This window comes from Bacillus sp. lyk4-R2A-2, from assembly GCF_030209735.1.
Lineage (GTDB): Bacteria > Bacillota > Bacilli > Bacillales > Bacillaceae > Bacillus > Bacillus pumilus.
In genome coordinates this window covers 1-115,343 of sequence record NZ_JARVRK010000001.1, presented here as the reverse complement: position 1 = coordinate 115,343, position 115,343 = coordinate 1, and the positions used below count along the sequence as shown (strand labels likewise).

113 protein-coding genes and 2 riboswitches (1 of these 115 running past the window's edge) are annotated in these 115,343 nt (G+C 42.9%); of the genes, 82 read left to right on the top strand and 31 right to left on the bottom strand.

Annotated features, from left to right (window positions below; translation table 11 throughout):
• The 3 genes in view from QRN39_RS00565 to tcyA are tightly spaced (at most 12 nt apart) and all read right to left on the bottom strand, a layout consistent with a single transcriptional unit that may run on beyond the window.
• Positions 1–381, bottom strand: partial view of an amino acid ABC transporter ATP-binding protein gene (locus QRN39_RS00565; RefSeq protein WP_050945488.1) — the 5' portion only. It extends 363 nt beyond the left edge of the window; the window shows 381 of its 744 coding nt (coding positions 1–381); it begins with the start codon at positions 379–381; its stop codon lies off the left edge, out of view.
• Positions 382–393: 12 nt separating this feature from the next.
• The gene (locus QRN39_RS00560; protein WP_012008905.1) at positions 394–1,086 is read right to left on the bottom strand and encodes an amino acid ABC transporter permease; all 693 of its coding nucleotides are present in this window, start codon (positions 1,084–1,086) and stop codon (positions 394–396) included.
• On the bottom strand, positions 1,073–1,888 hold the full coding sequence (gene tcyA, locus QRN39_RS00555) for a cystine ABC transporter substrate-binding lipoprotein TcyA (protein ID WP_003213831.1): 816 nt from the start codon (positions 1,886–1,888) through the stop codon (positions 1,073–1,075). Before tcyA ends, QRN39_RS00560 begins: the two co-directional genes overlap by 14 nt.
• 325 nt (positions 1,889–2,213) lie before the next feature.
• Here tcyA and QRN39_RS00550 point away from each other — a divergent pair, with 325 nt between their 5' ends.
• Positions 2,214–3,647, top strand: coding sequence for an amino acid permease (locus QRN39_RS00550; RefSeq protein ID WP_080984802.1), 1,434 nt, complete (start codon positions 2,214–2,216; stop codon positions 3,645–3,647).
• Positions 3,648–3,692: 45 nt separating this feature from the next.
• On the opposite strand, the gene QRN39_RS00545 is transcribed toward QRN39_RS00550, so the two are convergent.
• The gene (locus QRN39_RS00545) at positions 3,693–5,186 is read right to left on the bottom strand and encodes a peptide MFS transporter (protein ID WP_044140493.1); all 1,494 of its coding nucleotides are present in this window, start codon (positions 5,184–5,186) and stop codon (positions 3,693–3,695) included.
• Positions 5,187–5,448: 262 nt separating this feature from the next.
• Between QRN39_RS00545 and QRN39_RS00540 the strand changes: the two genes are divergently transcribed.
• The 8 genes from QRN39_RS00540 to QRN39_RS00505 all read left to right on the top strand — a co-directional run bounded on the left by QRN39_RS00540 (position 5,449) and on the right by QRN39_RS00505 (position 14,071).
• The gene (locus QRN39_RS00540) at positions 5,449–7,233 is read left to right on the top strand and encodes a right-handed parallel beta-helix repeat-containing protein (protein WP_212046366.1); all 1,785 of its coding nucleotides are present in this window, start codon (positions 5,449–5,451) and stop codon (positions 7,231–7,233) included.
• Between the two features lie 200 nt (positions 7,234–7,433).
• On the top strand, positions 7,434–8,759 hold the full coding sequence (locus QRN39_RS00535; RefSeq protein ID WP_226804649.1) for an LLM class flavin-dependent oxidoreductase: 1,326 nt from the start codon (positions 7,434–7,436) through the stop codon (positions 8,757–8,759).
• A gap of 17 nt (positions 8,760–8,776) precedes the next feature.
• Entirely contained in the window at positions 8,777–9,280 is a 504-nt protein-coding gene (locus QRN39_RS00530; RefSeq protein WP_003214146.1) for a GNAT family N-acetyltransferase, read from the top strand.
• A 22-nt stretch (positions 9,281–9,302) separates the two neighbouring features.
• Positions 9,303–10,097, top strand: coding sequence for an amino acid ABC transporter substrate-binding protein (locus QRN39_RS00525; RefSeq protein ID WP_050945492.1), 795 nt, complete (start codon positions 9,303–9,305; stop codon positions 10,095–10,097).
• Between the two features lie 24 nt (positions 10,098–10,121).
• Positions 10,122–10,796 carry an amino acid ABC transporter permease gene (locus tag QRN39_RS00520; protein WP_003214174.1) on the top strand — a complete coding sequence of 225 codons (675 nt, stop codon included), beginning with the start codon at positions 10,122–10,124 and terminating at the stop codon, positions 10,794–10,796.
• A gap of 12 nt (positions 10,797–10,808) precedes the next feature.
• The gene (locus QRN39_RS00515) at positions 10,809–11,555 is read left to right on the top strand and encodes an amino acid ABC transporter ATP-binding protein (protein WP_050945493.1); all 747 of its coding nucleotides are present in this window, start codon (positions 10,809–10,811) and stop codon (positions 11,553–11,555) included.
• 33 nt (positions 11,556–11,588) lie between these two features.
• On the top strand, positions 11,589–12,746 hold the full coding sequence (locus tag QRN39_RS00510; RefSeq protein WP_284905713.1) for an amidohydrolase: 1,158 nt from the start codon (positions 11,589–11,591) through the stop codon (positions 12,744–12,746).
• Positions 12,737–14,071 (top strand): MmgE/PrpD family protein, encoded by a 1,335-nt coding sequence (locus QRN39_RS00505; RefSeq protein WP_284905712.1) that lies wholly within the window; start codon positions 12,737–12,739, stop codon positions 14,069–14,071. Before QRN39_RS00510 ends, QRN39_RS00505 begins: the two co-directional genes overlap by 10 nt.
• A gap of 63 nt (positions 14,072–14,134) precedes the next feature.
• On the opposite strand, the gene QRN39_RS00500 is transcribed toward QRN39_RS00505, so the two are convergent.
• The 5 genes from QRN39_RS00500 to QRN39_RS00480 all read right to left on the bottom strand — a co-directional run bounded on the left by QRN39_RS00500 (position 14,135) and on the right by QRN39_RS00480 (position 19,524).
• Complete coding sequence (locus QRN39_RS00500; protein ID WP_003213998.1) at positions 14,135–14,980, bottom strand: GAF domain-containing protein; 846 nt, start codon at positions 14,978–14,980, stop codon at positions 14,135–14,137.
• Between the two features lie 164 nt (positions 14,981–15,144).
• Complete coding sequence (locus QRN39_RS00495; protein ID WP_137055602.1) at positions 15,145–16,521, bottom strand: aspartate kinase; 1,377 nt, start codon at positions 16,519–16,521, stop codon at positions 15,145–15,147.
• A 174-nt stretch (positions 16,522–16,695) separates the two neighbouring features.
• Positions 16,696–18,129: an MDR family MFS transporter gene (locus QRN39_RS00490; protein ID WP_050945497.1), complete on the bottom strand. Its 1,434-nt coding sequence runs from the start codon at positions 18,127–18,129 to the stop codon at positions 16,696–16,698.
• Positions 18,130–18,145: 16 nt separating this feature from the next.
• Positions 18,146–19,012 carry a TetR/AcrR family transcriptional regulator gene (locus QRN39_RS00485; RefSeq protein ID WP_144495302.1) on the bottom strand — a complete coding sequence of 289 codons (867 nt, stop codon included), beginning with the start codon at positions 19,010–19,012 and terminating at the stop codon, positions 18,146–18,148.
• 137 nt (positions 19,013–19,149) lie between these two features.
• Positions 19,150–19,524, bottom strand: coding sequence for a hypothetical protein (locus tag QRN39_RS00480; protein ID WP_284905710.1), 375 nt, complete (start codon positions 19,522–19,524; stop codon positions 19,150–19,152).
• A gap of 116 nt (positions 19,525–19,640) precedes the next feature.
• Here QRN39_RS00480 and QRN39_RS00475 point away from each other — a divergent pair, with 116 nt between their 5' ends.
• A complete protein-coding gene (locus QRN39_RS00475; RefSeq protein WP_284905709.1) occupies positions 19,641–19,952 on the top strand; it encodes an ArsR/SmtB family transcription factor in 312 nt (103 codons plus the stop codon).
• A gap of 30 nt (positions 19,953–19,982) precedes the next feature.
• Here the strand turns inward: QRN39_RS00475 and gabR are convergent, their stop codons facing one another.
• On the bottom strand, positions 19,983–21,407 hold the full coding sequence (gabR, locus tag QRN39_RS00470) for a MocR-like transcriptional regulator GabR (RefSeq protein WP_284905708.1): 1,425 nt from the start codon (positions 21,405–21,407) through the stop codon (positions 19,983–19,985).
• Positions 21,408–21,515: 108 nt separating this feature from the next.
• Between gabR and gabT the strand changes: the two genes are divergently transcribed.
• Genes gabT through QRN39_RS00455 form a run of 3 tightly spaced genes read left to right on the top strand, consistent with a single transcriptional unit; the run spans position 21,516 to position 25,611 of the window.
• Positions 21,516–22,832: a 4-aminobutyrate--2-oxoglutarate transaminase gene (gene gabT / locus QRN39_RS00465; protein WP_284905707.1), complete on the top strand. Its 1,317-nt coding sequence runs from the start codon at positions 21,516–21,518 to the stop codon at positions 22,830–22,832.
• 21 nt (positions 22,833–22,853) lie between these two features.
• On the top strand, positions 22,854–24,242 hold the full coding sequence (locus QRN39_RS00460; protein WP_284905706.1) for an APC family permease: 1,389 nt from the start codon (positions 22,854–22,856) through the stop codon (positions 24,240–24,242).
• Positions 24,217–25,611: an NAD-dependent succinate-semialdehyde dehydrogenase gene (locus QRN39_RS00455; protein ID WP_284905705.1), complete on the top strand. Its 1,395-nt coding sequence runs from the start codon at positions 24,217–24,219 to the stop codon at positions 25,609–25,611. Before QRN39_RS00460 ends, QRN39_RS00455 begins: the two co-directional genes overlap by 26 nt.
• Before the next feature lie 48 nt (positions 25,612–25,659).
• Here QRN39_RS00455 and QRN39_RS00450 read toward each other — a convergent pair whose 3' ends face one another.
• The 3 genes from QRN39_RS00450 to QRN39_RS00440 form a co-directional block, all read right to left on the bottom strand.
• Positions 25,660–26,256: an NAD(P)H-dependent oxidoreductase gene (locus QRN39_RS00450; RefSeq protein WP_137055609.1), complete on the bottom strand. Its 597-nt coding sequence runs from the start codon at positions 26,254–26,256 to the stop codon at positions 25,660–25,662.
• Positions 26,257–26,453: 197 nt separating this feature from the next.
• Entirely contained in the window at positions 26,454–27,068 is a 615-nt protein-coding gene (locus QRN39_RS00445; protein ID WP_003214390.1) for a YcnI family copper-binding membrane protein, read from the bottom strand.
• A 16-nt stretch (positions 27,069–27,084) separates the two neighbouring features.
• Positions 27,085–28,719, bottom strand: coding sequence for a copper resistance CopC/CopD family protein (locus tag QRN39_RS00440; protein WP_284905704.1), 1,635 nt, complete (start codon positions 28,717–28,719; stop codon positions 27,085–27,087).
• 507 nt (positions 28,720–29,226) lie between these two features.
• Between QRN39_RS00440 and QRN39_RS00435 the strand changes: the two genes are divergently transcribed.
• The 5 genes from QRN39_RS00435 (at position 29,227) to QRN39_RS00415 (ending at position 34,788) form a co-directional block, all read left to right on the top strand.
• On the top strand, positions 29,227–30,669 hold the full coding sequence (locus QRN39_RS00435) for a PTS mannitol transporter subunit IIBC (protein ID WP_003213904.1): 1,443 nt from the start codon (positions 29,227–29,229) through the stop codon (positions 30,667–30,669).
• Between the two features lie 95 nt (positions 30,670–30,764).
• The gene (locus tag QRN39_RS00430) at positions 30,765–31,199 is read left to right on the top strand and encodes a PTS mannitol transporter subunit IIA (protein ID WP_012008933.1); all 435 of its coding nucleotides are present in this window, start codon (positions 30,765–30,767) and stop codon (positions 31,197–31,199) included.
• A 1-nt stretch (position 31,200) separates the two neighbouring features.
• The gene (locus tag QRN39_RS00425) at positions 31,201–32,322 is read left to right on the top strand and encodes a mannitol-1-phosphate 5-dehydrogenase (protein ID WP_284905703.1); all 1,122 of its coding nucleotides are present in this window, start codon (positions 31,201–31,203) and stop codon (positions 32,320–32,322) included.
• 97 nt (positions 32,323–32,419) lie between these two features.
• A complete protein-coding gene (locus QRN39_RS00420; RefSeq protein WP_284905702.1) occupies positions 32,420–34,168 on the top strand; it encodes a methyl-accepting chemotaxis protein in 1,749 nt (582 codons plus the stop codon).
• A gap of 227 nt (positions 34,169–34,395) precedes the next feature.
• Positions 34,396–34,788: a RidA family protein gene (locus QRN39_RS00415; RefSeq protein ID WP_119124415.1), complete on the top strand. Its 393-nt coding sequence runs from the start codon at positions 34,396–34,398 to the stop codon at positions 34,786–34,788.
• A 31-nt stretch (positions 34,789–34,819) separates the two neighbouring features.
• Here QRN39_RS00415 and QRN39_RS00410 read toward each other — a convergent pair whose 3' ends face one another.
• From QRN39_RS00410 to QRN39_RS00400, 3 genes are read right to left on the bottom strand one after another with little or no spacing between them, the layout of a single operon-like run.
• Entirely contained in the window at positions 34,820–35,059 is a 240-nt protein-coding gene (locus QRN39_RS00410) for a DUF2651 family protein (protein WP_003214096.1), read from the bottom strand.
• 25 nt (positions 35,060–35,084) lie between these two features.
• Positions 35,085–35,378 (bottom strand): DUF5316 domain-containing protein, encoded by a 294-nt coding sequence (locus tag QRN39_RS00405; protein WP_137055614.1) that lies wholly within the window; start codon positions 35,376–35,378, stop codon positions 35,085–35,087.
• Between the two features lie 24 nt (positions 35,379–35,402).
• On the bottom strand, positions 35,403–35,780 hold the full coding sequence (locus QRN39_RS00400) for a VOC family protein (RefSeq protein ID WP_268459643.1): 378 nt from the start codon (positions 35,778–35,780) through the stop codon (positions 35,403–35,405).
• A gap of 184 nt (positions 35,781–35,964) precedes the next feature.
• On the opposite strand from QRN39_RS00400, the gene QRN39_RS00395 reads away from it, so the two are divergent.
• From QRN39_RS00395 to QRN39_RS00360, 8 genes are all read left to right on the top strand, one after another.
• Positions 35,965–36,234 (top strand): excalibur calcium-binding domain-containing protein, encoded by a 270-nt coding sequence (locus QRN39_RS00395; protein WP_003214076.1) that lies wholly within the window; start codon positions 35,965–35,967, stop codon positions 36,232–36,234.
• 103 nt (positions 36,235–36,337) lie between these two features.
• The gene (locus QRN39_RS00390; RefSeq protein WP_404841116.1) at positions 36,338–37,117 is read left to right on the top strand and encodes a Cof-type HAD-IIB family hydrolase; all 780 of its coding nucleotides are present in this window, start codon (positions 36,338–36,340) and stop codon (positions 37,115–37,117) included.
• A gap of 172 nt (positions 37,118–37,289) precedes the next feature.
• A complete protein-coding gene (locus tag QRN39_RS00385) occupies positions 37,290–38,048 on the top strand; it encodes a LamB/YcsF family protein (protein WP_003214363.1) in 759 nt (252 codons plus the stop codon).
• Between the two features lie 25 nt (positions 38,049–38,073).
• Positions 38,074–39,291 (top strand): NRAMP family divalent metal transporter, encoded by a 1,218-nt coding sequence (locus QRN39_RS00380; RefSeq protein ID WP_050945512.1) that lies wholly within the window; start codon positions 38,074–38,076, stop codon positions 39,289–39,291.
• A gap of 5 nt (positions 39,292–39,296) precedes the next feature.
• Positions 39,297–40,088, top strand: a complete 792-nt coding sequence (locus QRN39_RS00375) for a putative hydro-lyase (RefSeq protein ID WP_212046382.1) — start codon at positions 39,297–39,299, stop codon at positions 40,086–40,088.
• Positions 40,089–40,106: 18 nt separating this feature from the next.
• A complete protein-coding gene (gene pxpB / locus QRN39_RS00370) occupies positions 40,107–40,853 on the top strand; it encodes a 5-oxoprolinase subunit PxpB (RefSeq protein ID WP_284905701.1) in 747 nt (248 codons plus the stop codon).
• On the top strand, positions 40,850–41,863 hold the full coding sequence (locus QRN39_RS00365) for a 5-oxoprolinase subunit C family protein (RefSeq protein WP_284905700.1): 1,014 nt from the start codon (positions 40,850–40,852) through the stop codon (positions 41,861–41,863). Before pxpB ends, QRN39_RS00365 begins: the two co-directional genes overlap by 4 nt.
• A 14-nt stretch (positions 41,864–41,877) precedes the next feature.
• Positions 41,878–42,639 carry an IclR family transcriptional regulator gene (locus QRN39_RS00360; protein ID WP_050945516.1) on the top strand — a complete coding sequence of 254 codons (762 nt, stop codon included), beginning with the start codon at positions 41,878–41,880 and terminating at the stop codon, positions 42,637–42,639.
• 45 nt (positions 42,640–42,684) lie between these two features.
• On the opposite strand, the gene QRN39_RS00355 is transcribed toward QRN39_RS00360, so the two are convergent.
• Positions 42,685–43,320, bottom strand: coding sequence for an FMN-dependent NADH-azoreductase (locus QRN39_RS00355; protein WP_003214444.1), 636 nt, complete (start codon positions 43,318–43,320; stop codon positions 42,685–42,687).
• A 403-nt stretch (positions 43,321–43,723) separates the two neighbouring features.
• Here QRN39_RS00355 and QRN39_RS00350 point away from each other — a divergent pair, with 403 nt between their 5' ends.
• The 3 genes from QRN39_RS00350 to QRN39_RS00340 all read left to right on the top strand — a co-directional run bounded on the left by QRN39_RS00350 (position 43,724) and on the right by QRN39_RS00340 (position 47,746).
• Positions 43,724–44,356 (top strand): GDSL-type esterase/lipase family protein, encoded by a 633-nt coding sequence (locus QRN39_RS00350; protein WP_284905699.1) that lies wholly within the window; start codon positions 43,724–43,726, stop codon positions 44,354–44,356.
• An 89-nt stretch (positions 44,357–44,445) separates the two neighbouring features.
• The gene (locus QRN39_RS00345; protein ID WP_284905698.1) at positions 44,446–45,528 is read left to right on the top strand and encodes a C45 family autoproteolytic acyltransferase/hydrolase; all 1,083 of its coding nucleotides are present in this window, start codon (positions 44,446–44,448) and stop codon (positions 45,526–45,528) included.
• 130 nt (positions 45,529–45,658) lie between these two features.
• Positions 45,659–47,746, top strand: a complete 2,088-nt coding sequence (locus tag QRN39_RS00340) for a BglG family transcription antiterminator (protein ID WP_284905697.1) — start codon at positions 45,659–45,661, stop codon at positions 47,744–47,746.
• Positions 47,747–47,762: 16 nt separating this feature from the next.
• Here QRN39_RS00340 and QRN39_RS00335 read toward each other — a convergent pair whose 3' ends face one another.
• The gene (locus QRN39_RS00335) at positions 47,763–48,374 is read right to left on the bottom strand and encodes a class I SAM-dependent methyltransferase (protein WP_226804666.1); all 612 of its coding nucleotides are present in this window, start codon (positions 48,372–48,374) and stop codon (positions 47,763–47,765) included.
• A 155-nt stretch (positions 48,375–48,529) separates the two neighbouring features.
• Here QRN39_RS00335 and QRN39_RS00330 point away from each other — a divergent pair, with 155 nt between their 5' ends.
• Complete coding sequence (locus QRN39_RS00330; protein ID WP_284905696.1) at positions 48,530–49,399, top strand: SDR family oxidoreductase; 870 nt, start codon at positions 48,530–48,532, stop codon at positions 49,397–49,399.
• A gap of 290 nt (positions 49,400–49,689) precedes the next feature.
• Complete coding sequence (locus QRN39_RS00325) at positions 49,690–50,112, top strand: pyridoxamine 5'-phosphate oxidase family protein (protein ID WP_284905695.1); 423 nt, start codon at positions 49,690–49,692, stop codon at positions 50,110–50,112.
• 480 nt (positions 50,113–50,592) lie between these two features.
• Here QRN39_RS00325 and QRN39_RS00320 read toward each other — a convergent pair whose 3' ends face one another.
• Positions 50,593–50,775 carry a hypothetical protein gene (locus tag QRN39_RS00320; RefSeq protein WP_003214089.1) on the bottom strand — a complete coding sequence of 61 codons (183 nt, stop codon included), beginning with the start codon at positions 50,773–50,775 and terminating at the stop codon, positions 50,593–50,595.
• Positions 50,776–50,788: 13 nt separating this feature from the next.
• Positions 50,789–51,007, bottom strand: coding sequence for a hypothetical protein (locus tag QRN39_RS00315; RefSeq protein WP_003214476.1), 219 nt, complete (start codon positions 51,005–51,007; stop codon positions 50,789–50,791).
• A gap of 160 nt (positions 51,008–51,167) precedes the next feature.
• Here QRN39_RS00315 and QRN39_RS00310 point away from each other — a divergent pair, with 160 nt between their 5' ends.
• The gene (locus QRN39_RS00310; protein WP_284905694.1) at positions 51,168–53,417 is read left to right on the top strand and encodes a hypothetical protein; all 2,250 of its coding nucleotides are present in this window, start codon (positions 51,168–51,170) and stop codon (positions 53,415–53,417) included.
• A gap of 58 nt (positions 53,418–53,475) precedes the next feature.
• On the opposite strand, the gene QRN39_RS00305 is transcribed toward QRN39_RS00310, so the two are convergent.
• Positions 53,476–53,772 carry a DUF3817 domain-containing protein gene (locus QRN39_RS00305; RefSeq protein ID WP_003214125.1) on the bottom strand — a complete coding sequence of 99 codons (297 nt, stop codon included), beginning with the start codon at positions 53,770–53,772 and terminating at the stop codon, positions 53,476–53,478.
• Between the two features lie 136 nt (positions 53,773–53,908).
• Complete coding sequence (locus tag QRN39_RS00300) at positions 53,909–54,583, bottom strand: GntR family transcriptional regulator (RefSeq protein WP_284905693.1); 675 nt, start codon at positions 54,581–54,583, stop codon at positions 53,909–53,911.
• A gap of 154 nt (positions 54,584–54,737) precedes the next feature.
• Here QRN39_RS00300 and QRN39_RS00295 point away from each other — a divergent pair, with 154 nt between their 5' ends.
• From QRN39_RS00295 to QRN39_RS00230, 14 genes are all read left to right on the top strand, one after another.
• Positions 54,738–55,565: an AraC family ligand binding domain-containing protein gene (locus QRN39_RS00295; protein WP_106036163.1), complete on the top strand. Its 828-nt coding sequence runs from the start codon at positions 54,738–54,740 to the stop codon at positions 55,563–55,565.
• Positions 55,555–56,487 (top strand): DMT family transporter, encoded by a 933-nt coding sequence (locus QRN39_RS00290; protein ID WP_284905692.1) that lies wholly within the window; start codon positions 55,555–55,557, stop codon positions 56,485–56,487. Before QRN39_RS00295 ends, QRN39_RS00290 begins: the two co-directional genes overlap by 11 nt.
• A gap of 98 nt (positions 56,488–56,585) precedes the next feature.
• Positions 56,586–57,641, top strand: coding sequence for a tartrate dehydrogenase (locus tag QRN39_RS00285; protein ID WP_106029573.1), 1,056 nt, complete (start codon positions 56,586–56,588; stop codon positions 57,639–57,641).
• A 72-nt stretch (positions 57,642–57,713) separates the two neighbouring features.
• Positions 57,714–59,900 carry a DNA topoisomerase III gene (locus tag QRN39_RS00280; protein WP_284905691.1) on the top strand — a complete coding sequence of 729 codons (2,187 nt, stop codon included), beginning with the start codon at positions 57,714–57,716 and terminating at the stop codon, positions 59,898–59,900.
• 197 nt (positions 59,901–60,097) lie between these two features.
• On the top strand, positions 60,098–61,180 hold the full coding sequence (locus QRN39_RS00275; protein WP_003214245.1) for a glycosyl hydrolase family 8: 1,083 nt from the start codon (positions 60,098–60,100) through the stop codon (positions 61,178–61,180).
• A complete protein-coding gene (locus QRN39_RS00270) occupies positions 61,161–62,012 on the top strand; it encodes a GGDEF domain-containing protein (RefSeq protein WP_034620220.1) in 852 nt (283 codons plus the stop codon). Before QRN39_RS00275 ends, QRN39_RS00270 begins: the two co-directional genes overlap by 20 nt.
• Complete coding sequence (locus QRN39_RS00265; protein WP_284905690.1) at positions 62,002–63,717, top strand: DUF2334 domain-containing protein; 1,716 nt, start codon at positions 62,002–62,004, stop codon at positions 63,715–63,717. The genes QRN39_RS00270 and QRN39_RS00265 overlap by 11 nt, the downstream gene beginning before the upstream one ends.
• A 22-nt stretch (positions 63,718–63,739) precedes the next feature.
• Positions 63,740–64,978: a glycosyltransferase family 2 protein gene (locus QRN39_RS00260; RefSeq protein WP_249118349.1), complete on the top strand. Its 1,239-nt coding sequence runs from the start codon at positions 63,740–63,742 to the stop codon at positions 64,976–64,978.
• A 4-nt stretch (positions 64,979–64,982) separates the two neighbouring features.
• On the top strand, positions 64,983–67,070 hold the full coding sequence (locus QRN39_RS00255) for a cellulose biosynthesis cyclic di-GMP-binding regulatory protein BcsB (RefSeq protein ID WP_284905689.1): 2,088 nt from the start codon (positions 64,983–64,985) through the stop codon (positions 67,068–67,070).
• 69 nt (positions 67,071–67,139) lie between these two features.
• Positions 67,140–67,287, top strand: a riboswitch (cyclic di-AMP (ydaO/yuaA leader).
• A 112-nt stretch (positions 67,288–67,399) separates the two neighbouring features.
• Positions 67,400–69,226 carry an APC family permease gene (locus tag QRN39_RS00250; RefSeq protein WP_284905688.1) on the top strand — a complete coding sequence of 609 codons (1,827 nt, stop codon included), beginning with the start codon at positions 67,400–67,402 and terminating at the stop codon, positions 69,224–69,226.
• A 70-nt stretch (positions 69,227–69,296) separates the two neighbouring features.
• Positions 69,297–71,018, top strand: a complete 1,722-nt coding sequence (locus tag QRN39_RS00245; RefSeq protein ID WP_284905687.1) for a pyruvate oxidase — start codon at positions 69,297–69,299, stop codon at positions 71,016–71,018.
• Between the two features lie 194 nt (positions 71,019–71,212).
• Complete coding sequence (locus QRN39_RS00240) at positions 71,213–72,739, top strand: ribonuclease YeeF family protein (RefSeq protein WP_284905954.1); 1,527 nt, start codon at positions 71,213–71,215, stop codon at positions 72,737–72,739.
• Positions 72,740–72,755: 16 nt separating this feature from the next.
• A complete protein-coding gene (locus QRN39_RS00235) occupies positions 72,756–73,211 on the top strand; it encodes a hypothetical protein (protein ID WP_284905686.1) in 456 nt (151 codons plus the stop codon).
• A 74-nt stretch (positions 73,212–73,285) separates the two neighbouring features.
• Positions 73,286–73,510: a hypothetical protein gene (locus QRN39_RS00230; RefSeq protein WP_003214145.1), complete on the top strand. Its 225-nt coding sequence runs from the start codon at positions 73,286–73,288 to the stop codon at positions 73,508–73,510.
• 39 nt (positions 73,511–73,549) lie between these two features.
• Here QRN39_RS00230 and QRN39_RS00225 read toward each other — a convergent pair whose 3' ends face one another.
• From QRN39_RS00225 to QRN39_RS00210, 4 genes are all read right to left on the bottom strand, one after another.
• Entirely contained in the window at positions 73,550–73,813 is a 264-nt protein-coding gene (locus tag QRN39_RS00225; protein ID WP_003214365.1) for a hypothetical protein, read from the bottom strand.
• Positions 73,814–73,911: 98 nt separating this feature from the next.
• Positions 73,912–74,481, bottom strand: a complete 570-nt coding sequence (locus QRN39_RS00220; protein ID WP_003213957.1) for a GNAT family N-acetyltransferase — start codon at positions 74,479–74,481, stop codon at positions 73,912–73,914.
• Between the two features lie 70 nt (positions 74,482–74,551).
• Positions 74,552–75,829 carry an Nramp family divalent metal transporter gene (locus QRN39_RS00215; protein ID WP_050945535.1) on the bottom strand — a complete coding sequence of 426 codons (1,278 nt, stop codon included), beginning with the start codon at positions 75,827–75,829 and terminating at the stop codon, positions 74,552–74,554.
• 222 nt (positions 75,830–76,051) lie between these two features.
• A complete protein-coding gene (locus QRN39_RS00210; RefSeq protein ID WP_003214275.1) occupies positions 76,052–76,312 on the bottom strand; it encodes a GlsB/YeaQ/YmgE family stress response membrane protein in 261 nt (86 codons plus the stop codon).
• Between the two features lie 157 nt (positions 76,313–76,469).
• Between QRN39_RS00210 and QRN39_RS00205 the strand changes: the two genes are divergently transcribed.
• Positions 76,470–77,300 (top strand): EcsC family protein, encoded by an 831-nt coding sequence (locus QRN39_RS00205; RefSeq protein WP_050945536.1) that lies wholly within the window; start codon positions 76,470–76,472, stop codon positions 77,298–77,300.
• Positions 77,301–77,465: 165 nt separating this feature from the next.
• Here QRN39_RS00205 and QRN39_RS00200 read toward each other — a convergent pair whose 3' ends face one another.
• Positions 77,466–78,563, bottom strand: coding sequence for a DctP family TRAP transporter solute-binding subunit (locus tag QRN39_RS00200; RefSeq protein WP_050945537.1), 1,098 nt, complete (start codon positions 78,561–78,563; stop codon positions 77,466–77,468).
• A 68-nt stretch (positions 78,564–78,631) separates the two neighbouring features.
• Between QRN39_RS00200 and QRN39_RS00195 the strand changes: the two genes are divergently transcribed.
• The 8 genes from QRN39_RS00195 to QRN39_RS00160 all read left to right on the top strand — a co-directional run bounded on the left by QRN39_RS00195 (position 78,632) and on the right by QRN39_RS00160 (position 87,323).
• Positions 78,632–80,251: an ATP-binding protein gene (locus QRN39_RS00195; protein WP_050945538.1), complete on the top strand. Its 1,620-nt coding sequence runs from the start codon at positions 78,632–78,634 to the stop codon at positions 80,249–80,251.
• The gene (locus QRN39_RS00190; RefSeq protein WP_050945539.1) at positions 80,248–80,931 is read left to right on the top strand and encodes a response regulator; all 684 of its coding nucleotides are present in this window, start codon (positions 80,248–80,250) and stop codon (positions 80,929–80,931) included. Before QRN39_RS00195 ends, QRN39_RS00190 begins: the two co-directional genes overlap by 4 nt.
• Positions 80,932–81,055: 124 nt before the next feature.
• Positions 81,056–82,324 carry a C4-dicarboxylate transporter DctP gene (dctP, locus tag QRN39_RS00185; protein ID WP_050945540.1) on the top strand — a complete coding sequence of 423 codons (1,269 nt, stop codon included), beginning with the start codon at positions 81,056–81,058 and terminating at the stop codon, positions 82,322–82,324.
• Positions 82,325–82,533: 209 nt separating this feature from the next.
• On the top strand, positions 82,534–83,556 hold the full coding sequence (locus QRN39_RS00180; protein WP_050945541.1) for an AI-2E family transporter: 1,023 nt from the start codon (positions 82,534–82,536) through the stop codon (positions 83,554–83,556).
• Positions 83,557–83,620: 64 nt separating this feature from the next.
• Positions 83,621–83,754: riboswitch (cyclic di-AMP (ydaO/yuaA leader) on the top strand.
• A gap of 76 nt (positions 83,755–83,830) precedes the next feature.
• Positions 83,831–85,072 (top strand): dicarboxylate/amino acid:cation symporter, encoded by a 1,242-nt coding sequence (locus tag QRN39_RS00175; protein ID WP_034620244.1) that lies wholly within the window; start codon positions 83,831–83,833, stop codon positions 85,070–85,072.
• Between the two features lie 126 nt (positions 85,073–85,198).
• On the top strand, positions 85,199–86,125 hold the full coding sequence (locus QRN39_RS00170) for an ABC transporter ATP-binding protein (protein ID WP_137055556.1): 927 nt from the start codon (positions 85,199–85,201) through the stop codon (positions 86,123–86,125).
• Positions 86,103–86,870, top strand: coding sequence for an ABC transporter permease (locus QRN39_RS00165; protein WP_284905685.1), 768 nt, complete (start codon positions 86,103–86,105; stop codon positions 86,868–86,870). Before QRN39_RS00170 ends, QRN39_RS00165 begins: the two co-directional genes overlap by 23 nt.
• 117 nt (positions 86,871–86,987) lie before the next feature.
• A complete protein-coding gene (locus QRN39_RS00160; RefSeq protein ID WP_003214381.1) occupies positions 86,988–87,323 on the top strand; it encodes a hypothetical protein in 336 nt (111 codons plus the stop codon).
• Positions 87,324–87,422: 99 nt separating this feature from the next.
• Here QRN39_RS00160 and fbpB read toward each other — a convergent pair whose 3' ends face one another.
• On the bottom strand, positions 87,423–87,572 hold the full coding sequence (fbpB, locus tag QRN39_RS00155; RefSeq protein ID WP_003214266.1) for a Fur-regulated basic protein FbpB: 150 nt from the start codon (positions 87,570–87,572) through the stop codon (positions 87,423–87,425).
• Positions 87,573–87,918: 346 nt separating this feature from the next.
• Positions 87,919–88,239 (bottom strand): thioredoxin family protein, encoded by a 321-nt coding sequence (locus tag QRN39_RS00150; protein ID WP_034663973.1) that lies wholly within the window; start codon positions 88,237–88,239, stop codon positions 87,919–87,921.
• Positions 88,240–88,422: 183 nt separating this feature from the next.
• On the opposite strand from QRN39_RS00150, the gene QRN39_RS00145 reads away from it, so the two are divergent.
• From QRN39_RS00145 to QRN39_RS00115, 7 genes are all read left to right on the top strand, one after another.
• On the top strand, positions 88,423–89,505 hold the full coding sequence (locus QRN39_RS00145; RefSeq protein ID WP_284905684.1) for a D-alanine--D-alanine ligase: 1,083 nt from the start codon (positions 88,423–88,425) through the stop codon (positions 89,503–89,505).
• 81 nt (positions 89,506–89,586) lie between these two features.
• Positions 89,587–90,951 (top strand): UDP-N-acetylmuramoyl-tripeptide--D-alanyl-D-alanine ligase, encoded by a 1,365-nt coding sequence (locus QRN39_RS00140; RefSeq protein ID WP_284905683.1) that lies wholly within the window; start codon positions 89,587–89,589, stop codon positions 90,949–90,951.
• Between the two features lie 27 nt (positions 90,952–90,978).
• Complete coding sequence (locus QRN39_RS00135) at positions 90,979–91,671, top strand: alpha/beta hydrolase (RefSeq protein WP_284905682.1); 693 nt, start codon at positions 90,979–90,981, stop codon at positions 91,669–91,671.
• 127 nt (positions 91,672–91,798) lie between these two features.
• On the top strand, positions 91,799–92,137 hold the full coding sequence (locus tag QRN39_RS00130) for an avidin-fold protein (RefSeq protein WP_003213982.1): 339 nt from the start codon (positions 91,799–91,801) through the stop codon (positions 92,135–92,137).
• Between the two features lie 165 nt (positions 92,138–92,302).
• Positions 92,303–93,793, top strand: coding sequence for a degradosome RNA helicase CshA (cshA, locus tag QRN39_RS00125; protein ID WP_003214093.1), 1,491 nt, complete (start codon positions 92,303–92,305; stop codon positions 93,791–93,793).
• 110 nt (positions 93,794–93,903) lie between these two features.
• A complete protein-coding gene (locus QRN39_RS00120) occupies positions 93,904–94,383 on the top strand; it encodes a PH domain-containing protein (RefSeq protein WP_212046679.1) in 480 nt (159 codons plus the stop codon).
• Positions 94,373–95,869, top strand: coding sequence for a PH domain-containing protein (locus QRN39_RS00115; protein WP_284905681.1), 1,497 nt, complete (start codon positions 94,373–94,375; stop codon positions 95,867–95,869). The genes QRN39_RS00120 and QRN39_RS00115 overlap by 11 nt, the downstream gene beginning before the upstream one ends.
• Before the next feature lie 56 nt (positions 95,870–95,925).
• Here QRN39_RS00115 and QRN39_RS00110 read toward each other — a convergent pair whose 3' ends face one another.
• Positions 95,926–96,531 carry a rhomboid family intramembrane serine protease gene (locus QRN39_RS00110; protein ID WP_050945548.1) on the bottom strand — a complete coding sequence of 202 codons (606 nt, stop codon included), beginning with the start codon at positions 96,529–96,531 and terminating at the stop codon, positions 95,926–95,928.
• Positions 96,532–96,625: 94 nt separating this feature from the next.
• On the opposite strand from QRN39_RS00110, the gene acpS reads away from it, so the two are divergent.
• The 14 genes from acpS to QRN39_RS00040 all read left to right on the top strand — a co-directional run bounded on the left by acpS (position 96,626) and on the right by QRN39_RS00040 (position 107,618).
• A complete protein-coding gene (acpS, locus tag QRN39_RS00105; RefSeq protein WP_226804681.1) occupies positions 96,626–96,991 on the top strand; it encodes a holo-ACP synthase in 366 nt (121 codons plus the stop codon).
• Between the two features lie 160 nt (positions 96,992–97,151).
• Positions 97,152–98,168, top strand: a complete 1,017-nt coding sequence (locus tag QRN39_RS00100; protein WP_106030172.1) for a LolA family protein — start codon at positions 97,152–97,154, stop codon at positions 98,166–98,168.
• Between the two features lie 135 nt (positions 98,169–98,303).
• On the top strand, positions 98,304–99,485 hold the full coding sequence (gene alr / locus QRN39_RS00095; protein ID WP_284905680.1) for an alanine racemase: 1,182 nt from the start codon (positions 98,304–98,306) through the stop codon (positions 99,483–99,485).
• A gap of 293 nt (positions 99,486–99,778) precedes the next feature.
• Complete coding sequence (locus QRN39_RS00090) at positions 99,779–100,060, top strand: hypothetical protein (RefSeq protein WP_003214273.1); 282 nt, start codon at positions 99,779–99,781, stop codon at positions 100,058–100,060.
• 4 nt (positions 100,061–100,064) lie between these two features.
• Positions 100,065–100,415: a type II toxin-antitoxin system endoribonuclease NdoA gene (gene ndoA, locus QRN39_RS00085; RefSeq protein WP_003214169.1), complete on the top strand. Its 351-nt coding sequence runs from the start codon at positions 100,065–100,067 to the stop codon at positions 100,413–100,415.
• A 114-nt stretch (positions 100,416–100,529) separates the two neighbouring features.
• Positions 100,530–101,360 carry an RsbT co-antagonist protein RsbRA gene (locus QRN39_RS00080; RefSeq protein WP_003214372.1) on the top strand — a complete coding sequence of 277 codons (831 nt, stop codon included), beginning with the start codon at positions 100,530–100,532 and terminating at the stop codon, positions 101,358–101,360.
• A 4-nt stretch (positions 101,361–101,364) separates the two neighbouring features.
• Positions 101,365–101,733 (top strand): RsbT antagonist protein RsbS, encoded by a 369-nt coding sequence (gene rsbS / locus QRN39_RS00075; protein WP_003214235.1) that lies wholly within the window; start codon positions 101,365–101,367, stop codon positions 101,731–101,733.
• A 2-nt stretch (positions 101,734–101,735) separates the two neighbouring features.
• Positions 101,736–102,137 (top strand): anti-sigma regulatory factor, encoded by a 402-nt coding sequence (locus QRN39_RS00070; RefSeq protein ID WP_003214085.1) that lies wholly within the window; start codon positions 101,736–101,738, stop codon positions 102,135–102,137.
• A 10-nt stretch (positions 102,138–102,147) separates the two neighbouring features.
• Complete coding sequence (locus tag QRN39_RS00065) at positions 102,148–103,155, top strand: PP2C family protein-serine/threonine phosphatase (RefSeq protein ID WP_003213895.1); 1,008 nt, start codon at positions 102,148–102,150, stop codon at positions 103,153–103,155.
• Between the two features lie 59 nt (positions 103,156–103,214).
• Positions 103,215–103,544 carry an anti-sigma factor antagonist gene (locus QRN39_RS00060; protein ID WP_003213847.1) on the top strand — a complete coding sequence of 110 codons (330 nt, stop codon included), beginning with the start codon at positions 103,215–103,217 and terminating at the stop codon, positions 103,542–103,544.
• Positions 103,541–104,029 carry an anti-sigma B factor RsbW gene (gene rsbW, locus QRN39_RS00055; RefSeq protein ID WP_003214356.1) on the top strand — a complete coding sequence of 163 codons (489 nt, stop codon included), beginning with the start codon at positions 103,541–103,543 and terminating at the stop codon, positions 104,027–104,029. Before QRN39_RS00060 ends, rsbW begins: the two co-directional genes overlap by 4 nt.
• A complete protein-coding gene (sigB, locus tag QRN39_RS00050; RefSeq protein WP_003214304.1) occupies positions 103,995–104,783 on the top strand; it encodes an RNA polymerase sigma factor SigB in 789 nt (262 codons plus the stop codon). Before rsbW ends, sigB begins: the two co-directional genes overlap by 35 nt.
• A complete protein-coding gene (locus QRN39_RS00045) occupies positions 104,783–105,382 on the top strand; it encodes a PP2C family serine/threonine-protein phosphatase (protein WP_003214034.1) in 600 nt (199 codons plus the stop codon). The genes sigB and QRN39_RS00045 overlap by 1 nt, the downstream gene beginning before the upstream one ends.
• A 76-nt stretch (positions 105,383–105,458) precedes the next feature.
• Positions 105,459–107,618 carry a Tex family protein gene (locus tag QRN39_RS00040; RefSeq protein ID WP_284905679.1) on the top strand — a complete coding sequence of 720 codons (2,160 nt, stop codon included), beginning with the start codon at positions 105,459–105,461 and terminating at the stop codon, positions 107,616–107,618.
• 19 nt (positions 107,619–107,637) lie between these two features.
• Here QRN39_RS00040 and cmpA read toward each other — a convergent pair whose 3' ends face one another.
• On the bottom strand, positions 107,638–107,772 hold the full coding sequence (gene cmpA, locus QRN39_RS00035; RefSeq protein ID WP_012009003.1) for a cortex morphogenetic protein CmpA: 135 nt from the start codon (positions 107,770–107,772) through the stop codon (positions 107,638–107,640).
• A 99-nt stretch (positions 107,773–107,871) separates the two neighbouring features.
• Between cmpA and QRN39_RS00030 the strand changes: the two genes are divergently transcribed.
• The 6 genes from QRN39_RS00030 to QRN39_RS00005 all read left to right on the top strand — a co-directional run bounded on the left by QRN39_RS00030 (position 107,872) and on the right by QRN39_RS00005 (position 115,082).
• Complete coding sequence (locus tag QRN39_RS00030) at positions 107,872–108,345, top strand: SprT family protein (RefSeq protein WP_003214448.1); 474 nt, start codon at positions 107,872–107,874, stop codon at positions 108,343–108,345.
• Positions 108,346–108,538: 193 nt separating this feature from the next.
• Positions 108,539–109,513, top strand: coding sequence for a thiamine pyrophosphate-dependent dehydrogenase E1 component subunit alpha (locus QRN39_RS00025; protein ID WP_284905678.1), 975 nt, complete (start codon positions 108,539–108,541; stop codon positions 109,511–109,513).
• Between the two features lie 23 nt (positions 109,514–109,536).
• Positions 109,537–110,574, top strand: a complete 1,038-nt coding sequence (locus tag QRN39_RS00020) for an alpha-ketoacid dehydrogenase subunit beta (RefSeq protein ID WP_284905677.1) — start codon at positions 109,537–109,539, stop codon at positions 110,572–110,574.
• A 17-nt stretch (positions 110,575–110,591) separates the two neighbouring features.
• Positions 110,592–111,728, top strand: a complete 1,137-nt coding sequence (locus QRN39_RS00015; protein ID WP_284905676.1) for a dihydrolipoamide acetyltransferase family protein — start codon at positions 110,592–110,594, stop codon at positions 111,726–111,728.
• Between the two features lie 18 nt (positions 111,729–111,746).
• Entirely contained in the window at positions 111,747–113,126 is a 1,380-nt protein-coding gene (gene lpdA, locus QRN39_RS00010) for a dihydrolipoyl dehydrogenase (RefSeq protein ID WP_284905675.1), read from the top strand.
• A gap of 108 nt (positions 113,127–113,234) precedes the next feature.
• Positions 113,235–115,082 carry a sigma-54-dependent Fis family transcriptional regulator gene (locus tag QRN39_RS00005; protein ID WP_284905674.1) on the top strand — a complete coding sequence of 616 codons (1,848 nt, stop codon included), beginning with the start codon at positions 113,235–113,237 and terminating at the stop codon, positions 115,080–115,082.
• The last annotated feature ends 261 nt before the right edge of the window (positions 115,083–115,343 follow it).

The following is a 115,343-nucleotide window of genomic DNA, read 5'->3' as shown; positions in this document are numbered from 1 at the left end:
CTTTTGCAAGAGCTGGATGGCTTCTTTTCGAACCATTTCCTTTGGGCGGCGCTGTACTTGGACAGGACCTTCCATCACATTTTCAAGCACGGTGCGGTGTGGAAACAGGTGATAATCTTGAAACACCATTCCCGATTTCCGGCGAAGCTTCAGTAGATCAGCTGATTTATTTTTTTTCGAAAAATCAATCGAGAAATCATCGAAGGTAAAGGAGCCGCCATTTGGTGTTTCGAGTGCATTTAAACAGCGAAGCATCGTTGTTTTTCCTGAACCTGATGGACCAAGAATGGCTACAACCTGCCCTTTGTTGATCGTAAAATCTATTGACTTTAAAATCTCATTTTCACCAAAGGATTTCTTGAGACCTTTGACTGTTAGCATGTCGTTCCCTCCTTACCTTGCGACATATCGATCAAGTCGTTTTTCAATTTGATGCTGAACGAGCGATAGAATGAAGCAGAATACCCAATAGATCAGGGCTGCCTCCATATAAATGAACAAGATCTGATCCAAATTCGCCGCAGCAATTTCCTGAGATTTACGGAACATCTCTGCTACGAGGATTTGGGAGGCAAGAGACGTATCCTTCACCAAGCTAATGAATGAATTAGATAGCGGTGGAATCGATACACGCACAGCCTGCGGTAAAATCACGCGGACGAGCGTTTTACGATGCGTCATCCCAATTGAATAACCAGCTTCCCATTGTCCTTTAGGAACAGATAGGACGGATGCACGGATAATTTCCGACGCATACGCACCTACGTTTAATGAAAAAGCGATAATGGCACTTGGATATGGATCCAGTGTGATATTAAATGTCGGAAAGAAATAGAAAATAATAAACAATTGCACAAAAAGCGGCGTTCCGCGAACGGCCGACACATAGATGGAAAAAATCCATCTGAGGGCTTTGATTTTAGACATTCTAGCAAGTGCTGTCACAAGCGCGATAAAAATACCAATAATAAAAGCAATGATGGCGAGGGGGATTGTGTAATAAATCCCCTGCATCACCATTGGCCAAAAAGATTGCTGAAGAAGATCCCAAGGAATGACGACTCCTAGGGTATTACTTTGTAACATCTTCACCAAACCATTTCTTAGAAATCTTAGCAAGTGTACCGTCTTTTTTCATTTCTTTTAATGCGCCATTCACTTTGTCAACGACTTCGCCGCTGCCTTTTCTGAATGCAAAGTAAGTTTCTTGAGGATCTCCTGTTTCAAATGCAACTTTTAGGTTTTTGTTCCCGCTTGTTTTCAAGTAATTCAATACAGCCAGCTTGTCATTGAACGTCAGATCAGCACGTCCTTGCTGAATCAATTGAATCGATTGTGCAAGACCTTCAACGCCCTCAATTTTAGCACCAGCATCTGTAGCTAGTTTATTGTAGTTACTTGTTAATGATTGTGCTGCTTTTTTGCCTTTTACATCAGATAGTTTCTTGATGTCGTTGTTATCTGATTTTGTCACAACAATGGCTTGAGACGTTGTGTATTTATCAGAGAACTCGTATTGATTTTCACGTCCAGTTTTACCAACTTGGTTCGCTACCACGTCAAAACGTTTTGAATTCAGTCCAGCAAACATGCTGTCCCATTGTGTTTCTTTGAATTCAGGTTTTAAGTCAAGACGTTTTGCTACTTCTGTGATGACTTCTACATCGTAGCCAGTTAATTTATCTGTCTTTTTGTCATGGAATGTGAAAGGAGCATAAGTTCCCTCTGTTCCGATCGTCAGAACACCTTTATCCTGAATGGATTTCCAAAGGTCGCCTGATTCCTTAGACCCAGATTGTTTATTCGCATTGTCGCTTGCACCAGATCCACATGCCGTGATCAATGCAACACAAGCGCCTAACATAATGGCAAAGAACATTTTTTTCATTTTATTCCCCACTTTTCTTGTTGGTATTTACAACATATGATCTTACAGAGAAGCAACCTAAAAGTAAAGCATTTGAAACTAGCTTGAGCGAATCTCACCAACTTTATGCCCGCAACCCGTTTCTTTCAAACCTCTCACGTCTACAAAGCCTTTCATCTTTTATTTGTGCGAACATTATTAAAATAAAGACTTTGAGACAGTGACCATAGAAGGAAGCATATTTATTATAAAAGATGTATAATTAGTAGGTTGTTTTGAAAATGGAATGAATCACATGGAGACATGTTTTGATAAGTTATCATCTTAGAAGAAGGAGGGCATCATTGTGGATGTTGGACAAAATCAGCCCGAGCAATTGAAAAGGGCGATGACCTCCCGTCATTTATTTATGATTTCACTTGGCGGTGTCATTGGGACAGGCTTTTTCTTAGGAACGGGCTATACGATTGGACAAGCAGGGCCAGTTGGAGCCGTTCTTTCTTATATTGTGGGCGGATTGATTATGTATTTAACCATGCTGTGTCTTGGAGAGCTGTCGGTTGCACTTCCTGTGTCCGGGTCGTTTCATACGTATGCGACGAAATTTGTCAGCCCTGCAGCGGGTTTTGCGGTCGGCTGGATTTATTGGCTTGGCTGGGCAGCAACGGTCGCCCTGGAATTTTTATCAGCAGGACAGCTGATGAGGCGCTGGCTTCCACAAGTGGATGTGTGGATTTGGTGTCTCGTATTTGGACTGTGTCTTTTCTTATTAAATGCCCGGTCGGCGAAAGCGTTCGGGGAGTCGGAGTTTTTCTTTTCAACCATTAAGATTATTGCGATTTTACTTTTTATAGGTGTAGGCGGAGCGGCGATGTTTGGTTTTATTGAAACAACGAGCGGTGAACCTGCCCCTTACTTCAGTCATTTTGTGAGTGATGGGCTGTTTCCAAATGGATTGCTTGCCGTTGTGGTCACGATGATCACCGTGAATTTTTCATTCCAAGGAACAGAGCTGATCGGGATTGCGGCAGGAGAAAGTGAAAACCCTGAGAAAACCGTTCCTCGCTCAATTCATCAGACTGTTTGGCGTACACTCGTCTTTTTCGTCCTATCTATTTTCGTCTTAGCGGGTATGGTGCCTTGGAAGGAAGCGAGTGTGCTGCAAAGTCCGTTTGTTACTGTATTTGAGAGAACGGGCATTCCTTTTGCGGCAGATATCATGAACTTTGTCATTATCATCGCTTTATTATCTGTTGCCAACTCTGGCTTGTACGCATCGACGAGAATGCTCTATTCCTTATCGAAAGAAGGAATGGCAGGAAAAGCATTTAGACGCGTGAATCAGCGCGGTATTCCGATGAATGCCTTACTGCTCACGTTCCTGTTTACAGGGATTTCGCTATTATCCGGGTTCTTTGCAGAGAAAACAGTATTTGCCTGGATCGTGTCCATTGCCGGCATGAGTGCCCAGACTGGCTGGATCACCATTACCTTATCACAAATGCTTTTCCGCAGAAGATATCTTAAAGCAGGCGGAAAGCTGGAAAACTTAAAATTTAAAACCCCTCTTTATCCGGTGCTGCCGATTATTGCGATCACACTCAACACCATTGTTTTGGTCAGCCTTGCCTTTGATCAGGAGCAGCGCATCGGGTTATATGTCGGCGTCCCTCTCATGATCATTGGGTATGTCGTCTATCACCGCTATGTGAAAAAGCATCAGGCGAAAAGTGAACCGCTTAAGCTGCAAATTCATGGAGATGATGAGATCCGGTTTTAAACTAGAAAAAAGAAGCCAACCCAATGGGGAGGCTTCTTTTTTTATTTAATGAATACCTTTCATCGCTTTCTTAATCACTGGTGTTAAGAGCAGCATCACACCGCATAAAACGATGGCGAGCAATCCAATGATACCGAAATAGACGGTTTCTGGCACTTTATCAAACAGTTTGACCACTTGGGCATTGATCGCCTGTGCCATCGCATTTGAAAGGAACCAAAGGCTCATCGTTTGCGCTGAGAAGGCAGCAGGTGCAAGCTTTGTTGTCGCTGACAGCCCAACAGGTGATAAGCAGAGCTCTCCGATCACGACGAGGAAGAAGCTCAGAACGAGCCATAATGGACTCACAAGTGTATTCGGACCAGACATGTAGGCAGGAATGATCATGATGATAAAGGATAATCCTGCAAACAGAAGGCCAAGTGAGAACTTAATCGGGGTAGACGGCTGTTTCTTTCCAAGTCTAATCCACAACCAAGCAAACACAGGAGACAATAGCACAATAAAGATTGGGTTCAATGATTGGAACCACGAAGAGGCAAGTGTCATCCCAAGGAAATTCAAGTTTGTTCGTTGATCTGCATATGTGGCTAAAATGTTTGAGCCTTGTTCTTGAATCGCCCAGAACATCACCGCAGCAAGGAACAATGGAATATAAGCAAGAACCCTTGACTGCTCCACTGGGCTCGTCTTTTTACTGAAATACATGACGATGAAATACACAATCGGAATGAGCACACCAAGGACACTGACAAACCAAGTGAATAGATTAATCGTGAGTGCGCCTGTTTGAATGCCAATGACGACAAAAACAGCGAGCACAATGGCAATTAATGTTCCGAAAATTTTGAAGTTCTTGCGTTCAGTAGCTGATAACGGATTTGTTACATAAGTACCGGCAAGACCAAGATTCGGTTTTTTCGTGATCACAAATGTAATCAGACCAACAAGCATCCCAACGGCAGCAAGTGAGAATCCGAGGTGGAAGTTCACTTTTTGACCGAGTGTTCCGACAATTAATGGGGCAATAAAACCGCCCATGTTGATCCCCATGTAGAAAATACTAAAGCCAGAATCCCTGCGTGGGTCTGTTTTGGAATACAAGTCGCCAACAATGTTTGAAACATTCGGCTTCAGAAGACCTGTCCCAATAATAATCAGCCCCATACTAATAAAGAGCGCTGTTGCACCGCTTGGCAAAGCCAAAATGACATGTCCAAGCATAATGAAAACCCCGCCATAAAAGACCGTACTGGACGAACCGAATACTCGGTCGGCGAGCCATCCGCCAATAATGCCTGACATATAGACAAGCGCACCGTAGACAGACATGATCGAATTGGCTGTCGTCTGATCAAAACCAAGACCGCCCTTTGTCACCTCTGTGTACATATAGTAAATAAGCAGTGCACGCATGCCGTAATAAGAGAAACGCTCCCAAAATTCAGTGAAAAACAGTGTGTAAAGTCCTTTAGGATGTCCAAAAAAACCTTTTTGAGGAACACTTTTAACAATTTTATCGTGGTCAATTGTTGACATGGCATAGATCCTTTCTTAAAAAAAGAGATATGAGAAAAATGATATTCTTGTATAGTTCTTGTGTCAATATAAAACTATTCTAAAACAGGAAAATGTTAGTTAAATAGGCGTAAAGACTCAAAAAACGAAAAATTCTTTCAAGTAAGAATGGTCAGAAAGTTATATTAGAAGAATTTATTTAAAATTTGAAGGATTGTACAAGCAAAACTTTTACACATGCATAGGATGACAAGAGGACATGTGTGAAAAGGAGGGGTTTAGATTGGGGGAATTGAATGAATCTGATCTAAAAAAACCTGTTGTCAATGTTCAAGATTTTGGTGTAGTGGCGGATGGGAAAACGGACTGTACAGCGAGGCTCAATGAATGCTTAGAATGGACGAAAGCGCAGGGGTATTCCCATATCTGGCTGCCGAGCGGCACGTATGTCATCGATGCTGTGTACAGAGGTGATCAATTTTTTCCTTTTCGGGGTGCGGGTATACGTGTGCCAAGTCATATGACCATTGAGATGGCGCCGGATGCCGTCATTAAGGTGAGGCCAAATGATTCGTGGGGGTATGCGGCCTTTTATATAGGAAAGGTTCAGCATGTGACCATCCGGGGTGGGCGAATCGAAGGGGATCGCCATGAGCATGTGTACAAGTCGCTTCCCCCTGAACGAAAAACCCATGAATGGGGCTTTGGGATATGTATTGAAGGGGCCTCTGATGTGGAAGTGAATCGTGTACAAATCAAGAATTGTACGGGAGACGGCATCATTGTCAGTCCCCACGGTTTATTATCACAAGCTGAATCGTACTCGCCTGCTTCATCTATTCACATTTCTGGCTGCCACATCACAGATTCAAGACGAAACAATATCTCGATTACAGGCTGTGATGGAGTCATTGTGGAGGACTGCCTGCTGGAGAGAGCAGGAGTTGACGGAGTCGAGCCGAGAATGGGCATTGATATTGAAGGCTACGGAGAAAATGCGGTTAATATGGAGGAACCACTGAATATTCAAATTCGAAACAACATTGTAAGAGGTGGTGCCGCAAGCTCCATTTATAACTTCAACGGCTATGGTGTCATCATTGAAGGCAATCACACAGACAGCAGTATCTCCTATGGCTTTGCCACCGAAACCATCATTGCCAACAATTTGATCCGTGCAGTAGGAGGAGGCGTCACAAAAGCTGGGATTACGAGCTTAGGAGTCTCTTTTGGTCAAACGGAAAACAATGTGATCATTATTGGCAATATGATTGAGGGATTTGAAAAAGGGATTGATGTGAGGGGCGATAGTGTTCACATTACAGGGAATAAGATCAGTCTATTTGAAGATGCGGCTTTGTCCGTTTATATGGCGAACCGTATTCTAATAGAAGGAAATCATATTGAATCGGGGACGAATATAGGGCAAAGAAGCGCAGCGCTGCGTATCTATCAGTCGGATAGCGTCGTCTTTTCAAACAATACGATTTACTCGGTGATTGATGGAGCGATGGTGAGAGGAACGAATATCCTGATCCAGCACAATCAATTTAAAGATTTCAGCAGAGGGATCTGGGTGCAGGAAGGAGAAGCTGGAGTTAACGGCAACCTCTTTATTCAAGAAGGACACCCAGAGCTAGGGTCTTCGTATACGATCAGTGTCACTGGAAATGCAAAGGCTTTCATTTGGCAAAATCGCTTTAAGCACTACCAAAACTACGCCGTATACAGCAGCACGACGGGTCCATTAGAAATCAAAGACAATTCCTTTGAAGAATCATCTTTATATGTCGTGATGTATATTAAGAACGGTTCACCACAAATCGGAGATAACCGCTTTTATTTAAATCGTTCGATCGGACAGCCGACGGCGATCTTTATCGATCAAGCCGCCTCAGCCCGTGTGCTGCGGAATAACATCATTAATTTATCTCCTCAAAAAGCGATTGCCGTCCGCACCATATCTTCCACTCATTCCGTGATCGCCCATAACATGCTGGAACGCAGCCAATTGATGACACATACTACAGATCGGCTCATTGGGAATATTGAAATCGATACACCGTGATAAACGGGTGAAATCCCTAATTTTGGAGGTTCAGAAGGCGGTTGACAATCCTGTAAAAAGGGCATATAGTAATAATTATTTTTCATTTTTCGCAACATTTGCCCTTTTTTTATTGATAAAACCGATTAATTCAATCAGAAAAATGTATCTTACGAGGACTTCAGTTTGATACATCAGGATATAGAAAGGATGAAGAACAAGTGTCACAGCCGAAAAGGAAGCTCAAGCTAGGCGTATTCATCGCAGGAACTGGACATCATGTTGCCTCTTGGAGACATCCGAATGCCGTATCAGATGCAGCCATGAACCTGGATTATTTTAAACAATTAGCGAAAAAAGCAGAGGAAGGAAAGCTAGATTTACTCTTTTTAGCCGACAGCTTATCCATTAATCAGACCTCTCATCCGAATGTACTGACGAGATTTGAACCGCTTACCCTGCTTTCGTCCATTGCTGAATCTACTTCATCAATTGGTTTAGCAGCAACAGCATCCACTACATACAGTGAGCCTTTCCATATTGCAAGACAGTTTGCTTCCCTTGATCATTTATCAGGCGGAAGAGCGGCATGGAATGTGGTCACATCTTCTATTGAAGAAACAGCGAAAAACTTTAGCGGAGAAGAGCATTTAGCCCACCATAAACGATACGAGCGAGCAGAAGAGTTCGTCGAGGTCGTGAAAGGTCTTTGGGATTCTTGGGAGGAAGACGCCCTTGTCAGAAACAAGGAAACGGGAGAATTCTTTGAATCTAGTAAGCTTCATGAGCTCCAGCATAAAGGAGAGTTCTTCTCAGTACGAGGTCCTCTCAATGTATCACGCACGCCTCAAGGGCAGCCAGTGATCATTCAAGCAGGATCATCCGAAGATGGTCAAAAGCTTGCAGCAAAAACAGCTGAACTCATTTTCACAGCACAAAACGATCTCAAAAAAGCGAAGGAATTTTATCAAAGCTTAAAGGAGAAAGTAGAGGCTGCTGGTCGTGCTAGAGAGGACGTCAGCATCATGCCGGGCATCTTCCCGATTATTGCTGATACAGAGGAAGAAGCCAAAGCGAAATATGAAGAATTACAGGAGCTGATTGTTCCTGAGATTGGGCTGAGCATTCTGCAAAACTACTTAGGTGGGATTGATCTGTCTCAGTATCCTTTAGACGGACCGCTTCCAGAGATTGATCCAAGCACGTCAAATGCGGTAAAAAGCCGTTTTGATCTCGTGATGAATATGGCGAGAAAGGATCACCTGACCATTCGCCAGCTCTATCAATCGGTTGCCGGCTCTCGTGGTCATAATATTTTCATAGGTACACCGCAGCAGCTCGCAGATGTGATGGAGACATGGATCAATGAAGAAGCAGCAGACGGCTTTAACGTCATGCCGCCGCTATTGCCAGAAGGGCTGGATATGTTCGTAGACCGCGTCGTCCCAATCCTTCAGGAAAGAGGCTTATTCAAAACAGAATATACAGGACAAACTTTACGAGAAAATCTAGGATTAACTGAGCCAAAAAATCGCTACACGACATAAGGGTGAGGTGACTAACGTTGGGATACACGTTTCGTCTGGCAACAGAGGCAGATATAGAGGCACTGCTTGAACTGACAACAAGAGCCTATGAGCCAATTCGTGAGCTCGGCATCCAGTTCCAAGCAGCACATGCTGATTTTGCTCTCGTTCAGAAAAATGTACAAAAGAATCTTTGCTATGTGATGGAAGAAAACGGAGAGCTTCTATCCACCTTGTCGCTCCGTATGCCTTGGGGAGAACAGCCAGGCCCGTTCGGCGTCCCTCATATTTGGTGGTTTGCCTCAGAACCATCCGCCAAAAAAGGGACAGGCTCTGTCTTGCTGGAATGGGTGGAAACCGAAGTGTTAAGGGATACCTTGAAGGTGCCATACGTATCTCTAGGTACAGCTGATAAGCATCCGTGGCTCATCGACATGTATGAGCGCAAAGGCTACGTCAGAGCAGGAGAAAAGGATTTAGGCAAGGGGCACATCACGGTTTATTTTAAAAAACAACTAAGATCAGATATCACACAACCATAAAAGGAAAGAAGGGTATACGAACATGAAAAACAAAAAGTGGCTAGTCGTTCTATTTGCAGCAATGCTGGCAGTTTTAGCAGCTTGCGGCGGGGGCAATCAGGGTGAAGGCAAAGATGAAAAAGTATTAAAGGTAGGTGCCACAGGACAAAGCTATCCGTTTGCCTATAAAGACAATGGTAAGCTTGTTGGCTTCGATGTCGAAGTAACTGAAGCGGTTGCGAAAAAGCTCGGCTACAAACTAGACTGGCAGCTGAGTGAATTCAGCGGACTCATGGGACAGCTGACATCTGGTAAGCTGGATACAGTGTCAAACCAAGTCGCAGTCACAGATGAGCGTAAACAAACGTTTAATTTCACTGATACGTACGCTTATGCAGGAACACAAATCATCGTGAAAAAGGACAACAACGACATCAAAGGTCTTGATGATTTAAAAGGAAAAACAGTGGCGGCGGTTCTTGGCTCTAACCACGCCAAAAACTTAGAAAGCAAAGACCCGGACAAAAAAATCAATATTAAAACATATGAAACGCAAGACGGTGTCTTAAATGAAGTGGCAAATGGCCGCGTAGATGCTTATGTCAACGGACGCAGTGTATTACTTGCTCAAATTGAAAAAACAGGTCTGCCACTCAAAATCGTTGGCAACCCAATTGTGTATGAAGAAGTAGGCTACCCATTTGCCAAAGATAAAAAGCATGACAAGCTAAGAGAAGAATTTAACAAAGCGATTAAAGAATTAAGAGAAGACGGGACACTTAAGAAATTGTCTGAGAAGTATTTCAAAGACGATGTCACAGTGCCAATTAAAAAATAACGACAGCGGCGGTGAAGAGCAGACATGAACAAAATTGATTGGCAGTATATGGTGACCGTTTTTCCGACATTGATCCAATACTTGCCGATAACGATCTTCATGGCGATTGTCTCCATGGTATTTGCCATTATCATTGGTGTGGTATTCGCGCTCATTACGAAAAACCGGATACCTGTTTTATACCAATTTGCCAAGCTGTATATTTCTTTTTTCAGAGCGGTTCCAACCTTGGTTCAGCTCTTTCTCATTTATTTTGGTCTTCCGCAGCTATTCCCTGCGATGACCTCAATGGATGCCCTAACAGCGGTCATTATCGGATTAAGTATTAAAAACTCAGCATACTTAGCAGAAATTTTCAGAGCGGCCCTCAATTCTGTAGATGAAGGGCAGCTAGAGGCATGTCTATCTGTCGGCATGACAAGATGGCAATCTTACGTCAGAATTATTTTCCCGCAGGCAATCAGAAACGCGATTCCAGCGACGGGGAATACCTTTATCGGTCTTTTAAAAGAAACATCTCTTGCCTTTACGATTGGTGTGGCAGAAATGTTTGCACAAGGGAAGATGATTGCATCGGCGAACTATAAATACTTTGAAACCTATTTAGCCGTAGGGATTGTGTATTGGGTGATGACCATCATTTATAGCTTCCTTCAAGATCTATTTGAACGAAAAATTAGCAAACCTTACCGGAATTAAGGAGGTGTGGACATGATCAAGCTCAGCAATTTGAAGAAATCATTCGGCGACCTTGTCGTCTTAGACGGAATCAATCTCGACGTGCAAAAAGGGCAGGTTGTGGCCATTATCGGACCTTCTGGCTCCGGTAAATCCACCTTGCTGCGCTGCTTAAATTTATTAGAAATACCAGATGAAGGCACGATTGAAATTGGCGATGCGAAGCTCGATGCGTCTAAATATACACGAAAAGAAGCCCATCACCTGCGTCAACAAACGGCCATGGTGTTTCAAAACTATAATCTATTTAAAAACAAGACAGCACTGCAAAACATCACAGAATCACTGCTTGTGACGAAAAAAATGACGAAGCAGCAGGCAAATGAGATTGGAATGAAGCTGCTGAAGCAGGTAGGGTTAGAGCAAAAGGCTGACAGCTATCCAGTCACGTTATCTGGCGGACAGCAGCAGCGAATTGGGATTGCCCGCGCATTAGCGGTTGATCCACATGCGATTCTACTCGATGAACCAACGTCAGCACTTGATCCAGAGCTTGTCTCAGGTGTGCTTCAAGTCATTAAATCCATTGCGATTCAAGAAACAACGATGATCATCGTTACACATGAAATGGCGTTTGCAAGAGAAGTGGCAGACCATGTGATTTTCATGGCGGATGGTCATATTATTGAACAGGGCACACCAACTGAGCTATTTGATGAAACGAAGAATGAACGGACAAAACGATTTATCCAAAAAGAAGCAGCGGCTGAAGAAGCATAAGCTGCTTTTTACTCTTTAGAGGGGTGAGTATCAGTGAAATCAATAGGAAATGAAGCATTAAACAAACGTTTAATTAACATTCGCCGAGCGCTTCATGAGCATCCAGAGCTGGCATTTGAAGAACATGAAACGACTAAAAAACTGCGCAGCTGGTTAGAAGAGGAAGGGATCACCGTACTCGATTTTCCAGCTCTTCAAACAGGTGTTGTCTGTGAAATCAAAGGAGAACAAGAGGGACCAACAATTGCCCTGAGAGCTGATATTGATGCACTTCCGATTGAAGAAGTATCAGGCGAACCATTTTCCTCAAAGATACTGGGGAAAATGCATGCTTGTGGTCATGATTTCCATACAGCTTCTATCTTTGGAGCGGCTCTTTTATTAAAAGAACGGAAACACGAGATCAAAGGAACGGTCCGCATTTTGTTCCAGCCGGCTGAGGAAGTCGCGCAAGGAGCGAAACATGTCATAGAGGCAGGCGTTTTAGATGGAGTGGATGCGATTTTTGGTATGCACAACAAACCTGACCTGCCAGTTGGCACTATAGGCATTAGAGAAAAAGCGTTGATGGCAAGTGTAGACCGGTTTGAAATCAATATTAAAGGAACGGGTGGTCATGCAGGTATTCCGAATCATACGGTGGACCCGATTGCCATCAGCGGGCAGATCACAAGTGCTCTTCAGCAAATCGTTAGCCGCCGCATCAGCTCATTGCATCATGCAGTCGTCAGTATCACACGCATTCAAGGTGGTACTTCATGGAATGTGATTCCTGATCGTGTTGAGATGGAAGGAACCGTTCGGACGTTTGAGCCTGAAGTAAGAGCGATGATTCCAGAGCTTATGAAGCAAATCGTGAGTGGGATTGCCGAGGGATTTGGGGCGAAAGGTGAAGTGAAATGGCATCCGTATTTGCCTTCTGTGTTGAATGACGATCGTTTGACAAAGGTGGTCGAAGAAACGGCAGGTGCGCTGGATCTCACAGTCGTTCAGGCAGAGCAGTCACCGGGCGGAGAAGATTTTGCCCTTTATCAAGAACACATTCCAGGCTTTTTCGTATGGATGGGGACAAGCGGTACCGAGGAATGGCATCACCCTGCCTTTACATTAAATGAAGGCGCACTTCCTGTTGCCGCTGCCTTCTTTGCTGAACTTGCTGTTCGGGCATTGGAGTCACGATCATGGAACTAACAAAACAACTGGCAGAGGCTGTACTGTCTGCTTATCCACTTCAAGATCAGCGGGCGGTAGAAATGGCTCGAAATGGTCTGTTAGATGCTGCGGCGGCAGCGCTTGCTGCGAAAGAGGATGAAGGAATTCAAAAGCTCATGGCACTGGTGGAACAAGAAGGCGGAGCAGCTCAAATTCCTGTCATTGGACAAGGGAAGAAGGTCAGCCGTCAATCCGCAGCCATGCTGAACGGCTACCTGATCCACGCCCTTGATTATGATGATGTGCATTCAGATGTGAGAGGGCATCCCAGTGCGGTGATCATTCCAGCATTGCTATCACAGCTATCAGACGGCAAAGGGTTTGGCGATCGATTTTTAGCAGCCTACATTACAGGCGTTGAAGTGATGGCAAGGCTTGGCGAATCCATCGGCAAAGCGCATTATGAGAGAGGCTGGCATAATACCGGAACTCTCGGAGCCATTGCAGCAGTGTGTGCCATTGGGTATTTAAAACAAGTCTCGCAGGAAGAGCTGACGAAAGCAATCGGCTTTGCTGGAGCGCAATCGGCCGGAATGCGAAAGCAGTTCGGCTCTGATATGAAACCATTACAAGCCGGCTTAGCGGCTAAAACAGCCGTCTGGTCTATGGATTTAGCTTGTTCAGGTTTTGGCGGGAATGAATCGGTTCTTGATGGTACGCTTGGTTTCTTTTCTCTCTATGGAGATCAGGAGCGTGCGGAAAGTCGTTTACTAGAGGGGTATGGTATAGCGTGGCGTATTGTCGCGCCGGGGCTGTGGTTCAAAGTATACCCGTTCTGTTCAGCTGCGCATCATGCAGCCGATGCGATCCAATCCTTAATGAAAGAGCATCCTTTCTTACCGGAGCAGGTGAAACAAGTAGAGGTCCTATTCCCGCCTGGCGGAGATGCAGCGCTTATTGAGCGGGCACCTTCGACTGGAGAAGAAGGACGATTCAGTGTTGAATATGTGATCGCACTTGCCGTGTTTGGACAGACGCTCACGCTGGATCACTTTACGAAAAAAACCATTCCATCACACATGCGCACATGGATGAAGCGGGTGAGCAGAGGATATGATCAAACGATAGAACCCCATCCAGATGCAGTCCCAAAAGGTCGCTTTACGATTGTGAAGCTTACCTTATCTGATGGCACCATCATTAGCGAACGAGTCGATATTCCGCGGGGCGCACCAGGCCACGCATTATCGAAAGAAGACATCATGCAAAAATTAAACAGTGTCACAGACGCATCACATGCACAGAAGATTGTCCAAGTTATTGAAGATGGAAACGATTCTTCTTATTTGCAGCTGTTGGCATGATTTAAAAAGAAGAAAAAGGGCTAAAATAAACATCATTTTAGCCCTTTTTGTATATATCATTTCTTAATCCATTTTGGTAAACGTCAACCCAATATGAGCAAGTGCCTGCGGCAAGTCTTTCCGAATGGTGATGTCTTTAAATGAAATATTCGATTGAATCGCACTTAAAGCAAGATCTTGCTTAATCCCTGTTAAAACAGCCGAAATCCCTAAAAGTCTCAGCGTTTGTGCATAGCTGACCAGATATTGAATGCTCTGTTCATTCAGGCGTTTTGTTCCCGATACATCAATGACCAAATGAGAGAGCGACAGCCTATAGCTTTCCTGTAAAATGGTTTCTAATATATGCTGAGCACGTGTCTCCTCGATATCACCAAGTAGAGGAAGCACAGCGACACCGTCAACAACTGGGACGATCGGTACAGATAATTGCTGAATCTGCCGGTTGGCACGGTCTAGTTCGAGGACGTAGCTTAATAGAGAAGCCATCGTTTCAAACATATGCACATGCTCTTCTGTGAATTGCTGCGGTCTTAAATCAAGCCCGCAAATCGTTCCGTAGTTCGTACCATCTGTAAAATCAATCGGCACTCCGATGAATGATCCGCCTTGAAGACGTTTCGTAACTTCTAAGTATTTAGAACGATCATCCAATGATATATCAGGGATCACAAGCGTATCCTGATGATCAACCGCCAGCTTGCAAAATGTCTTCTCGTAAGGAATTTCTTCTCCTTCTTCAAGAAGCTGCTCGTCATGATTTAGCACCTTGACAATCTGATTGGTGGTTTGATCGTTTTTAGCAATAAACAGTGTATTCACATCAGTGAATTGACTCATCATATTTAGAATACTCGTAGAAGCATCATGAAAATTGCGAAACTGTTTTAATAGTTGTTGACGAGGCATTGTTTTAGGACTCCTTGTAGCTCCGATCATAGGCCGGAACAATAGTTGGTTTGTCTCTATCATACAAAATCAAACGAGAAATAGATATACTTTAATGCGCGAATCCATGTGAATCGGGTGAGAACAAAAAAGACTGCCGATCCTGGGATCTGGCAGCCTGCTGATTAAAGAGAGACAGGGACGGTAGACATAGAGAAAAATTCCTCATACAACGCTTGAACGGCTTCTTTTTCTTGAGCCGCTTTGACGCCAAACATCATGCTGACCTCTGAAGATCCTTGATTGATCATTTCAATATTGACCTTCGCTTTTGACAGCGCCTTTGCTGCTCTTGCTGTGGTGCCAACATTGTGACGCATCGCTTCTCCTACAATCATAATGAGGGAGAGATTCGGCTCTAACACGACCTCATCTGCATCAAGCACGAGCTTTAAGCGATCGAGTAGCTCTTGTTCAATATGCTGCTCCTCCAGCTGATCCTGCCTTAAAATAATGTTCATATCATCAATGCCAGAAGGGACGTGCTCATACGTAAGCCCATATTCCTCTAACGTTTGCAGCACCTTACGCCCAAATCCGACTTCTCGGTTCATCAAATATTTGCTAATATAAATGCTGCAAAATCCGCTGTCTGAAGCGATTCCGACAACGGGTCCATTTGTATGATCCCGCTGGTTCACAATTTTTGTGCCTTTTGCCGAGGGATTATTGGTGTTTTTAATCTGCACAGGAATGCCTGCACGGAAGGCCGGAATGAGTGCTTCATCATGGAACACAGAAAAACCAGCATAGGACAGCTCGCGCATTTCCCGGTACGTTAGCTCTGTAATCTCCTTCGGCTCATGAACGATCGTTGGATTGACAGCGTAGACAGCATCCACATCTGTAAAGTTTTCATACACATCTGCCTTCAAACCGTTTGCCAAAATGGAACCGGTAATATCGGAGCCGCTGCGAGAAAAGGTGACAATGTCTCCCGATAGACTAAAGCCAAAAAAGCCAGGGAATATGATGATGCCAGAGCGCTCTCTTAATTTATACAAATGATCATATGACTCCGGAAGGACTTGCGCTTGACCAGGCTCATCGCTCACAAATAAACCAGCTTCCTTTGGATTCACATAGTGAGCTTCGACACCTTGATAGCGGAAATAGGCGGCAATGAGTTTTGCGTTATTGTCTTCACCGCTTGCTTTGATGGCATCAAGATATCGCTCAGGATGAGACGTATCTGCCTGTAAGAGGGTATCTAGATCTTGCCGGATGGTGTCAATCACGTTATGACTTAACCCGAGTTCATCCGCAATCGAGGCATACCGCTTGATGACGGCTTCCTGTAAATCGTGTGCTTCGCCTAAACGTAAATATTGCTCACCACAGCTAATTAATAGATCGGTGACCTTCGTATCCGTTGAATGCCGTTTTCCTGGTGCGGAAACAACGACTGCTTTTCGAGCTGGATCTGCTGTTACAATGTCAAATACTTTTTGCAGCTGCTTGCCAGATGCAAGTGAACTGCCACCAAATTTAACGACCTTCAATGCATACATCTCCTATAGTAAAAATTTTCTCACAAATTGAATAGTTCCTATTATCAACTCTTTTCTTCAAATTATCAAGGTTTTTCTTCACTAGAAATACAAATGTATTTTCAGAGAGGACGATATAGCGTGAGTATATGAAAAAAGAGCCGGCAATATGCCGAGCTCTTTTTCTTATGAAGAAGATGATGAGGAGGATAGCTCCTGCTTCATCACTTTATTATTGCGTTTTTCCTTTAAGAAAAAGGAGAGGACAAGCCCAATGACCGCAATCAGACCAGAAATGAAGAATGACGTATTCATTCCATGAACGGCTGATTTTAATGGGCTGGCTAATTCTGCATTTGCAGCAGAGCTGCTCATGATGGAGACAAGCACAGCCGTCCCAATGGAACCGCCCATTTGTCTCATCGTGTTATTCATCGCTGTCCCATGCGGGATCAAATGAGGCGGTAAAGAGTTGATACCTGCTGTTGTCAGCGGCATCATGATCATCCCAACTCCGATTAAACGAAGCGTGTAAGCGACCGTAATGAGGGCGATCGATGAATCAAGGGTGAGCAGCATAAATGGCAAGGTCGTCACGGTAAGTATCGTAAACCCGCCTAAAGCCAGCCCTTTTCCGCCGACTTTATCAAAAATCCGTCCAATAATCGGTGAGAGGAGCCCCATAAAGAGAGCACCAGGTAATAAGATCAGTCCTGTATCAAGAGCAGACAACCCTCTGACATTCTGCGTATAGAGCGGCAGAATCGTCTCTGTCCCAATCAATAAGGCAAAGACAAGCATCCCAAGGAAGGTCGTTAAGCTAAAGATGGCAAACTTAAAGACACCAAATTCAAGCATCGGTCTTGTCAAATTCGACTGGCGCAGAATAAAGAAGAACAAGCTCACAGCGCCGACAATCAACGAAATGAGAACAGTGGCACTCGTCCAGCCATATGTGCCAACACTAGAAAATCCGTAAAGCAGTCCGCCGAAACCGAAGGACGACAAGATGACTGATAAAACATCAATTCGTGTCTCTCTTTGCTGCGTGACATTTTTCATTAAGAAGAAAGCAAGAATGAGATCAATGATACCGATTGGCAGAACAATATAGAACAAGAACTTCCAGCTGAAGGAATCAACAATCCAGCCGCCAAGTGTCGGTCCAAGAGCTGGTGCGAAAGATATGACAAGTCCGACCATGCCCATTGCCTGCCCGCGCTTTTCTTTCGGGAAAATGGTTAAAAAGATCGTTTGCATCAGCGGCATTAAAATCCCTGCGCCAGCTGCCTGCACAATACGCGCTGCAAGTAATACAGGGAAATTCGTTGCGAATGAAGCAAGAATGGTACCAGCTGTAAAGATGCTAAGCGCTGTTAAAACTAAAGAACGGCTTGAAAATTTCTCGATTAAGAAAGCCGTGATCGGGATGAGAATCCCGTTTGTCAGCATAAAGGCTGTGGTGAGCCACTGTCCTTTGCTGACATCAATATTGAATTCCTCCATGATATGTGGGATCGCTGGTATGAGCAGCGTTTGGTTTAAAATCGCGACGAATGCCCCAACGAGGAAAATCCCCACAATCACAGATCGATTATACGATGTTGTAGATTGGTTCATGTTATCCCTTCTTTATCTATAAGATGATGCTTTTCAGCTGTGACACGTTTTGTGATAAAACGCTGTTTTTGCCTAAATAATCGAGTAGTGAGCTGATTAAAAAGGTTCTCGGTTGATCCTTTGATAATTCTTCACTTAGCAGTTCAAACGCAGACAGGAGATCGTCCTTTTCTTCCCCGTTTGACAGTGTGTGAAGCTCTTGTTTGATCTTCGTTAAGTACGAGATGACAAGCTTTTCTTCATCATATTCGTCCTGTGTGGAAAGCAAATAAGAGTCCATCAGCTGATCTGTTAGCACAGGCTCAATAGAGCAGGGCTTTTTCGATACACGATCCATCACACCGATAATCATTTCGGCGGCATTTTCTAATTGGATGTTCTTGCGCTCAATCGCCAGCATTAAAATGAATTCTCTCATTAATCCGTTGAGGACAATGACAAGATCCCAGACGTAAGGCGCAACAGATTCACCATATGTGCTTAAAATAATGTCTCTGTGGCGCTGCATGATAATAGAGCGTGTTTCTCGTAAATGCTTAATGACAATGGGCGAATGCTGTGAAAAAGCTTCAAAGGACAGCATATTCAAAAATTTATGATTCTCTTTAAACTCTTCAAGCTCAAGCTTGATCTTCTTTGTGAATTTTTCCTTTTTGGACAGCGACGTTTCTGAATGAATGATTTGAGAAATCTCTCTCATTTTGCACTGATTGTATTTAATCAGTTCTAATAGAAGAGCTTCCTTTGAATCAAACAGTTTATAAATAGACGCTTTTGATATTTTACAGGCATCGGCAATTGACTGCATGGAGACACTCATATAGCCTTTTTGAGAAAATAATTTCTTCGAAACCCGCAAAATCTCTTCTTGCTTTTCATTCATCTTCATAAGTCCTTTCCGAATCGGCAAAACCATATGGTCACAATGGAAACCGAGTGGTCACTTTTGCAATGATAACAAAACCAATGACCTATGACAAGAAAAGAAACTTAAAAAACACCTATCTTATGACAGGTGTTTTATCCTTCTGCATGTGCGGCATATATGATGATCTGTCCGTTAAGTTCGGCAATCAAAAGGTCTTTTCGCTCCTTGACAGAGTAAATCGCTGTCCCTTTTTTCAAATGGGTAGCCGTGCCATGATCAAAATGTTCGTCAGCTGTTTTCTGAATCACACCTAATTGTAGATCTTTAGTGACGGTTAGTTGATGGATCCAATCTACATTTGCTTCATAGACCGTTTCTTCCCATTGAAATAAATCTGCCTGTTCATCGAGAGCTAATATCTCTTCTGCACTAGGTGGTTTAGATTCGGAATGCTGGACGGATTGGCATCCATATAAGCACATGGCGAGTAACATTATACATAAGTCAGTCCATCTCTTTCGTGTCAAATGAGATCCTTCCCTTCACAAGAAAGCTTGTATATGGTCATAGTCGTTTCCGAAGGATGTATCGTTACTATGTGAGGAAGATTGTATGTTGGCACAAAATACGATACATTTATCGTATGAATAATCCAACCCATCCAACCCAAGAAGACATGAGACTGATTTCGGTGTTGCACGCATTGGCCGATCCAATCCGGTTAGAAATTGTCCGCTGTTTAGCAGAAGCAGGAGAGAGGACATGCGGCACGTATGAGATGAATATTGCCAAATCCACGCTGTCACATCACTTCAAAGTGCTGAGGGAGGCAGGCATTGTGAAAGTGAGAATTGATGGAAAACACCGCTACTATTCTTTAAGAAAACAAGACATCGAGACCGCTTATCCTGGGCTCATGTCATCCATTCTAGCCGTAGATAAAGAGCGGTGGTAAGCCAGCTGTCTAGTAAAGCAGCTGGCTGTTTTATTTTCCATAAATCGACTCATACAGTCGTTTTACCGCCGGCTCAATATCCTCTGGCCGCATATGAGAGAAGCCGAGGACGAGTGGAACAAAGCCTTCCTGATGCCCCGGTAATTGCTCATCAAGGGTAAAACGGTCCATCCCGTACATTTTCAGCTTTCTTTCTTTGGCACGCTGTAAAATCTCATGCTGCGTGCGGTTTGAGCGGAACTCTGCGATAAAATGAAGTCCAGCATTTTCCCCAATAATCCGTACATTGTCAGCAAAAACCGTGTCGAGCTCTTCAATGAGCTGCTTCCGCTTTTCCTCATATAAACCATTCATTCTTTTAATATGCCGCTGATACGCCCCATCCTTTATAAAATGAAGAAGGGTGTATTGTGTAAAAAGGTTGGCCGTTTGAATGAAAAAGTGCTGTTCTTCCTTATAGCGTCTTAATAAATGCTGCGGGAGCACCATGTAGCTTAGCCTTAAGCCTGGTAGCAATGATTTTGAAAAGGTCCCCATATAAATGACTTTGTCATATCGATCCAAACTTTGCAGCGCTGGAATGCTGTCAGTCCCATACTTGAATTCACTGTCATAATCATCCTCAATGATATAACGGTCATGCTCATCGGCTGCCCAGTTTAAGAGCTGAATCCGCCGGGAAATTGGCATAATCACCCCTGTTGGGAATTGATGTGAAGGGGTAATGATCAACACATTCGGCTCTTTCTTCTGAATGTCACTCATCCGCACTCCTTTTTGATCAATGCCAATCGTTTCAATTCGGTGATGATTGTTTTTTAGCATTTGATAGAGCCGGCGATAGCCAGGGTTTTCTAACCCGTATACTTGATCGGCTGGAAGAATGCTTGATAACGAATGGATAAGTGACTGCGTGCCTGCACTTAAAATGAGCTGTTCTGGATAGCATTTGACTCCTCTTGCCAGCCCGATTAACCGGGCAATCGTTTCCCGAAGCTCGTACACACCTTGTGGATGTGGAAGCTCGCCAAACGCTTCTTGGTGGAGGCTGATCGCCTTTTGTTCACTTTTCAACCAGCTTTTAAAGGGAAAATGAGTGGTATCGACTGAGATATGTGAAAAGGAATACCAATCGTCTCGTGGAATCGGCTCTTCCTTTAAATCTGCTGGGAGAGTAGAGGATTTCAGCTGACCTGATTCATGAAACGTTTCAAGTGATTCCACAAAAAAGCCTTTCCGTTCAACCGAATATAAATATCCTTCGGCAAGCAGCTGCTGATATGCGCCATTCACTGAATTGACGCTGACATTTAATGTATCGGCTAACTCGCGTTTTGAAGGTAATTGATCGTGCGGCTGAAGGTTTCGATTTAAAATTTCACCTTTAATTTTCGAGTATATTTGATGATAAATAAATCCGTTTGCCCCTGTTTGATCTAGTTGAATTGTCAGCATTTTTTCATTCCTTCCTCTCTGGTACCATGAAAAAAATGATATTGGTACTTTCTATCATACCAAAAAATATTCAGAATAATAAAAAAGACATAAAGGGGATGGATGACAATGAGTCAAACGACAACAAACCGTTTTTCAACTGAGGAATGGCAGGAGAAAAGAGATCAATACGTCGCAAGAGGCGTGAGCAATGGCAACCGTCATCTTGCAGCAAAGGGGAAGGGAGCCGAGCTGTTCGATATCGATGGGAAACGTTTTATCGATTTTGCCGGTGCTATCGGTACGTTAAATGTAGGGCATTCACATCCAGAGGTTGTGGAAGCCGTCAAAGCACAGGCAGACAGTCTGATTCACCCAGGATTCAACGTGATGATGTACGAATCGTATATTGAATTAGCTGAAAAGCTATGCCGCCTTACACCAGGCGATCATGACAAGAAAGCCATTTTCCTTAATTCAGGTGCAGAAGCTGTTGAAAATGCGGTGAAAATTGCACGTAAATATACGAAAAGACAGGCCGTTGTCTCGTTTACAAGAGGCTTCCACGGCAGAACGAATATGACGATGAGCATGACGAGTAAGGTCAAGCCATATAAATTTGGGTTCGGTCCATTTGCATCAGAGGTGTATCAAGCGCCATACCCATATTACTATCAGAAGCCAGAAGGATTAAGCGATGCAGCCTACGATGAGTTCATCATTGATCAATTCAATCAATTTTTCGTCGCTACTGTTGCACCAGAAACTGTTGCGTGTGTGGTCATGGAGCCAGTCCAAGGGGAGGGCGGATTCATTGTACCATCGAAGCGTTTTGTTCAGCATGTTGCTTCATTTTGTCAGCAGCACGGGATTGTGTTTGTAGCAGATGAAATCCAAACAGGCTTTGCAAGAACAGGGACATATTTTGCGATTGAGCACTTTGATGTGGTGCCGGACTTAATCACTGTGTCAAAATCTCTTGCTGCTGGGTTGCCGCTGAGCGGCGTTGTCGGTAGAAAAGAACTGCTTGATGCGGCAGATCCAGGGGAGCTAGGGGGAACATATGCAGGAAGTCCATTAGGATGTGTGGCAGCACTAGCGGTTCTTGATATTATTGAAACAGAACAACTCAATCAACGATCTGAACACATTGGACAAGTTATTGAGGACAAAGCAAATGATTGGAGAACAAAATATCCATTCATTGGGGAAGTCCGCCGGTTAGGGGCAATGGCGGCAATTGAAATTGTGGAAGATCAAAAAACGCGTACACCAGATAAGAAAACAGCAGCAGCGATTGCAGCATATGCAAACGAGCACGGGCTGCTCTTATTAACAGCAGGGATTAATGGAAATATTATTCGCTTCTTAACACCACTTGTCATCACAGATGAGCTGCTTCATGAAGGACTAGGGATCATCGAGGACGCCTTCAAAGCACGCTAAACAACAAAGGGGGATGGTTGTATGCAAAAACAACAAATGGCAAAAACCATGTCGCAGTCAGACGTACTGTTTTTATCCATTGGTGCAATGCTTGGATGGGGCTGGGTTGTACTTTCGGGAGATTGGATTTTAACAGCTGGATTTTTAGGCAGTGTGATTGCCTTCGTTATAGGCGGTATTCTCGTCATTTTTATTGGACTGACGTATGCTGAGCTTTCGTCTGCGATTCCAGAGACAGGCGGAGGGCTCGTCTTTGTTCAGCGGGCATTTGGGATGAAATCAGCTTTTGTCTCAGCATGGGGCGTTCTGTTTGGGTATGTCTCGGTCATTACGTTTGAGGCGGTTGCACTGCCAACTGTTATTGATTATGTTATTCCAACACAGCATGTTGGTTTCCTATGGAATATAGGGGGATGGGACGTTTATTTTACATGGGTATTGATTGGATCTGGCGGTGCATTGTTTTTAACTGCACTGAATTACATTGGGGCAAAGCCTGCGGCCATTTTTCAGTCTGTGTTCACTGTAGCGATTATTCTAACAGGCTTTCTTCTTTTAGGTGGCGCGACATTTAATGGAGATTTTGCAAACCTTGAGCCAATGTTTCAAGGTGGGGTTGGCGGTCTCATGGCAGTTTTAGTCATGATCCCCTTTTTATTCGTTGGGTTTGATGTGATTCCGCAAGTAGCAGCAGAGATCAATGCGCCGAAGAAAATCATTGGGAGGATTCTAATTATCTCCATCGTGAGTGCGGTCGTATTTTATCTGCTAATTGTCTTTGGGGTAGCTGCGGGGCTATCAAAAGGACAGCTTGAAGCCTCTTCCTTGGCGACAGCAGATGCCATGGTGCAGCTTCTCGGTCATCAAGCATTTGGGACAGTGCTTGTCATTGGCGGTGTAGCAGGGATTGTGACGAGCTGGAATGCATTTATCATCGGTGCAAGTCGTATTCTATACGCGATGGCGGAAAGAGGCATGATTTCCAAGTGGTTTGCGTATATTCATCCAAAGTATAAAACGCCAACAAATGCTATTCTATTTCTTGGTGCTTTGGCTTTTTTCGCTCCATTATTAGGGCGCCCTGCTCTCGTATGGATTGTCAATGCAGGCGGTGTCGGGATCATCGTCGGGTACTTAATTGTGTCCATTGCCTTTATGAGACTTCGCAAAGTAGAACCAGAGCTTGAGCGTCCGTACCGCATTAAGTATTGGCGAACGACAGGCGTTTTAGCCATCGGGCTGAGTCTCCTGTTTCTTTCATTTTATTTTCCAGGGATGCCGGCCTCCTTATCATGGCCAACTGAATGGATATTGCTTTTAGGTTGGGCACTCATTGGGTATATACTATATGTAATGAATCCAAGAACGAAGGAGACGGTAGAGCATGACAAACGAACTCAAAGTGTATAATCCTGCAACAGGAGAAGAAATTGCTTCAGTTGCTCAGCATACAAAAGAACAGATCGAAGACGCCATTTCGCGCTCACATCAAGCATTCAAAGCATGGGCAAAAACGTCAGCGCATGAACGTGCCAATATCATTCGCAAGTGGTTTGATCTCATGATTGAACATAAAGAAAGGCTCGCAAAAATCATCACGGAAGAAAACGGGAAGCCGTATCAAGAAGCATTAGGCGAAATCGTTTATGCGGCTGGATATATTGAATGGTACGCAGAGGAAGCCAAACGAATCTACGGCAGAACCATTCCGTCACATACGACGAACAAACGCCTTTTTGTCACAAAGCAGCCAGTTGGACCTGTTGCGGCCATTACACCGTGGAATTTCCCAGCAGCCATGATCACGAGAAAGGCAGCACCAGCACTTGCAGCGGGCTGTACCTTTATTGTGAAGCCTGCCGAAGATACGCCGCTGACGGCTATTGAACTTGTAAAATTAGGCCACGAAGCCGGAATTCCAGAGGATGCCCTGCAATGGGTGGTTGGAGATGGAAAAGAAGTCGGTGAAATATTCACAGATAGTCCATTGATTCGCAAAATCACGTTCACAGGCTCAACGCCAGTCGGAAAGCATTTGATCAAAAACAGTGCAAGTACAGTCAAGCACGTATCAATGGAGCTTGGCGGTCATGCCCCGCTCATCGTAGACAAAGATGCCAATCTCGAACTAGCTGTCAAACAAGCAGTGGCATCTAAATTCCGTAATGCAGGACAAACCTGTGTTTGTGCCAACCGCTTAATTGTGCATGAAGACATTCATGAAGCATTTGCTCAAGTCTTTAGCAAAGAGGTCGAAAAGCTGAAAGTGGGAAATGGCTTTGAAGAGGGCACATCCATCGGCCCAATTATCAACAAGCGTGGCTTTGATAAAATTGTCAGCCAAATTCAAGATGCAGTCGATAAAGGGGCGAAAATCCTTGTCGGCGGAGATACGCATTTCGATGATGACAAGTCGTATTATTTTGTCCAGCCAACGGTTCTCACACATGTGGACCCTTCCATGAACATCATGCATGAAGAAACCTTTGGACCAGTGGCACCGATTACGACGTTCAAAACGCTAGATGAAGCGATTGAATTAGCGAACGATACACCGTTTGGTCTTGCAGCTTATTTCTTTACAGAAAATTATCGAAACGGCCTCTACATCTCAGAGAATCTTGATTACGGGATTATTGGCTGGAATGATGGCGGCCCATCGGCTGTTCAAGCACCATTCGGAGGAATGAAAGAAAGCGGAATTGGCCGTGAAGGCGGCATCGAAGGGATCGAACCTTATTTAGAAACCAAATATGTATCCATTGGTTTAGACGAATAGACGTGAAAAAGACTGTCCGAATAAGGAATCTCGGCAGTCTTTTTTATGTTAAACAGCCGGCGGAAAAAGCTGCTCCACCGTTTCTTTTGTTTCTTTCAGAATGTCGTGGATGTAATCTGCTGGTGCCTGCTCCATGCTGCTGAACAAAAGTCGTTCAACAGGCTCAACACCAATAAAATTGAAGACTTCTGTATCTGATGTCATTCGGTGAGAAGCGGAAACGATCCGGTTAGAGTCAAGAAAGGTCCTTGGAGCATCGTGCGTGTTGATAATGACCCCTTTTTTGTGCCGAAGCAGGTTTTCAATAGCCCCATGCTCATTGATTTGATAAGCGAAGCCCTCAGAAAAAACGCGTTCTACATAGCCCTTTAGCATAGCGGGTAAGCCTGTCCACCAAATGGGGAAAATAAACGTTAGGACATCTGCTTGCTGAATTAGCTTCTGCTCTGTTTGAATGGCAATTGGGACATCTCCCCGTTTGATCGCAGCCTTTTCCAAGATGCTTAGTTCTGGTGAAAAACCAAGAGCATAAACATCACGAACAGTCACTTTATGACCATTGTTCAAAAGAGTGCTGACAACAAGATCTAATAAGGTTTGATTTAAGCTTTGCTGGGGATGAGCAAATATAATTAGATGGTTCATCTTATAGCCTCCTAGGTGGTCATGTGTCTCATTATGGCATGCGTCATCATCCTATTCAATCCTATATTGGTAATAATAGGTTGGGAAAATGGAGGTTGATCGTCCAAGCTTGCAGGCAAAGCCTTGCATCTCGTGTTCAGGCAAGGTGGAAAGAAACAAAGCGATCGTTTCCGTGAAAACGATCGCTTACGAATCAATTATTTCTTTCTAAAAGCAAGCACAAGCGCAATCAGTGCTACGACTAGAGCAGCAATGGACAACCCTAGCACAAGTGGTGAAGAAGAATTGGAGGCTGTTTCAGATGCCTTTTCTTCTTTTGGTTTTTCTTGACCATGTGAATCCGTTACCGTATTAGATGCGACAATGTTTGTGATCGAATGCGGCTTATCAGCATCTTGATCGCCAGTCCATTCAACGACCGTTCCATCCTTATAATATTGATACGCATCCCATGCAGCTTCGCCTGCTTTTTCAGGGTTTTTCGCTACAAAAACGAATTGCTGGAACTGTCCGGCAAGCACGCCTTTACCCGTTGCTTCCCAAGTCACTCTTGTTACCTTGCCATCTTTTTCTTCAGTTGACGTTTTCCATCCAGAGACTGGCTCATATTGTTGGAATTCGACGCCTTTAGGTATTGTCAAGACAACCTTAGTCGTTGGGCTGTCACTCTCAGAAGGAACTTTTAACGTATAGGTTTCCCACGCATTTGTCGCAGACGTATCAGGTTTGACTGTGACGTGAGCACTCACAGGAATCGCCAATAAAAATGAAGCGAGAAGCATTGGTAATAAAGCTTTAACGTATTTTTTCATATGGTATGAACTCCTTTTAGTTTCTTCTAATAAATGTGGTATCAATATTTTCAAAAGAACCAGTTAACGCATGGATGTCAATTTTCCAAGTGCCTTTTTCATTTAACAAGAGGTTTTCAGCAGAGTAATGACCATTTTTTAATCGTTTCAGCTGAAATTCACTCGGTTTCTCTTCACCGAATAAGGTGACTTTATGGATCTTGGCTGACACAGATTGAATATCAGTAATCGTTTGTCCATCCTTCTTCGTAAATGCGACCTCGAATGTGTTTTTCCCCGGGGCATTCGGGGTAATGCTCATGGACACAATGTCACGATGCTCCACTTGGTTTGCGCCGAAGAACGGCTCAGGTGCAGGCGGAGGAGGGCTCGGGATATTGGTGAATACAGCTGTTAATAACAAGATAGCGATTCCGATAATCCACTCAGCTCGTAACGAAACGTTTTGTTTCTGTTTCTTTTCCCATCTTAGCATCAAGTAATGGACAAGCCCAAGAAGGCCCATCAAGATAAATAAGCCAAGCTTGATTAAAAAGGTTCGTCCGTATGCTGATTCGAAAAGAGCATCAAACGATTGCAAAATAAAGATCGCATTTACAAATCCTGAAAACACAATGAGTCCAACAGAGAGCAGTGTCCAAGGGTGAAACGCTGTTAACGTATTCCGTAAGAGCGGCTGATCTTCATTTGGCAGCTTCTTCAACAATAAAAGCACAATGGCTGTTAAACCACCGACCCAGATTGATGCAGAAACGAGATGGATGAAATCAAGTGACGTTGTCAGTATTTTATTATCCGTTGCTGCTGGATGTCCGATTTGTGCCTTCAGCCAGAGAAGTACTGCGAATAGGAGCAGTGGAAACAACCATACCCGAAAAGAAGTGAAATCCCCTTTTTTCATCGCAACTAGGCTCCAAATGGTCAGAAGAACAAATGACACCATGAGCATCATCCACAAACTACCGCCAGAAGTCGATGCAATGGTTTCTTGTAAAAGCGATGGCTGAAATGCTCCCAAAAAGGACACGTCTGCTGCTGATTTTGTTTGAATCGGCAGCTGGAACACGAGTGCTCCGCCCATCATGACCAGTGACAATGTCAAAAGCCATTTCATTCGTTTCGCTAATACAGGTGAAATGGCTGCTTTAAACCAAAACAGTCCAAACAAAATGGTCCCGAGAAATAAGCTAAACGACGTATAAAGAAAGGCTTTGTCAATGGTTGAGGCAACATCGATGGATTCATTCGTTTGACCTTGATCTAATTGGTCAAAACCGCCATCCGCTTTGCCAATACTAAACGGGATCATGCCAGAGACAGAGTGTCCGTCTGCTGATACCGCATTCCATTGAATGGTGTAAATTCCCTTTGGTAAATCCTTTTTTAAAGCAGCTTCCATGATTTTTTGATCTTTGATGACCGTATCACCTTGATCCACACGATCACCTTTTGCATTTAGCACCTTAATGGCATGAAATCCACTTTCGATTCCTTCACTAAATGTGATAGAGACCGAAGGAGGCTGCTTCTCCAGCTCTTCATTTGCCGCTGGATTCGAGCTGACGACGTATGCATGGGCAAATGCTTCCTTTGGAATGAAAAAAGCAAACGTAACGATAAGGAGCAGAAGCCACTTACTATGTTTCAACAAGTGTATAACCGCCTTTCTACCTATGAAAATGTCTCATGTATCAGAAAGAAAGCGGCAGTAAACTGTGAGTCACAGAAAAAACCCGCTCCTCCTATTGTACCGCTCACTCTAAAAGGTAAACGAAACAAACAGCAAGATGGTTCACTTTTTCTGTGTCATGTCTGCGCAGACATTTCTTGATTGAATAGGTTTGATCATGTATAAGCCTATTCGATTTAAGAAGAGGAAACAAGAAGTGACGATTTGAAAGTTGTGAAATTCCAATGAATTTTGCGTCAAAACCACGGCACATCAACTTTTTTACTCTATTTGTCCTATGCTCTGACAGAGAATTCACATCATATTTTAATTTTGTCACACACAAAGTGACAAAGTGACATTTAGTTTCAATTGAAGGAGAAGTGAAAGCGTTTTACGATAAGGTTAAGGGCTTCACTGACACTTGTTCTTATATCTTTTGACCTATAAAGCCCTAAATAAAGGGAAAGAAGAAAGGAGTTTTCATAGATGCAGGAAAAAAGCGGATTCCGCGTAAAAGTACAGCGCTTTGGAAGCTATTTAAGCGGCATGATTATGCCGAATATTGGAGCATTTATCGCTTGGGGACTCATTACGGCCTTATTCATTCCGAGTGGCTATTTGCCAAATGAACAATTAGCTTCACTTGTTGGCCCAATGATCAACTACTTACTGCCGCTCTTAATCGGTTACACAGGCGGTAAACTCGTATACGACCACCGAGGCGGGGTACTCGGTGCAACCGCGACGATTGGGGTCATTGTCGGTTCGGACATTCCAATGTTTTTAGGTGCCATGATCATGGGACCACTTGGCGGTTACTTGATTAAGAAAATTGATCAGCTCTTCAAAGATCGAATCAAATCGGGCTTTGAAATGCTTGTGAATAACTTTACGGCAGGGATTTTAGGTGCCATTCTTGTCGCGATTGCCTTCTACGCCATCGGACCAGTGGTACTTGGTCTAAATAAAGCCCTTGCGGCAGGTGTAGATATCATTGTGAATGCACATTTGCTTCCGCTGGCAAGTATTTTCATTGAACCAGCGAAAGTCTTGTTCTTAAACAATGCGATTAATCAAGGGATCTTAGGTCCTTTAGGAGTAGAGCAAGCGGCGAAGACAGGGCAGTCCGTTCTGTTCTTGCTTGAAACAAACCCAGGGCCAGGTTTAGGTGTTCTACTTGCATACATGTTCTTCGGAAGAGGGAATGCAAAGCAGTCTGCACCGGGTGCGATTGTCATTCAATTTTTAGGAGGAATTCATGAGATTTACTTCCCGTACATCTTAATGAAACCAAAGCTCATTTTGGCGGTGATTGCAGGGGGAGCGAGCGGCGTTCTGACCTTTACCCTGTTAAATGCAGGCTTAAAGGCTGTGCCGTCACCAGGAAGTATTATCGCTCTCATGCTGATGTCACCAAAAGGCGGACATCTTGCTGTTCTAGCAGGTGTTGTCGTGGCTACCGTCGTCTCATTCCTTGTCGCTTCTGTGATTTTAAAAGCTTCAAAAGCAGTTGACGAAGACTTAACAGCAGCAACAGAAAAAATGCAGGACATGAAAGGGAAGAAAAGCGCAGCCGCCTCTGCTCTTACAGCACAAAAAGAAGACGCTGAAGCAAATGAGCAAGCAGCATCTCCAAGTGATGTCAATCCAGATGATGTGAACAAAATCATCTTTGCCTGTGATGCAGGAATGGGCTCAAGTGCGATGGGCGCATCCATCTTAAAGAATAAAGTCAAAAAGGCAGAGCTTGATATTGATGTGACAAACACATCCATCAGCAACATTCCAAATGATGCCGATGTGGTCTTCACTCATAAAGATTTAACAGACAGAGCCAAGGCAAAATTGCCAGGCGCTGTGCATATCTCAGTTGATAATTTCTTAAACAGCCCGAAATACGATGAGCTAATTGAGAAATTGAAAAAATAACATGGCGAAACGGGTTGAGTTCAATTTTTCTTCATTGAACTCCCCGTTTTGGTTGTTTTCCTGATTTTCCATTCTAAAAAAAGGTGTGATCATTCATGAAACAAGTACTATCAAAAGACAATATATTTCTTAACGAACAAGCAGGCTCGAAAGAAGAAGCCATTAAAAAAGCAGGCGAAGTCCTAGTGGCAAATGGCTATGTCACAAGTGATTATGTTGACAAAATGTTTGAAAGAGAAAATATCTCGTCTACATTTATGGGCAACGGGATTGCGATTCCTCATGGAACAGAGGATGCGAAAGCAGCTGTCCTTCATTCTGGGATTTCCATCATTCAAATTCCAGATGGCGTTGAATACGGCGAAGGAAATATCGCCAAAGTCGTCTTTGGCATCGCAGGTAAAAACAACGAACATCTCGATATTCTTTCTCAAATTGCGATTGTCTGTTCAGAAGAGGAAAATGTAGAACGCATCATCCATGCAAAGGATCAGGATGAATTGATCGCCATCTTTAACGAGGTGAACTAACATGAAGGCACTTCATTTTGGAGCAGGGAATATTGGCAGAGGGTTTATCGGTTCTTTGTTAAAAACATCAGGCTTTGAGCTTGTCTTCACTGATGTAAATGAAGCGGTCATCAACGAGCTGAATGCAAGAGGAGAATACACGGTTGAACTCGCAGCACCAGGTCAGAAGCAAGAAGTAGTCGGTCCAGTGACAGCGATCAATTCTGCACAAGACCCAGCGGCATTAACAGAGGCGGTGGCATCAGCCGATTTGATTACAACAGCTGTTGGACCAACCGTTTTGAAGATCATTGCTTCATCGATTGCTGAAGGATTGAAACAGAAAAAGCCTGACCATATCATCAACATCGTGGCATGTGAAAATATGATTGGAGGCAGCTCTCATTTAAAAGAAGCCGTTTTCTCTCATCTAACAGAAGAGGAACAAGAAGCGTTATCAAAAACAGTTGGTTTTCCAAACGCTGCTGTGGACCGCATTGTGCCGATTCAGCACCATGAGGACATTTTAAAAGTATCAGTCGAGCCATTTTTCGAATGGGTCATTGATGAGACTGGCTTTATTGGGGACGTTCCTCAAATTGACGGAGCGACCTTTGTACAAGATTTGATGCCGTATATTGAGCGCAAGCTCTTTACTGTCAATACAGGACATGCACTAGCGGCTTATGTCGGGTATCAGCAAGGCGTTCAAACGATTAAAGAAGCCGTCGATACACCAGAGATTCGCCAGGTGGTTGAAGGTGCACTGCACGAAACGGGCAGTTATTTAATCGACACATATGGCTTTGAAAAAGAAGAACATGATGCGTATATTCAAAAAATCATCAAACGATTCGAAAATGCTTTTATCTCCGACGAAGTCACTCGCGTCGCACGCTCTCCTCTTAGAAAGCTAGGAGCAGATGACCGTTTAATCGGACCAGCGAAAAAGATCAAGCAGCCAGTGTACTTAATCAAAGGCATTGCTGCAGCTCTCGCTTATGACTTCGCCGAAGACGAAGAAGCGGTTCGTTTGCAGGCATTAAGAAAAGAAAAAGGCATTGAAGGTGTGCTGGAAGAAGTATGTGGCCTCACGCCAGCAGATGCTCTCTATCAAGCCATTCTTAAAGAAACAGATCGATAATTAGAAAATCCCTTTCCAACGAGTGAAAGGGATTTTTTGATGACTTTTTAATACTTTACCCCGTTTGTCGATATATGAAGTAAGGGGGAATTTGTATATGAAAAGGAAAATGTTTGCGTCAAGGAGTGTCTTTTTTCAATTAATGTCTGCCATTATCGTCATCACGATCTTAACCGGCGGACTTGTTGGGACAACGGGGTATTTATTAGCGAAACATGTCTTAATTGATGCGGGGAAAGCAGATTTAAAGCACATCGTCAGCGGAGCAATGGCTACACTTGAACAGTTGAATGATCGTGTAGAGAAAAAAGAACTGACGCTCGATCAGGCACAGGAACAAGCCCGCATTTACTTGAGCGGGCCAAAAAATGACAACGGGAAAGGGTACCAATTTCAAAAGTCAGATTTTATCTATAAAAATAAAGGCTATCTTGTCGCATATGGAGCAGATTATTCCTCTCAAGTCCATCCTGTCAATGACATTGGCGTCATTCCAGATAACACGACCAATCGTGAAAAAATGGTCGCTGGAGCCAAATCAGAAGGCGAGGATGCACACTATGTGACCTATTTAGATAAGGACGATGCCACTGGGGAAGAAAAGCAAAAGCTTGCCTATATGAGCCAGTTCACGCCCTGGAATTGGAGTATCGGCATCGCCGTCTTCCAGGATGAATTTTATAAAGAATTAGAGCAGATGAAGCTCTATATCATGCTCATTACAGCAGGTGTCGCTCTTCTCAGTCTTGGCGTCTTTTATTTAGCTGCTCGAGGAAAGGTCAGACTGCTCAAGCAAGTCACTGCTGCTTCAAAAGAAATTGCGGAGGGGAATCTTGAACGCACGAGTTTAAAAGAGACAACAGATGAAATTGGACAGCTGGCAAAAGGCTTTAATCATATGTCAGGAGAACTCCGGACACTTGTCAGCGGTCTACAGGAGACGAGCAGTCAACTCGTCGAATCAGCGACAGATTTATCAGCAATATCTGAAGAAACCTCAGCTAGCAGTGAAGAGATTGGCCGAGCGATTGGTGACATATCGACTGGAACACTTCATCAGGCATCGGACCTTGATGTAGCGAATCAACAAATGACCCAGTTCAATCAATCCATTGAGAACGTCAAAGAACAAAGTGACCAAATTAAACGAATCTCTGACCAATCGAATCAATCTTCGCAGCAGGGCCAGCAAATTGTTCAGCAATTAAAACAATCAAATGAACAATCCATTCAAGCGTCTCAAGGCATTAGAGCAGGCATTGAGCAATTAAGTACAAAAGTACAGGATATCTCTAAAATTACAGATACGATTGAAAGTATTTCAAATGAGACGAATTTACTTGCGCTGAATGCCAGCATAGAAGCAGCACGCGCAGGAGAGCACGGTAAGGGCTTCTCGGTTGTGGCGAGTGAAGTGCGGAATTTAGCAGAGCAGACAAAACAATCAGCAGTGCAAATTCAGCAAATGGTGCAAGGCATTAAAGAAGAAACGACGGCAACAGCCGACATGATGTCAAACACAATGGATCGTTTCGCTGAGTTAGATGACGCGGTACATGCAACAGAACATGAATTCAATGCCATCTCTACGTCGATTTCACAAACCATCGTTGAAACAGACGCAATGGCAAAAGAGCTGAATGCATTACTAGAGCAAAACGACCTCATCACAAAAGCCATGCAAGGCGCAGCCCATATTTCTCAGGAAAATGCCGCTGCGATCGAAGAGATCACCGCATCCACAGACGAACAAGTGACAGCCATCTCTAATGTGGCAAAAGCAGCAGAAAGGCTCAATGAACTAAGCATACGATTGAATCACGATATTGCGCGCTATCGTCTATAAACCATTTTGACTGAACGTCTCGTTTCAGGTACTATATAGTTAATCAAAACCTTGCTCACGCAATCAAAAGGGAGTGTTCCGGTCATGAAAAAGAAAATATTGATGTTCTTACCTTGTGGCTATGGATACTCCACTGCTGTTTTCTTTTAGGATAGATAGAAATTGGTGAAGTCTGTCTACATGAAGAGAAATCTAGCAGAAAAATCAAAGTGAGTGAGGGAAATCATATGGAAAAAATCACAAGAAAAAACCCAGAAAGTATGCCGAAGCCCGTTGGCAACTATAGTCATATCACAAGAGTACCAAAGGGCGCGGGATTATTTGTTACATCGGGTCAAGTCGGAACAGATATCGATGGACAGGTACCATCAAGTTTAAACGACCAGGTAACCAATACGTTTGAAAATATCAAAAAAATCCTTGAATCAGAAGGATTGAATGAAGAGCATGTCATCAAGGTCAATATATGGGCAACAGAAGAAATCGACTGGGATCATCTATATCCTCAGTGGGATACGATCTTCAAAACAGCTTACCCATCAATGACGGTTGCTTATGTATCAGCTTTAGGATGGCCGGAGCTGAAAATTGAAATTGAGCTATGGTGCGCCGATATATGATTAAAAAAAGAACAGTGCAAACTGTTCTTTTTTACTTGAACCGAAACCGCTTTGTCATCCATGCAGCGATCAACGTAAAGACGGTGTAGATGATGACCCAAATGAGAAAGGATTCATCCCCGCCAATGTATGTGTACATGAGAATGACGCTGGCTAACAGGACAATCAAAGTCGGCATCCAAACATTCTTCAAAAGCATTGTGCCAAAAATGCCAATCAGCACAGAAAGAATAGGGAAGCCAAATACAACGAATAAAATAAAAACAGCCATATGACGAACTCCTTTTAACAAGTGTTTACATTAAAAAATAAAAGATCGACACTGCCATGTGCGGAAGTGCAAAGATCATCATGAGAAAGGCCGTATCCAGACGCCACATGCGGTGTTCTTTCGTTTCAGAATGATAGGCGGCTCTTGTTTCATCTCCGCTTGTCCAAGCCCCCATTAGAAGCCCAGACATCATGATCCCGATAATAGAGATTCCACCACTGACCCATCCTATCCACTCATGGTGCTGCAAAATAATAGCGGCACTGCAAATCACAATCATTGAGCAAACACCGGCGATAAAGGCATGTTTTTTTCTCATACTGGTTCACTCCTTTAAACAGGATTAGGAGACGGCATCACATATTTCAATGAAATGACCATCAGGATCAGCGACATAAGCGACGGTTTGACCCCATGGTTTTTTTGCAGGTTCTTTGATGATCGAAACCCCTTTTTCCTTCATTGATGCAATGGTTTGTTCCACATCATCCACAACAAATCCAATCTCAAACGTTTGCGAGGATTGATTTGCTTCAGGGACAGGCAATCCAAGTGCATCTTTGACATCCTGACGCGAGTTAATCGATAATGTCACGTCCCCCGTGTCAAACTCAACATAGGATTCAACCTTAAGTTTCATAGGAAAGCCAAGTACATGTTGATAAAAATGAATACTCGCCTCAACATCGTTTACATATAGAATGGTATATTTCATTTTCATGTGAAAAACTCCTCTCTTCATATACGTGTCAAAACCGGAAAGGTTTCCCACTCAGTGTACCATATAGGATATAAAGCATGTTTTATTCCAAAAAAATCAATATATTTAGCTCGATAGTCTTGAAAAACAAAAAGTGGTGACATATGATAAAAATGTAAAAATAGAAAAAATAGGGGGATTCTACATGTTGAAAAAAATCATGGTGGCTGTCTTGTCCTTAGGTCTTTTACTAAGCGTTACACAAGTCGACACCCACACTGCAGATGCAAAAACAGTCAAGTCCTACAAAAACTGCAAAGCGCTGAACAAAGTCTATAAAGGCGGCGTAGCGAAAAGCAAAAACACGAAAAACAAAGGCGGCAAAACAAAGTACAAGCCGTATGTGTCAAAAGCACTTTACCAAAAAAATAAGCGACTTGACCGTGATAAAGACGGGATTGCATGTGAACGCTAAGCCAATGCGAAGAGACCTGTAACAAGGTCTTTTTTCTATGGGATCAAACTCGTCCCTTTGTGCCATCTCCCTCTTTATATTAAAATAAAGATAGTTACAAAAAATGATACAAAGAGGGGTACTCAATTTGTCCATTCAAGCTGATAAGAAAGACATCCGATTGATTGCCATTGATATGGATGGCACGCTGTTAAACAGTGAACACGTCATTCCAGAGGAAAATAAACAAGCCATTAAAGATGCTGAAGCAAAAGGGGTCCATGTGGTGATTAGCACAGGGCGGACGCTGATGACATGCCGAGAGCTGGTTGAGCCGCTCAAGCTGTCCTCTTACCTTGTGACAGCAAACGGAAGTGAAATCTGGGATTCAAACTTCCAGCTGATCGAACGAGATCTATTGCATCCTGATCATGTCCAAATGATGTGGGATCTAAAAAATAGGTACGAAACCGATTACTGGGCTTCCACTGTGGATAAGGTGTGGAGAGGTGAATTCCCAGAACGAATTCATGACCATGAATGGTTGAAATTTGGCTTTGATATTCATGATGATGACGTTCGTGAGGAAGTACTCAATACATTGAAAACAAACGAGCATCTAGAAATCACAAATTCAAGTCCAACCAATATCGAAGTCAACGCAGCTGGCATTAACAAAGCGGCAGCTCTTGCAAAGGTAGCAGAACGCATTGGTTGTACGATGGACAATGTCATGTCACTTGGCGACAGCCTAAATGATATGGCCATGATCCAAGAAGCCGGATTAGGCATTGCGATGGGAAATGCGCAAGAAGTGGTAAAAGAAGCCGCTGATTGGATTACAGCTCCTAACACAGAACACGGTGTAGCAAAAGCCATCCAGCATTGGGTGCTGTCTAAATAAAGAACATGATGAAAAAGCGAGAGGCGATATCCTCTCGCTTTTTTATGTCCTAGTTCTATTGTTATGTTTTCTGACAATGTCATGTGCAATCTATCCAAAATTGATATAATCAATACAAATTCGAATATTCGGACTTTATGTTCCGTTATTCGGAACAACAAGGAGGGATCCTATGTATCAAGTAGATATCAACTGTGATTTGGGAGAAAGCTTTGGTCAATATACTATCGGTTCGGATGAACAAATTTTAGAATATGTCACCTCAGCCAACATCGCTTGTGGTTTTCATGCAGGAGATCCAACAGTCATGAGAAAAACCGTCAGAATGGCACTGGATAAAGGGGTCCGAATTGGCGCGCATCCGGGTCTGCAAGATTTAGTCGGATTTGGCAGACGTCCAATGGCGATTTCAGCAGAGGAAGCCTATGATCTCGTCGTCTATCAAATTGGCGCTCTATCAGCCTTTCTCAAAGCAGAAGGCGGCACGATGCAGCATGTCAAGCCACACGGCGCCCTGTACAACATGGCAGCTAAAAATACTGAATTATCTGAATCGATTGCGAAGGCTGTGTATCATGTCGATCCAAGTCTTGTATTATACGGGCTTTCAGGCAGTGAACTTGCGATAGCAGGTGAGAGAATGGGTCTTCAAGTGGCGCATGAAGTATTTTCTGATCGGACCTATCAATCAGACGGGACGCTGACATCCCGCCGCGAACCACACGCACTCATTGAAGACGATGAACTGGCCGTTCAGCAAGTCGTTCGTATGGTGAGAGAAGGGAAGGTTCATACCGTTCAAGGGGAAGACATTTCGCTTAAAGCGGATACTGTCTGTATTCACGGAGACGGCATCCATGCGCTCCAATTTGCCAAAACTATTACATCAAAGCTAAAAGAAGCGAGCATTCATCTCAAAGCCTTTCAATAAAAATCGTCATCAAGGGGGAAACAGCATGAAAAAAGAGGAAGTCAAGCACACGAAGGCACCAAAGGGGAACCGGTCTATGCTGATGGGCGCAGCCTTTTTAATGGCGACGTCCGCCATCGGACCGGGATTTTTAACACAAACGACTGTCTTTACACAGCAGCTGGCGGCTAGCTTTGGGTTTGTCATTCTCATCTCTATTTTGTTAGATATTTTTGCGCAAACCAATGTATGGCGCATCATCGCTGTGTCAGAAAAACGAGGGCAGGATATTGCAAATATGGTTCTGCCGGGTCTCGGCTATGTCCTGGCCGTTTTGATTGTCATTGGGGGACTTGCCTTTAACATCGGAAATATCGCTGGTGCTGGTCTCGGTTTTCAGGTCATTTTCGGAGTCGATCCGCGAATCGGTGCAGGGGTCAGTGCTGCTATTGCTATTCTGATCTTTGTGATCAAAGAGGCTGGAAAAGCGATGGACCGTTTCACACAGATAGCGGGTTTTGTCATGATTGGTCTGATGCTGTATGTGGCGATTTCAACAGCACCGCCAGTTGGAGAAGCGGCAGTGAGAACATTTGTCCCAGAGAAAATTGATATTTTATCCATTGTGACACTTGTAGGCGGAACAGTAGGCGGCTATATCGTGTTCGCTGGCGGACACCGCTTGCTGGATGCAGGTATTAAGGGGAAGGAAGCATTGCCCCAAGTGACGAAAAGCTCTATTTTCGGTGTCCTCATTACGTCCATCATGCGTGTAGCACTCTTTCTTGCTACATTAGGAGTTGTCGCAAAAGGCTTGCAGATTGATCCATCTAACCCGCCTGCCTCTGTATTTCAACTAGCTTCAGGAAATATCGGATATAAAATGTTTGGCATTATTATGTGGGCTGCGGCAATTACGTCCGTCATTGGAGCAGCATATACATCAGTTTCCTTCTTTAAAACCTTCTCGCCAAAAATTGAGCAAAATCAACGTGGCATTATCATCGGCTTTATTGCCCTCTCGACCATTTGTTTTATTACGATCGGAAGACCTGTGAACATATTGATATTAGTTGGGGCAATCAATGCATTAATCTTACCGCTCGCGCTTGGCACCTTGCTGGTAGCGGCTTATAAGAAAGACATTGTCGGGGATTATCGACATCCATTCTTTTTGACAGTATCAGGCGCATTTGTAGTTGTCATCATGGCAATGATGGGCGGATATACCATCATCAATGAAATTCCAAAACTATGGAGCTGAATCGAATGAATATCTATCAAACATATGAGCCTTCACAGATCAGAGAGTTGATTCGTAAAAAAGAAATCACAGGGCCAACGGCAGGCCTAGCAGAGGGATATGCTCAAGCCAACTTAATGATCGTCAAAAAGGAACTTGCCTTTGATTTTCTGTTGTTTTGTCAGCGCAATCCGGCTGCATGCCCCTTGCTTGATGTGCTGGAGCCGGGTGATCCAGTGCCGAGACGATCTGCACCTCAAGCGGATATTCGTACGGACTTTCCTAAATACCGTGTTTACCGAAAAGGGATTCTTCAAGAAGAGGTGTCAGATATCTCTGCTTATTGGGAGGACGATATGGTTGCCTTTCTCATCGGCTGCAGTTTTACGTTTGAGCATGCGCTCATGCTGAATGATATCCCTGTTCGCCATATTGAAAACGGCCATAACGTTCCGATGTATCAAACGAATATCGCTTGTGAAAGGGCGGGGGCATTTCATGGCCCGATGGTCGTCAGCATGAGACCCATTCCGGCGCATCAGATCACAAGAAGTGTACAAGTGACGTCTAGGTTCCCGTCAGTTCATGGTGGCCCCATTCATATAGGTGACCCAGCGATGATCGGAATTGACAATGTGGATCAGCCGGACTTTGGAGAACCATCTGTGATCAAAGAAGGAGAGGTCCCGGTGTTTTGGGCATGTGGGGTGACGCCGCAAGCCATTGTCATGCATACAAAACCAGACATTGCGATTACCCATGCACCTGGGCATATGTTCATCACAGATCAACGAGATCAACAGCTTGGTGTGCTTTAGAAAGAGAGGGGTCCTCAAGTGGCATTTTCAGCAATAAAAAATTCTATCACCTTCCACCCGTTGGGAGATGCAGCGATTGTTATTCAAGCAGGAGCAGACATATGTGAAGAAATTCATGAGCGTGTTGTGCAGCTGTTTTCTTGTATTGAACAGCATCCATTTGCCGGATATGTGGAAGCTGTTCAAGCCTTTACAAACGTGACTGTTTTCTACGAGCCGTATACCGTTTATCAATCTGCCCATCTTCAACAACAAGATTTGTCCCCCTATGAATGGGTGAAAAGCTATATTGAAACACTCCTTGAAGAGAAATGGCAGGAGGGGGTTCAGGCTAAGCGCCGCACCATCGACATACCGGTCTGCTACGGGGGAGAGCTGGGTCCTGATTTAGAAGAAGTCGCCCGGATCAATCATTTAACACCAGAAGAAGTCGTGCGTATTCACACCGCAGGGACGTATCTTGTCTATATGATTGGATTTGCCCCAGGGTTTCCGTTTTTAGGCGGGCTGTCTGAAAAGATCACAGCCCCGCGCAGGGAAACACCGAGAATGTCCATTCCAAAAGGATCTGTCGGCATTGCAGGAAAGCAGACCGGCGTTTACCCCATTTCCACACCTGGCGGCTGGCAGCTCATTGGACAAACACCGCTGCCACTCTTTCGACCAGACGAGAAAGTCCCGAGTCTATTGAGAGCAGGGGACGAGGTCAGATTTGTCCAAATGTCTGAAAAGGAATTTTTCAGCATGAAGGAGGCAGAACGTTGAGTATTCATGTCATCAAGCCAGGAATGTTCACAACCATTCAAGATAAAGGGCGGAAAGGCTATCAAAAGTATGGCGTCTTAACGAGCGGCGGCATGGATGCGCTCTCGCTTAGAATTGCCAACATTCTCACAGGCAACGAGGAAAACGAAGCCGTACTGGAAATCACATTAATGGGGCCGGGTCCTGTGTTGACATGTCACAAGGATGCGCTTATTGCAGTGACTGGCGCTGATGTGGAGATCGACATCGATGGAGAGCCAGCCCCTTTATGGAAGCCGCTTTTTATTCGAGCAGGAAGCACGATCACCTTTGGACCTTGTAAAAGAGGCTGCCGCGCTTACTTTGCTGTGGCAGGCGGATTCGATGTAGAGCCGGTGATGGAGAGCAAAAGCACCTATGTGAGAGCAGGAATCGGTGGACTGAACGGACGTCCGCTTGAAAAAGGAGACGTCCTGTCCATTGGAAAGCCTTTAATCGTAGCGGATCGATTGTCTGATAGACTCAAAAGCAATCTGAAGCAGTCGGCGTACAGCGCACCCGATTGGACTGTAAGTCATACACATTTTTTGCTGCTGCGGAAATCGCCCGTGATTCGGGTGCTGCCAGGGAGACACCTTTCTTTTTTTCAAGAAACATCTCAACACACCTTTTTTGAACAGCCTTACCAGGTCACGCCTCAATCAGATCGCATGGGCTGCCGCTTGAAGGGGGAGCCGGTTCATTTAAAAGAAAAGCTTGAATTGATTTCAGAGGCGGTTGCCTTTGGTTCTATTCAAATTCCTCCTGACGGTCAGCCGATTATTCTGCTGGCAGATCGGCAAACAACAGGCGGATACCCGCGTATTGGAGAAGTTGCGACGGTCGATCTGCCGCTCATAGCACAAGCGATGCCCGGGGCGAATTTGTATTTTAAGCGAATCGACCATCAGGACGCAGAGCAGGCGCTATTTAAGCAAGAAGCAGAACTGAAGGAGCTTGCTGCTAGAATCAAGCTGGAAGCATTCGTTTAGAAAAGGGGATGGCCATGCAAAATACAAATAAAACCGTCGTGAAATCAATGGAGATTTTGCGGCTGTTTATCGCTCGTGACCAATTAACGTTAAATGAAATGATCGAGCTTTCCAGCATGCCGAAAACGTCTGTGCACCGCATGGCGAGCTCTTTAACCGATATGGGGTTATTAGAAAAGCAAGATTCAGGTGCTTATCGGTTAGGACTGATGTTTCTAGAATACGGTCAGCTTGTGGCGGATCGCCTTGATATTCGGAGAATTGCGAGACCATTTATGGAAGGCTTGCGGGATGAAGTGGGAGAAGCTGTACAGCTCATCGTTCGTGAAGGAGACGAAGCCATTTACGTGGATAAAATTGAAGGGACGCAGCCTGTTCGTCTCTACACCGCCGTCGGCAGGCGCTCTCCTTTATATGCGGGTGCTTGTGCGAGAAGTATTCTCTCCTTTTTGCCAGAGAACGAGAGACTCGCCTATATCGATTCGATTGAGCTAGGGAAAATCGGAATCGGAACCATTACAGATAAAGAGGTTCTTCGAAACATACTGGAAGAATCAAATGAGCGGGGCTATACGTTAAGTTATTCGGAGCTTGAAAACTATACAGCTGCGGTTGGAGCACCTATATTCAATCACCTTGGGGAAGTCGCAGCAGGAATTAGCATTGCTGGGTTTGAAGCAGGTTATCAAAAGGAACGTCTTCCATACTTAATTGAACAAGTCAAAAAAGCCGCGAGCGGTATCTCCAGAGAATTAGGCTTTCATCTAGATAAATAAAAAGCCAATGACCGTTAAGATCATTGGCTTTTCGCGTTCAGTTTATTAGAAAGTTTTACCTAAAGCTTTTGCACGTTCGATTGCATCTGCTTTAATTTGCTCTGCTTTCGCAGGTTCAGCATTGTGACCTTCAACGATAAGACCTTCGAAAGAAGGAATTCCGAAGAAGCTCGCAATTGTACCAAGGTAACGGTGGCCTGCTTCAAGTTCAGCAGCAGGACCTTCAGTGTAGTATCCGCCACGTGCTTGGATGTGTAGAGCTTTTTTGTCTGTTAATAATCCAACAGGACCTTGCTCCGTGTATTTAAATGTTTTACCAGCTACAGCAACAGAGTCGATGTATGCTTTAAGAACTGGTGGGAATGAGAAGTTCCAAAGTGGTGAAACAAATACATATTTGTCAGCAGAAACGAATTGATCGCTTAATTCGTTTAGGCGAGCAACCTTCGCTTGCTCTTCAGCTGAAAGTGTATCGAAACCAGCACCTGATTGCAGCTTGCCCCAGCCAGCGAATACATCTGCATCAATGTGAGGGATGTTTTCTTTGTACAAATCGATATGTACAACCTCGTCACTTGGGTTTGCTTCCTTATAAGATTCGATAAATGCTTTAGCAGTAGCCATACTGTAAGAAACTGTTTCATCATGCGGATGTGCAGTGATGTATAAAACTTTTGCCATGTTTATTCAATCCTTTCTGTTTCAGTGATTTTTTTAGCGTATCCCAAAGATACACTGAATATGTGGCATCTTTAATCATAGTGGAATGCTACGAAAAAGATGTAACAAGCACAGTTACATAAAAACTGATATTTTTATTGTAATCACAATGTAGTTTGAAGTCAAGGTATAAAGTCTCGAAATCAAGATAAAAAGTTTGTCAATTTTTCTGGAACGCATGCAGGTGCAAATTTCATGATCTCAACCTATTCTTATTGAACAAAAAATCAGTCGATCTCGCAAGTAAAGAGTTTGTAAAGACGTCTCATGAAAAAAAGATGAATGCCTCTAAGTCATCTGCTACAAGCATCTGTTCTTCGATTTCGTATATATAAGAGAAGGCAGGAGAGAGTGAGGGATAAGAGTGGGACGATCCTATGTTGCGATTGGAGATTCCTTAACAGTTGGAGTGGGGGCACGTTTATTTGGTGGAGGCTTCGCAGAGCGGTATCAGTGGATGCTTGAAAAAAAGACACGTGCGCCAGTTGAGCTGTCTGTATTTGCAAAGTCAGGGTTAACAACAGATCAGATTTTACAGCTGTTCAAACGATCTGATGTGAGGCGTGCTATTGCAGCAGCTGACATCATCACCATCACAGGCTGTGGGAATGACCTTGTTCAAGCGATTCAGCAGTATGAAAAGGGTGAAGATGAAAAGAAATTGCTGCAAGCGACGCTGCATTGCCAAGCGAATTTCAGCAAAATGATTCAAGAAATCGCTCAGATCAAAAGAGGGCAGAAGCAGCCCTATTGCGTGTATCTCATGAATTTATATAATCCTTTTCCGCAAATACCTATAGCCGGGCGGTGGCTTCAGCAATACAATCATCAGCTTCGCTCGCTTGCTGCAAATCCGCATGTAGAGGTTGTGGATGTGTACCGGGCGTTTGAAGGACATGAACATGAGTACTTATCGATTGATCAATTTCATCCGAACCATAAAGGATATGAAGCAATGGCAAAAGCATTGTTTCAACAATCCTGTAAACCGCTGTAATCCATTGGGATTGCAGTTTTTTTCATCCTTTTAAATGAAGGAGGGTTTCGATATGATAAAAGAAACGAAAGCGAAAGAGGTGTGCAGGCATGGAGGAAATCAGTGCATATTTTCAAGAAATGACAGGAACCGCTTATGAAGTGGGAAAACAGCAGGCTGTCTGGATGAAGAAAAAGCAATGGCTACAGACACAATATATTCGAACAGAACCGCTTGCAAAAGAGGCTGTGAAAGAAACGAAGCAGCTGATGCGCCCTTATCTTCCTCAGTTAGAAGAAGAGATTGCTGGATTTTGTGATGAACTGCAATTAGATGAGCGCTATTTGACCTTTTTCTATTCATCTCATCTACAGCCAGGCTGTTCCCACTGCGTGAGGCAGGGGAATATGGCGGCAGGTCAACAAACGGTCATGCTGCGTAACTATGATTTCTCCCCGATTTTTGATGATATGCGTCTTGTGACGACACATGTAAAAGGCTCGGCATATCATACAGGCTCGTCACTGCTCTTGTTTGGCAGATCTGATGGGATGAATGAGTATGGTCTTGCTGTGACTTTCTCTGCTTGCGGTCCGCCGGTTGGTAATGAACCCGGTTTAAAGCCCCCAGCAGTCGCCGGTTTGCAGGTGTATCATGTGATTCGCTCTGTTCTGGAATCCTGTCAAACGGTCGAGGAAGCCATTCGCTCTATCGAGGAAATGCCCGTTGCCTCAAATGTTCATATCATGCTTGCCGATCGAAAAGGAGAGGCAGCTGTGATTGAAATTATTGATGGTCAAAAAAGGGTGATAAGACCGGAGACAGGTTATATTGCCGCAACGAATCATCCGGTTGCTGATCAAACAGCAAAAGGGATGACCAAACATCATTCTGTTGTCAGATATGACATGCTAATAGAGGCTTTAAAAGAACAACAAACAAGTGATTCTCTTGTTAAGCTGTTTCAGACAGAATATCCTGATGGTCTGGCGGTGCACAATTATGAGGAGCTGTTTGGAACAATGCGAACCGTCATCTTTCGCCCGGAAGAAGGAACAATGGATTATTGCTTTGGCTCTCCAATATACAATCCGACGTATTCTTTAAAAGCTGGGGGTTCACTGCCTTTTCATGAACAAAAGGTTCAATTTCATCAAAAGGATTATGGACCGTCATTTTGGAGAAATGTATGATCCGACGTTGTATTTAATTTTGTCACAGCTGATGTGCCAAAGTCAGATCAACTTAAGATTGCATCTTTTGTTGAAAGCGTTTTATATTAGGGTACGACAATAGACCTATTTTTGCAGAAGGAGGCATTTCATGTACATAACGGCACGAGAACAGAAGATCATCAAATACATCATTCAGCAAAATCGTTATGTCACCATTCGTGAGATAGCCGATTCTGTTCAGGTGAGTACAAGAACGATTCATAGAGAACTAAAATCGATTAAACCCATATTAAAGAATTATGATCTTTCACTAGATAAACAGCCGGGGAAAGGCTTGAAGGCAGTCGGTGAACAGGAGGATAAACAGCGGCTTCTTGCTCATATGTCAAATGAGGATCAAATTGAATATAGCTCTGATGAACGGAAGCTCTTAATATTATGTGCGCTGCTTGAAGCAAAGGAACCGGTGAAATTATATACACTCGCTTCCGATTTGCATGTCACAAATGCGACCATCAGCTATGACTTAGATGAACTGACGGAGTGGATCGCGCCATACGGTTTGCAGCTGATCCGAAAACGCGGGTATGGCATTGAATTAAAAGGACCGGAGGAAGCAAAACGAAAGATTGTCGGCAACCTCATTGTCGACCGGCTTGATATTCAATTATTTTTAGAAACGATTGAAATGAATATCAAGCAACGAACGAAAGCGACGGAAAAAGTGTTTGGCGTTGTCAGCAGAGGGCAGCTGCTCAAGGTAGAAAGACTTCTCTTTCATTTGAAAAATCGACTGGCACTCTCTTTATCTGATAGTGCCTATATTGCGCTTGTCGTTCACTTAACCTATGCTATCGAACGGATTCAGCTTGGCGAAACCATTCGAATGGAAGAGCAAGAGCTGCTTGAACTAAAGCGCACAAAAGAATTTGAATCATCTCTGCGAATCGCAAGAGCGCTTGAACGCATGTTTAATGTCGAGATCCCTGAAGCAGAGGTCGGATATATGACCATCCATCTGCGCAGTGCAAATCGTAGCTTTCAGAAAGAATACCGTCTTGATGAAATCGAGCTGGATATCGCGATCAGAACGAAGAAGCTCATTGATTTTATTTCTAATAAAACCGGCTATCATTTAAATGAGAATGATTCATTGTATGAGGGACTCGTGTCTCATCTTGAACCTGCCATGAACCGTTTAAAGGAAAAGATGAGAATCTACAATCCACTTACACAACAAATTAAAAAGGACTACTTTTTGCTTTTCATGGCAATTGAAGAAGGAGTCGAGCGTTTCTTTCCAGAGATCGAATTTCCAGAGGATGAAATCGCCTTTATTGTGCTTCACTTTGGCTCAGTGCTTGAGATCAAAAAAGAAGAAACGAACATTCATGCATTGGTCGTGTGCTCAAGCGGGATCGGTTCCTCTAAAATGCTCGCATCTCGGTTAAAAAAAGAATTGCCAGAGATCGCCGAATTTGATCTGTCTTCCTTGATGGAGCTAAAAGAAATCGATGCATCAAGCTATGACATGATTGTCTCGACCGTTCCTATCCCATATGAGCATATCGATTACATCATGGTCAGTCCGCTCTTAAACGAGGATGATGCTATGCGTGTGAAGGCTCATATTAAACGAAAGATCCCTTATATGATTGAGAAAAAAAGGATGAAAGAAGCTGCCAAAGAATCGGTACAAGAATCCGTTAATATGATGGCGGTTGCAGAGCGGGTGACGAATTACATGTCTGTGATTCGCAGCATCTTGTCCCATTTCACCATCGACAATAGAAAGGCGATGCCGCAGCATGAGGCAACAATCAGTCAGCTGCTTCGTCAGCTTGAAGAGGAAGGATTTATCACACATGCGGATGAGGTAGCAAGTGGTTTACTAGAACGTGAACAGCAAGGTGGTTTAGGGATTCCTGGTACAGAATTTGCTCTTTTTCATTTAAAGCATCCGTTCATCAAGGAACCCATCTTTCATATTTATGATCTTGATCAGGCATACGAGGTCAAAAGCATGGACGGCGGGCAGCAGCAGATGTCACGAATGCTCATGATGCTGGCGCCGCTAGAGCTAGGCAAGGAAGGGTCAGAAATGTTTAGTCTGATCAGTTCATCCATCATTGAAAGTGAGGAAAGCATGACGCTTTATGGTCATGGGTTAAAGGAAGACATTGAACAGAAATTGCATCAGCTGTTCTATCAATTTGTCAAAGAGGCAAAGTGGTAAGAAAAAAGCCGAAAGCTTATTCGCTTCTCGGCTTTTTGGCTGTGACACAGACAGCAAGCGTTGGACGAATTTCCTCATACTCAACAGAAAAATGGTCAAACCCCGCAAACTGTAGATCATTCAATATGTTTTCACCCATCTCTTTTGTCCGGCTCGCATCAGCACCTTTTTCTCTTGGCTGCATCACAATGACGAGTTTTCCGCCGGGTTTCAACGTGTGATAAAGGTTGAGTAGGCCAGTCTTTGGATCATCCCAAATCGTAAAGTTGTTCACAGACAGCACTTTGTCATACTGCTCTCCCGGCAAACGTGTTTTCTCGATTTTTCCTACATACAGCCGGACTTGTTTGTCCATTGACCGTTTGTTTACGCGGGACTGTGCTTGCTCCTGCATGGTGGAGGAAGCATCTAGTCCATCTATATGGAGATCTTTATAATGCTTAAGCATATGCTTGATGCTGTAGCCGGGCCCATAGCCGATTTCTAAAATGTTTTCACCATCTGACAAATCTAAATGCTGGATCGCCCACTGATTCAATGCTTTATTTTCATTTGCCATAATGAAGCCTGCAATGCTTCCGAGCCAGCCTTTTGGTTTGCTAAAGGTTTTCGAAATGGTTGACAGCATGTGAGAACGCTCCTTTTTAATGATCATGTAACCGATTTTATCCATCTTGAAACATGCCGAATTTCAAAACGCATCAGTGCCGCACCGGGATGTTTGAGTGAAAAAGTGAGGTGGTAATGAAAGGATACATCAACAAATCAAGGAGGAGCTTACACATGGATTTACGTGAATATTTAACAAATGGCATTCCGCGCCAAACACAGGATCAGCAGCCAGGCAGTGAAAGGGAAATGAATCCTGCGCCGATCTTTGAGGATGAATCATATCAAGGGTCTGGCAAGCTCAAAGGGAAAGTCGCACTGATTACAGGCGGAGATAGTGGAATTGGACGTGCTGTATCTGTTGCCTATGCAAAAGAAGGGGCACACGTCGCCATTGTGTACTTAAATGAACATGAGGATGCAAAGGATACGCAAAAGCGCGTAGAACAGGAAGGCGTCAAATGTTTAACGATTGCAGGAGATGTCGGTGACGAAGCCTTTTGCGAGAAAGCGGTAGAAAAAACAGTTGAAGCCTTTGGGCAATTAGATATTTTAGTGAATAATGCGGCTGAACAGCATCCGAAAGAACGGATTCAGGATATATCTAGTGAACAGCTTCACCAAACCTTTAGAAACAACTTCTATTCCTATTTTTATTTTACGAAGAAAGCACTGGATTACTTAAAACCGGGAAGTACAATTATTAATACAACATCCATTAACCCATATCGAGGCAACAAAGTGCTGATTGATTATACGGCGACAAAAGGTGCCATCAATGGCTTTACGCGTTCTATGGCTCAGTCGCTTGTGAAGGATGGGATTCGGGTGAACGGTGTAGCGCCAGGTCCAATTTGGACGCCGCTCATTCCATCTACATTTGATGAGGATCGTGTGGAAAGCTTCGGGGCAGAAACCCCAATGGGAAGACCAGGACAGCCTGTAGAGCATGTCGGCTGCTATGTGCTGCTTGCTTCTGACGAATCGTCTTATATGACAGGACAAACACTTCACGTCAACGGCGGTTCCTTTATGAATACATGATCAATAGCGCACCGCCCACCTGATTGGGCGGTGTGTTTAGTATTTCTTGCGATTTTTCTGCACAGATGAGACAGACCATACGATAATGCCCACAACAACTGCCGCAATGACAAGTGAACTTAAATGGAACATCGTTTCATGATGCATGTTCAACTTCTCCCTTCATTGAGCCTGTTTTCTATAGCATCAGCCAGAAGATCTCTTTTTATGAAAAACACATTTCTTTGTTTAATGAATGGATTGTCGTGGAAACCTAAGAGTACGGATGAAATTTGAAGGAGTGAAACGATATGTCACAAGAAGAATTAAAACAAAAGGTACTCAATCTATTAGATGAACAAAAGGTCGGAACACTAGCGACCGTTGAACAGGATAAGCCGCATACCCGCTACATGACTTTTTTCCATGAGGGACTGACATTATATACACCAACGAGCAAAGAAACACATAAAGCAGAAGAAATTGAAAAAAAACCGAATGTCCATATTCTCATTGGTTATTCAGGTGAAGGATTCGGTGACACGTATGCAGAAATCGCAGGTACCGCCACATTAACCGATGATCCAGAACTGATCGACCGCCTTTGGTCTGAGGAGATGGAGAAATGGTTTAAAGGAAAAGATGATCCGAACCTAGTGATTCTGAAGATTGATCCAACATCTATTCGTTACATGAATGAAGGAAACCGTACTCCAGCTGAATTATCACTTTAACACTTGCGTAAGATGGGGGGATGTGTTATAGTTTTATATTAAGTGTTGAAATAAGCAAATAAATAAAGAAAGTAAACTTTCTTTTTTCTATGACATAATGAGAAGCAATAGAGCTTCTACTAGATAAGAACGAGACGCTGTCAAAGCGAACAAACTTATTCTTTTCCTTCTGCACCCGCCCCCTATAAAAGCGGAAGAGTGGAAAAAAGACGTTTTGATTTACAATTCACACTGGCACGGCTTCGGAGCCGTAAGGACGAATGAGAGGTAGGGCTTTCGTTGTCTTGTTATCCAGAACTTCCATGGCGTTTACTTTCAAACGTAGGTTCACTCGGAACACATATGACACACTGATATGATCGAATCTTAATTCATACACTCCTTAACGGAGATCACACATTGATTATTTATTTGCATGAAAAAAGCAAGAAAAAGGCTGCCATCTATTTGGCAGCCTTTTTCATTGAGTTCATTTCATGATCACTCACTTCGCCCTTTCTTCTGATACCGCCAAATCTTCTGAATAAAAAAGAACATCACCGCAAACAAAATAGAAAAAATGAACATGTCCAAGAGTGTCACGCCTCTATTTGGGTGCACAATGCCAAACCAAACCAATTGCAGAACAAAAGAGATAGCAAAATAACTGATGGATTCTTTCATGATTTTCCCCCTTTCACTTATTTTTTTGACCTTTTAGCCATAACAGCCAAATGAAGAAGGAACCGATGATACATGATAGTAAAGTGATGGGCGGCAAGGTATGCCAGCTAGTCAGCCCCTTTACAAAACACATATAAAAAAAGAAAATGGAAATGGATACGAGCACCCATTGCTTGAACCAACGGGGAACACGCAGCCAAGCCGCTAGAATGATCGATGATAGCTTACTCATTGTGATAACATCCTTTTTTCGAATCTGATTGGATTTTATCGCAAACTACCAAGTTTGTAAAATATGGAACTTAAAGGCTGGAATGGTATTCTTCTAGCATGAAACATTCTCGTTGCACTGACGTATAAGATAAAGGAACCTCATGAAAGGAAGCGATCAAGTGAAAAGAATACCAGTGATTTTCCTCAGATATATTGTCTTCTTTATTCCAGCGATCATTCTTAGTGTCTTGGTGTGGAACCATTACCAAGATGATTTGTCAGCAGGGAAAGTGACGGAATATGACGTCAAACGAATATTTACATTTGATGAAGGAAAACGAGTGGTGAGTGCTGTATCAAAAGACCAGCAGCTCCATTTTGAAATGTATGATCCTCAATCAGGAAAAAGAATCAGTGAATGGACGACAGCAAGCGATTCGTTTAATGAAATGCTGCCATCCATTCAAGGTAACAATCTCTTACTTGCTTTAAAAAATAAAGACGGGCAGCTGTTGATCGAGAAACTAACGCCAAGCGGAGAAAAGAAAGAGCTCGTTAAGCAAAATCTACAGATACCCTCGTTTTTAAAAACGAATACATATCAATGGAATGGACGGCTTGTGTTTACAGGAGAAATGGAAGGCGCCGCTGCAGTCCTTGGTGAGCTAAAGGATGGTCAGTTTCATGTGCACAATCTAAGCGAGCTAAAGCTGCCAGCAAGGCCAGTCTCTATGGATGTTGTCATGAATTCCTTTAGAGGACAGACGCCTATTCCTATATTTGAATTGACTTTGAAAAATGACCAGAAGGCATATGTCAGCGGAGTCTCAAACGATAAGAATCAGCTTGGGGTCTATGTCTCCAAAAACGCTGAACCGTTTAGCCTCATTGAAGATAAAGTGGAGCAGCAGCTGGAAAAAACGATCGGAACATCCCAAAACTTTGCAGTCGCTGTCGAATCTAACTATCCAAAAAGACCAAGGAAAGTGAATGCAGAGGGAAGGCTTGGGGAAGTCGTTCCAACACCAAAACCGATTTATCAAACCCTTATCTACCAGCTTAATGAGGAAGAAGTTCTTCTTGCAGGCTCTACAGCAAAGGACGAAGCAAAAGGCAAGCTGACTGGTTATATTTATAACCACCGCACGAATAAGACAACGTCCGTCAGCAAGCTTTTGCAGTCGTTTTTATATGAAACGTTACAAAGAGAAGGACTCTCTTTCAATAAAAATGTGAAAAGCGATTGGATCTATTATTCAATCGACAATCAATTAACGGGTGCATTTGAGACGAAGAGCAAAGAGCTAAAGGAATTTCCTTTGAAAAAAATGATCTCAATCGAAAACGCCAGTCCTGCTCACCAAACGTCTGTTGACACCTTTATGCAATATGTCATGAAAGGAGGACCGCTCATTCTCAACTGGGCGATATGGCTGTTTATTCCACTGCTGTTATTTGTGCTAGCCATCTTCCTGCCGCCAATTTTGAGACTGGTGAGAAAGAACAAGATGAAAGACAGTGTCACATTAGAAGCCAATATTGTATCTGTCAAAGAAACGGGTACCTACATCAACGAACAGCCGCTTGTCAAAATGCAGCTGCAATTTCAATACGATGGGGAAAATATCGAGAAGGCAGTTAAAACGGTTGTATCCTACACCCAAATACCGCAGCCGGGTCAGCGTATCGCCATTCTCTACAATCCGAAGAAGAAAAAGGCGATGCTCTTAAAAGAGGGGGACTTCTCACAGACAAGTGAGCCAAAGTTCATCAAAGGCGCTGTTTTAAGAAATATAGAATCATATGGAACCGTAGGACGAGGCACGGTCTTATCGCTTACATTTGAAGCAGATCAGAAAAGGTATACCATTCCGATGATTCAAGCCGCTGGTTTTGAATTTAGAACAGGAGAAAAAGCCGATCTCGTCGACATTAGCGGTCAGTTGAAAATGGCAGCCTATGGCCATGAAGTGCGGAATCGATCGGGGAAAGACGTGACATTAACAGGAACCATCCAGCGGGTGAAGCAATATCCAGTCACGATTCATGGTCAGAAGCCGATCATGCTAGATGTGACGGTTTCTAGCGGAGATCAGTCCATCACAAAAACGGTCAGTCAATTCATCCCTGATCATATGGAGGTCGCGCCAGGAACTCAAATCACGATGCAGACAAAACAAGAAGAGCTGGATAAAGAAATCAGTCTCATGCAAGAGAAACAAGGAAGTGCAAAAGTGACCCATGTCGCATTTGCTGGTGTCATCGGCAACCAGCCGCTAGCGATCATTCAGATTGAGCGAGATGGCATGATGTATGAAGTGAACCAGCCAATCGATCCAATCACCAGCGTACTGCCAGGTGATGAATTATGGGTGGCATATCACGAAATGACGCGTCAAGCAGCCATAGTGAAATATGCCTCGATTTAAAAAATACTTCAGTGTGTAGAAAAAGGGCTAAAACGAATTTCGTTTTAGCCCTTTTTGATTAAGCTTTTGTATCATACTGGCGGAGCACCTTATCATAGGCGAAGTTGCCGAAAGGAATGAACGCCGCAAAAAAACCAGCGATCGACCATTTCAAATGCCAGCGAACTTTAAAGGTCACATATGCCAAAATCAGCATATAGATGACAAACAATGCGCCATGAAGAGAGCCTACAATGGTGACTGCCATCGGAATATCCGCAAAATATTTCAGAGGCATGGCAATTAAAAGAAGGGTTAAAAGAGACATACCCTCAATAAAACCCGCCTTTCGAAGACGGCTAATACTTGTATGCATAAACAAATCCTCCTGTATAAAAGCTAGTTTCTCATCTTCTAATATAAACGAAAGATCGTCTGGACATGCTAAAATCTACGAAAAATTCAAAATATGTTCATGTAATGCTTAAAAAATGGGAAAAAGGAAAAATCACTTAATCCGTGTTTGTTTCAGAGAGTACTTGCTTTAAGTGCATCACATCATGTAACAAATGATTCGTCATTGCTTGGACGGCTTCTGTGGAGCGGCGCTCTTTCATTTCAGAATAAATGGCAGCATGCTCTGTTTGAATCGTCTCAGCACGCGCCCCGCCGCTAAAATGAAAGATGCGGCAAAAATGAATGAGTGCATTCACATGATTCAATTGTTTACATAAGCGGTGATTGTGACTCGCTAGAATGATTTTTTGATGAAAGGCTTCATGTAACTGGACGATGTCTTTAGATGGCAGCTGCTGTTTGATTGCTTCGTCTGCCTGCGTGAGGACATGCCCAATTTCCTCCAGCTCTCTTTGCGCGGCTTCCTTGCATGCAAGCTCAACAGCAAGCGTTTCTAGGGCGATCCGAATTTGATAAAGCTCCTCGACATCTTTTTCCGTTAACGTATAGACAGAGTAGCCCGACCGATGATCAGCGATCAAGAGCTCATCTTTTTCTAAAAGTCTCATTGCCTCTCTCACTGGTGATCGGCTTACACCAAATTGTTTGGCAAGCTGTGTCTCATTGATGCGTTCCCCCGGCTGAAACTGTCCATCAAATATCATTTGCTTCAGCTGTTCATAAAATTGCATATGGTATGGTGCTGGTTTTTCCATCTCGAATGAATTCATCCTGTCATTCCCTCATTTACACATCATCTTTTGTTTCATGTTATCCAAGTTTTTCCCTCTAGGCAAGCCTGCATCGGAAAAGTCAATATCGTACAATTCAAGAGAAAAAGGGTGTGCTACACTGATGATCAGTTCAGTGAAAGAGGGGATCGACATGAAAACACAAGAGGAACGAACGGTACATTTTGATCAGGACTTGCAAATAGAGGCGTATCGCTTTCATGGCATCATGCAAAAGTTCCCGAATCATTTTCATACATACTATGTGATTGGATTTATTGAGGATGGTCAAAGACGTTTGATCTGCCAAAATAAAGAATACATCATTGAAAAGGGAGACATTCTTCTTTTCAATCCATATGACAATCATGCATGCGAGCAGATTGATCACAGTACACTAGATTATCGTTGTTTAAATATTGAAGCAGATGTGATAGAGAAGATGTTTCAGCACAAGCCGCATTTTAAAGCTCCTGTGTTTTCACAAAGTGAACTGACAAAGCCGTTATATGATCTTCATCAAATGATGACAGAAGAAGCCCCAGCTTTGAATAAACAGGAAACGTTCTATTTCTTTATGAAGCAGCTGATTGAAGCCTACGCTGATACATCAGAGGAAAAAGCGTCAGTAGTACATGCCGCCGAACAAAAAGTCCAAGACGTACAGCAATATATTGAAACACACCTTACGGAAAATATATCGTTAGACGACTTAGGAGAGCTTGTATCCATGAATAAATACTCACTTCTGCGTGCTTTTACAAAGTACAGAGGGATCACGCCGTATCGTTATTTACAAACAGTGAGAGTGAATTATGCGAAGGAGCTTCTCGCCAAAGGAGTGAAGCCTGTAGATGCGGCAGTCTCCACCGGTTTTTCTGATCAAAGTCATTTGAGTCATTTCTTTTCAGAATTTATTGGGCTCACACCAGGGCAATATCAGCAAATTTTCACAAAGCAGGTAACAGCAGATGAAAAATAAACAGCTTCTTGGTCATCTGGCGGCCATGTTCACCATTTTTCTATGGGGATCAACCTTTATCTCAACCAAAATATTGTTAACGGCTTTTTCTCCAACAGAAATATTATTTTTCCGCTTTTTTATTGGATATCTCGCTCTGATGATGATCTATCCGGTCACTATGAAGGTGCAGCGTAAAAAGCATGAAGCGATGTTTGCGCTCGCAGGGTTATGTGGTGTGGTCTTATACTATTTTTTAGAAAATGTCGCACTCACCTATACGTTTGCTTCGAATGCAGGTGTCATCAGCTCAGTTGTACCATTCTTCTCATTTTTATTGGCTTATTTTTTATTGAAAGATGAGCCTTTGCATCGCCGGTTTTTCATAGGGTTTTTCATCGCGATGACAGGAATTGTACTGATTAGCTTTAATGGAATGACGACGTTCCAATTGAATCCAATCGGTGATGCGCTAGCATTAACGGCGACCATTGTCTGGGCCTTCTATTCTATTTTATCGAAAATCATCAACCAATATGGATACCATATCATTCAAGTGACGAGACGTGTCTTTTTTTACGGCTTACTCTGGATGCTTCCCCTGATCTGGCACTTTAAGATTCGTATAGACTGGGAGCGATTGACGAACCCGTCGTTTGCCTTTCACTTATTGTTTTTAGGCCTGTTCGCATCAGCTATTTGTTTTCTCACATGGAGTTTTTCAGTGAAAACGCTCGGTGTGGTGAAAGCGAGTGTGTATATTTATGGCGTTCCTATTATTACGATGGTCATTTCAATGATCGTTCTTCATGAGAGATTGACTTTCATGTCTGTACTTGGAACGGCACTGACCTTAGGCGGACTGCTGCTTTCAGATAAAAAAGGTACGAAGAGGAAGAAGGAGAAACCCTCGATGCTTTTGCAGGATAAACAGGCGCTTTGATCAAAAAAGTGCCTTTATCCATTGAAAGAACATGCACTCTCTAGTAAACTCAAACTTAAACGGTCGACGGTCGACCGAAAATAAAGGGGGAGAAATAAATGAAGCATGTTTCAATTGCGGCGATACCAGGTGACGGGGTTGGGAAGGAAGTTGTACCTGAAGCCATACGAGTATTGAAAGCGGTATCAGAAGTGCATGGCGGTCTGTCTTTTACCTTTCAGGATTTTCCGTGGAGCTGTGAATATTATTTAGAGCATGGCGAGATGATGCCAAAGGATGGATTACATCAATTGAAAGCCTTTGACAGCATTTTCTTAGGGGCTGTTGGAGATGCCAATTTAGTGCCGGATCACGTATCACTTTGGGGACTGCTTATTAAGATTAGGCGGGAATTTGAACAGGTGATAAACATCAGACCTGCAAAACAGCTTAGCGGCATTCGCTCACCGCTTGCTCAGCCAAAGGATTTCGATCTTCTAGTTGTCAGAGAAAACGGTGAAGGTGAATATAGTGAAATTGGAGGCCGTATGTATCAAGGGGAAGATCAGCTTGCTGTTCAAAATGCAGTGTTCTCAAGAAAAGGGACAGAGCGTGCGATGCGTTTTGCCTTTCAATTAGCAGAAAAAAGACGAAAGCATGTGACGAGTGCAACCAAATCGAATGGGATCGTTCATACCATGCCTTTTTGGGATGAAGTGTTTCAAGACGTAGCAAAGGATTATCCAGAGGTGACAGCAGACTCACAGCACATTGACGCGCTCTCAGCCTTCTTTGTAACAAGACCAGAAAAATTCGATGTGATTGTTGCCAGTAATTTGTTTGGTGATATTTTGACAGACCTTGGGGCAGCCATTATGGGAAGTATTGGCGTAGCGCCTGCCGCCAACATTAATGTAAATGGTAAATACCCATCCATGTTTGAGCCTGTACACGGATCAGCTCCAGACATTGCGGGAAAAGGAATCGCCAACCCAATCGGTCAAATCTGGACCGCTAAACTCATGCTTGATTATTTCGGGGAGGAAGAACTGGGCACACATCTGCTCGAAACCATCGAATCAGTCACAGCAGATGGCTTTTTAACGGCAGACATCGGCGGCGCCTATCAAACGCAAGAAGTCACAAACGAAATCATCACACGATTGAAGAAATAATCCGCCATTAGAACCGCATCTCCACGTCTGCTATAATAAAAGGATGGATAGAAGAAAGAGATGTGAAATCTAGTGTCAAAAACAGTTGTATTAGCAGAGAAACCTTCGGTCGGACGTGATCTTGCACGTGTACTGAAGTGTCATAAAAAAGGAAATGGCTTTTTAGAAGGAGATCAATACATTGTGACGTGGGCGCTTGGCCATTTGGTCACACTGGCTGATCCAGAAGGCTACGGAAAAGAATTTCAATCCTGGCGTTTAGAGGATTTACCAATCATTCCAGAACCGCTTAAGCTTGTGGTGATGAAAAAGACAGGAAAACAATTCCAAACAGTGAAAACGCAGCTTGCGAGGAAAGATGTCAAAGACATTGTCATCGCAACAGATGCTGGACGTGAAGGGGAGCTTGTCGCTCGATGGATTCTTGAAAAAGCGCATGTGAAAAAGCCTTTGAAACGATTATGGATCTCATCTGTCACGGACAAAGCCATTCAAGAAGGCTTCAAACGATTAAAAGACGGCAAAGAATACGATAACCTGTATCGCTCAGCCGTTGCACGTGCAGAGGCAGACTGGATTGTCGGCATCAACGCAACAAGAGCGCTGACAACGAAGTTCAATGCACAGCTTTCCTGCGGACGGGTGCAAACACCAACGATCGCCATGATCGCCAAACGAGAAGAAGACATTCAGCAATTTCAGCCGAAGCCGTTCTATGGATTGACTGCACAAGTAGATGGACTGACTTTGACATGGCAGGATGCCAAAACAAAGCAAAACCGGACATTCCAAGAGAGTGTGATCAAAGAACGCTTGACAGCCTGCGAAGGAAAACCAGCAGTGGTTGATGCGTTGAAAAAAACAGCGAAAAAAGCTTTCGCGCCGGGACTGTACGATCTGACTGAATTGCAGCGTGATGCACATAAACGCTATGGTTTTTCAGCCAAAGAAACATTATCTACGCTTCAGCGATTGTATGAGCAGCATAAGCTCGTAACATATCCACGTACAGATTCACGATTTATTTCAGCGGATATCGTTCCTACATTAAAAGATCGTTTAAAAGGAATGAACGTCAGACCGTACGCCCAGCATGTGAACCGGATTTTACAATCAGGTGTGAAAGCGCACAAAGGCTTCGTCAATGATGCCAAAGTGTCAGATCACCATGCGATTATTCCAACCGAGGAAGAGCTGTACCCAGGAGTATTAAGCGATAAAGAGCGTAAATTATATGACCTCATTGCCAAACGATTCCTTGCGGTACTCATGAATCCTTTCGAGTATGAGGAAACAACGGTCATCACCAAAATAGGCAGTGAAACGTTCACAGCAAAAGGGAAAACCGTGCAAGCAGCTGGCTGGAAAGCCGTGTACGATGACTCATATGAAGAAGAGGAATCAGCCGAGGCAGATCAACATTTGCCGCTGCTTTCAGAAGGACAGTCACTAGATGTACGACAGCTGAAAGAAACAAGAGGAGAAACGAAACCTCCTGCACGTTTTAATGAAGCGACCCTATTATCTGCTATGGAAAACCCAGCGGCATTTATGCAGAACGAGGAAAAGGACTTAGTGAAAACCCTTGGTGAAACAGGTGGACTAGGAACAGTAGCAACAAGAGCCGATATTATTGAAAAGCTGTTCAATAGCTTCTTAATCGAGAAAAAGGGCAAAGACATTTTCATCACATCGAAAGGGAAGCAGCTGCTCTCGTTAGTGCCTGAGGACTTAAAGTCTCCTGCATTAACAGCGGAATGGGAACAAAAGCTTTCTAAAATCGCCAAAGGGCAATTGAAAGCTTCTCAATTCATGAGTGAAATGAAGTCATATGCCAAACAAGCTGTATCTGAAATCAAACAGACGAACCAGACCTTTAAGCATGACAATGTCACTGGCACCCATTGTCCAGACTGCGGTAAACTCATGCTGAAAGTGAATGGAAAACATGGCACGATGCTCGTTTGCCAGGACCGAGAATGCGGCCATCGTAAAAATGTGGCGAAGAAAACAAACGCACGCTGCCCGAACTGTCATAAAAAGCTCGAGCTGCGCGGAGAAGGCGATGGCAAAATCTTTGCTTGTGTATGCGGCCATAGAGAAAAACTGTCTGTCTTCGAAAAACGCAAATCTCAATCCAATCAAAAGAAAGCCAGTAAGCACGATGTGTCTAAATATATGAAGAAACAAAAGAAAGTGGAAGAACCAATTAATAACGCACTAGCTGAACAATTAAAGAAGTTAAAATTAGATCAATAGTTCTATAAAAACCCGTGCGGAAATGCATGGGTTTTTCAGTATTGTTAAGTATATAGACATATTGTTTTTCTGAAAATGGGAATAAATATGCGAAAAGGCTCGTAATTTGGCATAAAATATTCATTTAAATTTAAACAAAAACGCTCTATAATAAATCGTTAGATGCTTAGAGAACGCGGAATTGAAAGGGGACACGAATGCATACACGCATATATCGTACAGCAATTGTTTTACTCATTGTCATTCTACTAGGCGGATGTACCTGGGAACAGCAGAAAGAATCAGCTGATCCAGTATCATCTCAGCCCGTTTTGCCTGGAGAATATTTTATCACTCACCACTTAATGACAGATCAAGGCTTAATTCGCACCTCTTTTGCAGAGCAGCACATCTACTTATCTGAATCACTTGGACTTTGGATGGATTATCTTGTTCGAAAAAAAGATCAAAATTCATTTGACCAACAATTTGATGTTCTGCAAGATCAATTTTTACTAGACCATCATCTTCTCAGCTGGCAAATTGAATCCGATCAAAAAAATAAGGCCAATGCTTTAGTCGATGATTTACGTGTAGTGACGGCACTTCAAAAGGCAAATCATTTGTGGAAGAAGTCAGCGTATCAAACGACAGCAAAAGAAATCGCTCAAGCGTTAAAAGAAAAAAACATGTTCAAAGGCATATTGTCCGATTATTATGATGCATCAACCAATCGAACTTCACATACAATCACACTCTCATATATAGACCCAAAAGCAATCAAAGAATTGGAATCCCTCCAAATATTCACGAAACAAATGACCAGTAACCAATTAGCCATTCTAAAACAAGCACCGAGAAAAAAAGGATTCTTTCCTAAATCCTATGACATAAAGAAAAAAACCTATTCATTCGATCAAGAAATCAATATGATCGATCAACTTTATACAGCTTTACATGCATATCATGCAAAGGTGAATACGTCCGAGATCATGAAATGGCTTAAAACGTCGTTTAAACAAGAAGGCAAACTGTACGGAAGATACAAACTGAGCACATTGAAGCCATCTGTCACATATGAATCGCCTTCGGTATATGCACTCGTCATTTTGTATGCTCTTAAACAAAACGAGCTGAAATTCGCAAAGACTGTCTATCACCGCATGAAAGAATTACAAACTCAAGATCCTCTCAAGCCTTACTACGGAGGATACATGAACGAAAAAGAGACACACTCATTTGATAACTTATTGCCTTTAATTGCAGAAAGGGAGCTTCTAAATGAATCGGTTGTTCAGTAACACGTATCGCTTGTACTATTCTCTGCTCCTCACGTTTGCAGGCCTTATTTTGTTTATGGGCTACCTTAACGTACAAGATGCGGAGAGCTTTATGATCATCGCACTGACATTTGTCGTGTTAGGCTGTGGTATTTTATTTGGTATCCTACCAGCATTAATTTTCACCTTACTGTTTTTGTTCTTTATAGGAAGCGTCATGTTCTTTACAGAGCTTGGTCATGAAAATTCCCTTTTTTCAAATCAAACATTGCAGGATGTAGTAATTTGGGGCGTAGCACTTCTTTTTTTCGCTATTTCAGCGGGAAGCTTGCATGAACGGATCAATACGCTGCGTCACACCATTGAACAACAAAAGCAGGCCATCAAACAATTTGTGGCGATTGACTCGACAACAGGATTTGACAATGCTGAGCGGATGAAGCTCGAATTATCCGAGGAAATGAAGCGGGCGGAACGGTACAAACAGCCATTTGTCTTTATCCTTCTTCATATGAATTACGCAGCGGAATTCAAATCGTTATATGGAGAAAAAGAAATGCAGCATCTATTTCAGCAATTAAGTCTCAAGATACGCGAAAGCGTAAGAGAAACCGATAAAAAATTTCGGTTATCTGAAGAACGAATGGGCTTGCTGCTAACCCATACACCAGAAGAAAATGTGTCAGTTGTCCTTGATAAGCTAAAGGATAAACTGCAAACGCATGTCCTATTAAACGGTCGTGAAGTGACCTTGACATTTCATGTCTGTCATTTAACAAGCAGCTCGGATTATCGTACGCCAGAGCAGTTTTTAGAAGAACTAGAAAAAGAGATGATGATGAATGAACTTTAATTCTTTGATGAAATGTTGTTTGATGATCACGCTTTTTTCGATTCTTTCGTTTAAACACATGGCTTCAGCCGATGCGCTCGTCACGCAGCCAAATACACTGATCGTTTATTCCACATCATCGGGGGAAGTGACTCCAGCCGTTCATATGCTGGATCTACTCGCCGGTCATTTTTCAAAACAGACGACGATTGTATCTGATGAACATTTGGCTGAAAAGAGGATGAATGAATTTCAGCAAGTCATTTATCTTGGAGAAATAAAGAGAACCCTGTCAAAACAAACCATTCGTGCGATGAACGAATCACAGCAATTCATCGCTATTGGATACAATGCGGAACAGCTTCGCCCATTCTCCAAGCTTACTTTTCACAAACAAGATCATATCAGTCAATTGAAACATACACATGATCAGACATACCGTCAGCTAGAGAGAAGGATCAATGTGTTAACGGTTCGAGGGACAGACTTGGAAAATGAATTTCTAGTGAAGAAACGTCAATCTGATCTGCCATTTGTGACTCAGACAAAAGAAGGTGCGGCATATATCGGTATCTTAGATGTCATGCAACACAACAAGCTTCTTGCAGAAGTGCTAGAAAAATACATGCCATCTTCTGTGCAAATGAAGACAAAATACTTAATGCTCGGGAACATCAGTCCAGCAAGTGACGAGAAGAAGCTACTAGAACTTGGACAATACGTATCCGCACAGCATATTCCTTATCAAATTGCAGTGACCCCTGTTTGGATAGATCGAGCAACAGGTGATGAAGTCACACTGAGCGACCGCCCGAAGCTCGTGAATGTGTTAAAACAATTGCAAGAAAATGGAGCGAGTATCATTCTTCATGGCTTTAGCCGTACGTATCGAACGGAGGAATCTGGTCAGGGATTTGAGTTCTGGGATGCAAAATATGATCAGCCCATCACGACAAATGATCCAAAAAATGCAGAGAAGAAACAAAGTAAAAGCCAATTCCCAAATGAAAAAGACTTTCATACGTATACCAAATTGAATCAGCAGCAAGAAGTCGCCTATACAGAAGAAAAACTGACAAAGGGCATTGAGCTTCTTGCTAGGCAAGGCTTATATCCTCTTGCGTTCGAGGTGCCTCATGATGCGATATCACAAAAAGGTTATGAAGTAATTTCAAAGCATGTATCCAGCCTATTTGGACAGGTGCAGTTATCAGACCGCACTTGGAAAACAGCCGGTGCATCGCCGCTCGTGACGTCTCCTGCCATGTTACACAGCATGACCTTATATCCTCAGCAGCAAGTTGAGCAAGTGTCTGACAAAGAAGGTTCAAATGTTTTAACTGAACAGACGATTCAATCCGTGCAGCATCTGCAATCAGCCGCAATCGGGCTGTCCTATGACGTGGAGTTAGGGATAGCAGGGTTACAGAATTTAATCACACAGATGGAGGCAATCCCTTCTAGCGAATGGCTGGATGTAAAGAAAACAAAACAGACGGTCCAAACTGCACATGTAAAAATCCAAACATCTGGGAATGGACATATTCAAGTAGAGGAATCCAACATCGCCGAAACAAAAACAGTCAAACGAAGTGGCATGGAAAATATGCTGAGAATTCTCACGGTCGTGGTCATGCTGTTTATTGCGGCATTTGCTTTATACACATTGTATTTAAGACTGACAATGAAAAAACGAATTTTTAAGGAGAGAAAATTAGGTGGCTGATGTCTTATTTTATCTTTCATTAATGCTCATTTGGATCATGCTTCTATACCACATGTTTCTCATGCAGGGCGGCTTTCAGCATTACCTCACCTATGAAAAAGTGCTGCCTAAATGGACAAAACAAGGGAAAGAGCTGCCGACCGTCAGTATCCTGATTCCTGCTCATAATGAAGAGGTCGTCATTCGGCAGACATTAAAAGCGATGGTTCAGCTATCTTATCCTAAACACCTCCTTGAAATCATTGTGATTAATGACAATTCTTCTGATCGCACAGGAGAGATTGTGCAATCATTCAGTGAGCAATATGATCATGTCCATATGATTGAAACGAAGCCGCCATTTGCAGGGAAGGGAAAATCCACTGCACTGAATGAAGGCTTGAAGGCTTCAACAGGAGAAGTGATTTGCGTATACGATGCAGATAACATGCCTGAACCAAAGGCTGTCTATCATTTGGTTCTTGGATTATTAAATGACCCAAAAGCAGGCGCTGTTGTCGGGAAATTCAGGGTGATCAATGCAACCAAAAATTTGCTGACCAAATTTATTAATATTGAGACCATCTGTTTCCAATGGATGGCGCAGGGCGGGAGATGGAAATGGTTTGGTATTGCAACAATACCAGGTACCAACTTCGCCATCCGCCGGCACATTTTAGAAGAGCTCGGCGGATGGGATGTCCAAGCTTTGGCCGAGGACACCGAATTAACGATCCGTGTGTATAACCTGGGATATGTGATTCGATTTTTTCCAGCTGCGATCACATGGGAACAAGAGCCTGAGACATGGAAGGTCTGGTGGCGGCAAAGAACGCGCTGGGCTAGAGGGAATCAATATGTTGTCCTTAAATTTTTAAGGCAGTTTATGAAGCTGAAACGAAAACGAATGGTTTTCGATTTGTTTTATTTCTTCTTTACGTATTTCTTATTTTTCTTCGGCGTTCTGCTCTCAAATGGCATCTTTATTGTAAACCTATTTGTTGATCTTCATTTATCTGTAGGGGCTGTCGCACTAATCCTTTGGGGATTAGCCTTCTTCCTCTTTCTAACAGAAGTGATGATTACATTAAGTATTGAGAAAACAGAGCTCACCAAACAAAATATTCTCATTGTGGTCCTCATGTACTTCACCTATTCTCAAGTATGGATTGCGCTTGTCGTGTACTCCTTATGTGTAGAGGTGAAGAGCCGATTATTGAAACAAGAAGTGAAATGGTACAAAACAGAGCGTTACGATCAACAACAAAAGAAAAGCGGGTGACAAATTGAAATCGGTCAAATGGATGTTTTTAATATTAGCGCTATCCCTTGCCATTCAGCCTTTTTTCATGGCAAGTCAAGCAATGGCGCAATCCAATCGAGTACAAGTGAAAGACGATTGGGTTCACTCATCAAAAGGAAATCAAACAGAAACGCAGCATCTATCAGAAGATGTGGTGACCTTGTATGGTCAAGAAGACCGCACTGAATTTTCCTATCAAATGGAGAAAGAAAAAGTAGAGTCTAGCGCTCTTACATTAAATATAGAGGCTTCACCATTACTAATATCGCCATCATCTTTCACAGTGATGATCGATGGAGAGATTGAAAAAACGATCCCTGTATCAGGGAAAAACCCAAAAAAATCGATTCAAATCAAATTGAACAAAACGCAACTGAAAAAAGGATCTCATCAAATTCAGCTCGCATTTTATGGTGTGTTAAAAGAAGGTGTGTGTATCAACCAAGAGACGCCTGCCAATTGGCTGAAAGTATATCCTGAAAGTGAGCTGGCGTTCAAAGGAGTTCAAACGAAAGACGTGACGTTAGACAGCTTCCCTTCACCATTTATTCCATCAGGTGATCAGGAAGAACAAACAGATATTGTGATTCCAAATAAACCAGAAGCGGCTGAATTAGAAGCGGCTATGAAAGTATATCGTACGCTGAAAAACAAAGACCGCCTAGCAGACCTCAAACTCGTTCAAGAAAAGGACGTCGAGCAAATTGCGCACCCAACTATTGCTGTTGGAGCAAAAGGAAGCTGGAATGGACGAATAAAATCGCTCGAGCAAGCGGCTGGAATTAAAACAGAAGGCGATCAACTTACGTTAGCGGTGAGAACCCTGACAGCAAAGAAAAAAGAACAGCCCATTTTATTTGTCACTGCTAAGCAGCCAAAGACAATTGCTGAAAAAATCAATGTCTTGACTCAGCCAGAACTGACAGGTCAGCTCACTGGAACCGACTTGCTGCTGCAAAAGGTGACAGCTAGTGCTTCTAAGCCATCTCATCATATTTCCTTAATAGATTTTGGCGCAGATGATGTCAAAGTTGGAACCAAAAAGACAGCATCTGATCATTACTATTATCCGAAAGCATTAATGGCTCAACAAAAATCAGGTGCAAAACTAAATCTATCATTTAAAAAATCAGATCCAGCGAACAAAGCAGAGCGTCTAACAGTGATGATCAATAACGAACCGCACGACGTACCGTTAACAAAACTAGGAAACAAAGATGAGAATGGGTTCTACCATGTGTCGATTCCAGTAGATTCACAAGTGCTTCAAAAGAACGAATATGTGGACTTACAGTTTGTCACAACAGGTTTTAAAAACATGGAATCCTGTAGACATACAGATGAAGAAGGCTGGATTTACATTGATAAGAACAGCTCTCTTCAAATACCAGAAGGAACAACTAGTGATACACCGGACTTAGCCGCATGGCCGCTTCCTTACACTTCAGAAACGGAGCAAGGAAACACATTGATCATTATGCCAGATCAAATCAATCAAGCCTCAATCAATCAAATGGCTATGCTGACCGAATCATTTAGTCAGCCGGAAGCTGCTCAATATCATTTAATTGAAGCATCGAATGTGACAAATGAACAATTGAAAAAGAACTCTCTCATTTTCATCGGAGGCATCCAAACATTCTCTCTTTTAAAAGAAAAAGCAGATGATCTCATCGTTCCAGCGAAAAAGGGTCAATATGATGTATCCTCATTTGGCATGATCAACGAAACAACAGCTCGTATTGTATGGACGCAGCCATCCGTATGGAATAAAGAACAAACCATGACCGTTTTTTCAGGAATGACGGCAGCTGACGCTGATATATCAAATGAAGTGATTCGATTCCTTCAAACAAATACTGAGACCGCAACAGTTGCAATAGAAAGCAAAAACAAAGATGTGTTCTCTAATCACCAAACAGTCAGCAATGCAAAAAATGATCTTAAAAAAGGTGAAAAGCAAGGCGTCGGTGATTCTTGGATTTACTTTGCATGTATCGCTGTACTGATCATTTTTGTCGTTGTGATGATTGTTTATTTCGTACGAAAAAACCGCAAAAAGACTGATTAATAAACGGTCAAAAGACCTCGAAAAAATCTCTTTACTTTGGTGTCAAACGGGAGTATGATCTCTTTTATAAAAGACCAATCGCTGAATCATTTCGATGAGCGGGGGAACCAATTTTGGTGGTATAAAACACCATGTGGGGTGAATCCTTTTAAGGTAGGGCAAAGTCTCATGCGCCCGAATCCGTCAGCTAACCTCGTAAGCGTTAAAGAGAGCAAAGACCAACCTGTGATCTAAACAATAGACACAGGGGCATTCTATTGCCTCTGTGTCTTTTTGGCGATCCATCTTTTGCAACTTAAATCGTTTGACACTAAAGGAGCGGGCATCACATGTACAGTTTGATGAAGCGTATTTTAATTGGTAAACCATTAAAATCACAGGCAGCAGGAGAACAAAAACTATCAAAAATCAAAGCGTTGGCATTATTGTCATCAGACGCATTATCATCAGTTGCATATGGTACAGAACAAATCTTAATTGTTCTTTCTGTCGTTAGTGCAGCAGCATTTTGGTATTCACTCCCGATTGCAGGTTGTGTATTAATTCTTTTAATGGCGTTAATTCTGTCTTACCGCCAGATCATTTATGCTTATCCAGAAGGCGGCGGGGCATATATCGTCTCTAGCAGAAACCTAGGTGAAAAACCGGGATTGATCGCTGGCGGATCATTGCTTGTAGACTATATTTTGACTGTAGCAGTGAGCATTTCAGCGGGGACCGATGCCGTCACATCGGCTTTTCCAACACTATATCCATATCATGTCTTGATCTCAATTGTATTGGTCATCGTAATTATGGTGCTCAACCTCCGTGGATTAACAGAATCGGCATCTATTCTGGCTTATCCTGTATACTTGTTTGTATTTTCACTCCTTATATTAATTGGAGTAGGCGGTTTCAAATTATTAACAGGCGGCGTACCGCCAGCACCTGAACATACAGCGGTAGGCACACACGTACAAGGCATTACATTATTTTTGTTATTAAAAGCTTTTTCATCTGGCTGTTCTGCTCTGACTGGAGTAGAAGCCATTTCAAATACGATTCCATCCTTTAAAAAACCAGCTGCACAAAACGCAGCGAGAACATTGTTGATGATGGGTGGATTGCTAGCTGTTTTATTTGTGGGAGTCACATTGCTTGCATTTGGTTTCGGCATCTCGCCAAAGCCAGAAGAAACGGTTGTATCACAAATTGCGTCAGACACTTTTGGACGTACGTTTTTCTATTACGTGATTCAGGCAGTCACAGCGCTAATTCTAATATTAGCGGCAAATACCGGCTTTTCAGCCTTTCCGTTATTGGCTGTCAATTTAGCAAAGGATAAATATATGCCGCGTATGTTTACTGTAAGAGGAGACCGGCTTGGTTACTCTAATGGCATTATCTTTCTAGGCGTAGCCTCTATGCTGCTCATCTGGTTGTTTGATGGGAAGACAGAACATCTCATCCCGCTATATGCTGTCGGTGTGTTTATTCCATTTACCCTGTCGCAGACCGGCATGTGTGTGAAGTGGATTCGTGAAAAACCGCAGGGCTGGAAAACGAAAATGCCAATCAATATCGTCGGAGCACTGATTTCTTTTACAGTTTTTATGATTCTCATTTTGACCAAGTTCCATCTCGTATGGCCAATATTTGTTTTCCTGCCTATTGTTTTATTTATCTTTCATTCCATTAAAAAGCATTATTTGTCTGTTGGAGAACAACTGCGTTTATTGAATGAAACAGAGCCAGTTGAGATTAAAGGAAATGTGGTCATCGTACCGATAGCAGGAGTCACACGTGTTGTTGAACAATCTGTTCAGTATGCAAAATCTTTATCAGAGCAAGTCATAGCGGTTCATGTATCCTTTGATAAAGAAAAGGATAAGAAAATTGAAGAAGATTGGAAAAAACTCAATAGCGGTGTACGGCTTGTGATGCTGCATTCGTCCTATCGAAGCCTCATTCACCCGCTAGATAAATTTCTTGAGACAGTTGAGACAAAAGCAAATGCCCATCAATATAAAGTGATGGTCCTCGTGCCACAATTTATACCGAAAAAAAGATGGCATACCATTTTGCATAATCAATCTGCCTTTTTATTAAGATTCCGCCTATTATGGAAGCGGGATATTGTGGTGGCAACCCTGCCCTATCATTTTAAAAAGTAGCAGAAGCAGGTTGAAACGTTTGATCAAAAGGATGCGGTGGTATGGAGTAAGAAAAAAGGAGTTTTTTCACATGCCGCAAAGAACCGCAGGAAAAGAAGTAACAGCGCTACTGGAAGAGTGGGGCGTGAAACATATTTATGGAATGCCCGGCGATAGTATAAACGAATTGATTGAAGAACTTAGGCATGAATCAAGCCAAATAAAATTTATCCAAACGAGACATGAAGAAGTGGCAGCACTATCAGCGGCGGCTGATGCCAAACTAACAGGTAAACTTGGTGTCTGCTTATCAATTGCTGGGCCGGGTGCTGTCCACTTATTAAATGGACTGTATGATGCAAAAGCAGATGGTGCACCAGTTTTAGCAATTGCAGGGCAGGTTGCTTCGGCCGAAGTAGGCAGAGACGCATTCCAAGAAATCAAATTGGAGCGAATGTTTGACGATGTCGCTGTCTTTAATCAGCAGGTACAGACAGCAGAGGCGCTGCCTGACTTATTGAATCAAGCCATCAAAGCAGCTTATACCCATAAAGGTGTGGCAGTTCTCACCGTATCGGATGACTTATTTTCTCAAAAAATAAAGCGTAAACCCGTCTATACATCTCCTCTTTATGTTGAGGGAGAAGTACGGGCAAAGAAAGATCAATTGCTAAAGGCAGCTCAGCTGATTAACAATGCGAAGAAGCCAGTCATCTTAGCAGGTAAAGGATTAAGACATGCAAAAGAAGAGCTTCTTTCATTTGCAGAAAAGGCAGCTGCTCCTATCGTCATCACGCTCCCTGCAAAAGGGGTTGTGCCAGACAGGCATCCATACTTTTTAGGTAACTTAGGTCAAATTGGAACGAAGCCGGCATATGAAGCGATGGAAGAATGTGATCTCTTAATTATGCTTGGCACCTCCTTTCCATATAGAGACTACTTACCAGAGGACACGCCAGCCATTCAACTAGATATTAAATCAGATCAAATCGGCAAAAGGTATCCGGTAGATGTGGGAATTGTGAGCGACAGCAAGAGTGGTTTGCATGAACTGACTTCCTACATTGAATATAAAGAGCAGCGTGGCTTTCTAGAAGCTTGTACAGAGCATATGATGAAGTGGCGAGAAGAAATGGATAAAGAAAAATCTGTTGCTACTTCACCGATTAAACCACAGCAAGTCATTGCTAGACTAGAAGAAGCAGTCGAGGACAATGCCATTCTTTCAGTTGATGTTGGTAATGTGACGGTATGGATGGCACGTCATTTTGAAATGAAACAGCAGGATTTCATTATCTCCAGCTGGCTTGCCACAATGGGCTGCGGTTTACCTGGTGCGATTTCAGCTAAATTGAATGAACCGAACCGACAAGCCATTGCCGTTTGTGGTGATGGAGGCTTCACAATGGTCATGCAAGACTTTGTGACAGCTGTAAAATATAAGCTGCCGATCGTTGTCGTAATCTTAAACAACAACAATTTAGGGATGATTGAATATGAACAACAGGTAAAAGGAAACATAAATTATGGTATAGAGCTGGAGGATATTGATTTTGCTAAGTTTGCAGAAGCGTGTGGCGGCAAAGGAATCTCCGTGTCATCACATGAAGAATTAGCTCCAGCCTTTGATACAGCTCTTCAATCCGATAAACCAGTCATTATTGATGTCGCTGTCGCCAATGAACCTCCGTTACCTGGGAAAATCACTTACACCCAAGCAGCAGGCTTCAGTAAATATTTATTGAAAAAATTCTTTGAAAAAGGTGAGCTGGATATCCCTCCACTCAAGAAAAGCCTCAAACGCTTTTTCTAAACACAAAGTAGTCGGTCTTCTGAAAAGAGGGCTGACTTTTTTTGTGATGATTAGGAAAAACATTTCAATTGTCACTTGCCTTCATCTATATTGAAATATTCGGAAATTATTTTTGTAACTTAAAGCCTATTTTTCCAATTCGCTGAGAAAGGTAAAATAGACTTTATGATCAATAATGGAGGGAGTGACTTCTTCTGGGCAAGATACTTGATGCAAAAGCACTAACAAGTGCCATGGATGCAAGGGCAAAACACTACCAGGAACTCCGTGAACAAATGGTAGATTTAAAAAAGGCACTTCAAGGCGTGGCTAACCTCGGTGATGATTTCACTGGAAAAGGTGCCGATAACATTAAAAGCTTTTATAAAGAACTGGCTGGAAATGTAGATATGTTTATCAGCTTCATTGATAAGCAAAAAGCCTTTCATGAAGGTGTTTCTGGGACACTTGATGATACGAGTTTTGGCGGCGAAACCTTTGTAGAAGAACACTTTTTAGACAACGCTGTACATATGGGCATCAAAAATGCCAAAAGCATTGTGAAGGATCAAAAAAAGGCGCTTAAAACGATTTTTCAAGACATCGACGACCTCATTTCTTTAGAAGTATTTGATAGTCAAACCTTTGATGAAAAAATTGCAGATGCGGAAGACGAGCGAAAAAAGACAGTGAAAGACCTAAGAGAGCTTGATCAAAATTTAAAAGATGAATATGCTTTGTCAGAAACGGAGCAGCAAGCTACAATGGCATTGTATACGGAAATGATGAATGCCACAAATGACGGAAAAGCCATTTCGCCTATGAATTTTGACAAGAAAGCGTATCAAAATAGTGAAATCTACAAGGCAAAAAGCGATATTGAGAAGCAAACTTCCGAATATCTCAACATTAAAAAAGAACAACAGGAAGCCCGCGAGATCGCAAAGGAACAAGAAGCACTCGCCAACCGTCCTTGGTATGAAAAAGCACTTGATTATGGCGGGAATATCGTCAATGAATTGACAGGTGTGAACGATGCAAAACGTGCCGCAACAGGTGTTGACCCGATCACAGGTGAAGAGCTCACCGCAGGACAGCGCGTCGCAGCAGGCGGTATGGCAGCAGCGGGTTATATCCCAATCGTCGGATGGGCAGGTCGTATTTTCAAAGGTGGTAAAGCCGTCTATAAAACAACTCAAGCCACATCAGCCGCAGTGAGAGCAGTTGACATTTACAAGACATCGCAAAAATCCTTTGACGCCTTAAAAACATCTCAAAAAGGCTTATATGGTCTTACCGCCACCAACGGCTTCAGCGAAGCGATTACAGGTAGAGACATGTTTGGAAATAAGGTCTCGAAAGAACAGCAGGAAGCGAGTATGAATGCGGCGCTGGGAATGCTTTTGCCGTTTGGGGCGAAGGGAATTAAAAGTAATTTAGATTCCATTAATAAGCCCAAATATATCCCGAAAGATAAAAATGGTAAAAATGCGAGTCTACCAAAAAACGAGAATGGGAAGTTAATCAATGGAACCGTCCATAAACCAGATTCACAGTTTCCTCATACGCAAATTGGTTATAGGAAAGGGCGTAAAGCGGGGTACATTCAAACCCTCGAATGGGGAAAAGATGGTACGCCGATACAAAGAACAGATTGGACGAATCATGGTAGAGGTGATCACACAAATCCCCACTCTCATCCTGCGGTTTTTAAGGATGGATCATGGAGTTTTAAAGAATAATTTGGAGGAGATTTGAATGGGTGTAAAAGAATCAGAGTTTCTATTAAAAATAAGAGGTATGGAATATTTTAATGATGAATTATCTTGCTTAGGCGATCAGCTTGCTGAGATTCTATTGTGTATAAAGGAATTTAAACAGGATTATCAATGGTATGTCTTTGATGTCTTTGGCTCGACTCATTCTTCTCTTTTCGAGCTATTTCCAACCCAAGATTTGAGTGTAATGTCAACAGACCAATTGATATATAGTGTAAGACAAGTTGTTCAATTTGAATCAGGTGTTTTTATAGGATTTCAAAAAGGTTTACAGATTGAATGGGATTTGAATTCAATGCCAGAAACAGAAGAAGATGAGGGCATTCAACACTCTTTAGCTGATATTGAAATTCGAGCATTCGATTTTTCTTATTTTGAAGTTTATGGTAACGATATAAAAATTGAGAAACATTTGGTTCATAATCTTAATAAGTGAGAGGATTTCGATACGTTGTTGAGTATAAATGTGTATCTTTACTGACAAACCACCACAAAAAAGGAGAAACAACCATGCTATGGATCCTCACACAAAACCAACAAACGCTGATTCATGTCCAAGAAGTCTCAGTAAGCGGCAAAAAAATTGAAGGGATGATCTTGGGGAGTACTTCCTGGGCAAAGATGCTCGGCAAGTATGACTCAAATGATCGCGCAGCCGAGATCCTTCAAGACATGATGAAGACGATTGAAGAACATCCAAATGCCACAATGACATACCGAATGCCTCTTCAATAAAAAGAAACCACCTTTCCATCGTGAAAAGGTGGTTTTTGTTTAGGATGGTGTTTTTCCAAAGGCTAAGAATAAGGGAATGCCTGTGCCAACAAGGGTGGTGGCAAATAGGAACATACCGCAAATAAATAGAAAATGGCTTGCTGAAAAGACGAGTGCCAGAATGAGAAAAACGATGCTGAGTCCTATCATGCTATAGGATGGGACAAAGCGGCGTTTGTAGGTGGCTTTCTTTGTTAGAAAGGAGAAGAAAATACCAAATAACAAAGGGACAATCCATAAGTAAAATAAAATAATAAGAGACATACATCATACCTCGATTTTTCCTTCTATTTTATCAGATGCCGATCACAACGGATACTACAAAGCTTCACTTTGTAAAATAATTCATGCAATCGACACAATTAAGTGGGCTGATTCATCGAATGCGTTTTTTGTTTTATATATTCAGGCTGTAAAAGGGCGTACACACAATGATCGGTAAAGCGATTGCCCAGCCATTCACATTGTCTTAAAATTCCCTCAAGCGAAAAGGATAATCGCTCTGGGATGCGTCTGCTTTTCTGGTTATCGACAGCAGCCCTAATCTCGATACGATGCAGCCCGCACTCTTCAAATAAATAGCGAATGACTGCTTGGCATGCTTTTGTCATGATGCCTTTTCCTTGATGGCCTTCTCCGAGCCAATAGCCGACTGAAACGGTTCTATTGATCCAATGAATTTGATGGGTGCCAATGATGCCGACAAGTTCTCCATGTGACCAAATGCCCGCTTGAAAACCGTTGTTCTGCATCGCTTGCTGCATCGCACCTTGGATAAACGCCATACTGTCTTCCTCTGTCTGTGTTGAATCCACCCAAAGCATCCATTCACGTAAATGCTCTCTCGACCGCTGGATGAGCAAATACAGACTTCTTGCGTCTCTTGGCTCAAGCAGCCGCATGGATATCTCTTGATCCTGATAAACAAACATGTACCCACATCCTCTCAGGGGAATTCTACCATAACCAAATGGAAAGAAAAAGACAGCTCAACACTGTCTTTTACATAAACGTATCTACAATTAAGAAGAGATTAAGTGCTACAACAAGAGCTGCTATCACCCAAGATATTCCTGTCACCCAGCGGGCATTCGTCAATTCACCCATAATTCGTTTTTTACTTGTAAATAAAATGAGCGGAATTAAAGCAAAGGCAATCCCAAACGATAAGACGACCTGACTCATCACAAGCGCAGAGGTCGGATTCACTCCAGATGCAATAATCGCAATAGGAGGAATGATGGTAATCAGCCGGCGAACATACAGCGGGATCCGGTATTGAATAAAGCCCTGCATAATGATATCGCCTGACAATGTACCGACAGAAGAGCTGGATAGTCCGGCTACAAGCAGACCTACACCAAATAAGATGGCTGATACAGGCCCTGCGAGTGTACCAAAATGCTGAAACGCAACATCCAAATCTTCAACAAAAAGACCATTTTTATAAAATAAAGCGGCTGCCACAATCAACATGCTGGCATTGATGGCCCCGGCGACGATCATTGCAATGAGGATATCTAAAAACTCAAAGCGGAAAATCTGCTTTTTCTCCTTTTCCGTTCTGCCGACGACTCTTCTTTGGGTTAAAGCTGAATGTAAGTAGATTGCGTGAGGCATGACAGTGGCACCTAAAATTCCAGCTGCAAGCAGCACGCTGTCTGCGCCATCAAATTTTGGAATGAACAGTCCGCCAGCGACACTTGCGATATCTGGTTTGGCGACAAAGGTTTGTACAGCGAAAGCGATCACGACAACGAACAACATGCCTGTGATACCTGCTTCTAATGCTCGATATCCTCGTCTTTGCAGCTCCAATATCGCAAATGAACCGATAGCCGCGATAATGGATGCTTCAAGCAGCGGGATTCGAAAGAGCAAGTATAAACCAAGTGCCGCCCCGATAAACTCAGCTAAATCCGTGGCAATAATGACGAGCTCTCCCTGAACCCATAAACCGATCGAAACGGGCTTTGGAAACTCTTCACGTGCGATTTCAGGTAAGTTTTTGCCTGTCGCAATTCCAAGCTTTGCGGATAAAGACTGGATGAGCAAAGCCATGAGATTTGATATGAGAATGACCCATAAAAGGAGATATCCATATTTGGAGCCAGCCGCAATGTTGGTGGCGAAATTTCCTGGATCAATATAAGCAATGGCTGCGATAAAAGCAGGACCGAGAAAAGGAAGGAGTCTTCTAAATCCCTTGACTTTTCCTTCAAGTGCACGCTCAGCTGCCTCTGACATGTGTGCCTGTGCCTCGATGTATTTGTTTGTCATATGTCATCACCTAGATTCTACAAAGTTTTGCTTGGGCACAAAATGTTTCCTTGATGCAATTTTTAATCATCATATGCCCATCTTCATGAAAAGTCAACTATCTGAACTAATAGGTTTGTTTATCATATGTAAGTGAAAAAAATAGATACCTTGTCAATCCAACACATAAAAAACACCGCCTTTATAGACGGTGTCCCTACTGCTTCCTCTGTTATTTGTTTTTTAAGATACCCTTGATCCCACACTACGGAAGATCAGGCTTAAGATGATGACAAAGATCGCTGCACCTAAGATTGCTGGAATGATCGCAAAGCCTGCCAAACTAGGACCCCACGTTCCAAGTAATCCATGACCAATCCAAGCACCTGCAAGTCCTGCAATCATTGAACCGATCCATCCTCCTGGTACACTACCTCCAGCGAGTGCACTGCCAATAAGGCCGATGACAATCGCCACAACTAATGAAATCAGAAATCCTAACATGTTGATCACTCCTCTTTTTGTTTGTGTATTAAGCAATAACCGTTTTGAAAAAGTTTCAAACCTTTCGAAACCGATTCAATGTTCTATACGTATGATGGAAAAGGATTGTGTATAATAACAAACAAATACTTCAGCAGCATCTAAGGAGGAAAAAGGCATGGAGGAAAGAGAGTGGCTAAAAGCACAATTAAAGCAGATTGAACAGTGGGAGAAAGATCAGCAAAAGGTATGGTTTTGGGAGAAACTCAGCCGCCTGCCATTTCAAATGCTGGACAAGCTGACGCCTGCCTTTATCCAGAAAAAAATCGGTGTGCTGCTAGATGAAATGGGGCATTACATTCAATCAGGCGGTGCCTATTTGACATCAGAAAAAGGCATCATCCATCAATTTCAAAAGAAATGTGCCGACGAATCGATTCAGCGTATAGAAGATATAGAAAAAGCTCCAATTGAAATCATGGATGCGATTAGTGAACATATGGGGAGAAATAGGACGAATCTCGCCACGGTACAAGGGGCGACAACGGGTGTCGGTGGTATGTTTACACTGGCTGCAGATATTCCTGCGGTACTTGGTCTCTCCCTTAAAACATTACAGGATATTGCCGTCACCTATGGCTATGATCCTAAAAACAAGGAAGAGCGGGTCTTCATCATAAAATGCTTACAGTTGACCTCTGCTGATGTGGTTGGGAAGAAATCGATATTAAAAGAACTCAGGAGCTATCATGCTTCCGAAGGGAAACACGAAAACATGTTCTCACAAATCCAAGGATGGCGTGAGGTAGTCTATAATTACCGAGATTCATTTGGCTGGAAGAAACTGTTTCAGCTTGTTCCCGTAGCAGGGATTTTATTTGGCGCAGTTTCCAACCGCTCACAACTAAAAAGTATTGCCGAAACAGGCATGATGCAATACCGAAAGCGAAGAATTGTCTCAAGATTAGAAGAGCTCACGCAGCAAGAACAGAGTGAATCTGGTGCATAAAAAATCCCTTTGTCTTCTTTTCAGCGTGATAGAAAACCTTTGAAGTCAAGGAAGGACGAGTACTGGCGCGGAGCGAATTTGACATTCGTGAGCACCAGCACGCAGGACTGACACCGAATGCAAAGGTTTGCCTACACGCTGAAATCCCTTACTCTAAGGGATTTTTTATTTGGTCTTTTCCTCTTCTTGAAAAGCATGGATCGGAGAATGTTCATAACGCGCACGCAGTTCACGAATCTGTTTGATTAGGGTAGAACCAATGGTTTTTTCGGCTTCCTCATACAAAGGATCGAGGGCTTTCATCCATTTTTGTCTTTCTGCTGGCGTCAATTCATGAATGGCAATCTGCGATTCCCGTTTAATGTCCTCCAGCTGATCTTTGTTCATCTGTTCTGCATGTTTTTCATTCCAAGCTGTTGTTTCTTCCATCGCTTCAAGTAAAATTCGTTTCGTTTCAGGTGTCTGGCGATCAAAGAAGGATTGATCTGTTAAGACCACATAGCCTAAATACCCGTGATTACTGATCGTCATATAGTCTTGTATATGATAGAATTTTTTTGAATAAATATTTGAAATGGTATTTTCTTCACCATCTACTTTTTTTGTTTCTAATAGCTGAAACGTCGAATTAAACGATTCCTGATAGGGCTTTGCGCCAAGAAGTTTGAATTGTTTTTCAATCATGTCGCTTTGCATAATGCGGAGAGATTGGTTTTTTAAATCACTAGGCTGTTTGATTGGACCTTTATTAGAGGTGATTTGCTTAAAGCCATTTGTCCAATACGCCATTCCCTTTAGCCCGTCTTTTTGCAGGGTGCCAAACAATCTTTGTCCAATTGCACCGTGCAAGCCTTCCTGAACCGCATCATAATTAGAAAAAGCAAAAGGAAGGTCAAGTGCCAGCCACTCAGAGGATAGCATGCCGAGCTTCGAGGTAGATGGTGCGATAAATTGAACTTGATTCTCTTTGAGTGCATTAATTTCTTCTATATCAGAATAAAGACTTCCGTTGGAGAAAATTTGAATGGTGATCTTCCCATCGGATTTTTCGTGCACAAGCTCAGCAAATTTCTTTGCGGCAAGTCCTTTTGGTGTATTATCTGCCACGACATGGCTAAATTTGAACACAAGCTGATCCTTCAGCCCTGTCTGTTCATCGTCAAAGGTCGTCGCTGCTTTTGGCATCATATGATAGAAACCAAAGTATAAAGCGGTTACAAAACCGATCAAGAGCAATAGTGTATAGGCGAGTAAATTCTTCATGCGTCCGATCCCCCTTATGTCAAGCATACTTGACCGAGGAAGAATTCGTAAAGATACAGGTGAAAAAAATGATGAGAAATCGATTGAAATTACAACAATTATCTATTAGATGGAAGCTCACCATCCTCACATATTTCGTTGTCATTTTCGCCCTTTTAATCGGAGGAATTGTCCTTGTTGGGGGAATCCAGCAAACAGAGGAACGAGAGCTTCGAAAAAGGCTCATGAACACAGCGAGAACAGTTGCGGAGATGAATGAGGTAAAGCAGGCGTTAGCTGATCAAACAAAGAAACGTGACCGATTACAGCATGCCATCGAAGAGATTCGGATTATTCAAGACGCTGACTACATTGTCGTCATGGATATGGAGCATGTGAGATTAACGCATCCAGTGAAAGCAAGGATTGGCCAGCGTTCGGAGGGGACAGATGAAGAGCCTGCTTTTGCCGAGCATATTTATTTCTCAGAAGCAGAGGGAGAGCTTGGGACCGCCATCAGAGCCTTTTATCCAGTGAAGGATGATCAATTTAATCAAACAGGGGTCGTCCTTGTAGGGAGAACGCTGCCAAGTATGATCGATATATTAGGAGAAATGAAGCGGGATATCCTCATGATCCTTTTGCTGACGCTCAGCTTTGGGCTTGTAGGTTCATTTTTACTCGCTCGTCATATTAAACAGCAAATGTTTAAGCTGGAGCCGCATGAGATTGTCAGAATGCTAGAGGAGCGCACCGCAACCTTTCACTCTATTAATGAAGGGGTCATCGCCATTGATAATCAGCACATGATCACCATTTTTAATGAAAAGGCGAAGCAAATCTTTGGCGTGACAGGGGATGTCGTAGGCCGGAATATTTGGGAGGTGCTGTCTGACACAAGACTTCCAGAGATCATTGATCGCGCAGAACCCGTCTACAATGAAGAAATTCATATGAGCGGAAAGCGGATTATGAGCAGCCGGATTCCGATTGTCATGAAAAAGAAAATTATTGGAGCGGTCGCCATTTTTCAGGACCGGACAGAAGCGGCAAAATTAGCAGAGGAGCTAACCGGGGTTAAGAACTTTGTAGACGGTCTGCGGGTGCAAAATCATGAGCATATGAATAAGCTTCATACGATTGCCGGGCTGATTCAGCTTGGTAAACCCGATCAGGCGCTCGATTTAGCCTTTCAAACGACGGAAGAACAGGAACATGTGCTGGACTTTCTTCACCGCGTCATACAGCATGATGCCGTTGCGGGATTATTGATGAGCAAAATCAGAAGGGGCAAGGAGCTAGGCATAAAGGTCGAAGTAGACGAACATAGCTGTCTGCGTGATTTCCCTGAGCGTCTAGATCAGCATGATATGACGAAGCTGCTTGGCAACCTGATCGAGAATGCTTTTGCCTCTTATGATACTGTAGAAAGAGACACAAAACGCATTTCGATTAGTATTGATCAAACCGAGGATGTCCTCGCGATTTTAATTGAAGACAATGGCTCCGGGATTGAAGAGGAAATGATTCCTTATATTTTCGATAAAGGCTTCACACACGGCAAAGAAGGCGGAACAGGCTATGGCCTGTATATTGTAAAAACGATTATCGACAAAGGGATGGGAAATGTAGAAGTCACATCAAGCATCGGCATTGGTACCACCTTCTCAATCGAATTCCCAATGATCATAGAGGAGAGAGACAGATGACTCAGATTAAGGTGCTATTAATTGAAGATGATCCGATGGTGCAAGAAGTGAATAAAGAGTTCATTAAGAGTGTTCCTGGCTTTCAAGTGGCGGCAGTCGCAGGTAATGGGGAGCAGGGCATCCAACTCATCAAAGAAATTCATCCAGACCTTGTAGTCCTCGATGTATATATGCCAAAAAAAGATGGCGTAAAGACGCTTCAAGACATTAGAAAGCAAAAGATACAGGTGGACGTGATCGTTATTTCTGCGGCAAAGGACAAAGAGACCATTGGCATCATGCTTCAAAATGGTGCACGAGATTATATCATCAAGCCGTTTAAGTTCGAACGTATGAAAGAATCACTTGAAAGCTATAAAGCGTTTAAATCTAAAATTCGTACAGCAGCAGAATTTTCTCAGGAGATGCTGGATGATATCATACGAAAGCCTGCTGTTAAACAGGAAGATACTTGGCTCCCTAAGGGGCTGAATGTGCATACGATGAATGAAATTAAAGCCTATATGGGCATGCAGGAAGGTCCGCAGTCTGCAGAGGAAGTTGCCAATGCACTCGGCATTGCACGTGTCACGGCACGCCGGTATTTAGACTTCTTAGTGAAAGAAGGCGAGCTGAAATTAGATATGCAATATGGCGGGGTAGGCCGGCCTGTCAATAAATATATCGTACATTCTGACTAAGAGACCAAAAAGACCAAAATGTACGATATGTTCATAAGCTTCACAGCCTTTGATGAAATCGCTATCATTTAGCTACAGATAACAGTTAAGCGTTTACATCAAAGGGTGAGGGAGTTGATTTTTTATGAAGAGGCTTTTGAAGAACCTGACATTTCAGGTGATTGCAGCTGTCATTATCGGGATCATTGTCGGGATGGTTTGGCCAAACGTCGGAAAAGAAATGAAGCCGCTTGGTGACACCTTTATCAATGCCGTTAAAATGGTCATCGCACCAATTATTTTCTTAACCATTGTTCTTGGTATTGCCAAGATGGGGGATATGAAAAAGGTTGGAAAAGTTGGGGGAAAAGCATTTATTTATTTTGAAGTCGTCACGACGCTTGCTTTGGTCATCGGTCTTTTTGTCGTCAATATCATGAAGCCAGGTGCAGGTCTGGACTATAGCAAGCTTGAAAAAGGGGATGTTTCACAGTATACCCAAAACGGGGGACAGGGTATCGACTGGATGGAATTTGTCACACACATTGTGCCATCTAACATGGTAGATGCTTTTGCAAAGGGTGATATTTTACAGGTCTTATTCTTCTCTATTTTATTCGGTGTTGCGCTTGCTGCACTTGGCGAGAAGGGGAAAGGAATCATTGAGTGGCTTGATAAGCTGTCACTTGTTTTCTTTAAAATCATTGGATATATCATGCGTGCTGCGCCGCTTGGTGCATTTGGGGCAATGGCCTATACAATCGGTCACTTTGGTTTGGCATCGATTAAACCGCTCGCAAGTCTGATGCTCTCCGTTTATTTGACTATGTTCCTGTTCATCTTCGTTGTGCTGAATATCATTTGTAAAATGTATGGCTTCAGCCTGTTTGGTTACCTGCGATTTATCAAGGATGAAATTTTAATTGTTCTTGGCACAAGCTCATCAGAATCCGTGCTGCCAAGAATGATGGATAAAATGGAACGCTACGGGTGCTCTAAGTCTGTTGTGGGTCTTGTCATCCCAACAGGGTATTCCTTTAACTTAGATGGAACCTCGATCTACTTATCGATGGCTGTGGTCTTCTTAGCGCAAGTGTTTGGTGTAGACTTGTCTATCGGCCAGCAGATCACCATTATCCTTGTTCTAATGCTCACATCAAAGGGAGCGGCTGGGGTGACAGGAAGCGGATTTATCGTGCTGGCTTCTACACTCGCTGCACTACAGGTCATTCCGCTAGAGGGGCTTGCACTTCTGCTTGGAGTAGATCGATTCATGAGCGAAGGAAGAGCCATCACAAACCTCATTGGAAATGGAATCGCGACAATTGTTGTGGCGAAAAGTGAAGGTGAATTTGACGAAGCGAAGAGCAAAACAGCCCTTCAAGAAATGCGCAATATGAAGCAAGCTGTATAGTATAAAAACAACCAAAAACCGAAACCTTATGTCTACATGGGGTTCGGTTTTTTCTTGTGTTGAAAAGAAAAAACATGAAAGCTTGATAAATTTAGGTCGAATCGTAAGACCTCAATGACCTTTTGTTATATAATTTACAGAAAGATCCGATATAATGTATATCAGATCCAATGAAAAATAGACTTTAGTCCTGGCAGGTGTATAACGAAATGGCAGCATTTTTAAAATTGTTCGAAAAACCCGGTGTTAAGCGGTTTTCTGTATTTGTAGTATTAGCCACAGCCTTATATTTATTAAGAGGAATGATGAATTTAATTCTCTTGACCTTCATATTCACCTTTTTGATGAATCGGTTAGAAGAGGTCATTAGAGGCTTTTTAAGTCGCTTCCTGAAAATAGGGCAGAAATCGGTTATTACCATTTTGTATATTCTTTTGGCTGGTGGATTGACGGTTGGCGGATTCGTGTTTGTGCCAATCATCGCCAAACAGGTGGAGCAGCTATTTCATTTAGGAAAGAAAATTGCAGATCATCCACAAGATTTACCCTTCATTGATGTCATCACGAACGTATTCGGAGATTTTAAAATATCAGCTTACTTTGAGAAAGGGTTTAATTTCCTCTATACATACTTAACTGATTTCAGTACGTTCAGTATCCAGGTCATTATGTCCTTAATATTAAGCATGTTCTTCCTGTTCGAAAAGGAACGCCTCATTCAATTCATGAACAAGTTCAAAACGAGTAAAATCTCTGTGTTCTATAACGAAATCGCCTTCTTTGGACGTAAATTTTCCAGAACGTTCGGAAAGGTACTCGAAGCACAGTTTATTATTGCAACTGTTAACTGTGTTTTAACAACCATTGCGCTAGGTATTATGGGATTCCCGCAATTATTTGGATTAGCGGTCATGGTCTTTTTGCTAGGCTTAATCCCTGTGGCAGGTGTGGTTATCTCACTTATTCCACTCAGCATCATTGCGTATACGCTTGGAGGCGGCATGTATGTCCTGTATATCGTGCTTGTGATCGTCATCATCCATGCCATTGAAGCCTATTTCCTAAACCCGAAGCTCATGTCAGCAAAAACAGAACTCCCTATCTTCTTCACATTTGTTGTGCTGATCTTCTCTGAACACTACATCGGCATTTGGGGACTGATTATTGGTATCCCGATCTTTGTGTTCATTTTAGATATTTTGGAGGTCACGAATAAGGAAGAAAGTAATTAAAAAGTTCATATGAACCTGTTTACAATTTTCCGAAAATAAGGTATAAATAGTATGAAAATATCATAATAACCACACGCTTAATCCTTCTAAAGGAATGGGGGACCCATGTTTTTGGGGTGAATTTTTCTCTGTGGAGAAAAAAGGACATCTCTTCGTCCTAACCCGTCAGCTAACCTCATCGGCGTGAAGAGAGTAAACGGTGGTATATGTAAGGAACGCAGACCCACGAGAAAACTCTCTCGTGGGTCTTTTTGACGAGGAAGGGGAGATTTTATTGAAGCTAGCGACGAAAATTATTATTGCCTTGTTTGTAGGTGCAATCACAGGACTATTGCTTAACATTTTTGCTCCAAATGTATTCAAAGTGTTAGACCCTTATCTATTTACGCCTCTAGGTCAAATCTTCTTAAACCTGATTAAAATGTTAGTGGTGCCGATCGTATTCTTTTCCATCACACTAGGTGTAGCAGGTCTAGGTGATCCGAAAAAGCTTGGCAGAATCGGCGTAAAAACCATTACTTATTTCCTGCTTACTACTACTTTTGCCATCATCATTGGCATTTCATTAGCCTTATTAATCAAGCCGGGAGCATTCGGTCATTTTGATACGAAAGCAGCTGATTATTCCGCAGAGGAAGCCCCATCAATGGCAGAAACACTACTCAACATCATCCCAACCAATCCAGTCCAATCTTTAGTTGAAGGAAACATGCTTCAAATCATCGTCTTTTGTGTATTTTTAGGTCTTGGCATTGCCATGCTTGGGAAGAAGACGGAAGGTTTGCTAAAGCTGTTTGAACAAGGAAATGAATTAATGATGTACCTTGTCGGCATAGTGATGAAGTTCGCACCGTACGGAACATTCGGTTTGATCGCAACTGCCATTGGCAGTCAGGGATTTGATGCGATGAAAGCGATGGGCCTTTATTTCTCGGTCGTGTTAGTTGCGCTCGTGCTGCATTTCTTCCTAACTTATGGGTCAACTGTCGCCATTTTAGCGAAGCGAAATCCGATGGCATTTTTCAAAGGATTTTCTCCAGCAATGGTTGTCGCATTTAGTACGTCAAGTAGTAACGCAGTCCTCCCAGTCTCGATGGAAACAGCCCAGAAACGTTTGAAGGTGCCGGAGCCGATTTCAAGCTTTGTACAGCCGCTTGGTGCAACCATTAATATGGATGGCACAGCGATTATGCAAGGGGTCGCGACTATTTTTATCGCGCAAGTGTATGGAGTTGAACTGACGCTTGTCCAAATGCTGACGGTTGTCTTAACGGCTGTCTTAGCAAGTATCGGTACAGCTGGTGTGCCAGGAGTTGGGCTCATTATGCTCGCTATGGTACTGAACTCTGTGAATCTGCCGGTTGAAGGCATTGCGCTCATCCTTGGCATAGACCGCTTATTAGATATGGCAAGAACCGTTGTCAATATTACAGGTGACGCCGCATGTGCGGTGATTGTGACAGAAACGGAGAAAAAACACGAGACAGACGCAGCATCACCGAACCTATCCATGTAATGTAAAAGAAGGGCTGACTCGATCAGCCTTTTTTTCATGGAGTCCCTTGTCTTGCGTGATATACTTTTAACAGAATGAGCGGTCTTATTTGCCGCCATAGGCTTTACATCAGAAGGAGGAACCACGTTGGAATCTGCTGTTCTAAAAGTAGAGAAAGTCGATAAACGAATTGGCCGGAAAATGATCTTACAAGATATATCTATAGAAATAGGGAAGGGGGAAATCGTCGGCTTACTAGGACCAAATGGGTCTGGAAAAACAACCTTGATTCGTTTGATCGTTGGCTTGATGAAAAAAAACAATGGCCGAATCATGATCAATGGATATTCACAGGATGAGGATTTCCTACATGCGATGTCATCTGTTGGTGCCATCATAGAAAATCCCGAATTTTATTCTTATTTAACAGGCTTCGAAAACCTTGAACTGTATGCGGCGATGCACGATGGAGTGACAGAGGAACGAATGCAGGAAGTGGTGAAAAGAGTTCGTCTGGAGCACGCCATTCATCAGAAGGTGAAGACATATTCACTGGGGATGAAACAAAGGCTTGGGATTGCACAAGCCATATTACATCAGCCGAACCTGCTCATTTTAGACGAACCGACAAATGGACTTGATCCTGCAGGTATGAAGGAATTCAGGGAGCACTTGCAAACGCTAGTAAGAGAAGAAGGAACGTCCGTCTTATTCGCCACACATTTATTGCATGAGGTTGAAGAGCTATGTGACCGCATGATCATCATTCAAAAAGGACAGATCAAAGCCAGTGCCATGCTTCGAGACATAGAGGGGAAAGAACAGATGCTCATGAATATTCAGCCAGTGGAAAAGGCGGCTGCGTGGCTTGATACACATGCCTATACATATGAACGAAACGGAGCGCATGTATTACTTCAATTGAACAAAGACCAAGTGCCTGAGCTGAACAAACAGCTTGTTCTGGCTGGATTTGCTGTACTTGAAATGACGCCTCAAAAGCCATCAATTGAAGAGGCATTTATGAAATGGACGGAAGGCGGGACGGCAGATGCTTCAACTCATCAAGAATGAGCATAAGAAAATTACGAGGAAAAAGATCACGTTCATTGCACTTGGATTGATTGTTGTGTTTCAATTGGCGATGGCTCTAGCGTTGAAACGAGTCATCTCCAGCTTTGGTGGACAAGACACTGTCGCCAACTATTTTGCTTATTCCACAAACGTCGTGTTTATTTTACAGGTGCTCGCGGTTGTCATTGGCGCGACCTTGATCTCAACAGAATTTCAAAAAAGAACGATCAAGTTTTTATTGATACGGCCCAAAACAAGGCTGCAAATTTTCCTGTCAAAATACATCACACTTGTGCTGACGGTCATCTATTTGTTTGTTTTTTATTATGTCATTGCTTTCCTATTTGGCTTTATTTTCTTTGGTACTGCATTTGATGAAAGTACGGGACGATTATTTGAGCATACATTTGCTGTTATCGGATCTCAGTGGGTGGAAGTGATCATGATGGCAAGCTTCGCTTTTATGTGTTCCAGCTTGTTTAGGAACAGCCTCGTTGCGCTTGTGACCTCGTTTTTTGTTTTATATGCAGCTAAATCACTTGTGCCTATTATGTCTCTTTTAGAAAATCAGTGGGGGAAAATCCTGCTTTTTGCTAATACAGACTTTACTCAGTACAGCTTTCAAGGACCGCCGCCGTTCCAAGGCATGAGCCCTTTGTTTTCTCTATTTATGGTAGGGGCGCATTTTGTTTTCTTTGTTGGCACGGCTTGGGTTCTTTTTTGGAAGCGTGATGTAAATGTGTAAAAATTGTGTCAAATAACAAGAAAAATTCGTGACATCTTTGTGAAAACGAGTCTGCATTTCACGATAACCGGCTGATTTTGTCTTATAATAAGAGGGAGTCTTGGAGGTGGCACTATCGTGAAAAATTTCATTACGGCTTTACCCATTTTGTTGCTGCTGTCGTTTTCGTTTGTGTCTTTTGCCTTCCAGTTTGATCATCTTATTTATTTCAGACTAGCGCTGGGGATCTTTTCGTTAGCGGGTCTTTTCTTTCTGTATACACTTAAAAGAAACATGAAATGGTTCATGGTTTATTTATATGCGAGCTGGATCATACTTGCAGCTGTCACAACATTTGAGGAGCCTGTCTTTTCTCAGTTCTTCTTCGGTGGTTTAACAATGACTATGGGTTATCTCACATATATGCTCATTTATTTAGGAATGAAGCAGGACCGTGTAGCGAAATCACATTAAAACAAAAGCCGATAAAATCACAGCATAGATTTTATCGGCTTTTTTTGTTGAAAAAGACAAAAGAGAGGAGCAGCCAGCTTTGACTGCTCCCCCTTATGTTTATGATTCACGTCCAGCAGCTGCAAGCTGCTTCTGATGCTTTTTGTCGATGGTTTCGTATATACTTTCCATCATTTTAGGATCGCGCATGATGGCTTTCTTGTTTTCTTCAATCAATTGCTGATACGTTTTGATTTTCTTCTTAGACATGTGACTCATCGCTCCTTTATAAGAATAGACGTCTATAGGATTCTACATAGATGAAATTGATAATCATTTTCAATTAGCACCTCTATTATACAAAGCACAATGCCGGAAGTAAAGATTATATTCAGAAAATTCACGTAATCGACAAATTCGAAGCCTAGTCGACGCTCATTCTTTCCCAGGAAATAATTTCTGTCATTTCTTGTCGTAAGAGAAGCCTCTATATAAAACATTCTTTCGCTCATTGAAACGTTTTGACTGAACAATTCGTCTTATGAAGAGATTTGATGTAAGTGGTGGAGAAAAAAAGACACCAGCAAGTGTTTGCTGATGTCCTTCGTTTCACGATTTAAGAAACGTGCCCTTGAAGAAACTCTGTCACTTCTTCAGGTGATTTTGCGTTTGCACTGTGTAAATGACCTGTTTTTTCGCCATTTTTGAAAATTAACAGGCTTGGAATACCCATGACCTGATACGTTTCTGCTAATTCAGGGAAATCATCTTTGTTTATTTCAAACCATTCATGGTGAGCATACGCCTCTAAGATGTCTGGAATGAACATGTCCATTCTTGTACAGTCAGGACACCATGTTGCAAAGAATTTAACGATGACTTCTTTGTCAGATTGAATGATTTCATTGAATTGTTCAGTACTTGTGATTTTTTTCAATTTGTCACAACTCCTTTTCAATGTCATTTTAATATAAAATAAAGGCGAATGACATACAAATGCTCGGGAGGCGCTTACAACTTTACAAATCATTTCAATTCCGTAACAACAAAAATTAATTAGAGCATTTTTGCTTGAAAGTGATAAGATAGTAAAGATGAATTTTAGTGGGGGGAGTATCCATTGAAAATAAGTTTAGGATTGATTTACGGCGGAAAGTCAGCCGAACATAATGTATCACTGCAAACAGCCCTTGCAGTTACAAAAGCACTTAACACTGAGAAGTTCGATATACATCCAATTTATATTACAGAAGAGGGCGAATGGCTAAGAGGAGAAAAACTCACTGAACCAGTATCAAACGTCAGAATGCTTCAATTTGAACAGAACGCAAAGACGTTTTTACCAACTTCTTTAAATGAGAGCATGTTTCCACAGCCTGCATCCGCTGATGAGAAGATTGATGTTGTCTTCCCATTGTTGCACGGGCCAAATGGTGAAGATGGAACGATGCAAGGATTACTTGAACTGCTAAATATCCCGTATGTCGGCAACGGCGTTCTTGCTTCTGCCGCGGGTATGGATAAAGTCATGATGAAAGATGTTTTTGCTCAAGCAGGACTTGCACAAGCAAAGCACCTTTCCTTCAATAAAAAAGACTATGAGAAAGCCACAGCAGACAGCTTAGAACAGGTAGAACAAGTACTTGGCTATCCATGCTTTGTGAAACCTGCCAACATGGGATCAAGTGTTGGAATAAGCAAATGCCGCAGCAAAGAAGAGCTGCAAACCGCATTCGACTTGGCTTTCCAATATGATCGTCGTGTGGTCGTAGAAGAAGGCGTCGTAGGAAGAGAAATCGAGATAGGTGTATTAGGAAATGACGAGCCGAAGTGCTCTGTCGTTGGTGAAATTGCACCTAAAACAGATTTTTATGACTACAAAGCAAAATATGAAGATGGCGATACAGATTTGATCATTCCTGCGAGTGTGTCAGAAGATGAATACAAGACGATTCATGATATGGCGATTAAGGCATTTAAATCCCTAGATGGTTCTGGTCTTGTACGTGCAGACTTCTTCCTCACAGAAAAAGGCGAAGTGTTGATCAATGAAGTGAATACAATGCCTGGATTCACACCATTCAGTATGTTCCCGCTTCTTTGGAAGCACACTGGTGTAGAGTATCCAGAGCTAATTGAAAAGCTAGTGTCACTTGCAATTGAACGCCATCAAGAAAAACAAACCATTAAAACGACTTTTTAATGTGAGCAACAAGCAGACACTATCCTTAGGTAGTGTCTCTTTTCCTTCAAACGTGAAATGAGAAAGAGAGGCGAAAAAATCATGATCAAACGTACAGTGAATCAAATCGCCCAAATGGCTGGTGGGACACTATCTAATCAAGCTTTTGGCGAAGAGCAAATTTACGGAGTGACGACAGATACACGAAAAGTATCAAAAGGTGCATTGTTTATCCCCTTAATTGGAGAACATTTTAACGGTCACACATTTGCTTCTAAAGCAGTGGAGCTTGGAGCCGCAGCCGTTCTTTGGAATCAAAAAGAAGCCAATCCACCGTTCGGTGTACCTGTCATTCTTGTCGACGATACACTGACAGCACTGCAGCAATTGGCAAAATCATATTTAAAAGAAGAAAACCCTCGTGTTGTCGGTATTACAGGAAGTAACGGGAAAACGACAACGAAAGATATGATTCATTCCGTCTTACAAACAACGTATCAAGTTCATAAAACAGACGGTAACTTTAATAATCATATCGGTCTTCCGCTCACCATTCTTGCGATGCCAGAAGGTACAGAGATAGCTGTATTGGAGATGGGCATGAGTGCAAAAGGCGAGATCGAGTTCTTGTCGAACCTAGCTGAGCCTGATGCAGCAGTCATCACCAATATCGGAGAATCTCATATGCAAGATTTAGGATCAAGAGAAGCCATTGCTGATGCAAAATGTGAGATCACAAAAGGGCTAAAAAAGGATGGTACCTTTTATTATTTAGGAGATGAACCTTTGATCCGCGAGAGAGCGACTGCACTTTCGCAGCAAGTGAAAACCTTTGGAGAAGCAGAGGACTGTGATATCAAGGTAACGCATATCAACCAGCTTGCAGAAGGAACTGAATTTCAGGTCGAAGGGTATGCCCAGGGGTTTCTCATTCCTGTATTAGGGAAACATAATGTAAAGAATGCCCTTGCTGCCATTTCCATAGGCCAGCATTTCGGACTGAATGAAAGACAAATCGCCCAAGGACTCATGCAAACAAAGTTGACAGGGATGCGTCTTGAACTGTTTAAAACGGAAAAAGGAATCACTGTTATCAATGATGCATATAATGCAAGCCCTACTTCCATGAAAGCTGCCATTGATCTTGTAGGAGATATGGACGGCTTTGCAAATAGGATTCTTGTACTTGGAGACATGCTTGAGATGGGCAGCGAGGAAGAAACGTATCATTATGAACTAGGCCGCTACATCAAGCCTGAATTCATTGATCATGTGATGACGTATGGCCGCCTAGGTGCATTCATCGCTGAAGGAGCAAAGAAATCATTCGGTGACGCGCGCGTGTCCTCATTTATGGACAAAGAGGAACTGAAGAAAAAACTTGCTGATGTAGCAGGTCCTGACGATGTTGTTCTCGTCAAAGCCTCACGCGGCATGAGATTAGAAGAAGTCATTACTGCGCTATAAAAAGTGAGCGGCAAAGAAGGTGACAGAATGGTTGGCTGTCTATGTATACATGGATTCACTGGCGCCCCCTATGAAGTAGAACCGCTAGCGCAATATTTAAAGCAGAAGACAGATTGGAACGTTCAGTCTGTCACGCTTCCGGGGCATGGAGATGAACTCCAGCTAAAAGGTATTCTCTATCAAGAATGGATTGCGACAGCTGAATTAGAACTTCTTTCTCTTTACAGAACATGTGATACCATTTTTTTGATCGGGTTTTCCATGGGAGGAATGATTGCTTCTTATCTTGCAGCGAAGTATCCAGTTGCTCGTCTCGTCCTTTTAAGTGCTGCGGCGAAATATGTGAATCCAAAACAAATGATTCAAGACACAAGGCAGTTGGTGAAAGAATCATTGTCTGGGCTGATTGATACGAATCCTTTGTATGATAGATACCGTCATAAGCTAACGAGCACACCGCTGTCAGCCGCTGTTGAATTTATGAAACTGGTGAAGCAAACGAAGAGCTCCCTTGAGAAACTACACCTCCCTGTGTTAATTGTTCAAGGGGAAAGCGATGGGATTGTGCCAGCTTCAAGTGCACAATTTATTGATCATAAAATCCCGTCTCGTCAGAAAGAAGTGTTTTATTTACCTGACTGTAAACATCATGTTTGTCACGAGCCGTGTGCACAGCAATTGTTTGGAAAAGTAGAGCAATTTCTAAAAAAAACAATTTAATCTATAGAAAAGCGAAAATGTGGCTAAACTAATATAAATTGAATCCCACTTGTTAAAAATTGCATCATTTTTGTCGAATGAGTGACAAGCCTATGGTACAATAGGAAAGAAAAGGTGGCTGATTCGGTTGTTTCAATACGACGGAAAAACCTTTGTCCCGCAGTCTAATTCGAGTAACGGAGAAGTATCGGCAGGCACCATATTTCAATATCGTCAGGACGGGAATATATTAACGGGCACATATCAAGGCGGCAGTATTGTATCTGGTGTACTTGTAGGAACTGTAAATGAGGATGGAACACTTCATTTTAGATACCACCATGTCAGCAAAGACGGCAGCATGAGAAGCGGGTCTTGCAATTCTACACCTAAGCAGTTGGATAACGGAAAAATTCAACTGTTCGAAAAGTGGAAATGGATGGATGGCGATCAAAGTGATGGTGAATCTGTCATTGTGGAACAGTAGATATATCCATTTCTGTCTTGTTGAAAAACAAATAGTGTAATGGTAAGATATAAGGTAGGGTAATTCGGGCTTTGTATATAATGGACCTGTCCTTTCGGGTAAGGGCAGTTTTTAATGATCATTCACGAGATTACTGAAACAGCAATTAGAAGGAGTTTGAATAATTTGACTATAACGTTTCAAGATTTTCAATTAAGCGAAAGTCTCATGAAAGCTATTAACCGCATGGGATTTGAAGAAGCAACACCGATTCAAGCGGAAACAATTCCTCTCGGTCTTCAAAATAAAGATGTCATTGGACAAGCACAAACAGGAACAGGAAAAACTGCAGCGTTTGGTATTCCTCTTGTAGAAAAAATTGACCCAGCGTCTCCAAATATCCAAGCGATTATCATTGCGCCAACAAGAGAATTAGCGATTCAAGTATCTGAAGAGCTATACAAAATTGGCCAAGACAAGCGTGCGCGTGTACTTCCGATTTACGGTGGACAAGATATCGGTCGCCAAATCCGTTCGCTCAAGAAAAATCCTCATATCATCGTAGGGACTCCAGGACGTTTACTCGATCACATTAACCGTCGTACAATGCGTCTTCAAAATGTTGAAACTGTTGTGCTTGATGAAGCAGACGAAATGCTAAACATGGGTTTCATCGAAGACATTGAATCGATCCTTTCAAATGTACCAAGTGAACACCAAACACTTTTATTCTCTGCGACAATGCCTGCACCAATTAAGCGCATTGCAGAACGTTTCATGACAAACCCAGAACACGTAAAAGTAAAAGCGAAAGAAATGACTGTCTCTAACATCCAACAGTTCTACTTGGATATCCATGAGCGTAAGAAGTTTGATACATTGACTCGTCTTCTTGACATTCAATCACCTGAGCTTTCAATTGTCTTCGGCCGTACGAAACGCCGCGTTGACGAATTGACTGAAGCACTTAACCTTAGAGGTTATACAGCTGAAGGAATTCATGGTGACTTGACTCAAGCGAAACGTATGGTTGCGCTTCGTAAATTCAAAGAAGGTTCAATCGATGTGCTTGTAGCAACAGACGTTGCAGCACGTGGACTTGATATCTCAGGCGTAACACACGTGTATAACTTTGACGTACCACAAGATCCAGAAAGCTACGTACACCGTATTGGACGTACTGGACGTGCTGGACGTACAGGTATGGCGGTGACATTTATCACACCGCGTGAAAAAGATATGCTTCGTGCGATCGAGCAAACAACTAAACGTAAAATGGATCGTATGAAAGAACCAACACTAGATGAGGCAATCGAAGGACAACAGCAAGTAACCATTGATCGTCTGCGCACAATCATCAGTGAAAACAACTTAAACTTCTACATGACAGCTGCTGCTGAATTGCTAGAAGATCATGATTCTGTCACAGTGGTTGCGGCTGCCATCAAAATGATGACAAAAGAGCCAGATGCAACGCCTGTTCGTTTGACAGATGAAGCACCAATGGTTTCAAAACGCAATCGTAACAACCGCAGCTCTTCTAAACGTAGAGACGGTGGCGGCGGAGGCGGCTATCGCGGAAAAAGTCGTTCATCTTACGGTGATAAAAAGCGTTCTTCAAATGACCGCAATCGTTCTTCTAGCGATCGCCGTCAAAAGAAATCTTATAATAGCTAATTTAAAAGCGAATCCTTTGCAGGATTCGCTTTTTTTAACAGGTTTACTGAAACTTTTTAGGCTTTCTTTCGTAATATATTGATAGAAAAGTAAGAGAATGGGGGAAGAATGTGAGGAAACAGCCGCAACGTCAAATAAGTTTAAATGGTTTAAAGGTATGGCGTCTTCAAAATGGAATTATCTCATTGATTTTCTTACTCATCATCATTGGGGTATTTGTTGCTAGTTATTATCTTCAATGGCCATATTGGATTGGCGCCATCCTCGCCGGTTTATGGGTCTTGCAGATTATTTTTGGCATCTGGCTTATACCGAAAATACGTCATCGCATCTGGCGCTACGAAGTATTCGAAAATGAAATTGAAATTCAGCATGGACTCATTCGCGTTACACGTGTGATTGTACCGATGGTGCGTGTCCAGCATGTCGATACATCACAAGGACCGCTCTTAAGGCGCTACCGTTTGGCATCTGTTCAAATATCGACTGCTGCCACAGTTCATGATATACCGGCGCTAGAATTAGAAGAAGCAGATGAGCTTCGTGATTACATATCTCGTTTAGCAAGGGTGACGGAAGATGATGTCTGAACCAAAACGTGTACATCCAATCTCGATGTTCATTGATTTTATATCAGATGCCGTATCCATGATTAAAAACTTCATTATCCCTTTTTTCGTGCTTATTTTTGTGAACTCGAATTCGAGCATTCGTTTTTATGCATTTATCTTTCTTGGTGTGCTTCTTTTATGGAAAGCTGTTTTAACCGTTTTAGCATGGAGGCGCTTCACCTACCGGATGGAAGAGGATGAATTTCGCGTAGAATCGGGCGTCATCACAAAAAAGAAAAAATATATTTCGCTAGAGCGAATTCAAACGGTGAATACAAGTGAAGGTATCTTCCAACGGATTTTTGGTTTGGTGCGGGTCCAAATCGAAACAGCTGGCGGAACAGACGGTCCGGAAGTGAGTCTGACGGCGATTACAAAAGCAGAAGCGGAACAATTAAAGCAATCGATTTTCAACCGGAAGAAAAGCTTGCAGCAAGAAGAAGTGGATGAAAATGGGGATGTCCCGCATGATCCTCTGACAGCGCAGCAACCTGTAGAAAAAGAAATCAATGTTTCCTACCGAATGGGTATACCAGAGCTGCTTTTGGCTGCGACCACTTCCAGTGGGATCGGAGTCATTATTTCTGGGTGCCTCGCCATTTACACACAAATAGATGAAATTCTTCCTTTGGACGGTTTCCTCAAGCGGTTTTCTTTTTTAAGTCATGCGAGTGTTGAGATTTATGCGATTCTCATATTTATTGCCGTATTGATTGCTTGGATTCTTAGTGTTGGGGTAACAGCCCTTCAATATGCGAATTTTACCGCGAAACGAAAAGGGAAAGACATCATCATCACAAGAGGGCTCATTGAGAGGCATCAAATGACCATTCCGCTTGCGAGAATTCAAGCAGTGAAAATCAAAGAAAATATTCTTCGTGAACCCTTTGGCTTTGCGACGGTGATGCTTGTGAGTGCAGGAGGTTCTATTACAGAAAAAGAAACCTCTTCCGTCTTATTTCCACTGATTCGGAAGAAAAAAATCAACGAACTGCTCTCTCAATTCACAGATGATTATCATTTGGCGCCAGAAGCTGAACTGAAAAAGGTGCCAAAGCGTTCGCTCAAGCGCTACCTGATCTCTTTCGGCTTTGTGCCATTACTTGTCGGCGTAATCCTATCTGTCCGTTTTCCGCCATGGGGGTATTTGGCACTTATTCCGCTGCCTATTGCTTTGTTTTTTGGTTATTTAGCTTATAAACAATCAGGCTATACGATCAAAGATCCATTGATTCAACTGACATCAAGAGGCATTGGCAAAACCACTGGCATTGTCTTGAGAAAACGAATGCAAAACTATACGATGACGCAATCTTTCTTCCAAAAGAAAGGCCGAGTGGCGAGTATTCACACCTTTGTGAAATCCTCTGCGCTGCTTGATTCCTTTGGTGTGCATCACCTTGAGGAAGAAGATGCAGCACGTGTAATGGATTGGTATTCGTATGAAAAAAATAAATCTTCTTAAACAAAAAATGTCGATCCGCTTCCTGTTCATAGGAGTGATCGACATTTTTTATGAGGTTAGTAGCGTCTTTTTTTTGAATGGAAAAATAGCGTAAGAGGTGCTAGGAGCATGCCGCCGATTAATCCAAATAAGTGAGCCATGATATTGATGTTCGAGTTGACGAACGTCATGATGACAGAGACGGCAAGAATCGTTAAGATCACCTGAGAATTGCCGCGGTCCATCATATGCGGTTTAAATAGAACAAGGTATAAATAAACGCCAAACAAACCGAAGATCGCACCAGACGCGCCGACATGTACATACTCTAAAGGCTCCACCCAATAGGTTCCGAGATTGCCAATGAACCCTGCACCAAGATAGATAATGAGAAATCGAACCTTCCCAAGCAAATGTTCAAGCGCTGGAGCGAATAAGAACAAAGACATAGAATTGAACAAAATATGGGTCAGACTTCCGTGAAGGAAAATAGGTGTGACGAGCCGCCACCATTCTCCAGTAGCTACACCATAATTGAAACCGACGAGATGGTCGTGACCAAGCTGTATAAGAGGGATAGGAAGCGCAAATATAAGCCATAGACCAAATTGCAAAGCAAGGATCGTTGTCACGATTGGATACGATCTAATAAATTGTTGAAAGCTCTCCGTTCGAATAAACATAACAAACCCCTTTTGACTAGATAATGGTAAGTTTATAGTAACACGTTTATGAAGAGAACATCCAAATTAGTACGAGTCTCATAGGAGGTACCTCATGATCAAAGGAATAGGTATTGATATAGTAGAGATCAACCGGCTCGCGCGCGTGCTTAGTAGACAGCCTCGTTTACCAGAACGGATTTTAACGTTAAGTGAACAAGACATCTTTCACACACTCAGTGAAAAGAGGCAGCTGGAATTTTTGGCAGGACGTTTTGCAGGAAAGGAAGCTTTCGCTAAAGCATACGGAACGGGAATCGGCCGGCATTTAAGCTTTCATGATATGGAGATCCAGAAAGACGAACTTGGAAAACCTTTCATCAAAAGCGAAAAGACGAAGGGTGACCAGGTTCACGTGTCCATCACTCACACGAAAGAATATGCTGCTGCACAAGTTTTAATTGAAAGGTTGTCAAGCTAGTCTGCATATTGTTTGTCCCCCCTTCATATATTGGGTAGTGCGATAAGGAAGGGCGAGTTGCTAACAGGCTTTGATGGTTCGCGGTACGCAGTTAACTCTTGAGGCGTACTGTTAAAGTCAAACAAGCGGTTTCTTCCTTTTAACACAATTAACGAAGGGGTTGAAAAGGGTGAGAAAAAGCTTTGTTTTGCTTGTAACGGGAATCCTTTTTGTACTGATTCTCTCCGCATGCGGTCAAAAATCTCAGCAGGATATCGTTGGAGATTTAAACAAAAAGGCAGGGGAAATGACATCATACAAAGCCAAAGCAAAAATGACCATTGAGACAGGAAATGACCCGCAGGAGTATCAAGTAGAAATTTGGTACAAGAAGCCGGAACTTTACCGTGTCTATTTAGAAAATCCGAAAAAGGATCAGAGTCAAGTCATTTTAAGAAATGGCAATGGTGTGTTTGTGCTGACACCTTCATTGAACAAGAGCTTCCGTTTCCACAGTGATTGGCCAAATAATAGCAGTCAGGTCTACTTATTTGAGTCACTCGTGAAGGACATTAAAAATGACAGTGCCGCTCAGTTCAAAGCGAAAGATTCAAAGTATGTGTTTGAAACCAAAACCAATTATCAGCACAACCAAATGCTGCCTACCCAAGAGATTACCTTTCATAAAAAAACAATGGCGCCTGCCAGTGTGAAAGTACTGGATAGCGACAAAAAGCCAATGGTGAAAGTGGAATTCTCTCACTTTGAATTCAATAAATCCTTTGACAAAGATGCATTTGATGAGAAGAAAAACATGACACTCTCTCAAATGGATGTTGCCACAAGTGCAGACCCATCTGACAGCTTTGCGGTGAAAACACCAGTTGACATGCCAGAGGGTGTGAAGAAGATGGAAGAGAAAGAAATGATGACAGATGCAGGTAAGCGTTATGTCATGACGTATGGCGGAAAGAAATCCTTCACACTCATTCAGGAAAAAGCGAGAGTCGCTGAAGCATCTACGCCTGTGACAATGAACGGTGAGCCAGTCGACCTTGGCATGACAGTTGGGGTTCTCACAGATCAATCCCTTTCATGGACATCTGACGGAGTGGACTACTTGATTTCTTCAAGTGATCTATCGAAGGAAGAGCTCTTGATGGTTGCAAAGAGTGTAGAAGGCCAGTCAGCTAAATAAATACCTCAGGCGAGAGCCTTAGAAATGAAACATCAGCCCTATGCATGGGCTGATTTTCTTTGATTTGTTTCACATTATTCTTGATTTTTAGTATCATATGAGGGGATTGAATCATTCAATAGGGAAGTGTGACGGATGGACACAAATGCCTTTTATAGAGACACATGGGCAGAAATTAATTTATCAGCAATCAAGCATAATGTTTCACATATGAAAGATCATATCGGTCAAAGTGTTCAACTGATGGCTGTGGTGAAGGCCAATGCATATGGACATGGAGATATAGAAGTGGCGAGAGCTGCTCTCAAAGCAGGAGCAGACGTATTAGCCGTCGCCTTTTTAGATGAGGCGGTTTCTTTAAGAAATAAAGGCATCAAAGCACCAATACTTGTACTCGGCGCAGTACCGCCGGAATATGTCAAAGTCGCCGTTCGTTACAATGTCATCATGACCGCTTACTCCATCGATTGGCTGAGAGACGTCACCAAAATGGTGAAAGGGCAGATGGGACAACCGATACGTTTTCATTTGAAAATAGACAGCGGAATGAACCGATTAGGTGTGAAAACGATAGAGCAAGTGAACGAAGTGAAAAAGCTTGTCAGCGAGCAATCTTATTTACAGCTGGAAGGCGTATTTACTCACTTTGCTACAGCAGATGAAAAGGATGAAGCCTACTTTGATCGGCAGGTCGACACCTTTCAAACACTGCTTGAGCCGCTTCATACGGACAAACTGCTCGTTCATTGCGCCAACAGTGCTGCAGGTTTAAGGTTTAAAGACGTTTTGTTTAATATGGTTCGCTTCGGCATCAGTATGTACGGGCTGTCACCGTCTGAAGAAATCAAAGATGAATTGCCTTTCAAGCTCGAAGAAGCCATGTCTCTTCATACAAAGCTTGCCCATGTAAAGCATATTCAAGAGGGTGAGAGTGTCAGCTATGGGGCGACGTATACAGCCAATCAAGATACGTGGATCGGCACGGTTCCAGTCGGCTATGCAGATGGGTGGATCAGGAAGCTGGCAGCAACGGAAGTGCTTGTTGGCGGAAAACGCCGGAAGATCGCAGGAAGGGTTTGTATGGATCAATTCATGATTGAACTGAATGACAAGCTTCCAGTAGGCGAGCCGGTCGTTTTGATTGGTAAGCAAGGAGAAGACATGGTATCAGTCGATGAAATCGCCAAAAGGCTTGAAACCATTAACTATGAAGTCACTTGCTCGATTGGCCACCGCGTCCCAAGAGTATATTTAGAGGACGGCGAAAGAGTGCATGTGCGGAATCCGCTCCTTCAAGGCGGGCCAAGTTTTTTATAAACAACATTCAAAAGAACGATAGTCAAACTGACTTCGTTCTTTTTTATTCGACAAAAGTAGGGTAAACATTCTCCCTTTTTTAGAGATTTTGGAAATACCGTATGATTTTCGGAAAAAAGCGTATAATGGGAAAGAGGAACTCCATTATCATCTTGATTTACGGGTGGCGAGCCGCTTCATGTTCTAATAAGAATTCATGAAAAAACAGCTTTGCTTGTGCATTGAATAATGGTATGATTAGTCTTGGAATGGATCGATACGGTATCCGTAAGTTTTGTGGAGGTGTATGTTTTTTGTCTGAATCCAGCGCAACAAATGAAATGAAGATTCGACTGCCGGAGGCTTTAATGTCTGAGATCGAACGAGTAGCAGAGCAGGATAAGGTAACAAGAAATGAATTGATCTACCGAGCGACAAAAACGTATATTCGTGAACGTAATATTCGACAAAATCGTGAATCGATGAGACGCGGCTACATGGAGATGGCGAAAATTAATCTGAATATCTCTTCAGAGGCACAATACGCAGAGTTTGAGGCTGAGAATACAGTTGAGCGATTAGTCAGCGGGGGTTAAACATTTGATTGTTAAACGCGGTGATGTTTACTTTGCTGATTTATCTCCTGTTGTTGGCTCCGAGCAGGGCGGGGTTCGCCCGGTATTGGTGATTCAAAATGACATTGGAAATCGCTTTAGCCCGACTGCTATCGTTGCAGCCATAACAGCCCAAATACAAAAAGCGAAATTACCGACTCACGTCGAAATTAATGCAAAGCGCTACGGCTTTGAACGAGATTCTGTCATTCTTTTGGAACAGATTCGTACAATCGATAAACAAAGATTGACAGATAAAATCACACATCTTGATGATGAGATGATGGAGAAGGTTGATGAAGCCTTACAAGTTAGTTTGGCTCTTATTGATTTTTAATATGGTGAGATATGGTTGCTCTACTGGGAGCAACTTTTTTTGTGTTCAATTTTTATTAACGTTATAATGAAGACAGACTAAAGAAGAGTTTTAAATGTAAGTAGGGGGTAAAACATGTCGAATCATATCGTGTTAGCTTTTGCAAGAAAGCATCAAAAGGAATTAGAAAATGAGTGGACGGACATTTTAAAACGACTCGGAGAAAAAGAAACGGACATGATGCTGAACGACAAAATGTATGAAACCATCTGTTCGGAATATGTTCAACTGATCATTACATCTCTTTCAGAGGGGTATAGTGAGGATTTTGAAGAAAAAGTGCAAAATTTTGCTTTAAAAATTGTTCAAATGGGTATATCACTTAAGTTACTGGCAAACGGTCTAACGGAAATCCGTACACATTTATATGAAAAAATGAACGATGACAAAGATACAACACAAGAAAGTCATGACCTCATTTGGCAAATCGATCGATTCATCACACCCATCCATAACGAGATCTTAAACCAGTACTCCATCTCATGGGAAAAAACCGTCAGCCTTCAAAAAATGGCGCTACAGGAACTTTCTGCCCCGCTTATTCCTGTATTTGAGCACATCACCGTCATGCCACTTGTTGGAACAATTGATACAGATCGTGCGAAAAAAATTATGGAGAATCTGCTCAATGGTGTCGTCAAACATCGCTCACAGGTCGTCTTGATTGATATCACGGGGGTACCTGTCGTGGATACAATGGTGGCCCACCATATCATTCAAGCGTCAGAGGCTGTGAGATTAGTAGGAGCGAAGTGTTTACTTGTCGGTATTCGCCCAGAAATAGCCCAAACGATCGTTAACCTTGGAATTGATTTATCTCAGGTTACAACAAAGAATACCCTTCAAAAAGGAATTCAAACTGCTTTGGAAATGACAAATCGAAAAATTGTTTCATTGGAGGGATAACCAATTGAGAAATCACCCGAAGATTCCAATCTTAAAATTATATAATTGTCTTCTGATCTCAATACAGTGGGAGCTTGATGATCAAACAGCTCTTCACTTTCAAGAAGACTTACTGAATAAAATTCATGAAACAGGAGCAAACGGTGTTGTCATTGACTTAACATCCGTCGATATGATTGATTCATTTATCGCAAAGGTATTAGGCGATGTGATCACCATGTCCAAGCTCATGGGGGCAAAAGTTGTATTAACAGGAATACAGCCGGCAGTCGCTGTGACGCTTATTGAACTTGGTATATCGCTGGAAGAAATTCAAACAGCACTAGATCTTGAACAAGGGCTTGAGACACTGAAGCGGGAATTGGGGGAATAGATATGAAAGACCAATCCTGTGTGAAAATATTGACGGAATGGGATATAGTCGCAGCAAGACAATTGGGGCGCAATGTTGCAAAAGAACTTGGTTTTGGAACAGTTGACCAAGCAAGAATTACGACGGCCATTTCAGAATTAGCTCGAAACATCTATTTATACGCTGGTAAAGGTCAGATTTGTATAGAAGAAGTGATGGAGCGCGGAAAGCGTGGACTTAAGGTCATCGCAGCCGATGAGGGGCCTGGCATCATGGATATACGTAAAGTGATGGAAGACGGATTTTCTACATCAGGCGGACTCGGAGCAGGCTTGCCGGGCGTCAGAAGACTGATGGATGAATTTAAATTAGATTCTGCACCAGAACAAGGAACGGAGATACAAGCTGTTAAGTGGCTTCGCTAGGAGGGAAACCATGGATTTTAAGGAGGTAATGGAGCAGCGGTACCACCAGCTGCTCAGTCGTTATATCAGTGATTTAACTGAAACATCGCTTTATCAAGCTCAAAAATTTAGCCGTAAAACCATTGAGCATCAAATACCTCCTGAAGAAATAGTGAGTGTTCACCGAAAAGTGATTCAGGAGCTTTACCCTGATTTGCCGGAAGATGTTTTTCATTCACTAGACTTCTTAATTGAAGTCATGATTGGGTACGGACTTGCCTATCAGGAACATTTAACACTTAGAGGCATTCAGCAAGAAATTAAATCTGAAATTGAAATTGCTGCAAACGTTCAGCAAACCCTTCTGGAAACGAAAATTCCAGAAGGAGATACGTTTGATATTGGGGCGATCAGTGTACCGGCAAAACAGATGAGTGGAGATTATTACCATTTTGTCACTGATCACGATACGATCAATATTGCGATCGCAGATGTCATTGGAAAGGGAATCCCAGCTGCGCTTTGTATGTCGATGATTAAATATGCGATGGATTCCTTGCCTGAGTCAGGGAGCGGTCCAACTAAAGTGCTGAAAACCCTTAATCGTGTTGTCGAGCAAAACGTAGACCCAAGTATGTTTATCACCATGTTTTATGGCAGTTATAATAAAGAAACGCATGAATTTAAATATGCATCGGCTGGTCATGAGCCGGGCTTTTTCTATTGCAATAAAGAGAACAAATTTTACGATTTAGATGCAAAAGGGCTTGTACTTGGAATCGCACCAGATTTTGATTATAAGCAGTATGAGAAGCATTTGGACGTAGGAGATATGGTGATCTTATTCTCCGATGGTGTTACAGAATCTAAGTCGGAGGACGGCTTTTTAGAGCGGGAGGATATCAAAGCGCTTATAGCAGAGCACCTACCCTACTCAGCTCAGGAAATGGTCGATGCCATCTATGCCAGCTTACTCAAGCTACAAGATTTTCAGCTTCACGATGACTTCACTTTACTTGTGCTCAAAAGAAAGGTTTAGAAAGTGAAGATGCGGGTATATAAAATTCTAGGAAACAAGAATTTCGAGGTGAATGCATAATGAATATGACAGTGAAAGAGCATCAAATAGATCAAAAAACGAAAATTAGTGTCAGCGGAGAAATTGATGTGTACTCTGCTCCTCAGCTAAGAGAAACACTCATGCCTAAAGCCGAGGCGGGAGAGCATCTTGAGATCTGTTTGAAGGATGTTACGTATATGGATAGTACAGGACTAGGTGTATTTGTTGGGCTGTTTAAAGCGGCTCAAAAAGCAGGTGGAACACTAAAGCTTGAGAACTTGTCAGATCGGCTTGTAAGGTTGTTTGAAATTACTGGACTAAAGGACATCATTGACATTTCTGCAAAGACAGAGGGTGGGGTACAATGAACGAATCAGTAGATCTAATCGAGATGAAAATCCCAGCGAAACCAGAATACGTAGGCATCATCCGCCTGACTCTTTCAGGCGTAGCAAGTCGAATGGGTTATGCCTATGAAGAGATTGAGGACTTAAAAATTGCGGTCAGTGAGGCCTGTACAAATGCAGTTCAGCATGCCTACAAAGGTGAAAATGGCGAAGATGGAGAGGTAGCTGTTCGCTTTCTTGTCTACGAGGATCGTCTAGAAATCATTGTCGCGGACAAAGGCGGTAGCTTTGACTTTAAGCAAAAGCAGGAAGACCTAGGGCCGTATACATCTGCTCATACGGTGGATCAATTGGCAGAAGGAGGTCTTGGTTTATACTTAATGCAAACATTGATGGATGAAGTCGAGGTGCAAGCAAACTCCGGAGTTACCGTTGCGATGACAAAGTTTTTAAACAGGGAGCGAGTTGACCATGACACAACCATCCAAAACTATGAAACTAACTAAAGATGAAGTGGATCGTCTTATCCAAAGCTATCAATCCAACCAAGATGAGCAGGCGCAGCTCACGCTGGTCGAATGCTATACAAACTTGGTTGATATGCTGGCAAAAAAATATTCAAAAGGAAAAAGCTTTCATGAGGACCTCAGACAAGTTGGAATGATTGGTTTACTTGGCGCCATTAAGCGATACGATCCGCTAGTCGGTAAATCATTTGAAGCCTTTGCTATTCCAACCATCATCGGGGAAATCAAACGCTTTTTACGAGATAAAACATGGAGTGTCCATGTACCAAGGCGAATCAAAGAGCTTGGACCAAGAATCAAGATGGCTGTTGATCATCTAACAACAGAGACGCAAAAATCACCGCAAGTCCAAGAAATTGCAGAATACCTAGATGTGACGGAGGAAGAAGTACTGGAAACCATGGAGATGGGCAAAAGCTATCAAGCACTGTCTGTTGACCAAGGCGTAGAGGCTGATTCTGAAGGAAGCACAGTCACCATTTTAGACGTTGTTGGCTCACAGGAAGAGGGCTACGAACGTGTAAACCAAAAAATGATGCTTGAGAGTGTGCTTCATGTTCTGACAGATCGGGAAAAAGAGATTATCAATCTGACTTATTTGCAAAATAAGAGTCAAAAAGAAACAGGCGATTTACTAGGGATATCCCAAATGCATGTATCGAGACTGCAACGGAAGGCAGTTAAAAAGCTACGAGATGCATTATCAGAAGATGCGTCTATGGAGCTAGGGTAATGAAGCAGATTGAACAGCATGAGCATGTGAATGCCATTATCTATCAATCGAATAAAGAAGGGAAATCATGCTGCGGGGACAGTTTTTTTATTAAAGCAGATGATGAAGAACTAATTTGTGCTGTGGCAGACGGATTAGGCAGCGGTCAGTTCGCCAATGAATCATCTTCTTTAGTCAGCGAAATTGTCGAAGAATATGGACATGAGGATATGACGACCCTCATCGACAGATGCAATCAGGCGATGAAAAATAAACGCGGAGCCACTGTAGCCATATTAAAGGTGAATTTTTCCCAGCAGCAGTTTACCTATTGTTCGGTTGGTAATATTCGGTTCATCTTGAATGCCCCTTCTGGCGACTATATTTATCCACTTCCGACATCAGGATACTTATCAGGGAAACCTAGAAAATATAAAACATACACCTATTCCTACGAAAAAGGATCGACATTCATTATGTATTCAGACGGACTGAATGTGCCAAACATGAGAATGTGTTTAAAGCATAGTCATTCAGTTGCAGACATTGCCAAACAGCTTGAAACATACACACAAGACAAAAAGGACGATCTCACCTATGTACTTGGTCAGCTCACGTAAAATAGCTGACCTTTTTTCTGTTTTGCCGATTTTTTTGATACACTAAAAGAGAAGACACAGTGAGGGGATGCAAAGTATGAAGACATCTGACTTTTTATTGAAACAAATTGCAACAGAATTAAAGCTTTCAACAAAACAAATTGAAAGTGTCATCAAGCTCTTAGAGGATGGTAACACCGTCCCGTTTATTGCCCGTTACCGGAAAGAGCAGACAGGCTCTCTGGATGAGGTGCAAATTCAAACCATTTCAGAGCGCTATACATATATCCAAAATGTCATGAACCGAAAAGAAGAAGTCATTCGCTTAATCGCAGAACAAGACAAACTGACGGATGAATTAAAACAAAAAATTGAACAAGCTCATAAACTGCAAGAGGTCGAAGATTTATACCGACCATTCAAACAAAAACGTAAAACAAAGGCGAATGTAGCCAAAGCAAAAGGGCTCGAGCCGCTGGCAGAATATATACTCACCTTGCCAAGCGATGAGATCGAGAAGAAGGCCGCTTCTTTTATCAACGAAGAAAAGGAAGTAACAAGTGTAGAAGAGGCACTTGAAGGCGCGCAGCACATCATTGCTGAACAGCTGGCAGATGATCCTGATATGCGGAAATGGATTCGCAGCGAAACGTACCAAAAGGGAAGTCTGGTCACATCAGGAAAAGACATCGAGAGCGATGAGAAAAATGTCTATGAAATGTATTACGATTATCAAGAGCCCATCAAAAAGATAGTGCCTCACCGCGTACTAGCGGTCAATCGTGGAGAGAAAGAAGGCATCTTAAAGGCAGCCATCGAGCCACCTGCTGAAAATATTCGTTTCTATCTCGACAAACAAGTCATAAAAGGCAAACAGACGACGGCGAGACCGTTTATCGATGCGGCAATTGACGATGCGTATAAACGCCTCATTCAGCCTTCCATCGAACGAGAAATACGCAAAGAGCTGACAGAAAAAGCAGAGGAACAAGCGATTCATATTTTTGCTGAAAACTTAAGAAAACTACTGCTTCAGCCGCCGATGAAAGGGAGACGTGTACTTGGAGTGGACCCTGCATTTCGTACAGGCTGTAAATTAGCCGTCGTGGATGATACAGGAAAAGTCCATCATATAGGCGTCATTTACCCGCACCCGCCTGTACAGAAAAAAGCGGAAGCGAAACAAAAAGTGAAAGAGATCATTCAATCATCTAACATTGAAGTCATTGCGATTGGAAACGGAACAGCCTCAAGAGAGACCGAACAATTCATTGCAGACCTCATTCAAGAGCTGGATCAGCCGGTCTCCTATTTGATTGTGAATGAAGCAGGAGCAAGTGTATACTCTGCGTCTGCACTGGCGCGAGAAGAGTTTCCAGACCTGCAAGTCGAAGAACGAAGTGCTATATCCATTGCTCGAAGATTACAAGATCCTTTAGCAGAGCTCGTGAAAATTGATCCGAAGTCTGTCGGAGTGGGCCAATACCAGCATGACGTGAGCCAAAAGCAATTAAACAGCTCGTTAACCTTCGTGGTAGAGACGGTCGTCAACCAAGTCGGTGTGAACGTCAATACGGCCTCACAGGCGCTGCTGCAATATGTGTCAGGTCTTTCAAAAGCTGTCGCAGGGAATATCATCAAGCGCCGCGAAGAGATTGGAAGATTCACAAGCAGAAAAGAGCTAAAGGACATTCCAAGACTTGGGGCAAAGACTTATGAGCAGTGTATCGGCTTCCTGCGCATCGCAGACGGACAAGATCCACTTGACCGGACAGGCATTCACCCAGAGAGCTATAAGGAAACAAAACAGTTTTTACGCATGATCAAGATGACACCAAATGATCTTGGCACAGAGCAGTTAAAGGAGAAAATCGCAGAGGTCAAGCTGGATGAAGCAGCAGAGCAGCTTGATATTGGTATCATTACACTACAAGATATCGTCGATCAGCTGACAAGACCTGAGCGTGATCCGCGCGATGAAGTACCAAAACCTCTTTTAAAAACAGATGTGTTGAAATTAGAGGACTTGAAGCAAGGAATGGAGCTGCAAGGTACAGTGAGAAACGTTGTAGACTTCGGCGCATTCGTTGATATTGGTGTAAAACAGGACGGGCTTGTCCATATTTCCAAGCTCAGCAACCGCTTTGTGAAGCATCCGCTTGACGTTGTATCAGTTGGTGACATTGTGACTGTATGGGTCGACTCCGTTGACCAGGCAAAAGGCCGCGTTGCCCTCTCCATGCTGAAACCAGAGTAAACAAAAAACGAGGCGCACCTCAGGATGGGGTGTGCCTTGATGCGACTGAATGTTTTTTTCTGTAGAAGTACCAGCATTGATTCAACAACTTGATTTGGTAATGATTTTTTTCGAAAAAAGCCTTCTGCATCTGATTTTTCAGCCAGTTGGGCATCGCCCATTCCTCCTTTGATCGAAACAGTGGGTGTACCTTCAATGTATGCAAAGGGGAAATTGTCCCGTTCGATGTTTTTATAGAAAGGAACGATCTTGATTGAAGGAGAGAGAGTTACAGCAGTTAACAGAGCATATTTCTGAGCAGTTCTTTGGTAAGGCATTCCGCCATCAGGCTGTTTTTAATGACCGTCTCAAAACGACAGGCGGGCGGTATTTACTTGGTACACACAATATCGAACTGAACCGCCGATACCTAGAGGAACATGGACGAGAAGAATTAATCGGGATCATCAAGCATGAGCTGTGTCATTATCATCTGCATCTTGAGGGAAAAGGCTATCAGCATCGTGACCGTTCCTTTAAAGAGTTATTAAAACAAGTAGGAGCCCCGCGTTTTTGTACACCGCTAAAGACTGTACAAAATAAACGGCGTGTACAGAAACGGCAAGAATATGTCTGCACAGGATGCGGTCAGTATTTTATCAGGAAAAGGCGAGTTGATACCTCTCGTTATGTGTGCGGCGTCTGCAAAGGAAAATTAAAATGGCAGCGTACAATCGGTTCAGAGTGATAAGCATTCCTTTATGGGATGCTTTTTTTGTGAGATGAAGTAGACATATTGAGACAAATAGAGACGCAAGTCTCATTTTGTCTCTTTTTTGATCAGTGTGAATCGCTCAAAAACCTAAGCTTTCAAGCGCCATGATGTTGGCACGCTTTTTGCTTGTATAGAAGTGCAAGCAAAAAAGATAGGAGGTTTTATCATGGAAATGGCACTCACAAAAGAAAAAGCCGTTTGGATGTATCGAAAAATGCAGGAAATCCGCCAATTTGAAGATCAAGTACACACGCTTTTTACAAAGGGGATCTTGCCAGGTTTTGTCCATCTTTATGCTGGTGAAGAAGCTGTTGCTGTAGGAGTCTGCGCTCATCTGAATGAACAAGACAGTATTACAAGTACACACCGTGGCCACGGTCATTGTATCGCTAAGGGCTGTGATCTAAAAGGAATGATGGCAGAAATCTATGGAAAAGCCACAGGCCTTTGTAAAGGAAAAGGTGGATCTATGCACATTGCAGATTTTGATAAAGGAATGCTCGGTGCCAACGGAATTGTTGGAGGCGGCTTTCCACTTGCGTGCGGGGCAGCCCTCACAGCTAAATATAAAAAGACAGATAATGTAAGCGTTTGCTTTTTTGGGGATGGTGCTAACAATCAAGGGACTTTTCACGAAGGAATCAATCTCGCTGCCATCTGGAAACTGCCAGTCATTTTCATCGCAGAAAACAATGGTTACGGGGAAGCGACGCCATTTTCCTATGCTTCAAGCTGCAAATCGATTGTGGATCGAGCCGCCAGTTATGGTATTCCGGGTATTCAAGTAGATGGAAAAGATGTGACAGCCGTTTATCAAGCAGCAGAACAAGCGATAGAACGAGCAAAAAATGGAGAAGGTCCGACATTGATTGAATGCATGACATATCGGAATTATGGTCATTTTGAAGGAGACGCCCAGCGCTACAAAACCAATCAAGAAAAAACCGAACATCAAGAAGAGAAAGATGCCATCACTCTTTTTAAAAATGAATTATTAAAGCAGCAGCTGCTAACGGATCAAGAGATATCAAGTATTGAAGCGGCTGTAGCAGAAGCGATAGATGAGGCCGTGAGATTCAGTGAAGAAAGTGAATATCCAGATCATACTGAATTGCTGACTGATGTGTATGTTTCATATTAATAAACCTGAAAGGGGAGAGGGAAATGACAAGAGAAATCAGCATGTCTAGTGCTTTGAATGAAGCGATTAAACTGGCAATGAGAAGAGACGAAGATGTCATTTTAATGGGAGAAGATGTTGCGGGTGGCGCTCATGTAGATCACTTACAGGATGATGAAGCATGGGGCGGTGTTCTTGGTGTAACGAAAGGAATCGTCCAGGAATTTGGACGTGAGCGTGTCCTTGACACACCGATTAGTGAAGCCGGCTATGTAGGCGCGGCTATGGCAGCTGCTTCAACAGGGCTAAGACCAATTGCGGAGCTCATGTTTAATGATTTTATCGGTACTTGTCTGGACCAAGTCCTGAATCAAGGCGCAAAATTCCGATACATGTTTGGCGGAAAAGCAGAGGTGCCAATCACGATTCGAACGACACATGGGGCGGGTTTTAGAGCAGCTGCCCAGCATTCACAAAGTTTGTATGCACTATTTACAAGCATCCCTGGATTGAAAGTAGTTGTGCCTTCTTCACCATATGATGCCAAAGGGCTGCTGCTGGCAGCCATCGAGGATCAGGACCCTGTCATCTTTTTTGAAGACAAGACGCTTTACAATATCACAGGAGATGTGCCGGAGAGGTATTACACACTGCCGCTTGGTAAAGCAGATGTGAAGAGAGAAGGATCTGATGTAACCATCTTTGCAGTAGGCAAACAAGTGCATACAGCACTCGAAGCGGCAGAGCAATTATTTGCTCAAGGTATTGAAGCAGAAGTGATTGATCCAAGAAGCTTGTCGCCGCTCGATGAAGAGGCCATTCTGACTTCAGTAGAAAAAACAAATCGACTTGTCATTGTCGATGAAGCAAATCCAAGGTGCGGAATTGCCGCAGATATCTCTTCTTTGATTGCAGATAAAGGATTTGATTTACTTGACGCTCCAATCAAAAAAGTAACGGCTCCTCATACACCGGTACCATTTTCACCACCTCTTGAAGATATATATCTGCCAACACCTGATAAAGTTGTGAACACCGTATTAGAGATGATTGGCAAGAGCCATGACAAGATCTTGAACTAGAGAAAGGAGAGAGGGAGATGGCTGTCGAAGTTGTGATGCCTAAATTGGGCATGTCGATGAAAGAAGGAACGGTATCTGTCTGGAATAAGGAGGTCGGTGAGTCCGTAAATAAAGGGGAAAGCATTGCAAGCATCAACTCCGAAAAAATTGAAATGGAGATCGAATCACCTGCTGAAGGAACCATATTGGATATAAAAGTATCTGAGGGAGAAGGTGTACCGCCTGGCACGGTCATCTGCTATATCGGTGAAGGAAATGAACAAGTGGAAGGAAAAGACCTGCAGCCAAAACCAAAGAAAGAGAGAAAGAAAATCTCTCCTGTTGCCCGTAAAATGGCGAATAGCGCCAACCTAGACATTGATACGCTCGTGGGGACAGGACCAGGTGGAAGAATTACGAAAGAGGATGTGCTTCATGCGCTTCCTGAACGGAAAGAGAAAAAACAAGAAGAGAAAAAACAAAACGAAACAGAGCATCAACCTATTAACATGATGCGGAAAACAATTGCCTCAAGAATGATGGAAAGCCTGCAAACAAGTGCACAATTAACTATTACGATGAAAGCGGACGTGACAAAACTTACAAACTTACAACAACAGCTGAATGAAACAGCCATAGCACGTTACGATACAAAGTTGACCATCACCGATTTTGTAGCCAAAGCAGCGATCCTTTCGTTGTTAGAACACCCTGCGATGAACAGTCAATATCATAACGGAGTTGTGGAAACCTTTGAGAATGTCCATCTTGGGATTGCTGCTGCGTTAGATAACGGATTGGCTGTACCGGTCATTCGGCATGCGGAGCGGTTAACGCTGATAGAGCTGGCGAAGAGCATTAAATTGTATGGTCAAAAAGCACGTGAAGGAAAGCTTCTCCATGATGAAATCCAAGGTTCGACCTTTACATTGACCAATCTTGGAGCGTATGGTGTAGAGCATTTCACGCCAATTTTGAATCCTCCGGAAGCAGGTATCCTTGGCGTCGGAACAATGTATGACACCCCTGTTTATCGAGAGGATGAATTGTGCAAAGGGACCATCCTGCCTCTCAGTCTTACGTTTGATCACCGCTTACTGGACGGAGCACCGGCATCCGCATTTTTATCAACGGTCAAAGCACATTTAGAAGAACCAATATCCATTCTTTTATAGGAAGAAGGTGAACGTACCATGACACTGGTCATTATAGGAGGCGGACCAGCAGGTTATGTGGCGGCCATAACAGCCGCTCGTTTTGGCAGGGAGGTTGTGTTAATTGATCAAGGTCAGCTGGGAGGTACCTGCCTCAATGAGGGCTGTATTCCAACCAAAGCACTTTTGCAAAGCGCCGATATGTATGAGCATGTGAAATCGGCTGGACATTTTGGAATTGAGCTTCCAGAACATGAGCCTACCATCCAATGGGATGCTGTCCAAAAACGGAAGCAGTCTGTCGTCAAGCAGCTCACTGATGGTGTTCGCTACTTGATGAATAAAAACAAAGTCACCGTGGTAAATGGGAAGGCTTCATTTCTATCAGCACATGAGCTATTGATAGAAAGTGAAGGAAAGTCTGAAATCATTCAAGCAAAACAAATCATTATTGCATCAGGGGCAGCGCCTGCTGCTTTACCGTTTGCACCTTTTGATGGCGAATGGATTATTCACAGCAAGGATGCCATGTCACTTTCTTCGATTCCAAATTCGCTTTGTATCATTGGGGGCGGGGTGATCGGCTGTGAGTTTGCGAGCATCTTTAGCAGAATGGGATCAAAGGTTGTCATGGTTGAACGGGCAGTGCACATTTTACCTGAAGAAGATCGTGATATTGCACAATGTCTTCACGAGCAGCTCGAAGAAACGGGTGTAGACATTTTGACGTCCGCCGCAGTCAAGCAGCTTGATTCCTCTTCAAGTAAAGTAGTGGTGGAGAATAATCAAGGCGAGCAGTGTGAAATCCAGTCGGATCTTTGCTTAGTGGCCATTGGCAGAACTCCGCGGCTTGGAGAGTTGAATCTTGATCAGGTTGGTATTGCATTTGATAGAAACGGTATCTACGTCAATGAACATATGCAAACCAATCTTCCGCATATCTATGCGTGCGGTGATGTGACAGGTGGGGTCCAGCTTGCTCATACTGCCTTTCATGAAGGAACGGTTGCGGCATCCCATGCATCAGGTGAGCATGTAAAGGTCAATGAGCAAGTGATTCCGAGGTGCATATACACCTCTCCAGAAATCGCCAGTGTTGGTTTAAATGAAGAGAGTGCTAGAAAACAATATGAGGAGATTCGGATAGGGACATGTGCATTTTCTGCAAATGGAAAAGCATTAATCTTAAATCAACCAGCCGGTCACGTAAAGGTCATTGTAGAACCGCAATATCAAGAAATATTAGGTGTTTCAATTATCGGACCGCATGCAACAGAACTGATTGGACAAGCGGCGGTGATGATGCATACAGAGCTGACCGCTGATACATTAGAGCAGTTTATTGCGGCACATCCGACACTTTCAGAGGCGATACACGAAGCCTTTCTGCAAACCATTGGACGAGCGGTGCACTGCTGAAAAAGGCTTCTTTTCTATCCGATTGACTTCTAGGGTTAGCTAATGATAATTGAAAGCGCTTTTATAATTATCTATAATGAATAAAAAGCCCCTAGAGGAGAGGATGGAATGAATCCGACGCCTTGTTATTTAAATACGTGGAAACGTTTTGTTCGTGAAGGTTTGCTTGATCAGTCTCGTCTGAATAAGAGAGTGGTAGAATCATGGCACAGGTGTAAACAGGCAAATGTGAATCCGTATTTAGATAAAGGACAGTCGTTGTTAGAAAAGGAACGTTTCAGTGCCCAAAAAAAGAAATATTCATTATTCCTAAATGCGGCTCTTCCTTACTTAAATAAAATCAGTCAGCAATTAAAAGAATCTGACATGCTGGCCTTACTCATCGATGCAGACGGTTATGTGCTAAGTCTGACAGGAAGCGAAAGAACGATGGTGGAAGCAAAAAGAATTAATTTTATGGAGGGTTCACGCTGGACTGAAACAGATGTAGGGACAAACGCGATCGGAACTGCACTCGTCATCGGAGAAGCGGTGACGATCAACGGAACTGAGCATTTTTCTATCGCCTCTCACCATTGGAGTTGTTCAGCCGCTCCTATTCGCGATGCAGGTGGTACAATCATAGGGGTGATTGACATCTCTTGTATGACGGATAACAAGCACCCTTTTATGCTTGGAATGGCTTCAACGGTTGCTTATGCCATCGAGAGAGAAATTCAAGTCCAGCAAAAAAGGAGAGAGTTGGAGCTCATCACTCATTGTCTCCAGCAGGTGGAAACAGACGAACCGTATGTGGTCTGTAATGAAAAAAAGCAAATTGTTTCTGCCAGCAGGTCGATTAGAGAACGATTTTCAGACTGGTATGGAATGGATGTCGAGCGGCTTAAGGGTCATCCATTTGTTATTCGGGGAAAGCAGATCATTCAATCAGAGCAAGACAGGAAGGTGCTGGGCATGTCCCTTTCCCTTGAAGAAGCAGCGAAAAGCAGCATCACCGTTTCTTTTGCTCAATTTCCCGGGGAATCAGGAACAAGTAAGGTATTTCAACAGACGCTTAACGAGATGAAGAGAGCAGCACAAACAGATGCTCATGTGTATATTTGGGGAGAAACAGGGACAGGGAAGGAACTCGCCGCTAGAGCCATTCATTCCGCCAGTGAAAGGCATAAAGGGCCGTTTATTGCTGTTAATTGCGGAGCCATTCCTGAAAGCCTGTTAGAAAGTGAGCTGTTTGGCTATGCTGAAGGGGCATTTACAGGGGCAAAACGTCACGGAGCTAAAGGCAAATTTGAACAAGCTCATAAAGGAACACTCTTTCTAGATGAAATAGGCGAAATCCCATATGCGATGCAAGTAGCGCTTCTTCGGGTGATAGAAGAAAGGGCAGTCGTACCGCTTGGCGGGACACACGAAATCCCTTTGGATATTCGGATTATTACAGCGACTCACCGTAATATGAACGAACTGCTGAAGGAAGGAAAAATACGAGAAGACTTGTATTACCGTCTTCATGTCTATCCGATCAATATCCCGCCGCTTAGAGAAAGAAAAGAAGACATTCATGATTTATATCGTTATTACCAAAAGAAGCACCACTGGAATGCAGCGTTTCCTGAATCATTTTTTCAGAAATTGCAAGAGTATCATTGGCCAGGAAACATACGAGAGCTTTTTAATCTGTTTGAGCATCTAAGGGTCCTCTTTCCGAAAGGCGGATGGATTGGTGAATCGCAATACGCTTCAGTATTAGAGGCGGTTGATCAGAAAAAGCAGAAGCTGCATCCAGCAGAGTGTACCGAGACTCCAAAAGAACTCACATTCAGGGAACGCATTCAAATGCAAACAGTGATAGACGCACTGCATAAAACGAAAGGTCATGTGTCAGAAGCAGCGAGGCTAGCAGGGGTGCCAAGAAGTACTTTTTATAAGTGGATGCGAAAGTTTCATCTGTCTTAATCTCATGGAAGGCTGCATCAAGGCCCTTGGTCTACTTGAAGAGGTCGGGGGCTTTCTGCCAAGTTAAACAAATGGCATGGGAAAAGGCTTGACTGTTATATTAGTATATGTTAAATTATAAAAGCCGTCGCAAATTGAGCAGGAATGAAACGCTTAAAAATTCTTGACACATTTTTCTGGCATATATATAATGAAACATGTCTTATTATTCCGCAGTAGCTCAGTGGTAGAGCTATCGGCTGTTAACCGATCGGTCGTAGG

Coding starts and splice junctions, on each gene's coding strand:
- lpdA (WP_284905675.1), top strand. CDS start 111,747: ATGACACTGGTCATTATAGGAGGCGGACCAGCAGGTTATGTGGCGGCC.
- QRN39_RS00015 (WP_284905676.1), top strand. CDS start 110,592: ATGGCTGTCGAAGTTGTGATGCCTAAATTGGGCATGTCGATGAAAGAA.
- QRN39_RS00330 (WP_284905696.1), top strand. CDS start 48,530: ATGGATTTACGTGAATATTTAACAAATGGCATTCCGCGCCAAACACAG.
- QRN39_RS00200 (WP_050945537.1), bottom strand. CDS start 78,563: ATGAAGAATTTACTCGCCTATACACTATTGCTCTTGATCGGTTTTGTA.
- QRN39_RS00190 (WP_050945539.1), top strand. CDS start 80,248: ATGACTCAGATTAAGGTGCTATTAATTGAAGATGATCCGATGGTGCAA.
- QRN39_RS00390 (WP_404841116.1), top strand. CDS start 36,338: ATGATACAAAGAGGGGTACTCAATTTGTCCATTCAAGCTGATAAGAAA.
- fbpB (WP_003214266.1), bottom strand. CDS start 87,572: ATGTCTAAGAAGAAAATCAAAACGTATCAGCAATTGATTGAAGAAAAC.
- QRN39_RS00485 (WP_144495302.1), bottom strand. CDS start 19,012: ATGAATGAAAAGCAAGAAGAGATTTTGCGGGTTTCGAAGAAATTATTT.
- QRN39_RS00375 (WP_212046382.1), top strand. CDS start 39,297: ATGAATATCTATCAAACATATGAGCCTTCACAGATCAGAGAGTTGATT.
- QRN39_RS00180 (WP_050945541.1), top strand. CDS start 82,534: ATGGCAGCATTTTTAAAATTGTTCGAAAAACCCGGTGTTAAGCGGTTT.
- QRN39_RS00520 (WP_003214174.1), top strand. CDS start 10,122: ATGAACAAAATTGATTGGCAGTATATGGTGACCGTTTTTCCGACATTG.
- QRN39_RS00230 (WP_003214145.1), top strand. CDS start 73,286: ATGCTATGGATCCTCACACAAAACCAACAAACGCTGATTCATGTCCAA.
- QRN39_RS00405 (WP_137055614.1), bottom strand. CDS start 35,378: ATGAGAAAAAAACATGCCTTTATCGCCGGTGTTTGCTCAATGATTGTG.
- QRN39_RS00490 (WP_050945497.1), bottom strand. CDS start 18,129: ATGAACCAATCTACAACATCGTATAATCGATCTGTGATTGTGGGGATT.
- QRN39_RS00355 (WP_003214444.1), bottom strand. CDS start 43,320: ATGGCAAAAGTTTTATACATCACTGCACATCCGCATGATGAAACAGTT.
- gabT (WP_284905707.1), top strand. CDS start 21,516: ATGAGTCAAACGACAACAAACCGTTTTTCAACTGAGGAATGGCAGGAG.
- QRN39_RS00270 (WP_034620220.1), top strand. CDS start 61,161: ATGAATCGGTTGTTCAGTAACACGTATCGCTTGTACTATTCTCTGCTC.
- QRN39_RS00340 (WP_284905697.1), top strand. CDS start 45,659: ATGTACATAACGGCACGAGAACAGAAGATCATCAAATACATCATTCAG.
- QRN39_RS00500 (WP_003213998.1), bottom strand. CDS start 14,980: ATGCCTCGTCAACAACTATTAAAACAGTTTCGCAATTTTCATGATGCT.
- acpS (WP_226804681.1), top strand. CDS start 96,626: ATGATCAAAGGAATAGGTATTGATATAGTAGAGATCAACCGGCTCGCG.
- QRN39_RS00210 (WP_003214275.1), bottom strand. CDS start 76,312: ATGTTAGGATTTCTGATTTCATTAGTTGTGGCGATTGTCATCGGCCTT.
- QRN39_RS00020 (WP_284905677.1), top strand. CDS start 109,537: ATGACAAGAGAAATCAGCATGTCTAGTGCTTTGAATGAAGCGATTAAA.
- QRN39_RS00195 (WP_050945538.1), top strand. CDS start 78,632: ATGATGAGAAATCGATTGAAATTACAACAATTATCTATTAGATGGAAG.
- QRN39_RS00045 (WP_003214034.1), top strand. CDS start 104,783: ATGAAGCAGATTGAACAGCATGAGCATGTGAATGCCATTATCTATCAA.
- QRN39_RS00115 (WP_284905681.1), top strand. CDS start 94,373: ATGATGTCTGAACCAAAACGTGTACATCCAATCTCGATGTTCATTGAT.
- QRN39_RS00430 (WP_012008933.1), top strand. CDS start 30,765: ATGAAACAAGTACTATCAAAAGACAATATATTTCTTAACGAACAAGCA.
- QRN39_RS00295 (WP_106036163.1), top strand. CDS start 54,738: ATGAAAACACAAGAGGAACGAACGGTACATTTTGATCAGGACTTGCAA.
- tcyA (WP_003213831.1), bottom strand. CDS start 1,888: ATGAAAAAAATGTTCTTTGCCATTATGTTAGGCGCTTGTGTTGCATTG.
- QRN39_RS00315 (WP_003214476.1), bottom strand. CDS start 51,007: ATGAGTAAGCTATCATCGATCATTCTAGCGGCTTGGCTGCGTGTTCCC.
- QRN39_RS00140 (WP_284905683.1), top strand. CDS start 89,587: ATGATCAAACGTACAGTGAATCAAATCGCCCAAATGGCTGGTGGGACA.
- QRN39_RS00065 (WP_003213895.1), top strand. CDS start 102,148: ATGGATTTTAAGGAGGTAATGGAGCAGCGGTACCACCAGCTGCTCAGT.
- QRN39_RS00420 (WP_284905702.1), top strand. CDS start 32,420: ATGAAAAGGAAAATGTTTGCGTCAAGGAGTGTCTTTTTTCAATTAATG.
- QRN39_RS00325 (WP_284905695.1), top strand. CDS start 49,690: ATGTCACAAGAAGAATTAAAACAAAAGGTACTCAATCTATTAGATGAA.
- rsbW (WP_003214356.1), top strand. CDS start 103,541: ATGAACGAATCAGTAGATCTAATCGAGATGAAAATCCCAGCGAAACCA.
- QRN39_RS00305 (WP_003214125.1), bottom strand. CDS start 53,772: ATGCATACAAGTATTAGCCGTCTTCGAAAGGCGGGTTTTATTGAGGGT.
- QRN39_RS00235 (WP_284905686.1), top strand. CDS start 72,756: ATGGGTGTAAAAGAATCAGAGTTTCTATTAAAAATAAGAGGTATGGAA.
- QRN39_RS00250 (WP_284905688.1), top strand. CDS start 67,400: ATGTACAGTTTGATGAAGCGTATTTTAATTGGTAAACCATTAAAATCA.
- QRN39_RS00505 (WP_284905712.1), top strand. CDS start 12,737: ATGGAACTAACAAAACAACTGGCAGAGGCTGTACTGTCTGCTTATCCA.
- QRN39_RS00385 (WP_003214363.1), top strand. CDS start 37,290: ATGTATCAAGTAGATATCAACTGTGATTTGGGAGAAAGCTTTGGTCAA.
- QRN39_RS00275 (WP_003214245.1), top strand. CDS start 60,098: ATGCATACACGCATATATCGTACAGCAATTGTTTTACTCATTGTCATT.
- QRN39_RS00005 (WP_284905674.1), top strand. CDS start 113,235: ATGAATCCGACGCCTTGTTATTTAAATACGTGGAAACGTTTTGTTCGT.
- QRN39_RS00040 (WP_284905679.1), top strand. CDS start 105,459: ATGAAGACATCTGACTTTTTATTGAAACAAATTGCAACAGAATTAAAG.
- QRN39_RS00435 (WP_003213904.1), top strand. CDS start 29,227: ATGCAGGAAAAAAGCGGATTCCGCGTAAAAGTACAGCGCTTTGGAAGC.
- QRN39_RS00260 (WP_249118349.1), top strand. CDS start 63,740: ATGCTCATTTGGATCATGCTTCTATACCACATGTTTCTCATGCAGGGC.
- QRN39_RS00285 (WP_106029573.1), top strand. CDS start 56,586: ATGAAGCATGTTTCAATTGCGGCGATACCAGGTGACGGGGTTGGGAAG.
- QRN39_RS00300 (WP_284905693.1), bottom strand. CDS start 54,583: ATGAATTCATTCGAGATGGAAAAACCAGCACCATACCATATGCAATTT.
- QRN39_RS00475 (WP_284905709.1), top strand. CDS start 19,641: ATGAATAATCCAACCCATCCAACCCAAGAAGACATGAGACTGATTTCG.
- QRN39_RS00205 (WP_050945536.1), top strand. CDS start 76,470: ATGGAGGAAAGAGAGTGGCTAAAAGCACAATTAAAGCAGATTGAACAG.
- gabR (WP_284905708.1), bottom strand. CDS start 21,407: ATGCTGACAATTCAACTAGATCAAACAGGGGCAAACGGATTTATTTAT.
- QRN39_RS00515 (WP_050945493.1), top strand. CDS start 10,809: ATGATCAAGCTCAGCAATTTGAAGAAATCATTCGGCGACCTTGTCGTC.
- QRN39_RS00560 (WP_012008905.1), bottom strand. CDS start 1,086: ATGTTACAAAGTAATACCCTAGGAGTCGTCATTCCTTGGGATCTTCTT.
- QRN39_RS00460 (WP_284905706.1), top strand. CDS start 22,854: ATGCAAAAACAACAAATGGCAAAAACCATGTCGCAGTCAGACGTACTG.
- QRN39_RS00025 (WP_284905678.1), top strand. CDS start 108,539: ATGGAAATGGCACTCACAAAAGAAAAAGCCGTTTGGATGTATCGAAAA.
- QRN39_RS00110 (WP_050945548.1), bottom strand. CDS start 96,531: ATGTTTATTCGAACGGAGAGCTTTCAACAATTTATTAGATCGTATCCA.
- QRN39_RS00060 (WP_003213847.1), top strand. CDS start 103,215: ATGAATATGACAGTGAAAGAGCATCAAATAGATCAAAAAACGAAAATT.
- QRN39_RS00135 (WP_284905682.1), top strand. CDS start 90,979: ATGGTTGGCTGTCTATGTATACATGGATTCACTGGCGCCCCCTATGAA.
- cmpA (WP_012009003.1), bottom strand. CDS start 107,772: ATGCCCAACTGGCTGAAAAATCAGATGCAGAAGGCTTTTTTCGAAAAA.
- QRN39_RS00450 (WP_137055609.1), bottom strand. CDS start 26,256: ATGAACCATCTAATTATATTTGCTCATCCCCAGCAAAGCTTAAATCAA.
- QRN39_RS00320 (WP_003214089.1), bottom strand. CDS start 50,775: ATGAAAGAATCCATCAGTTATTTTGCTATCTCTTTTGTTCTGCAATTG.
- QRN39_RS00070 (WP_003214085.1), top strand. CDS start 101,736: ATGAAAGACCAATCCTGTGTGAAAATATTGACGGAATGGGATATAGTC.
- QRN39_RS00455 (WP_284905705.1), top strand. CDS start 24,217: ATGACAAACGAACTCAAAGTGTATAATCCTGCAACAGGAGAAGAAATT.
- QRN39_RS00525 (WP_050945492.1), top strand. CDS start 9,303: ATGAAAAACAAAAAGTGGCTAGTCGTTCTATTTGCAGCAATGCTGGCA.
- QRN39_RS00215 (WP_050945535.1), bottom strand. CDS start 75,829: ATGACAAACAAATACATCGAGGCACAGGCACACATGTCAGAGGCAGCT.
- QRN39_RS00165 (WP_284905685.1), top strand. CDS start 86,103: ATGCTTCAACTCATCAAGAATGAGCATAAGAAAATTACGAGGAAAAAG.
- QRN39_RS00245 (WP_284905687.1), top strand. CDS start 69,297: ATGCCGCAAAGAACCGCAGGAAAAGAAGTAACAGCGCTACTGGAAGAG.
- QRN39_RS00265 (WP_284905690.1), top strand. CDS start 62,002: ATGAACTTTAATTCTTTGATGAAATGTTGTTTGATGATCACGCTTTTT.
- QRN39_RS00400 (WP_268459643.1), bottom strand. CDS start 35,780: ATGAAAATGAAATATACCATTCTATATGTAAACGATGTTGAGGCGAGT.
- dctP (WP_050945540.1), top strand. CDS start 81,056: ATGAAGAGGCTTTTGAAGAACCTGACATTTCAGGTGATTGCAGCTGTC.
- QRN39_RS00290 (WP_284905692.1), top strand. CDS start 55,555: ATGAAAAATAAACAGCTTCTTGGTCATCTGGCGGCCATGTTCACCATT.
- alr (WP_284905680.1), top strand. CDS start 98,304: ATGGACACAAATGCCTTTTATAGAGACACATGGGCAGAAATTAATTTA.
- sigB (WP_003214304.1), top strand. CDS start 103,995: ATGACACAACCATCCAAAACTATGAAACTAACTAAAGATGAAGTGGAT.
- QRN39_RS00425 (WP_284905703.1), top strand. CDS start 31,201: ATGAAGGCACTTCATTTTGGAGCAGGGAATATTGGCAGAGGGTTTATC.
- QRN39_RS00415 (WP_119124415.1), top strand. CDS start 34,396: ATGGAAAAAATCACAAGAAAAAACCCAGAAAGTATGCCGAAGCCCGTT.
- QRN39_RS00345 (WP_284905698.1), top strand. CDS start 44,446: ATGGAGGAAATCAGTGCATATTTTCAAGAAATGACAGGAACCGCTTAT.
- QRN39_RS00395 (WP_003214076.1), top strand. CDS start 35,965: ATGTTGAAAAAAATCATGGTGGCTGTCTTGTCCTTAGGTCTTTTACTA.
- QRN39_RS00220 (WP_003213957.1), bottom strand. CDS start 74,481: ATGTTTGTTTATCAGGATCAAGAGATATCCATGCGGCTGCTTGAGCCA.
- QRN39_RS00380 (WP_050945512.1), top strand. CDS start 38,074: ATGAAAAAAGAGGAAGTCAAGCACACGAAGGCACCAAAGGGGAACCGG.
- QRN39_RS00335 (WP_226804666.1), bottom strand. CDS start 48,374: ATGCTGTCAACCATTTCGAAAACCTTTAGCAAACCAAAAGGCTGGCTC.
- QRN39_RS00225 (WP_003214365.1), bottom strand. CDS start 73,813: ATGTCTCTTATTATTTTATTTTACTTATGGATTGTCCCTTTGTTATTT.
- QRN39_RS00545 (WP_044140493.1), bottom strand. CDS start 5,186: ATGTCAACAATTGACCACGATAAAATTGTTAAAAGTGTTCCTCAAAAA.
- QRN39_RS00080 (WP_003214372.1), top strand. CDS start 100,530: ATGTCGAATCATATCGTGTTAGCTTTTGCAAGAAAGCATCAAAAGGAA.
- QRN39_RS00445 (WP_003214390.1), bottom strand. CDS start 27,068: ATGAAAAAATACGTTAAAGCTTTATTACCAATGCTTCTCGCTTCATTT.
- QRN39_RS00360 (WP_050945516.1), top strand. CDS start 41,878: ATGCAAAATACAAATAAAACCGTCGTGAAATCAATGGAGATTTTGCGG.
- QRN39_RS00410 (WP_003214096.1), bottom strand. CDS start 35,059: ATGGCTGTTTTTATTTTATTCGTTGTATTTGGCTTCCCTATTCTTTCT.